Annotated in this window: 103 protein-coding genes and 1 pseudogene (2 of these 104 cut by a window edge); 58 read left to right on the top strand and 46 right to left on the bottom strand. The window is 35.7% G+C overall.

Translation table 11 applies throughout. From position 1 onward, the window contains the following. The 13 genes from ACKTTZ_RS02645 to ACKTTZ_RS02585 all read left to right on the top strand — a co-directional run. A protein-coding gene (locus ACKTTZ_RS02645) for a glycosyltransferase (RefSeq protein ID WP_034699119.1) crosses the window boundary here: on the top strand, nucleotides 1-726 show its 3' portion. 402 nt of this gene lie to the left of the window's left edge; only the last 726 of its 1128 coding nucleotides appear in the window; the start codon falls outside the window, past its left edge; it ends in the stop codon at nucleotides 724-726. Nucleotide 727: 1 nt separating this feature from the next. Next, nucleotides 728-2578 (top strand): asparagine synthase (glutamine-hydrolyzing), encoded by a 1851-nt coding sequence (gene asnB / locus ACKTTZ_RS02640; protein ID WP_051934595.1) that lies wholly within the window; start codon nucleotides 728-730, stop codon nucleotides 2576-2578. Then, complete coding sequence (locus ACKTTZ_RS02635) at nucleotides 2578-3822, top strand: glycosyltransferase family 4 protein (RefSeq protein WP_051934597.1); 1245 nt, start codon at nucleotides 2578-2580, stop codon at nucleotides 3820-3822. The genes asnB and ACKTTZ_RS02635 overlap by 1 nt, the downstream gene beginning before the upstream one ends. A gap of 91 nt (nucleotides 3823-3913) precedes the next feature. Next, nucleotides 3914-5041, top strand: a complete 1128-nt coding sequence (locus ACKTTZ_RS02630; RefSeq protein WP_407847215.1) for an O-antigen ligase family protein — start codon at nucleotides 3914-3916, stop codon at nucleotides 5039-5041. 42 nt (nucleotides 5042-5083) lie between these two features. Continuing rightward, nucleotides 5084-5689, top strand: coding sequence for a sugar transferase (locus tag ACKTTZ_RS02625; RefSeq protein ID WP_034699125.1), 606 nt, complete (start codon nucleotides 5084-5086; stop codon nucleotides 5687-5689). Nucleotides 5690-5692: 3 nt separating this feature from the next. Next, the gene (locus ACKTTZ_RS02620; RefSeq protein WP_407847213.1) at nucleotides 5693-6334 is read left to right on the top strand and encodes an acetyltransferase; all 642 of its coding nucleotides are present in this window, start codon (nucleotides 5693-5695) and stop codon (nucleotides 6332-6334) included. 1 nt (nucleotide 6335) lies between these two features. Then, a complete protein-coding gene (locus ACKTTZ_RS02615; RefSeq protein WP_407847211.1) occupies nucleotides 6336-7472 on the top strand; it encodes an aminotransferase class I/II-fold pyridoxal phosphate-dependent enzyme in 1137 nt (378 codons plus the stop codon). Between the two features lie 14 nt (nucleotides 7473-7486). Further along, a complete protein-coding gene (locus ACKTTZ_RS02610; RefSeq protein ID WP_407847209.1) occupies nucleotides 7487-8056 on the top strand; it encodes a sugar transferase in 570 nt (189 codons plus the stop codon). Nucleotides 8057-8070: 14 nt separating this feature from the next. Beyond that, entirely contained in the window at nucleotides 8071-8616 is a 546-nt protein-coding gene (gene rfbC, locus ACKTTZ_RS02605) for a dTDP-4-dehydrorhamnose 3,5-epimerase (RefSeq protein WP_407847207.1), read from the top strand. Nucleotides 8617-8711: 95 nt separating this feature from the next. Further along, on the top strand, nucleotides 8712-10013 hold the full coding sequence (rimO, locus tag ACKTTZ_RS02600; protein WP_034699137.1) for a 30S ribosomal protein S12 methylthiotransferase RimO: 1302 nt from the start codon (nucleotides 8712-8714) through the stop codon (nucleotides 10011-10013). 370 nt (nucleotides 10014-10383) lie between these two features. Beyond that, nucleotides 10384-11022, top strand: a complete 639-nt coding sequence (locus ACKTTZ_RS02595) for a hypothetical protein (protein WP_156106571.1) — start codon at nucleotides 10384-10386, stop codon at nucleotides 11020-11022. Between the two features lie 20 nt (nucleotides 11023-11042). Next, nucleotides 11043-11762, top strand: a complete 720-nt coding sequence (locus tag ACKTTZ_RS02590; RefSeq protein WP_034699141.1) for a hypothetical protein — start codon at nucleotides 11043-11045, stop codon at nucleotides 11760-11762. A gap of 567 nt (nucleotides 11763-12329) precedes the next feature. Beyond that, nucleotides 12330-12701, top strand: a complete 372-nt coding sequence (locus tag ACKTTZ_RS02585) for a septal ring lytic transglycosylase RlpA family protein (RefSeq protein WP_034699143.1) — start codon at nucleotides 12330-12332, stop codon at nucleotides 12699-12701. A 69-nt stretch (nucleotides 12702-12770) separates the two neighbouring features. Here ACKTTZ_RS02585 and ACKTTZ_RS02580 read toward each other — a convergent pair whose 3' ends face one another. From ACKTTZ_RS02580 to ACKTTZ_RS02560, 5 genes are all read right to left on the bottom strand, one after another. Beyond that, the gene (locus tag ACKTTZ_RS02580; RefSeq protein WP_034699145.1) at nucleotides 12771-13535 is read right to left on the bottom strand and encodes an exodeoxyribonuclease III; all 765 of its coding nucleotides are present in this window, start codon (nucleotides 13533-13535) and stop codon (nucleotides 12771-12773) included. Then, nucleotides 13535-13825 (bottom strand): YciI family protein, encoded by a 291-nt coding sequence (locus ACKTTZ_RS02575; RefSeq protein WP_034699147.1) that lies wholly within the window; start codon nucleotides 13823-13825, stop codon nucleotides 13535-13537. The genes ACKTTZ_RS02580 and ACKTTZ_RS02575 overlap by 1 nt, the downstream gene beginning before the upstream one ends. Before the next feature lie 101 nt (nucleotides 13826-13926). Then, on the bottom strand, nucleotides 13927-14304 hold the full coding sequence (locus tag ACKTTZ_RS02570) for an MliC family protein (protein ID WP_051934600.1): 378 nt from the start codon (nucleotides 14302-14304) through the stop codon (nucleotides 13927-13929). Nucleotides 14305-14426: 122 nt separating this feature from the next. Continuing rightward, nucleotides 14427-15971 (bottom strand): bifunctional response regulator/alkaline phosphatase family protein, encoded by a 1545-nt coding sequence (locus ACKTTZ_RS02565; RefSeq protein WP_034699150.1) that lies wholly within the window; start codon nucleotides 15969-15971, stop codon nucleotides 14427-14429. Between the two features lie 132 nt (nucleotides 15972-16103). After that, nucleotides 16104-17687, bottom strand: coding sequence for a S41 family peptidase (locus ACKTTZ_RS02560; protein ID WP_407847203.1), 1584 nt, complete (start codon nucleotides 17685-17687; stop codon nucleotides 16104-16106). A 294-nt stretch (nucleotides 17688-17981) separates the two neighbouring features. On the opposite strand from ACKTTZ_RS02560, the gene ACKTTZ_RS02555 reads away from it, so the two are divergent. The 10 genes from ACKTTZ_RS02555 (at nucleotide 17982) to ACKTTZ_RS02510 (ending at nucleotide 26627) form a co-directional block, all read left to right on the top strand. After that, nucleotides 17982-19208 carry an HD domain-containing protein gene (locus ACKTTZ_RS02555; RefSeq protein ID WP_407847201.1) on the top strand — a complete coding sequence of 409 codons (1227 nt, stop codon included), beginning with the start codon at nucleotides 17982-17984 and terminating at the stop codon, nucleotides 19206-19208. A gap of 71 nt (nucleotides 19209-19279) precedes the next feature. Continuing rightward, nucleotides 19280-20311 (top strand): UDP-3-O-(3-hydroxymyristoyl)glucosamine N-acyltransferase, encoded by a 1032-nt coding sequence (lpxD, locus tag ACKTTZ_RS02550; RefSeq protein WP_034699157.1) that lies wholly within the window; start codon nucleotides 19280-19282, stop codon nucleotides 20309-20311. Beyond that, nucleotides 20304-21701 carry a bifunctional UDP-3-O-[3-hydroxymyristoyl] N-acetylglucosamine deacetylase/3-hydroxyacyl-ACP dehydratase gene (locus ACKTTZ_RS02545; RefSeq protein WP_034699159.1) on the top strand — a complete coding sequence of 466 codons (1398 nt, stop codon included), beginning with the start codon at nucleotides 20304-20306 and terminating at the stop codon, nucleotides 21699-21701. The genes lpxD and ACKTTZ_RS02545 overlap by 8 nt, the downstream gene beginning before the upstream one ends. Further along, the gene (gene lpxA / locus ACKTTZ_RS02540; RefSeq protein WP_034699162.1) at nucleotides 21702-22496 is read left to right on the top strand and encodes an acyl-ACP--UDP-N-acetylglucosamine O-acyltransferase; all 795 of its coding nucleotides are present in this window, start codon (nucleotides 21702-21704) and stop codon (nucleotides 22494-22496) included. A gap of 27 nt (nucleotides 22497-22523) precedes the next feature. Next, nucleotides 22524-22862 carry a hypothetical protein gene (locus ACKTTZ_RS02535; RefSeq protein ID WP_253316984.1) on the top strand — a complete coding sequence of 113 codons (339 nt, stop codon included), beginning with the start codon at nucleotides 22524-22526 and terminating at the stop codon, nucleotides 22860-22862. Between the two features lie 15 nt (nucleotides 22863-22877). Then, nucleotides 22878-23441, top strand: coding sequence for an elongation factor P (efp, locus tag ACKTTZ_RS02530; RefSeq protein WP_034699164.1), 564 nt, complete (start codon nucleotides 22878-22880; stop codon nucleotides 23439-23441). A gap of 70 nt (nucleotides 23442-23511) precedes the next feature. Then, a complete protein-coding gene (locus tag ACKTTZ_RS02525; RefSeq protein WP_034699166.1) occupies nucleotides 23512-24411 on the top strand; it encodes an LpxD N-terminal domain-containing protein in 900 nt (299 codons plus the stop codon). Then, nucleotides 24411-24977, top strand: coding sequence for a hypothetical protein (locus ACKTTZ_RS02520; protein ID WP_407847197.1), 567 nt, complete (start codon nucleotides 24411-24413; stop codon nucleotides 24975-24977). The genes ACKTTZ_RS02525 and ACKTTZ_RS02520 overlap by 1 nt, the downstream gene beginning before the upstream one ends. Before the next feature lie 90 nt (nucleotides 24978-25067). Beyond that, nucleotides 25068-25940, top strand: coding sequence for a succinate--CoA ligase subunit alpha (sucD, locus tag ACKTTZ_RS02515; RefSeq protein ID WP_034699171.1), 873 nt, complete (start codon nucleotides 25068-25070; stop codon nucleotides 25938-25940). Nucleotides 25941-25955: 15 nt separating this feature from the next. Continuing rightward, nucleotides 25956-26627 carry a porin family protein gene (locus ACKTTZ_RS02510; RefSeq protein ID WP_034699173.1) on the top strand — a complete coding sequence of 224 codons (672 nt, stop codon included), beginning with the start codon at nucleotides 25956-25958 and terminating at the stop codon, nucleotides 26625-26627. A gap of 70 nt (nucleotides 26628-26697) precedes the next feature. Here the strand turns inward: ACKTTZ_RS02510 and ACKTTZ_RS02505 are convergent, their stop codons facing one another. The 3 genes from ACKTTZ_RS02505 to ACKTTZ_RS02495 all read right to left on the bottom strand — a co-directional run bounded on the left by ACKTTZ_RS02505 (nucleotide 26698) and on the right by ACKTTZ_RS02495 (nucleotide 29385). Beyond that, nucleotides 26698-28008 (bottom strand): ABC transporter permease, encoded by a 1311-nt coding sequence (locus tag ACKTTZ_RS02505; RefSeq protein WP_034699175.1) that lies wholly within the window; start codon nucleotides 28006-28008, stop codon nucleotides 26698-26700. Nucleotides 28009-28012: 4 nt separating this feature from the next. Continuing rightward, complete coding sequence (locus ACKTTZ_RS02500; protein WP_407847194.1) at nucleotides 28013-28924, bottom strand: ABC transporter ATP-binding protein; 912 nt, start codon at nucleotides 28922-28924, stop codon at nucleotides 28013-28015. Nucleotides 28925-29034: 110 nt separating this feature from the next. Next, a complete protein-coding gene (locus ACKTTZ_RS02495) occupies nucleotides 29035-29385 on the bottom strand; it encodes a T9SS type A sorting domain-containing protein (RefSeq protein ID WP_034699180.1) in 351 nt (116 codons plus the stop codon). 118 nt (nucleotides 29386-29503) lie between these two features. Between ACKTTZ_RS02495 and hemB the strand changes: the two genes are divergently transcribed. After that, complete coding sequence (gene hemB / locus ACKTTZ_RS02490; RefSeq protein WP_288443335.1) at nucleotides 29504-30493, top strand: porphobilinogen synthase; 990 nt, start codon at nucleotides 29504-29506, stop codon at nucleotides 30491-30493. 80 nt (nucleotides 30494-30573) lie between these two features. Here the strand turns inward: hemB and ACKTTZ_RS02485 are convergent, their stop codons facing one another. After that, entirely contained in the window at nucleotides 30574-30867 is a 294-nt protein-coding gene (locus ACKTTZ_RS02485; protein WP_034699184.1) for a TM2 domain-containing protein, read from the bottom strand. A gap of 154 nt (nucleotides 30868-31021) precedes the next feature. Here ACKTTZ_RS02485 and lptB point away from each other — a divergent pair. The 3 genes and pseudogenes from lptB to ACKTTZ_RS02470 form a co-directional block, all read left to right on the top strand. Continuing rightward, nucleotides 31022-31747, top strand: a pseudogene (gene lptB, locus ACKTTZ_RS02480) (LPS export ABC transporter ATP-binding protein); the annotation flags it as partial. A 336-nt stretch (nucleotides 31748-32083) separates the two neighbouring features. Next, entirely contained in the window at nucleotides 32084-32335 is a 252-nt protein-coding gene (locus ACKTTZ_RS02475) for a hypothetical protein (protein WP_407847191.1), read from the top strand. A gap of 162 nt (nucleotides 32336-32497) precedes the next feature. After that, nucleotides 32498-34225, top strand: a complete 1728-nt coding sequence (locus tag ACKTTZ_RS02470) for an ABC transporter ATP-binding protein (protein WP_407849129.1) — start codon at nucleotides 32498-32500, stop codon at nucleotides 34223-34225. 49 nt (nucleotides 34226-34274) lie between these two features. On the opposite strand, the gene ACKTTZ_RS02465 is transcribed toward ACKTTZ_RS02470, so the two are convergent. Both ACKTTZ_RS02465 and ACKTTZ_RS02460 read right to left on the bottom strand, forming a co-directional pair. After that, nucleotides 34275-34739 carry a carboxymuconolactone decarboxylase family protein gene (locus tag ACKTTZ_RS02465; protein ID WP_407847189.1) on the bottom strand — a complete coding sequence of 155 codons (465 nt, stop codon included), beginning with the start codon at nucleotides 34737-34739 and terminating at the stop codon, nucleotides 34275-34277. Between the two features lie 188 nt (nucleotides 34740-34927). After that, the gene (locus ACKTTZ_RS02460; protein ID WP_407847187.1) at nucleotides 34928-35500 is read right to left on the bottom strand and encodes a Crp/Fnr family transcriptional regulator; all 573 of its coding nucleotides are present in this window, start codon (nucleotides 35498-35500) and stop codon (nucleotides 34928-34930) included. An 84-nt stretch (nucleotides 35501-35584) separates the two neighbouring features. On the opposite strand from ACKTTZ_RS02460, the gene ACKTTZ_RS02455 reads away from it, so the two are divergent. Continuing rightward, nucleotides 35585-36538, top strand: a complete 954-nt coding sequence (locus ACKTTZ_RS02455; protein WP_253316980.1) for a YafY family protein — start codon at nucleotides 35585-35587, stop codon at nucleotides 36536-36538. A gap of 226 nt (nucleotides 36539-36764) precedes the next feature. On the opposite strand, the gene ACKTTZ_RS02450 is transcribed toward ACKTTZ_RS02455, so the two are convergent. Then, the gene (locus tag ACKTTZ_RS02450; RefSeq protein ID WP_034699199.1) at nucleotides 36765-37256 is read right to left on the bottom strand and encodes a DinB family protein; all 492 of its coding nucleotides are present in this window, start codon (nucleotides 37254-37256) and stop codon (nucleotides 36765-36767) included. Between the two features lie 171 nt (nucleotides 37257-37427). On the opposite strand from ACKTTZ_RS02450, the gene ACKTTZ_RS02445 reads away from it, so the two are divergent. The 6 genes from ACKTTZ_RS02445 (at nucleotide 37428) to ACKTTZ_RS02420 (ending at nucleotide 44762) form a co-directional block, all read left to right on the top strand. After that, nucleotides 37428-38012: a hypothetical protein gene (locus ACKTTZ_RS02445; RefSeq protein ID WP_407847185.1), complete on the top strand. Its 585-nt coding sequence runs from the start codon at nucleotides 37428-37430 to the stop codon at nucleotides 38010-38012. A 347-nt stretch (nucleotides 38013-38359) separates the two neighbouring features. After that, the gene (locus ACKTTZ_RS02440; RefSeq protein ID WP_407847183.1) at nucleotides 38360-40780 is read left to right on the top strand and encodes a TonB-dependent receptor plug domain-containing protein; all 2421 of its coding nucleotides are present in this window, start codon (nucleotides 38360-38362) and stop codon (nucleotides 40778-40780) included. Between the two features lie 191 nt (nucleotides 40781-40971). Then, the gene (locus tag ACKTTZ_RS02435) at nucleotides 40972-41541 is read left to right on the top strand and encodes a cob(I)yrinic acid a,c-diamide adenosyltransferase (protein ID WP_034699206.1); all 570 of its coding nucleotides are present in this window, start codon (nucleotides 40972-40974) and stop codon (nucleotides 41539-41541) included. Then, nucleotides 41531-42178: a thiamine diphosphokinase gene (locus ACKTTZ_RS02430; RefSeq protein WP_034699210.1), complete on the top strand. Its 648-nt coding sequence runs from the start codon at nucleotides 41531-41533 to the stop codon at nucleotides 42176-42178. Before ACKTTZ_RS02435 ends, ACKTTZ_RS02430 begins: the two co-directional genes overlap by 11 nt. Nucleotides 42179-42369: 191 nt before the next feature. After that, the gene (locus ACKTTZ_RS02425) at nucleotides 42370-43245 is read left to right on the top strand and encodes a tyrosine-protein phosphatase (RefSeq protein WP_407847180.1); all 876 of its coding nucleotides are present in this window, start codon (nucleotides 42370-42372) and stop codon (nucleotides 43243-43245) included. A gap of 122 nt (nucleotides 43246-43367) precedes the next feature. Further along, complete coding sequence (locus ACKTTZ_RS02420; protein WP_034699213.1) at nucleotides 43368-44762, top strand: decarboxylase; 1395 nt, start codon at nucleotides 43368-43370, stop codon at nucleotides 44760-44762. A 195-nt stretch (nucleotides 44763-44957) separates the two neighbouring features. On the opposite strand, the gene ACKTTZ_RS02415 is transcribed toward ACKTTZ_RS02420, so the two are convergent. Both ACKTTZ_RS02415 and ACKTTZ_RS02410 read right to left on the bottom strand, forming a co-directional pair. Next, nucleotides 44958-45617: an HAD family phosphatase gene (locus ACKTTZ_RS02415; RefSeq protein ID WP_034699215.1), complete on the bottom strand. Its 660-nt coding sequence runs from the start codon at nucleotides 45615-45617 to the stop codon at nucleotides 44958-44960. Between the two features lie 50 nt (nucleotides 45618-45667). Then, nucleotides 45668-45790 (bottom strand): hypothetical protein, encoded by a 123-nt coding sequence (locus ACKTTZ_RS02410; protein WP_301287985.1) that lies wholly within the window; start codon nucleotides 45788-45790, stop codon nucleotides 45668-45670. A gap of 38 nt (nucleotides 45791-45828) precedes the next feature. Here ACKTTZ_RS02410 and speB point away from each other — a divergent pair, with 38 nt between their 5' ends. From speB to ACKTTZ_RS02395, 3 genes are all read left to right on the top strand, one after another. Then, nucleotides 45829-46686, top strand: a complete 858-nt coding sequence (gene speB, locus ACKTTZ_RS02405) for an agmatinase (protein WP_034699217.1) — start codon at nucleotides 45829-45831, stop codon at nucleotides 46684-46686. 70 nt (nucleotides 46687-46756) lie between these two features. Beyond that, nucleotides 46757-47599, top strand: coding sequence for a methylated-DNA--[protein]-cysteine S-methyltransferase (locus ACKTTZ_RS02400; protein WP_081906521.1), 843 nt, complete (start codon nucleotides 46757-46759; stop codon nucleotides 47597-47599). A gap of 793 nt (nucleotides 47600-48392) precedes the next feature. After that, entirely contained in the window at nucleotides 48393-49001 is a 609-nt protein-coding gene (locus ACKTTZ_RS02395) for an alpha-ketoglutarate-dependent dioxygenase AlkB family protein (protein ID WP_407849127.1), read from the top strand. 228 nt (nucleotides 49002-49229) lie between these two features. Here the strand turns inward: ACKTTZ_RS02395 and ACKTTZ_RS02390 are convergent, their stop codons facing one another. The 4 genes from ACKTTZ_RS02390 to ACKTTZ_RS02375 form a co-directional block, all read right to left on the bottom strand. Further along, on the bottom strand, nucleotides 49230-51089 hold the full coding sequence (locus ACKTTZ_RS02390; RefSeq protein WP_034699224.1) for a CocE/NonD family hydrolase: 1860 nt from the start codon (nucleotides 51087-51089) through the stop codon (nucleotides 49230-49232). Between the two features lie 277 nt (nucleotides 51090-51366). Beyond that, the gene (locus ACKTTZ_RS02385) at nucleotides 51367-54135 is read right to left on the bottom strand and encodes a TonB-dependent receptor (protein WP_034699413.1); all 2769 of its coding nucleotides are present in this window, start codon (nucleotides 54133-54135) and stop codon (nucleotides 51367-51369) included. 96 nt (nucleotides 54136-54231) lie between these two features. Next, nucleotides 54232-54651 (bottom strand): SH3 domain-containing protein, encoded by a 420-nt coding sequence (locus tag ACKTTZ_RS02380; RefSeq protein WP_034699227.1) that lies wholly within the window; start codon nucleotides 54649-54651, stop codon nucleotides 54232-54234. 6 nt (nucleotides 54652-54657) lie between these two features. Further along, nucleotides 54658-55146, bottom strand: a complete 489-nt coding sequence (locus ACKTTZ_RS02375; RefSeq protein WP_034699230.1) for a BON domain-containing protein — start codon at nucleotides 55144-55146, stop codon at nucleotides 54658-54660. Nucleotides 55147-55366: 220 nt separating this feature from the next. Here ACKTTZ_RS02375 and ACKTTZ_RS02370 point away from each other — a divergent pair, with 220 nt between their 5' ends. Beyond that, nucleotides 55367-56617, top strand: coding sequence for a dicarboxylate/amino acid:cation symporter (locus ACKTTZ_RS02370; RefSeq protein WP_110367164.1), 1251 nt, complete (start codon nucleotides 55367-55369; stop codon nucleotides 56615-56617). Nucleotides 56618-56623: 6 nt separating this feature from the next. Continuing rightward, nucleotides 56624-57346 carry a phytanoyl-CoA dioxygenase family protein gene (locus tag ACKTTZ_RS02365; protein ID WP_034699236.1) on the top strand — a complete coding sequence of 241 codons (723 nt, stop codon included), beginning with the start codon at nucleotides 56624-56626 and terminating at the stop codon, nucleotides 57344-57346. 206 nt (nucleotides 57347-57552) lie between these two features. Here ACKTTZ_RS02365 and ACKTTZ_RS02360 read toward each other — a convergent pair whose 3' ends face one another. Further along, nucleotides 57553-60354, bottom strand: a complete 2802-nt coding sequence (locus ACKTTZ_RS02360) for a GH92 family glycosyl hydrolase (protein ID WP_407847174.1) — start codon at nucleotides 60352-60354, stop codon at nucleotides 57553-57555. Nucleotides 60355-60447: 93 nt separating this feature from the next. Between ACKTTZ_RS02360 and ACKTTZ_RS02355 the strand changes: the two genes are divergently transcribed. Continuing rightward, nucleotides 60448-62790 (top strand): TonB-dependent receptor domain-containing protein, encoded by a 2343-nt coding sequence (locus tag ACKTTZ_RS02355; protein ID WP_407847172.1) that lies wholly within the window; start codon nucleotides 60448-60450, stop codon nucleotides 62788-62790. A gap of 122 nt (nucleotides 62791-62912) precedes the next feature. On the opposite strand, the gene ACKTTZ_RS02350 is transcribed toward ACKTTZ_RS02355, so the two are convergent. Continuing rightward, complete coding sequence (locus tag ACKTTZ_RS02350; protein ID WP_253317250.1) at nucleotides 62913-63368, bottom strand: hypothetical protein; 456 nt, start codon at nucleotides 63366-63368, stop codon at nucleotides 62913-62915. Between the two features lie 151 nt (nucleotides 63369-63519). On the opposite strand from ACKTTZ_RS02350, the gene ACKTTZ_RS02345 reads away from it, so the two are divergent. Continuing rightward, complete coding sequence (locus tag ACKTTZ_RS02345; protein ID WP_034699248.1) at nucleotides 63520-64626, top strand: Mrp/NBP35 family ATP-binding protein; 1107 nt, start codon at nucleotides 63520-63522, stop codon at nucleotides 64624-64626. A gap of 47 nt (nucleotides 64627-64673) precedes the next feature. Next, complete coding sequence (locus ACKTTZ_RS02340; RefSeq protein WP_002977212.1) at nucleotides 64674-64922, top strand: NifU family protein; 249 nt, start codon at nucleotides 64674-64676, stop codon at nucleotides 64920-64922. A gap of 155 nt (nucleotides 64923-65077) precedes the next feature. Here the strand turns inward: ACKTTZ_RS02340 and ACKTTZ_RS02335 are convergent, their stop codons facing one another. From ACKTTZ_RS02335 to ACKTTZ_RS02275, 13 genes are all read right to left on the bottom strand, one after another. After that, nucleotides 65078-65512 carry a hypothetical protein gene (locus ACKTTZ_RS02335; protein WP_407847169.1) on the bottom strand — a complete coding sequence of 145 codons (435 nt, stop codon included), beginning with the start codon at nucleotides 65510-65512 and terminating at the stop codon, nucleotides 65078-65080. A gap of 7 nt (nucleotides 65513-65519) precedes the next feature. Continuing rightward, a complete protein-coding gene (locus ACKTTZ_RS02330) occupies nucleotides 65520-66602 on the bottom strand; it encodes an efflux RND transporter periplasmic adaptor subunit (RefSeq protein WP_407847167.1) in 1083 nt (360 codons plus the stop codon). Between the two features lie 12 nt (nucleotides 66603-66614). Then, on the bottom strand, nucleotides 66615-69767 hold the full coding sequence (locus ACKTTZ_RS02325) for an efflux RND transporter permease subunit (protein WP_407847165.1): 3153 nt from the start codon (nucleotides 69765-69767) through the stop codon (nucleotides 66615-66617). A 14-nt stretch (nucleotides 69768-69781) separates the two neighbouring features. Then, nucleotides 69782-71143, bottom strand: coding sequence for a TolC family protein (locus tag ACKTTZ_RS02320; protein WP_407847163.1), 1362 nt, complete (start codon nucleotides 71141-71143; stop codon nucleotides 69782-69784). Nucleotides 71144-71242: 99 nt separating this feature from the next. Continuing rightward, nucleotides 71243-71650, bottom strand: coding sequence for an HYC_CC_PP family protein (locus ACKTTZ_RS02315; protein ID WP_034699259.1), 408 nt, complete (start codon nucleotides 71648-71650; stop codon nucleotides 71243-71245). A 94-nt stretch (nucleotides 71651-71744) separates the two neighbouring features. After that, nucleotides 71745-72452: a barstar family protein gene (locus ACKTTZ_RS02310; RefSeq protein WP_407847161.1), complete on the bottom strand. Its 708-nt coding sequence runs from the start codon at nucleotides 72450-72452 to the stop codon at nucleotides 71745-71747. A gap of 24 nt (nucleotides 72453-72476) precedes the next feature. Continuing rightward, entirely contained in the window at nucleotides 72477-72869 is a 393-nt protein-coding gene (locus ACKTTZ_RS02305) for a DUF3060 domain-containing protein (protein ID WP_407847159.1), read from the bottom strand. A gap of 142 nt (nucleotides 72870-73011) precedes the next feature. Next, nucleotides 73012-76050: a choice-of-anchor I family protein gene (locus tag ACKTTZ_RS02300; RefSeq protein ID WP_407847157.1), complete on the bottom strand. Its 3039-nt coding sequence runs from the start codon at nucleotides 76048-76050 to the stop codon at nucleotides 73012-73014. A 141-nt stretch (nucleotides 76051-76191) separates the two neighbouring features. Then, nucleotides 76192-76341 (bottom strand): hypothetical protein, encoded by a 150-nt coding sequence (locus ACKTTZ_RS02295; RefSeq protein ID WP_156106575.1) that lies wholly within the window; start codon nucleotides 76339-76341, stop codon nucleotides 76192-76194. After that, the gene (locus tag ACKTTZ_RS02290; RefSeq protein ID WP_407847155.1) at nucleotides 76338-76991 is read right to left on the bottom strand and encodes an NAD-dependent epimerase/dehydratase family protein; all 654 of its coding nucleotides are present in this window, start codon (nucleotides 76989-76991) and stop codon (nucleotides 76338-76340) included. Before ACKTTZ_RS02290 ends, ACKTTZ_RS02295 begins: the two co-directional genes overlap by 4 nt. A gap of 381 nt (nucleotides 76992-77372) precedes the next feature. Further along, the gene (locus ACKTTZ_RS02285) at nucleotides 77373-78257 is read right to left on the bottom strand and encodes an exopolyphosphatase (RefSeq protein WP_034699268.1); all 885 of its coding nucleotides are present in this window, start codon (nucleotides 78255-78257) and stop codon (nucleotides 77373-77375) included. After that, nucleotides 78254-80326, bottom strand: coding sequence for a polyphosphate kinase 1 (gene ppk1, locus ACKTTZ_RS02280; RefSeq protein WP_407847153.1), 2073 nt, complete (start codon nucleotides 80324-80326; stop codon nucleotides 78254-78256). Before ppk1 ends, ACKTTZ_RS02285 begins: the two co-directional genes overlap by 4 nt. Before the next feature lie 125 nt (nucleotides 80327-80451). Then, entirely contained in the window at nucleotides 80452-81429 is a 978-nt protein-coding gene (locus tag ACKTTZ_RS02275; RefSeq protein WP_253317244.1) for a hypothetical protein, read from the bottom strand. A 154-nt stretch (nucleotides 81430-81583) separates the two neighbouring features. Here ACKTTZ_RS02275 and ACKTTZ_RS02270 point away from each other — a divergent pair, with 154 nt between their 5' ends. From ACKTTZ_RS02270 to ACKTTZ_RS02215, 12 genes are all read left to right on the top strand, one after another. Next, nucleotides 81584-82021, top strand: coding sequence for a hypothetical protein (locus tag ACKTTZ_RS02270; protein WP_407847150.1), 438 nt, complete (start codon nucleotides 81584-81586; stop codon nucleotides 82019-82021). A gap of 15 nt (nucleotides 82022-82036) precedes the next feature. Then, the gene (locus tag ACKTTZ_RS02265) at nucleotides 82037-84763 is read left to right on the top strand and encodes a SpvB/TcaC N-terminal domain-containing protein (protein WP_407847148.1); all 2727 of its coding nucleotides are present in this window, start codon (nucleotides 82037-82039) and stop codon (nucleotides 84761-84763) included. After that, nucleotides 84703-88551, top strand: coding sequence for a polymorphic toxin type 23 domain-containing protein (locus tag ACKTTZ_RS02260; protein ID WP_407847146.1), 3849 nt, complete (start codon nucleotides 84703-84705; stop codon nucleotides 88549-88551). Before ACKTTZ_RS02265 ends, ACKTTZ_RS02260 begins: the two co-directional genes overlap by 61 nt. After that, on the top strand, nucleotides 88545-89012 hold the full coding sequence (locus tag ACKTTZ_RS02255; RefSeq protein ID WP_253317241.1) for a hypothetical protein: 468 nt from the start codon (nucleotides 88545-88547) through the stop codon (nucleotides 89010-89012). Before ACKTTZ_RS02260 ends, ACKTTZ_RS02255 begins: the two co-directional genes overlap by 7 nt. Nucleotides 89013-89051: 39 nt before the next feature. Then, on the top strand, nucleotides 89052-89696 hold the full coding sequence (locus ACKTTZ_RS02250; RefSeq protein ID WP_407847144.1) for a porin family protein: 645 nt from the start codon (nucleotides 89052-89054) through the stop codon (nucleotides 89694-89696). Nucleotides 89697-89887: 191 nt separating this feature from the next. Further along, nucleotides 89888-91783 (top strand): molecular chaperone DnaK, encoded by a 1896-nt coding sequence (gene dnaK / locus ACKTTZ_RS02245; RefSeq protein ID WP_034699275.1) that lies wholly within the window; start codon nucleotides 89888-89890, stop codon nucleotides 91781-91783. Nucleotides 91784-91969: 186 nt separating this feature from the next. Next, nucleotides 91970-93199, top strand: coding sequence for an erythromycin esterase family protein (locus tag ACKTTZ_RS02240; protein WP_407847142.1), 1230 nt, complete (start codon nucleotides 91970-91972; stop codon nucleotides 93197-93199). Nucleotides 93200-93600: 401 nt separating this feature from the next. Further along, nucleotides 93601-96321 (top strand): TonB-dependent receptor plug domain-containing protein, encoded by a 2721-nt coding sequence (locus ACKTTZ_RS02235; RefSeq protein ID WP_407847140.1) that lies wholly within the window; start codon nucleotides 93601-93603, stop codon nucleotides 96319-96321. Nucleotides 96322-96348: 27 nt separating this feature from the next. Continuing rightward, on the top strand, nucleotides 96349-97695 hold the full coding sequence (locus tag ACKTTZ_RS02230) for a DUF4876 domain-containing protein (protein WP_034699423.1): 1347 nt from the start codon (nucleotides 96349-96351) through the stop codon (nucleotides 97693-97695). Then, the gene (locus ACKTTZ_RS02225) at nucleotides 97685-99277 is read left to right on the top strand and encodes a DUF6850 family outer membrane beta-barrel protein (RefSeq protein ID WP_407847137.1); all 1593 of its coding nucleotides are present in this window, start codon (nucleotides 97685-97687) and stop codon (nucleotides 99275-99277) included. The genes ACKTTZ_RS02230 and ACKTTZ_RS02225 overlap by 11 nt, the downstream gene beginning before the upstream one ends. A gap of 5 nt (nucleotides 99278-99282) precedes the next feature. Beyond that, entirely contained in the window at nucleotides 99283-100425 is a 1143-nt protein-coding gene (locus tag ACKTTZ_RS02220; protein WP_034699287.1) for a cytochrome-c peroxidase, read from the top strand. Between the two features lie 278 nt (nucleotides 100426-100703). Continuing rightward, complete coding sequence (locus ACKTTZ_RS02215; protein WP_051934603.1) at nucleotides 100704-101813, top strand: heparan-alpha-glucosaminide N-acetyltransferase domain-containing protein; 1110 nt, start codon at nucleotides 100704-100706, stop codon at nucleotides 101811-101813. Nucleotides 101814-101891: 78 nt separating this feature from the next. Here ACKTTZ_RS02215 and ACKTTZ_RS02210 read toward each other — a convergent pair whose 3' ends face one another. The 3 genes from ACKTTZ_RS02210 to ACKTTZ_RS02200 form a co-directional block, all read right to left on the bottom strand. Beyond that, a complete protein-coding gene (locus ACKTTZ_RS02210; protein ID WP_253318218.1) occupies nucleotides 101892-102245 on the bottom strand; it encodes a cupin domain-containing protein in 354 nt (117 codons plus the stop codon). A 19-nt stretch (nucleotides 102246-102264) separates the two neighbouring features. Then, nucleotides 102265-102684, bottom strand: coding sequence for a DoxX family membrane protein (locus ACKTTZ_RS02205; RefSeq protein WP_407847134.1), 420 nt, complete (start codon nucleotides 102682-102684; stop codon nucleotides 102265-102267). 168 nt (nucleotides 102685-102852) lie between these two features. Further along, entirely contained in the window at nucleotides 102853-103644 is a 792-nt protein-coding gene (locus ACKTTZ_RS02200) for a helix-turn-helix domain-containing protein (RefSeq protein ID WP_034699309.1), read from the bottom strand. A 164-nt stretch (nucleotides 103645-103808) separates the two neighbouring features. On the opposite strand from ACKTTZ_RS02200, the gene ACKTTZ_RS02195 reads away from it, so the two are divergent. Continuing rightward, nucleotides 103809-104321: a thioredoxin family protein gene (locus ACKTTZ_RS02195; RefSeq protein ID WP_407847132.1), complete on the top strand. Its 513-nt coding sequence runs from the start codon at nucleotides 103809-103811 to the stop codon at nucleotides 104319-104321. Nucleotides 104322-104377: 56 nt separating this feature from the next. On the opposite strand, the gene ACKTTZ_RS02190 is transcribed toward ACKTTZ_RS02195, so the two are convergent. The 5 genes from ACKTTZ_RS02190 to ACKTTZ_RS02170 all read right to left on the bottom strand — a co-directional run bounded on the left by ACKTTZ_RS02190 (nucleotide 104378) and on the right by ACKTTZ_RS02170 (nucleotide 106311). Beyond that, nucleotides 104378-104980, bottom strand: a complete 603-nt coding sequence (locus ACKTTZ_RS02190; protein WP_253318222.1) for a hypothetical protein — start codon at nucleotides 104978-104980, stop codon at nucleotides 104378-104380. 137 nt (nucleotides 104981-105117) lie between these two features. Continuing rightward, a complete protein-coding gene (locus ACKTTZ_RS02185; RefSeq protein ID WP_047434374.1) occupies nucleotides 105118-105513 on the bottom strand; it encodes a hypothetical protein in 396 nt (131 codons plus the stop codon). Between the two features lie 51 nt (nucleotides 105514-105564). Beyond that, the gene (locus tag ACKTTZ_RS02180; protein ID WP_262486817.1) at nucleotides 105565-105696 is read right to left on the bottom strand and encodes a hypothetical protein; all 132 of its coding nucleotides are present in this window, start codon (nucleotides 105694-105696) and stop codon (nucleotides 105565-105567) included. An 82-nt stretch (nucleotides 105697-105778) separates the two neighbouring features. Beyond that, entirely contained in the window at nucleotides 105779-106135 is a 357-nt protein-coding gene (locus tag ACKTTZ_RS02175) for a hypothetical protein (protein WP_034699322.1), read from the bottom strand. Between the two features lie 11 nt (nucleotides 106136-106146). Continuing rightward, on the bottom strand, nucleotides 106147-106311 hold the full coding sequence (locus tag ACKTTZ_RS02170; RefSeq protein WP_253318223.1) for a hypothetical protein: 165 nt from the start codon (nucleotides 106309-106311) through the stop codon (nucleotides 106147-106149). Nucleotides 106312-106751: 440 nt separating this feature from the next. Between ACKTTZ_RS02170 and ACKTTZ_RS02165 the strand changes: the two genes are divergently transcribed. The 3 genes from ACKTTZ_RS02165 to ACKTTZ_RS02155 all read left to right on the top strand — a co-directional run bounded on the left by ACKTTZ_RS02165 (nucleotide 106752) and on the right by ACKTTZ_RS02155 (nucleotide 109639). Then, nucleotides 106752-107765 carry a nucleoid-associated protein gene (locus tag ACKTTZ_RS02165; protein ID WP_079242853.1) on the top strand — a complete coding sequence of 338 codons (1014 nt, stop codon included), beginning with the start codon at nucleotides 106752-106754 and terminating at the stop codon, nucleotides 107763-107765. A 61-nt stretch (nucleotides 107766-107826) separates the two neighbouring features. Next, nucleotides 107827-108789: a hypothetical protein gene (locus ACKTTZ_RS02160; RefSeq protein WP_034699328.1), complete on the top strand. Its 963-nt coding sequence runs from the start codon at nucleotides 107827-107829 to the stop codon at nucleotides 108787-108789. 76 nt (nucleotides 108790-108865) lie between these two features. Next, complete coding sequence (locus ACKTTZ_RS02155; protein WP_407847128.1) at nucleotides 108866-109639, top strand: cyclase family protein; 774 nt, start codon at nucleotides 108866-108868, stop codon at nucleotides 109637-109639. Nucleotides 109640-109725: 86 nt separating this feature from the next. Here the strand turns inward: ACKTTZ_RS02155 and ACKTTZ_RS02150 are convergent, their stop codons facing one another. The 5 genes in view from ACKTTZ_RS02150 to ACKTTZ_RS02130 are tightly spaced (at most 21 nt apart) and all read right to left on the bottom strand, a layout consistent with a single transcriptional unit that may run on beyond the window. Beyond that, entirely contained in the window at nucleotides 109726-110478 is a 753-nt protein-coding gene (locus ACKTTZ_RS02150; protein WP_034699333.1) for a succinate dehydrogenase/fumarate reductase iron-sulfur subunit, read from the bottom strand. A gap of 12 nt (nucleotides 110479-110490) precedes the next feature. Further along, the gene (locus ACKTTZ_RS02145) at nucleotides 110491-112407 is read right to left on the bottom strand and encodes a fumarate reductase/succinate dehydrogenase flavoprotein subunit (RefSeq protein ID WP_407847126.1); all 1917 of its coding nucleotides are present in this window, start codon (nucleotides 112405-112407) and stop codon (nucleotides 110491-110493) included. Nucleotides 112408-112418: 11 nt separating this feature from the next. Beyond that, on the bottom strand, nucleotides 112419-113075 hold the full coding sequence (locus ACKTTZ_RS02140) for a succinate dehydrogenase cytochrome b subunit (protein WP_034699337.1): 657 nt from the start codon (nucleotides 113073-113075) through the stop codon (nucleotides 112419-112421). Between the two features lie 16 nt (nucleotides 113076-113091). Further along, a complete protein-coding gene (locus ACKTTZ_RS02135; protein ID WP_034699340.1) occupies nucleotides 113092-114522 on the bottom strand; it encodes an anion permease in 1431 nt (476 codons plus the stop codon). A 21-nt stretch (nucleotides 114523-114543) separates the two neighbouring features. Then, on the bottom strand, nucleotides 114544-115343 hold the 3' portion of the coding sequence (locus ACKTTZ_RS02130; protein ID WP_034699343.1) for a porin. The gene runs 367 nt beyond the window's last position; 800 of the gene's 1167 nt are visible here — the last part of the coding sequence; its start codon lies beyond the right edge, outside the window; it ends in the stop codon at nucleotides 114544-114546.

The following is a 115343-nucleotide window of genomic DNA, read 5'->3' as shown; positions in this document are numbered from 1 at the left end:
ATTTCTCTATTATATGAGAATTTCGAACGTTATATCTGTAAAAAAATAGACGGAGTAGTTGGTGCCACACCTCATATTGAAAGTTATTTTAAAAAATTTGTCAAACAAACTGAAAATATCAATAACTATCCCATCTTATCTGATAAGAAACAGGAGAGCATTTCCTGGGATGAAAAAAAGAATGAAGTTTGTTATGTGGGATCCATTGATGATACAAGAGGAATCAAAGATTTGATGAATTCATTGGAGCTTACAAAATCAAAGGCCAAACTGAATCTGGCAGGAATGTACTCTTCTCCTGCTCTGGAAAAAGAGATAAAGGAACATAGAGACTATCACCTGGTTAATGACTTTGGATATGTAAATTCTGAAGAAGTAGATAATATTTATAATCGTTCGTTAGTAGGTGTGGTTACTTTGCATCCCATTCCAACATTTTTAGTGAGTTTGCCCATAAAAATGTTTGAATATATGGTTGCGGGAATTCCGTTTATTGCCTCAGACTTTCCTTACTGGAGAAGTTTATTGAAAGGGAGTGATTGTTGTATTTTCGTAAACCCTCAAAAGCCTCAGGCAATAGCCGATGCTATCGATTATTTCATTCTTAACAAAGAAAGAGCTAAACAAATGGGCGAACTGGGACAAAAGCTAGTCTATGAAAATTTTTCATGGGAAAGCCAGTCTGAAAAATTATTAACGTTTTATCAAAAAGTTTTATCAAACTAATATGTGCGGAATAACAGGAGCAATAGAGTTTAAAAGATCACAAAACCTCAATTTTGAAGAAGGAAGTGATTTACATAATTATATACGAAGAAGAGGACCGGATTACTATGGAGTTGAAAAAACAGAATATGAAGGATGGTCAGTAACTTTAGCTCACTCCAGGTTAGCAATTATTGATCTTTCAGGAGCTTCTAACCAACCTATGATTTCTCATGATGATAGATATACTATTACTTTTAATGGTGAAATATATAACTATCAGGAAATCCGTGAAGAATTAATATCAAATGGTTTTACATTCAGAACAACAGGAGATACTGAAGTTCTTTTAAGAGCATGGGAATGCTGGGGTGAAGGCTGTTTGGATAGACTAAACGGGATGTTTGTTTTTGGTTTATTTGATAAAATTAAAGGAGAGTTCTATCTGGTAAGAGACAGATTTGGAGTTAAACCATTAATATATACTTTTTTTGATGGTCAGCTATTGTTTTCCTCTTCCATAGCCTCTGTTGCAAAACAAATAAATCAGGAGATAGATCTGGAATATTGTTCCAGTGGAATAAGGTTCGGTTTTTTTGAAGGATATGAAGACAGAACTCCTTTCAAAAATGTAAAATATCTATTGCCAGGATCATTGATGAAATGTACGTTGGATGGAGAACTGAAAATAGAAATAAAGTCATGGTATTCCCTGGAAGAGCAGGTGGCAAAAAAAAGAAAAGAACTTGAATCTTTAAGCTCAGATGAACTAATTTCCCAAGGGAAAGCTCTGTTGGAAAGTTCAACCAAGATACGTCTGAGAAGTGATGTTCCTCTGGCAATTTCTTTAAGTGGTGGGGTAGACTCATCGTCTATAGCAGCAATTACAGCGAAAGAAGTAGATCACCTGATGGCCTTCAGCTATGGAGCTCCGGATCATCCGAAATCAGAGGGACCCATTATTAATAAATTTGCAAAGGATAAAAATATTAATGTTGAGTATATTCACCATTCTTACACCCCAGATGAGATGGGTAATATTTATGATCAAACCATGGAGGCACAGGAATCTCCATTTCTTGGATTAAGTATTATTGCACAACATGAAGTCTATAAACAGGTAAAAGAAAGAAATATTAAAGTTTTACTGGGAGGCCAGGGTGGAGATGAAATTTTTGCAGGATACAGGAAATTTTTTTTAGTAGCACTGAAAAAGGCAATAGAAAAAAAGGAAATCCTTCCGGGGTTGCAATATTTTCATTCCTTAGCACTTATGCTGATATTCGAAACCAAGCAAATAAAAACATATTGGAATGAGAAAAACAGGTATCTGAAAACAACAGGAAAAGATACTTCATTCCTTGATTGCCTGCCAAATATTTCCTTAAATCTCTTTGAAAATACATCTTTGTCAAACAGACAGATTTCAGATATTCAGAAATACAGTATTCCCTCACTGTTAAGATATGAAGACAGAAATTCAATGTATTTTTCTATTGAAAGCAGACTCCCTTTTATGGATTATAGATTGGTAGAGTTTGCTCTGGCATTGCCGGATCTGCTTAAGATTAAACACGGATATGGAAAATGGATACTGCGTGAAATGATGAAAAAAGACGTACCAGGCTATATTCTTAAAAACCGTTTAAAAAGAGGTTTTGACGTTACCCAGAATTGGGTAAATGATGGTGTGGGAGAAAGAATACAATCAAATATTTTAGAAAATAAAAATAAAGTAAAAGATTTTGTCTCTGATATCAGTAGACTTGAAGATGCCCTTACAATCAAGAATCTTAATAACAGCAATATTTTGAATGAAGCAATCATGCTTGATTTCCTGATAGATCCTATTAAAAAACCAACACTTCAGTGATGAAAACGAATAAAAACACCTGGCTGATTTCCAAATATGCCTCACCTCCTCAATATGCAAAAGCCCCGTCACGCTTATTCTATCTGGCAAGGGAGTTTAAAAAATTGGGTAATGAAGCATTATTAATAACATCAGATGCTAATCATTTTACCAATTGTCCCGAAACTGACAAGATTTATAATGATGAAGAACATGATGGGGTAGACATAAGATGGATTAAAACAAAAAAATATACCAAAACTGCATCAATAGACAGAATATTGTCCTGGTTTGATTTTGAAAGAAAGCTTTTCTCAATGAAACTTTCCAACATGACAAAACCTGATGTAGTTATTGTTTCGTCACTTTCGATTTTTACCATTATCTATGGTTATTATCTGAAAAAGAAATTTGGTAGTTTTTTAGTCTTTGAAATCCGGGATATATGGCCTTTAACTATGACAGAAGAAGCCGGTTTTTCCAAATGGCATCCACTTGTCTTACTGATAGGGTTTATAGAAAAATTTGGGTATAAAAAAGCGGATCTGGTAGCAGGAACAATGCCAAGATTAGATCTACATGTAGAACAATTACTGGGATATAAAAGACCTTTTCATTGTTCACCATTAGGATTTGATCCAGAAAACTATTCTGAAGACTTTTTAAAAGATACAAATCCGTTTTCAGGGATAGTATCATCAGGCAAAGTCATTATTGGTTATGCAGGCAGTATGGGGGTTACCAATGCATTGGAACCTTTTATTGAAACAATACAAAGGATGAAGGAGAACAGTAATATCCATTTTTTACTTGTTGGAAGTGGTGATCTCAGAGAGTCTTACGAAGAACAACTAAAAAATTGTTCCAATGTGACATTTTTACAAAGAATTCAGCAAAGTGAAGTTAAATATTTTCTTGATGCCTGCGATATTCTGTACTTGTCTACTAAAGATTCAAAAGTATGGGATTACGGACAATCGATGAATAAAGTGGTAGAATATATGCTGGCTGCGAAACCTATTATTGCTTCGTATACCGGATATCCTTCAATGATTAATGAAGCTGATTGTGGTAAGTTTATCAACAGTACTTCTGCAGAGGATATTAAAGATGCCATCTTATATTATGCCAATATGAGCCAGGAAGAAAGGGTTGAGATAGGTGATAAAGGAAGAAAATGGATTTTTGAAAACAGAACGTATCCGGTGTTAGGAAAAAAATATATGGATGCAATTGTATTTCATTCTGTAAAGCAAAAGAAATAATTTTGCAAAAGTTGAAATATAAATATTAGGATTTATCTTGAAAATTACTATTAACAATAATTTCATTTATAAACTATTCCTGTTATCCGTTATGGTAGGAAATACCATTGCTATTTCTTTTGCAAAGCCTTTGGAAATGGATCCAAGGAACTTTTCTATCCCTTATCGGATTTTTATTATTGTATTTTCTGTATTCATAATTTATAGAGAAAGAAGGAATATTAGTTTTAAAAATATTTCATTGATAAGCCTTGTTGGATTTTGGATTTTCTATATTATCAAGCTTATCTATTCGTTTAATAATTATTCGTTTAACAAGGATGTAATAGTATTAGAGAATGAGGATATCTTCAGAATTTTATTTATGAATCTCCTTCCTAGTGCAGCGTTATTATGTATTAATTACAATAAAGTAGATTTCAAAAGTATTACAAAGTACTGTCTCTTTATTTTATGTGGTCTTCTTGTTGTTAATTATATATATGGTTATATCAACTTAGATCATATATTTAGTACATACTACATTATGTATGGTCATATAGGAGCCTCATTGTTTATCATCTCTTTATTTTTGCTTTTATTTTGTAAAAAAGATTATAAATCATATTTTTTATTCTTCTGTCTTTTTTTAGGACTTTTTAATGTAATACAATCTATGGCCAGAAGTCCTTTAATGGCTATTGCTGTATGCTCTTTTTACATGGTTCTTTTAAAGGGAAATAAAAAATATCTGTTATATGCCATTACATTAATTTTGTTATTGATAGGTCTTATTTTTCTCCATGAACAATATGGTGACGGATTCATAACAAGCTTTAACAGAATGTATAAATGGCTTGCCCTGGGAGATACCTCGAGCAGAGAACCATTATATAGAGGAGCTCTTGAAATTTTTAATTCAAATCCTGTCTTAGGAGGAAGAATTTTATTTGAAGATGGAGTTCACCCGCATAACATCTTTTTAGAACTTTTAATGGCAACCGGTATTCTAGGGTTCATTATTTATTTTCTAAAGTTTTTGCCAGTATTTCAAAATGCCTCTATTTTCTGGAACATAAATAAAAGTAATATATACTATAAAGTTATTTTTGCTTTATTTTTGCAATATTTTACGCTCGTACAGACATCTTGTAATCTTTTTAGTATACCGGAATTTTTGTACTTTAGTTCAATAATTATTGGTATTAGTTATAGCGCAAAAAACAAAAGAATTGAGTAAAAGCTCACCATGTATTATGACGAACAGATCTAACTTTTAAGAATGTATAAAAATTATTTAAAGAGGATTTTTGACTTTGTATTTTCTCTGATGGGAATTACCTTATTGCTTCCGATTTTCCTTGTTGTGATGATAGGATTATTCCTGGCTAATGATGGAAAACCCTTTTTCTTCCAGTTAAGACCTGGGAAAAATGGGAAAGTATTTAAAATTATAAAGTTTAAAACAATGAATGATAAAAAGGATTCCAATGGAAACCTTTTATCAGATGCAGAAAGACTAACAGCTATAGGCTCATTCGTTCGTAAAACATCCTTGGATGAAATTCCACAGTTGATCAATGTTTTGAAAGGAGATATGTCTCTTATTGGTCCCAGACCTCTTCTTGTACAATATCTGCCGCTTTATAACGAGCACCAGGCACGAAGACATGAAGTGAGACCCGGAATTACAGGATGGGCTCAGGTAAATGGAAGAAATGCCATATCATGGAACCAAAAATTTGATTATGATGTTTGGTACGTTGATAATTTATCATTTATCTTAGATGTGAAAGTTTTCTTTCTAACAGCAAAAAAAGTATTTATTAGAGAAGGAATTTCTCAAGAAGGGCAAGCAACAATGGAACCTTTTAAAGGAAATATTTAAAATATGAAAAAAATAGCAATTATTGGAGCAGGAGGATTCGGACGTGAGGTGAAAATGCTGATCGATCATATCAACCAAAAAAATGAACAATTTGAAATTCAAGGTTTTTATGATGATAAACATTATGATCATGATATTAATGGAGTCCCATACTTAGGAAAGATTGAAAAAATAAATGAAGTAAAGGAGCCTTTATGTATTGCGGTCGCAATTGGAGATCCTAAAACAAAGAAAAAAATTATACAAGGTATCCATAATGTGAATATTGAATTTCCAACTTTAATTCACCCATCAGTAATTATTGGGCAAGATGATACCAAAATTGGAAATGGAAATATTATTTGTGCAGGCGTTATTATTACGGTAAATATCGTCATTGAAAATTTTGTAATCCTTAACCTTTCCTGTACCGTAGGACATGATACAATAATAAAGGATTACAGCTCATTCATGCCAACAGTTAATATCTCTGGAGAAGTTGTAATCAATGAAGCGGTATATGTAGGGACAGGGGCAAAAATTATAAATCTTCTTGAGATTGGTGAAAATACTATTGTCGGAGCAGGAGCAGTAGTTTATAAAAGTCTTCCTGCCAACTGCACAGCAGTAGGAATTCCAGCTAAACCTATAAAATTTCACGATTAATATGAATACTAAAATCTGGTTGTCCTCACCACATATGGGAGGGAATGAACAAAAATATATCAACGAAGCATTTGAAGAAAACTGGGTAGCCCCATTGGGACCTAATGTTAACGGATTTGAAAGTGATCTGGAGCAGTTTTTAGGCGGAAATGCAAAAGTGGCTGCACTTTCTGCAGGTACTGCAGCATTACACCTTGCTCTTATTGAATGTGGAATTGTACATGGTGATGAGGTAATCTGCCAATCAATGACTTTCTCTGCTTCAGCTAACCCAATTGCATATTGTGGAGCAATTCCCGTTTTTGTGGATAGCGAACCAGTTACATGGAATATGTGCCCCAAAGCATTAAGAGAAGCTATTGAAGACAGGATCCAGAAAGGAACAAAGCCTAAAGCAATCATTGTAGTTCACCTTTACGGTATGCCTGCAAAAATGGACGAAATTATGGCTATTGCTCAGGAATTCCAGATTCCTGTGATTGAAGACGCAGCAGAAGCACTTGGTTCAACTTATAAAGGACAGGCATGCGGAACATTCGGACGTTTTGGGATTTTAAGTTTTAATGGAAATAAAATTATTACCACTTCCGGAGGAGGAGCTATGGTTTGTCATACTCAGGAAGATAAAGATAAAACCGTTTTCCTTTCTACACAGGCCAGAGATAATGCTCCTCATTATCAGCATTCGCAGATTGGCTTCAACTATAGAATGAGTAATATTGTAGCAGGAATAGGACGAGGACAGATGGAAGTTCTTAAGGACAGAGTTGCTGCCCGTAGAGCCATGCACAGCTTCTATGTTGATCTTTTTAAAAATATTGAAGGTGTAACTGTATTTTCAGAATCTGGAAATGATTTTTATTCAAATCAATGGTTATCTGCGATAATCATTGATCCTGAAATTACAGGTAAAGACAGAGAAAGTTTAAGACTTGCGTTCTTAGAAGATAATATAGAATCAAGACCACTTTGGAAACCAATGCATTTACAGCCGGTTTTTGAAACTTCTCCTTACTATGGTGGGAATGTTTCTGAAAAACTTTTTGATAACGGATTATGTCTTCCTTCAGGTTCTAATCTGTCAGATGATGACAGAGAGAGAATAACGAAAGTAGTGCATGCTTACTTTGGAATTTAATACCATTGAATTGAATGAATCAGTATAAATATTGGAAAACGATTTTTGATTTTGTCTTAGCGGCAATATTGATTCTATTTCTTATGCCGGTACTGATTATTTTATTTGTAATTGCAAGTTTGGATACATCTTCCAATGGAATTTTTTTTCAGACCCGAATAGGGCAATATGGAAAACCATTTACCATTTTTAAGATTAAAACAATTCATGAACAGAAGAGAACGTGTTCAAAAACAGGGCAGATTCTCAGAAAATTTAAGCTGGATGAATTTCCACAATTGTTTAATATTTTAAAAGGTGAGATGAGTTTTGTAGGTCCCAGACCTGATATTGAAGGCTATTATGATAAGCTTACCGGAGCAGACAGAAAAGTTTTGGAACTCAAGCCCGGGCTTACCTGTGAAGCAAGTATTAAATACAGAGATGAAGAATATCTTCTGAAAAACCAGGAAGATCCTTTAGCTTATAATGATGAAGTATTATTTCCGAACAAAGTAAAAATGAATCTGGACTATTTTGAAAATATGTCTTTCAGAAACGATATGAAAATCTTGTTTAAAACATTAATAACCACATTGAAATAGAGTTTTTAACTATTATGAAAATTAAAGAAACCCCGCTTAAAGACTGCTATATCATAGAGCCTACTATTTTTGAAGACGAAAGAGGCTACTTCTTTGAAAAGTTCAACGAAAAAAAATTCGAGGAACTTACCGGAATGAACGGGCACTTTGTGCAGGATAATATTTCCAAATCCTCCTATGGAGTTTTAAGAGGACTCCATCTTCAGAAAGGAGAACATGCCCAGGCAAAATTGGTATCATGCCTTGAAGGAAGCGTTTGGGATGTGGCTGTAGACCTTAGAGAGGATTCTCCTACATTCGGAAAATGGTTCGGAATAGAACTTACTGCTGAAAATAAATTACAGCTTTATGTACCGAGAGGTTTCGGACATGGTTTTTCTGTATTGAGTACCCATGCTGTATTTTCTTATAAATGTGATAATTTTTATAACAAAGAATCAGAAGGCAGTGTGAAATTCAATGATCCCGATATTGATATCGATTGGAAGGTAGATGAAAAAGATGCCATACTTTCAGATAAAGATCAGAATGCTCCCGGATTTAAAGAAAAAAACTTTTAAAGTATATCCCTGAAAACCACTTTTATAAAGTGGTTTTTATTTTTTAATCCTAACTCTCCAATATTTTGTATCTTTGCAGACTCAAAATCAAAACGATGCGTACAAAATCTGTAGGGAAGAAGAAAATCAATGTAGTCACTCTTGGATGTTCCAAGAATGTATATGATTCTGAAGTATTAATGAGCCAGCTGAAAGCCAATGGCAAAGAAGTGGTTCACGAAGACCGTGGGGACATTGTGGTCATCAATACCTGCGGATTTATTGATAATGCTAAAGAAGAGTCTATCAATACCATCCTTGATTATGTTGATGCTAAAAACAGAGGTGAGGTCGAGAAAGTATTCGTTACAGGATGTTTATCTGAAAGATATAAACCGGATTTGATAAAAGAAATTCCGGACGTAGACCAATATTTCGGAACAAGAGACCTTCCGATACTTTTAAAGCATCTTGGAGCAGATTATAAACATGAACTGGTAGGAGAAAGATTAACAACAACTCCAAAACATTACGCATACCTTAAAATTTCTGAAGGCTGTGACAGACCATGTTCTTTCTGTGCAATCCCATTGATGAGAGGAGGACATATTTCAACTCCAATCGAGAAACTGGTTTTAGAAGCTCAGAAACTGGCCAAAAAAGGAACAAAAGAATTAATTCTTATTGCTCAGGATCTTACTTACTATGGATTGGACCTTTATAAAAAAAGAGCATTGGGTGATCTTTTAAAAGAATTGGTAAAAGTAGAAGGCGTAGAATGGATTCGTCTTCACTATGCTTTCCCAAGCGGATTCCCTGAAGATGTTCTTGACATTATCCGTGAAGAACCTAAAGTATGTAACTATATAGATATTCCTCTTCAGCACATCAATTCAGATTTACTGAAATCTATGAAGAGAGGAACTACCCATGAGAAAACGGATGCTCTTTTAGGAAAATTCAGAGAGAAAGTTCCAGATATGGCGATCAGAACAACACTTATCGTTGGATATCCTGGAGAAACGGAAGAGATATTTCAGGAACTTAAAGACTGGGTGAGAGAACAGAAATTTGATAGATTAGGTTGCTTTACTTATTCTCACGAAGAGAATACGACTGCCCATGTTTTAGAAGATAATATTCCACAGGAAGTAAAAGAGGCAAGAGTAGAGGAAATTATGGAATTGCAGTCTCAGATTTCATGGGAAAAAAATCAGGAAAAAATAGGTAAAGTATTCAGATGTGTTTTTGACCGTAAAGAAGGAAATTATTTCATCGGAAGAACGGAATATGACTCACCAGATGTAGATAATACAGTTCTGGTTTCTGCAGAAGATACTTATATTTCAATAGGAGAATTTGCAGATGTTAAAATTACCTCTGCTGAAGAATTTGACTTATACGGAGAATTAGTCTAGTTAAACGCTTGTTAATCAGTTAAAAATGATGTTTTTGAAACCGAATTATTAACTAAAATTAACATAGAATTTTCTCGGTAACCGGTTTTTATTTAATTGATAATCAATTTGTTAATATTTTGTGTAATTAAGATTCTTTAATTTTCTTTTATAATGTATTTAAAATCGAAAATTATGTCTTAAATTTGCGCAAGAAGCAATATTTTTAAATCATGTGCTTTCAGCAAGTTAATCATTAAAAAAAGACTAAAAGTCAATTGAAATCAGTATTTAATTATTTTAGTCTTAAAGCAATGTTCACAAGTTGGGATGTGTATTCTTTTTTGGAAATATTGATGAAAAAAATGTAATTAAAAATCTTTAAAAACTTATGAAAAAATTTTTATTAACAGCAATTATGCTTGTTGGCCTTTCGGCCGTTTCTAAGGCTCAACAAGGGCGAGTGGGGATTAACACAACCACACCTGCCGCAACATTAGACGTAGTAGCAAATACTACAGACAATGCAAGACCAGATGCCTTATTAGTCCCTCGTATGACGGCAGCGCAACTATCTGCAAAAGATGACACTTCCGGTACTTATGGTACACCTCAAAATGGAGCTGTTGTTTATATTACTGCAGGTACAGGAACTGGAGCTAGAAAAGCTAAGATTACAGGACCTGGATTTTACTACTTTGATTCTGTAGTTCCTGAATGGAAACCTCTAGGTGGAGGAGCTGTAGCAACAGGAATGACTGTAAGAGCACAAACAGCAGGTACCATCTCTGATGCTGACTTAAATAACGGTGTTATTGTAAGTACTTCAGGTACGGTTTTCAATCTGGATGCTTTAACCAAGACAAATGGTAAAACGATTACATTCATTGATAATACAACCTCAGGGTTCAGTATTACAGGTACTGCAGGTACTATCAGTAATCAGGCAACACTTTCTCCTACAGGACCTGGTGGATCATTAAGCTACATTTGTGATGGCGCAGTTTGGTATAGCTATAGCAGCTTTTAATCTTAAAAACACATTCAATTATGAAATTATATTTAACATCAATAGTTTTAGCTCTAACAGCATCAGCTAACGTAGCATTTGCACAATTAAGAGCGAATAATGCTATTAGTACAAACATTACAGGACAATCTGCATTTATAGATGCTTCTGCTAATGGATTCTCAAATGGGGCTAATAATGGTAAAGGTCTGGCGTTCCCTAGAACAGATTTAACTGTTTTTACTTTTGTTACGGGTACTACAAGTAACTTTAACTTCCCGACTGCATACGATGGTATGGTTGTTTACAACTCTAAAACAGGTACTACTCCAGCAACTGGATCAGGTATCGGAGGACAATCTGTTACACCAGGTTTCTATTATTTCTCTAACCCGACAGGAGGTTCTGCTAATGCATATGCAACTTCTACAGGTCAGTGGTTACCGTTTAATGCTAGTACTAAAGAAAACATTCTTACTACTGAAACTGTTACAAACAGACAAGTAAATAGCGCACAAATTTATGGTATAAAAGGAACTTTTGCTGCAAACGGTACTACTACTGCAGTAACAATTCCTGCTCCTGCCGGAATTACTGCTATGTACGGAATTACTATTTATAAAGCGGGTACTAATACAGTATATTCCAGAGAATTATATTCATATGATACATCTACAGGAGCTGCTGTTACAGGATCTCCAAGTATGTCTGTGGTATATCCAAACGGAACGTATGATTATGTTTTAGAATATTTAAAATAATAAATATTTATTTATATAAAGTAAAAACCAATGATATTTTCATTGGTTTTTTACATTTAAGGATAGACGTTCTTTCATTTTTTCGCCGTTAATAATCATAATCTTGGCTCTATATTTAGTACCTGATGAAGACATTTTATTAAATAAGATAATAAGCTGCAAATTTTAACACTGTATTTAGATGTTAAAATCTGGTTCTGAAATTTGATATTATAAGGCTCAACATATTCTGGTGGTCATTTTCTTCACGTCTTGGATTTAAGAATTTTAATTTTGGAATTATTTTTTTTGATTAAAATCTTAACAATATGTATTTTTTAAATTATTGATTATCAGTTTGTTTTGTTTTTTAAGTTTTTAAATTATGTATAAATTAGTTAATTATGTTAACTTTTTAAGTGTTTTTTTAACACTTTTTAACAGTGTGGTGTAAAAGCCCTATCCATAGGAGGTTACAGCTTTGTTTAACATTTTGTTAATATTTTATTAACTATTTTTAACATATTGAATAGGGTTTTATAAAGATTCCTGATACATTTGCTCCGTCAAAACCAATAAAAGTTCAAAATGATGAAAAGATTCATTCTCGTAATCATAATGATGATTTCAACCTTAGGTGTTTACTCTTTTACAAGTAATGCCTTAGATGCGAAAAAAACAAGTTATGCATCGTACTACCACGATAAATTTAACGGTAGAAAAACTGCTAGCGGAGAAATCTTTGATAACTCAAAGTTTACTGCAGCAAACAGAACGCTTCCATTTGGAACAAATGTTAAGGTAACAAACCTTAAAAATGGTAAAGAGGTAATAGTGAGAATTAATGACAGAGGGCCTTACCATTCATCAAGATCTTTAGACATGTCTAAAGCTGCGTTCGATGAGATCGGAGATATCAGTCATGGTACCATTCCGGTCGAATATGAAATTGTCGATTAATTTTATGATTTAAATTAAAAAAAGCCAGCTGATTCAGCTGGCTTTTTGTATGGATGAATATAACGTTGATTATACATCTAATTCCAATAAAGCAGGACAATGGTCAGAATGCACCGCTTCCTTTAAAATAACAGCCCTTGTGAGCTTATCTTTTAAACTATAGGAAGTAAAGTTATAATCTAACCTCCAACCTTTATTTCTTTCCCTTGAATTTTGTCGGTAGCTCCACCACGTATAATTATCCGGTTCATTATTAAAGAATCTGAAACTGTCAATCAGTTCACAGTCATTGATGAAACTGGTCATCCATTCCCTTTCCATAGGAAGAAACCCTGAGACATTCTTTAGACCAACAGGATTGTGAATATCAATAGCTTCATGGCAGATATTGAAGTCGCCGGATATAATAAGGTTGGGAATTTCTTTTTTCAAATTCTTGATGTACTCAAGAAAGTCATGGCAAAACTGCATTTTAAAATCGAGTCTTTCGATATTAGAGGCAGAAGGGACGTACACTGAAATCACAGAATATCCATCAAAATCAGCACGGATGATTCTTCCTTCATTATCATAGCTTTCGATACCACAACCATACTCTACATGATTGGGTTTTATTTTTGAGGCAATTCCGACCCCGCTATAGCCTTTTCTTACTGCAGAATGCCAATAACTGTGATATCCTAATTTCTCAAGGCTTTCGATATCTATCTGATCGTTTCCCGCCTTGCTCTCCTGAATGCAGATGGTATCCGGATCGGCAGTTTTCAGCCAGCCCAGAAAATCTTTCGTGAAAGCCGCTCTGATTCCATTGACATTGTATGTAATTAATCTCATTAGTCTTCTATAAAAATTTTAAAGTTTTCGTTGTATTTGGATGGGATAAATTCGGTGATAGCATAATCCGCAACCTCGTGAATATAAAAAGGATCTTCAGTGATGATCTGCTCAAGCTCTTTTTTAGAGGCTGCTTTAGCAATAATGATCCCTCCCGTTCTTGGTTCTTTTCTTCCTGAGGCAATGAAATGCCCGGAGTCATAATGTTTGTTGAGGAAAATATTATGCCGGGGAATAAGTTTTTCTATACTTTCAATAGAACTCTTATAGGTAAGCGAAATAATAAACATGATTTATTTTTTACGAAGATATGAACTATAAGAAAGAGGCAAAAATAAAAAAGCCGGTTTTGAATTTCAAAGCCGACTTTTTATATTTTTAGTAAGGGATCTTATTTTTTGAAAACTGTTTTACCGTCTTTTGTCAATTCTATTTCCTCTCCTTTACCTCTCAGCTCATAATGATCATTCTTATACCATATTCCTGATGCAGGTTTTTGCCCCTGAAGTTCAATTGTTTCATTATTGAAAACTACTGTTGCTGTATTTTTGGTATTATTGAAAGTCATATCCAGCGTTTTTCCACTGCTGTCTTTCGAAGTGCTTTTTACAATTTCATCCTGAGTTCCTGATACAGCTGCTGAATCAGACGGCTTAGAAGCAACACTGTCTGCAGGAGTAGAAGCAGAATCTGTTACTTTCTTTTCTTTATTACATGAAGTTAAAAATAAGGCTGCAAATGCTGCTGCAATAAAAATGTGCTTTTTCATAAAATTATATTTATTTAAGGTTGTCTACTAGTATGCAAAATAGATGCCTTAAAAAAGAGGCGGAAAAAATCATTCGATTTTTTCCGCCTTTTAACCCAAAATTAAATAAACTATGAAAAAAACTACTTGGGTTCTAATACGCTGATAGGAATAATACACTCTTCAAGTGAAATTCCTCCATGCTGGTAAGTTTCTTTATAGTAATTAACAAAATGATTGTAATTTTTAGGATAAGCCAGGAATATATTGTTTTTAGCAAAAATATATTTCGAGCTTAGGTTTCCTTTTGGAAGGAAAAGTTTTTCCGGGTTGGTAATGGCCCATACATCACTGTCATCATACGTTAAGCTTTTACCTGTTTTATATCTGATATTCGTAGAAGTTTCTCTGTCTCCTACCACTTTACTTGGTTTTTTCACGTATACCGTTCCGTGATCTGTAGTGATAACCAGCTTATACCCGTTTTCTGCAGCCGATTTAATAATCTTCAGTAAGGAAGAATTTTCAAACCAGTTGAAAGTAAGGGAACGGAAAGTCTTATCATCGCGGATCAGCTGATCTACAATATGGTTGTCTGTTTTCGCGTGTGACAGGATATCAATAAAGTTATAGACAATTACAAGTAGATCATTGTTTTTATGTTGATTGAAATCATCATAGATCTTTCTTTCAAAGTCAGCGTTCAGTACTTTAAGGTACTTCATAGATTTTGATCCGAGACCAATTCTCTTCATCTGGTCTTCAAGGAAATCACGCTCAAATTCATTTTTGTTTCCTTCTTCATTATCATTGAACCATTTATCAGGGAAACGTTTCTCAATCTCAGACGGCATTAATCCTGCAAAGAAAGAGTTTCTTGCATACTGTGTTGCCGTAGGAAGAATACTGTAGTAATAATCTTCTGAAACTTTATTGTAATATTTTGTGAATAAAGGTTCAATCACTTTCCACTGATCGTAACGAAGATTGTCCACCATCAGTAAAAGAACTTTTTCTTTTTCTACTTCCGGCTTTACTTTTTCCTTGAAAAGTGTGTGGCTCATTAGAGGCTTGTCTGTATCAATAAGCCAGTCAGCATAATTTTTCTCAATAAACTTAGCAAACTGAATGTTAGCTTCCTCTTTCTGAGACTGCAGAAGATCGGCAAACTCATTGTCTGCTACTTTATCAAATTTGATTTCCCAGCTAAGGATCTTTTTATAATATTCAGCCCATTCCTGGTAAGTTCTCAAATAAGAAAGTTCCATGGAAAGGTTTCTGAATTCCTGCTGGTATTGTAGAATTGTTTTTTGTTCAACAAGATTATCCTGCTGAAGGTTTTTCTTTAAGGAAAGTAATATCTGATTAGGGTTTACAGGCTTTAATATATAATCGGCAATCTGGGAACCGATAGCCTCTTCCATAATGTGTTCTTCTTCGCTTTTGGTCACCATTACGATTTTTAAGGCATTATCTTTTTCCTTAATCATAGGAATGGCTTCCAATCCGGAAATACCCGGCATATTTTCATCAATTAGCGTTAAAGCAAATTTCTCTGAATCCATAAGTTCCAAAGCCTCATTCACATTATTGACAGGAGTTACCTGGTAACCCTTCTTTTCTAAAAATACGATATGAGGTTTAAGTAAATCTATTTCATCATCGATCCATAATATCTTTTCTGACATAATTTATTTTTTACATGGTTATTGTATCAAAATGTTGACCAAATCCTTTTAAAATCTCACAAAATCGAAAGATTAAAAGTTAAATATTAGTTAAATGAAAATACTGTAAAATAATTCACATTTTCGTTTCATTTAATCCGTGGTTTTTATATACTCCAAAGCCTTTTCCAGTACTTCGTCTTTTCCGTTTTTGAGTCCTTCTATACTTGGTTTTATAAAGATGTCAGGAATAATTCCGATTCTTTGAGTTTCTCTGCCATCAGGGTAATAAGCACCCAGACCTGTAAACCGTGTATCAAGATCAGCAATTGTAAACATAATGACATCTCCGTTGGCTCCTGAAGTATTACTTCCTATAATTTTCGCTTTCGGATGCTGTTTGAACATCATGGTTGTAGTTTCTGCCTGGCTTTGTGTATTCTCATCTACTAAAACGATTACATTTCCTTTATAGTATTCAGGATTCTTCCTGCCTGTAACATTTTTTCTGATGTAAAATTTTCCGGGATAGCTTGTATCGGGAAAAGTAAACTGATAATAGATTGAAGGGTTGGGAAGAAGAAGATAACTTAAGGGAATGATCGTTTGTCTTGGATAATTCCTGAGATCAAAAATAATGGATTTTGCAGATTTTAAACTGTTGTACATTTCCTCAAGATCTTCCTTTTCTAAAATTCCCATATGGACATACCCGATTTTCTTTTCATCATCCATAAATTTCCACTTTTTAGGAGCCGGAATTTTTTCATGAATAATATCTTTAATAAGGTATGTCTTGGTTTTTATTTCCAGATTTTGTCCATCCCTTTCAATCTTTACACTAATAGAATCATTCTTGCTGAATAGCAGTTTGTCTTTTATTTTGCTGACCTTACCCCATGAGTTGGAAGCGGGTACATATTTTGCCCAATTATTGATCACTTGCGGGATGGTTTTTCCTTCAATATCATAAATGACATCCCCCGGCTGCAGAGGGCTTTTATGTCTGGATCGTGTGTTGTTAATTTTTGTAATCACTAATTTTCCTTCGGCATAGGAGTATTCTACCGGAACTTTTCGTTGACCATACAAATTAAGCTGAATTTCTTTTGACGAAATATAGGCGTGTGAGTCATCCGTTTTCGCTACGAGTTCTGCTAATGCCAGGTGAAGATTTACATCATTATCAATCAATAGAAATTTGGGAATCATTTCTGTAAGGACATCATTCCAGTTCTGATCGGTTTCATATTTATAAGGAAAGAAATATTCTACATAATTCCAGTATCTGAATAATTCCAGTAAGCTAATTGTTTTGGAATTAAATTGAGAACCATAGGATTTTTCATTCCTGAAATATATTTTTCTTCCTCCCTTTCCAAAATAGTGATTGTCTCCAATATTCCTGTTATTTTCAATATAACGAAGTTTTTGAGATACATCATCAGAGAAAATTTGCGAATTGTCAATCCAGCGTAGGTCAAAGTTTTTGAGAAAATAAACTTTCTGATCTTTTACTGAACATTCTTTACATAGTGGAACTTCTCCGAGACTTTCAATCCATTCGGAATAAAGAGTATTGAGAGATTCCTTATCATGAATATTTTCAAGCTCCTTGATTTTTTGAAAAAGCTGTTTGTCCCAGTTCAGATTTCCTTTTGCAACGTGAGGATGGTAATATTTTAAAAATCCCCAAACCCTGCACAGAGATTCCAATTTTTGGGTCCCGGTGATCATTTGTGCGGAAAAGTTTAAACTTAAAAATAAAAAGAGGAAAAGCGAGAAGCGTCTCATTAAAGGTTGCCGTGTTTTCTCTCAAAGATAATCCTTTAATATAACAGGCGCAAAAGGTTTTCAAAAAATCTTGAATTGATAATAAGCAGATGCCAAGGAATTTCTGAAGTTGATACGATGACGTTTTTGATGAAAAATATTCGGGAGATCATCGTCTTATCCCAATATCTTAATAGTAATTTAATAAAAGGCTAAATTTTAAAATGCCTAACTTTGTTTACTAATACTGAAGTTTCAATGCAGAATAAGCTAAAAATCATCAACGATCCTGTTCACGGGTTTATCAAAATTCCACACGAAATTTTATTTGATATCATAGAGCATCCCTATTTTCAGAGATTAAGAAGAATCGGGCAGACCGGACTTTTGAATCTGATATTTCCCGGTGCTACCCATACAAGGTTTCACCATGCTCTCGGAGCAATGCATTTGATGTTCACTGCTTTGGAAACATTGAAGCAGAAAGGAGTGAAAATTTCTGAGGAAGAAGAAAAAGGAGCGATGCTGGCTATTCTGATGCATGATATTGGTCATGGTCCGTTTTCGCATGCGCTGGAAAGTATGCTGATGGATGACTGGCATCATGAAAACCTTTCTTTATTATTGATGAATAAGCTAAATGAAGAATTTGAAGGTCAGCTTTCAATGGCTATTGAGATGTTTCAGGGGAAATATCACAGAAAGTTTTTCAATCAATTGATCTCTTCCCAATTGGATGTTGACCGTTTGGATTATCTTAAAAGAGACAGTTTTTTTACAGGAGTTTCCGAAGGAAATATTAATACCCAGAGAATTATCTCTATGATGAATGTCTGTGAAGAAGGCGAGCTGGTGATTGATGCAAAAGGGATTTATTCCATTGAAAATTTCCTGACGGCCAGAATGTTTATGTACTGGCAGGTGTACTATCATAAAACTTCAGCGTTGGCAGAGTTTCTTTTAGTTAAAATCCTTGAAAGAGCAAAGTATCTGATTTCCCAGGGAACAGAACTTCCTGCAACGGATAATCTGAAATATTTCTTATACCGTGAAAAAAGTGCTGCAACGGATGAAGATATAGAGCGATTTACCAGACTTGATGACAATGATGTGATTCAGGCAATGAAAGAATGGCAGAATTCTGATGATTTTGTTTTGTCGTATTGGTGCAAATGTGTAATTCAGAGAAATTTGCCTAAAACCATTATTTCATCACATCCGTTTGACCAGGAAATAATTGAGGAAAAAATAAAAAAGAGCAATGAACTTTTCGGAATCAATAATGGTAATGAATTGGTTCATGAAATTAAAAGAAAATTATTGCCTTATCATCCAGAGAAACAACCGATTTATTTACTGCATAAAAATGGGAGAAAAACACGGCTGCATGAGTCGGAAGATCAGCTTTTATCAGGATTAATCGTGAATAAGACGACCCGCTATATCCTTATGTTTCCAAGAGATATCTCCAGACTAGACTCTTAAAGAATATTAAAATTTACGATCTGAAACTAAAACATGTTTGCAAATTATAGAATTTCTTATCTTTGCAGAATATGGAATTTACAGCTTCGCAAATTGCAAGTTTTATTGACGGAAAAATAATAGGTGACGAGAATGCACTTATTACGGGAGTTTCACCAATTGAAAATGGGGAATCAGGACATCTATCTTTTATAGCACAGGATCGGTTTTCTCATTTTTTGGATAGCTCAAAGTGCTCTGTTATCATCGTTTCGGAACAACTTCTGGAGAAAAATCATTATAACCCTACCTTAATCGTTGTAAAAGATGCCTATCTTTCTTTTCAGATTCTGATGAATTTATATCAGGAGATGCAGGGAAGAAAAGAAGGTGTTGAAAACGGTTCGTCTATTCATGACACCGCTGTCATAGGAGATAAAGCCTATATCGGAGCATTTACATATGTTTCCGAGAAAGCTAAGATCGGGGAAGGATCACAAATCTATCCACATGTATATATAGGAAAAGGTGTGAAAATTGGTAAAAACTGTAAGATAGACAGTGGTGCCAGAATTTATGACTACTGTATTATTGGGGATAACTGTGTAATTCATTCCAATACGGTAATTGGAGGTGACGGTTTTGGTTTCCAGCCAACAGCTGATGGCTTCAAAAAAATACCGCAGCTTGGAAATGTGATTATTGAAGACGATGTAGAAATTGGTTCAAACTGTAGTATCGACAGAGCTACAATAGGTTCTACAATAATAGGAAAAGGAACTAAGATTGATAACCTGATTCAGATTGCCCACAACGTGAAAATTGGTCAGAACAACGTAATTGCTGCACAGGCAGGAATTGCAGGTTCCACAACTATCGGTGACTGGAATCAGATTGGTGGCCAGGTAGGTATCGTAGGACATATCAAAATAGGAAACCAGGTGAAAATTCAGGCTCAGAGTGGCGTGAATTCCAGTGTTAATGACAGAGAAACATTGTACGGTTCACCAGCAATCAGTTACAATGACTATTTAAGGAGTTATGTTCATTTCAGGAACTTACCTGGAATAGTAAATAGAATAAATAATCTTGAGAATAACTCAAAAGATAATACTAATGAGTGATATGCAAAAAACACTTCAGCAAGAGGTAACTCTTTCTGGAATTGGCCTTCATACTGGTAAAGAAGTAAAACTTACCATTAAACCTGCTAAAGAAAATACAGGTTTTGTATTTGTAAGAACAGACTTGGAGGGACATCCTCAGGTAGAAGCTGATGTAAATTATGTTGTAGCAACTGAAAGAGGAACTACATTAGAAAAATTAGGGGTAAAAATTACCACTTGCGAACACCTTTTAGCAGCCCTTGTTGGTTGTGATATTGATAACGCAATTTTAGAAATGGATGCCTCTGAACCTCCTATTTTGGATGGATCTTCAAAATATTTTGTGGAAGCTATCGAAAGTGTAGGAGTAGCAGAACAAACGGTTGCAAGAGAATATCTTGTGGTAAAAGAAGTTCTTACGTACAGTGATCCGGCTACAGGTTCGGAAATCACCATCATTCCTTCAGATACTTACGAAGTAACTACTATGGTAGATTTTGGAACTAAAGTATTAGGTACTCAGAATGCTACTCTTAAAAATATTTCAGAATTTAAAGACGAAATCTCATCAGCAAGAACATTCAGCTTCCTGCATGAATTGGAAATGCTTTTAGATCATGGTTTGATCAAAGGTGGAGATATTTCCAATGCTATTGTATATGTGGATAAAGATCTTACTCCTGATACTACAGAAAAATTAAAGAAAGCCTTTGGAAAAGATAATGTATCTATCAGACCAAATGGTATTCTTGACAATCTTAATTTAAACTATCCTAACGAAGCAGCGAGACACAAATTACTGGACGTAATCGGTGACCTTGCTTTGGCAGGTGTAAAAATAAAAGGTAAAGTTATCGCTAACAAACCGGGACACTTTGTGAATACTCAGTTTGCGAAAAAACTAAACCGCCAGTGGAAATTGCAGAAAAAGAAAAACGTTCCGGATTTTGACTTAACAAAAGAACCGGTATTCGATATCAACGGAATTATGAAGCTTATGCCTCACAGACCTCCGTTCTTATTAATTGATAAAGTTCTTGAACTTTCAGACTCTCATGTTGTAGGGTTGAAAAATGTAACAATGAACGAACCTTTCTTCGTTGGACACTTCCCTAAAGAACCTGTAATGCCTGGAGTTCTTCAGGTAGAAGCATTAGCACAAACAGGAGGAATTCTTGTATTGGCCAGCGTTCCGGATCCTGAAAACTATTCTACATATTTCATCAAAATTGATAAGGTGAAATTCAAAAGAAAAGTAATTCCAGGAGATACGCTTATATTCAAAATTGAATTAATTGAGCCTATCAGAAGAGGAATTGTTCATATGCAGGGATATGGATATGTAGGAGACACTGTAGCAGTAGAAGCAGAGCTTATGGCTCAAGTTGCAAAAAATAAAGTTGATTAAATGATTCATCAATTAGCAGCCGTAGATAAACGTGCGAAAATCAGCAAAAATGTAATCGTAGAACCTTTCACTACCATTGCAGGGGACGTAGAAATCGGAGAAGGAACATGGATTGGTCCTAATGTAACCATTATGGATGGAGCAAGAATAGGGAAGAACTGTAGGATTTTCCCTGGGACTGTAATCTCTGCAATTCCCCAGGATCTGAAATTTGATGGTGAAGATACCCAGGTAATTATTGGTGACGAAACAACAATCAGAGAGTGCGTTACCGTAAACAGAGGTACAAAGGCTTTAGGATATACTAAAATAGGTGCTCACTGTCTTATTATGGCTACTTCACACATTGCACATGATTGCGTTATCGGAGATCACGTTATCATCGTAAACGGTTGTGGTATTGCAGGGCACGTAGAGATTGGTGATTATACTGTAATGGGAGGTTTATCAGCGGTTCACCAATTTGGTAAAATCGGAAAACATGTAATGATTTCCGGAGGTACTTTGGTAAGAAAAGATATTCCGCCTTATGTAAAAGTAGCAAGAGAACCTATGTCTTATGCTGGTATTAATTCTGTTGGTTTAAGAAGAAGAGGATTTACGAATGAAAAGATCTTTGAAATTCAGAAAATCTACAGAGCAATCTTCCAAATGAAGATGAACGTTTCTCAGGCTATTTCCCATATTGAAAAAGAAATGCTCCCAACGGCTGAAAGAGATGAAATCTTACAGTTTATTCAAAACTCACCAAGAGGTATCGTAAAAGGATACGGAACAGGAAAGGATAGAGAATAGTAAAAAAAATATAGAACACAAATATAAATGAAAAACTTAACCTCACTAATCTTGCTTTCTGCAACATCTTTTCTGTTTGGGCAGCAAACAGAAAAGTCTACAGTTGGAAAGAATGAAAAGGCCTTCAGCATAGAAAGAAAACTTTCCAAAGAGTCTAATGATAGTATTGCTAGAAATAATTTGAATGACATTCTGAAACAGAAAAATATTGGAGGAAGTTCGATTTTGGGAACTACAAATCAGTATAATTCCGAAATTCAAAAGAATGTAAACAGATTGAATAATAATGTGAATATGTTCAATAATAATACATTTGACAGGATGATGCCGCAAGGGCAAGGTATTGAAATTAAAAAAAGAAAATAAATATTTACATAATTAATGGCAACAAGTAACGATATCAGAAAAGGTCTTTGCATCGAGTATAGCAACGATATTTTTAAAGTAATCGAGTTTCTTCACGTAAAACCAGGGAAAGGACCTGCTTTCGTAAGAACAAAATTAAAATCTGTGACCAACGGAAAAGTAATTGATAACACTTTCTCTGCTGGACACAAAATTGATGAAGTAAAAGTAATCACCAGAAAGTTCCAGTATCTATACGATGATGAGAATGGATTCCACTTCATGAACAATGATGACTTCTCTCAACTATATATCAATAAAGAAATGATTGAGAATGCTCAGTTTATGAAAGCTGGTGAAGAAGTAACAATCATCCTGAAAGAAGTTGATGAAACTCCACTTTCTGCTGAACTTCCACAGTCAGTATATCTTGATGTTATCGAAGCTGATCCGGGAGTAAAAGGAAACACTGCAACAAATGCCCTTAAAAACGCAATCGTTGAAACAGGAGCAAGAGTAATGGTTCCTTTGTTCATTGAACCGGGAGACAAAATTAAAGTAAGCACTGAAGACGGTAGCTACTTAGAAAGAGTGAAATAATAAATAAAATTTACATAAATTCGGTTTGCATCAGCACTCCGAATTTTGTTTTATAAGAAAATCTATTGTTATGAGATTCCATTCTCCGCAAAAGCTTAAAACGATTGCAGATTTAATAGGCTCAGCATTTGTAGGGCCGGAAGATTTTGAAGTATTGGGAACTAATGAAATTCACATGGTAAAGCCAGGTGATATCGTTTTTGTGAACCACCCTAAATATTATGACAAAGCATTAAACTCTGCAGCCACTATTATTTTAATTGATAAAGAAGTAGACTGCCCGGAAGGTAAGGCACTTTTAGTTTCTGATGATCCTTTCAGAGACTTTAATAAAATCAATACCCATTTTACCAGAATCTATAATTTTACAGAAGAACTTCACGATGTTGAAATAGGAGAGGGAACAAAAATCCATTCTTCAGCAGTGATCGGAAACAATGTGAAAATCGGGAAAAACACCTTAATCTTTCCTAATGTTGTCATTGGTGACCGTACGGAAATCGGAGATAATGTTATCATCCAGTCCAACACTGTTTTAGGAGGTGATGCATTTTATTACAGAAAATTAAACGGAAATTTTGACCGTCTGATTTCTGTAGGAAATGTTATTATTGAAAACAATGTAGAGATCGGAAACGGCTGTACCATAGACAGAGGAGTTACAGACTCTACCATCATTGGAGAAGGTTCTGTTTTAGATAATCAGATTCAGATCGGACATGATACCGTGATCGGAAAAAAATGTCTGATTGCCTCTCAGGTAGGAATTGCAGGATGCTGTATCATCGGAGATGAGGTGACATTATGGGGGCAGGTAGGAATTGCTTCCGGAAACAAAATTGAGTCAGGATCAGTGCTTCTGGGAAAAACAGGTGTGAACAGAGATCTTGAAAAAGGAACCTATATCGGGATGTTTGCAGAAGATTTTAAAACTTATCTCAAAAAAGAAGTAAAACTGAGAAAACTGTGATGAAGAATTTATTAGCTCTATTCCTTTTTATATATTCAATAAGTTTAGCTCAGAAATCACAGATTGAATCAAAGGTTACATTTAGCGACAACAGAACAGTAGATGCAAAAATACCTTTTATAACAAATCTTTTTGATAGTAATCAGATTGATGAGATTACCATTAGCGACAGAAAAGTTAAGATTCTCGAAGATGGAAAAGCTATTAAGTACCAGCCTTCTGAAATTCAGAAAATAGAATTTACAGATCTTAAAGGTAAGCCAAGGATTTTCATTTATTTTCCTTCAGAATCTACAAAAACACTTGTAGAATTGGTATATGACGGGAAGAAAATAAAATGGGTGAAAGCATATACACGCCACGCCTATGACGGGTCTACTCTTGTATCAGATGTTTTGTTCAAAGGAGATATAAGACAGCCATTGAATATTATGGTTAATAACAGGAAAAAACTGAAACAGCTAATGGTTGAAAAACCCGAACTTGAGCCGCTTATTGAAAATATTAATTATAACAGACTTAAGGAACAGGATTTAATCGATCTCTTGAAAAAATATGATGAATAAAATCAGATTTAAAAATTTTTTTAACGACAAATAATCATTATTTTTGTCTGACGTATAAACTGAAAATAAATAAATTAAAACAACAATAAAATGTCAATTTTAGTAAACAAAGATTCTAAAGTAATTGTACAAGGATTTACAGGGAACGAAGGAACTTTCCACGCTGGCCAGATGATTGAATACGGAACAAACGTAGTAGGTGGTGTTACTCCAGGAAAAGGAGGTAGCGAGCACTTAGGAAAGCCTGTATTTAATACTGTAGCTGACGCTGTTTCAAAAGCAGGAGCAAACGTAAGTATCATTTTCGTACCACCGGCATTCGCAGCAGACGCTATCATGGAAGCTGCTGAAGCAGGAATCAAAGTAATTGTATGTATTACTGAAGGTATTCCTGTAGCTGATATGGTAAAAGTAAAATCTTACATCGCTGACAGAGACTGCAGATTAATCGGACCAAACTGCCCTGGAATCATTACTTCTGAAGAAGCTAAAATTGGTATTATGCCAGGTTTCGTTTTCAAAAAAGGAAAAGTAGGTATCGTTTCAAAATCAGGAACTCTTACTTATGAAGCTGCTGACCAGGTTGTAAGAGCAGGTTATGGTATCTCTACTGCAATCGGTATCGGTGGTGACCCAATCATCGGAACAACTACAAGAGAAGCTTTAGAGCTATTCATCAACGATCCTGAAACTGAAGCTGTTGTAATGATCGGTGAAATTGGTGGAGGTCTTGAGGCTGAAGCTGCAAGATGGTACAAAGCTAGCGGATCTACTAAACCAGTTGTAGGTTTCATCGCTGGACAGACTGCTCCAAAAGGAAGAACAATGGGACACGCAGGTGCTATCGTAGGTGGTGCTGAAGATACAGCTCAGGCTAAAATGGAAATCATGAGAGAAAACGGTATCAACGTTGTTGACTCTCCTGCCGATATTGGTGCTACTGTAGCTAAGATTCTAGGATAATCTAAAACCCAACATATGAAAAAATTTTTATTAGCCTCAGCTTTAACACTTTCTGCCTTATCATTTGCACAGGTGCAATGGAAAAGCACAAGATTTGGAGTAACAGGAGGTTTAAACTACTCCAGAGTATCTAACGCCCACAACCCTTCAGGGCCAAGATATACTTTCCAGGCTGGAGCTTTGGCATTGATTCCCGTAGGAAAGGCAAACCAATTCTTTATTCAACCTGAAGTACTGTACTATGGTGCAGGAGAAACAGGAAAAGATAAAGATGCTAAAGGTGTAAGTGGCTATGATGCAGTATATGCTAATAACTACCTGAGTGTGCCTCTTTATTTCAAAGGATATTTCTCTGAAGCAGAATCAGAGTTCTTTGGATTATTAGGACCTAGATTTAACTTCTTGCTAAGCCAAAACGTTAAAGATGCTCCTGCAAGCAGACCTTATTATGACCCGGATGTTACCGATCCTAACCAGCCGGCAGGCGTAAATGGTAAGGCGAAGAGCTTTAACTGGGGACTGGGACTGGGAGTAGGATATAGCTACAAAAGACAACTTGAAGTAGCTGTAAAATATGACTTAGGTCTTGGTGATACTTACCCTGGTCTTAAAAAAGAAACCAAGGGTACTGATAAGAAAAAATCAGAACAGGTAATTGCTCTTACTTTAAGCTATATATTCAAATAGAATATTTTCAGAATATAAAAAATCCCGGAAACTCAGTTTCCGGGATTTTTTATTGATAGATTTTTATTTCTTATCCTCTTATCCATTTCCAAAGCTCTTTTAACGTAGCTTTATTCCCGTACATCAAAATACCTACACGATAGATTTTTCCGGCCAGGAAGATCATGAAAACAGTGGTTACCAGCAATAAGGTAATAGACAATGCGATCTGCCACGCAGGAACTCCAAACGGAATTCTGGCAATCATGGCTACCGGTGATGTAAACGGAATGATGGATAACCAGAAGCCTAAAGGACCTTCCGGATTATTCATCAAAGTGAAACTTCCGTACATTCCTAATGTTAATGGCAAAATAGCAAATAAAGTAAATTGCTGTGTCTCTGTTTCGTTATCCACTGCAGAACCAATGGCTGCATAAATAGAACTATAGAAAATATATCCCAAAAGGAAAAATACGATGAATACAAAAATAATCAATGGGAAATTCAGTTCCAGTAAGCTGTGAGAAATCTGGGTAGCAAGCTGTCCCATATCCAGTTTACTTGCAATCTCTTCATTTCCTCCAGGAATATTCTTCTGAAGAGGAGAGAAGCCTGTATTGAGTACCAATGCACCAATAACAGACATGGTAATCCAGATCAGAAACTGGGTCAGTGCAACCATCGTTACTCCCAGAATTTTACCCATCATCAGTTCAAAAGGTTTTACAGATGAAATAATGATCTCTACAACACGGTTATTTTTCTCTTCAAGTACACTTCTCATTACTCTTACCCCATAAATAATAATGAACATAAAAGTAACATACATCAGTACCATACTTAATCCGGATTTCACTCCAAAAGCAAGATCAGAATCTTCTTTATTATTATCCGTAACGTTAATGGTTTTTAGGGTAAAGTTTTTATCAAGATCATTCAATTGAGTTTCCTGAATACCCAGTTGCTTTATTTTTTCTTTTCGAACAACATTGCTGATATCAGATACAATTTGTTGTTTGGTATCAAACCCTATTTTACTATTGATAATGAGTCTGGTTTCTTTTTCAAGGCCATCAAAATTCTGATTTTTCAATTCAGGAAGAATCAGGATGCCGTCCAGAGATTCATTTCCTTTTAAATTGTTAATCTTGGACTTTTCATCAGCCGCAGAAACAAAAACGTAATTTAATTTATCATTAGATTTAAGCTGATTGGTAAACAATCCACTCTTATCAACCACTTCTATGATACTGTGTGACTCATTTGCCTTAAACATTAATCCTACAACTGCTCCGAAAGCAATAATCATAACAGGGGCAAGCAAGGTCAATATGATGAAAGACTTTTTCTTAACCTGCGTAAGAAACTCTCTTTTGGTAATTAAAAAAATATTATTCATAAAATTAAGAATGGTTACTTACAGCATTAATAAACACTTCATTCATACTTGGAATTCTTTCGTCGAATGATCTCACTTTACCTACCTGTACAAGATCAAGAAGAACATTATTCTGGCTCTCTTCATTTTTCAGGTCGAAAGAAACAAGATTATTTTCATTGGATAGGTTGAAGATCTCATATTTGTTTTTGAAATTTTCAAGCTGATCATTGCTTACTTCAGAAAGTGTAATCCCAAAAATATTTTTCTTAAATTTTTCTCTTACATCAAAAACCCTTCCGTCAATAATTTTCTTTGAATTGTTGATCAAAGCAACATAATCACACATTTCCTCTACACTTTCCATTCTGTGGGTAGACAGAATAATGGTTGTTCCGTTATTTTTAAGGTCAATGATCTGATCTTTGATTAAGTTGGCATTCACCGGATCAAAACCTGAAAACGGCTCATCAAGAATTAAAAGATGAGGTCTGTGAAGAACGGTTACCACAAACTGGATTTTTTGTGCCATACCCTTAGAAAGTTCAGAAAGCTTTTTCTTCCACCATTGATCGATGTTCAGCTTTTCAAACCATTTTTTAGCTTCATTTAAAGCATCACTTTTCTTCATTCCCTTCAGTTCCCCGAAATATAGGATCTGGTCACCAACAGTCATGTTTTTGTATAATCCTCTTTCTTCAGGCATATAGCCAATATCTTTAATATGACTTGGATTAAGCTTTTGGCCATTGATATGGATTTCTCCAGAATCTGCCTGAGTAATTTGGTTAATAATACGGATAAAAGAAGTTTTTCCGGCTCCGTTAGGACCTAAAAGGCCATAAATACTGCCTTTTGGAACATGGATGCTGAAATCATCCAGTGCGACCTTTTTTCCGGCATTATAGGTCTTTTTAATATGTTCAGCTTTTAGCATTAAAATTTGTTCTTTTTACAATTAGTATAAAAAAGTTCCGAAAGTTACGGAAATATTAAAACAGAATTAATGTAAAAAGAAAAAATCCTGATGATTATCAGGATTTTAATTTATTGTTTCACGATTTGAGTAACTTTCTGTGTGTTGTCACTTAAAATATATCGGATCATATATTTTCCGGGTTTTAATTTTTCAATATTAATCTCTCCGGAATTCATATTTACGGTATAACTAGCGACCTGCATACCCAAAATTGAATAAAAAGTCACACTTTTGATTCTTAAAGAAGAATCTTTTGCCTTAATAATAAGGAAATCCTTTGCAGGATTTGGATAGGCAAGCAATACACCATCATCTGCTTTTTGAGTGATGGAACCCGGCTCTCTAAGCTGAGCTTTGAAATTGTTGGAAAATCCAACAAAAGTGCCTACAAATAGAAATAAAAGTAAAAGTTTTTTCATCAAATTTATAATTTCTCGAATATATATAACAAATGTAATAAATTCTACAATTTCGTACAATAGTTTTTTGCAGAACTTATATTAAATTTGTAGAAACTTATTCAAAAAGTATTCCAAAATGATACATTCAAGAAATAGAAGACTTAGAGTTAATGAATCTATCAGAAGTTTGGTAAGAGAAAATGTGCTTACAACTGATGATTTTGTAATGCCGATCTTCGTAATGGAGGGCGAAAACAAGCAGGAGGCAATCCCGTCTATGCCGGGAATTTTTAGGCGCAGTATAGATTTAACAGTGAAGGAATGTAAGGAATTATTTTCTTTGGGAGTAAAAGCTGTCAATTTGTACATGAAAGTGTCAGAACATCTTAAAGACAATACAGGAAAAGAAGCCTGGAACAAAGACGGATTGATGCAGAACACCATCAAAGCAATCAAAGATGCCGTTCCGGGAATGATTGTGATGCCGGATGTAGCCTTAGATCCTTATTCAATCTACGGACACGACGGAATCATTGAAAACGGAAAAGTTTTAAATGATGCTACCAATGATGCACTGGCAAGAATGTCAGTATCTCACGCAGAAGCAGGAGCAGATCTTGTAGCGCCAAGTGATATGATGGATGGCAGAGTAATGGTCATTCGTGAAGCTTTGGAAGAAAGCGGATTTACAGATGTAGGAATTGTAAGCTATGCTGCCAAATATGCAAGTTCTTTCTATGGCCCTTTCAGAAGTGCTTTAGACAGTGCTCCGAAAGATGATATGGAAATTCCGAAAGATAAAAAGACGTATCAGATGGATTTCCACAACTCACGCGAAGCCCTGAATGAAGTATTTAAAGATATAGATGAAGGAGCAGATGTGATTATGATCAAACCGGGACTTCCTTATCTGGATATCGTTTCCAAAGTACGTGAAGCCATTGATCTTCCGATTGCAGTATACAATGTAAGTGGAGAATATGCGATGGTAAAAGCTGCTGCTCAAAACGGCTGGCTGGATAATGACAAAACGATCATTGAAAGCTTAACATGTTTCAAAAGAGCGGGAGCAGATATGATCTTTACTTATTTTGCAAAAGAAGCAGCTATTCTTTTAAATAAATAATGATTAAACTCATTCCAATAAAAAAGAGACTACTCAATCGGTAGTCTCTTTTTTATTTCGAACGAGGTGATGATAATTTTTTACAACCATCCTTTTTTCCCATACACATACGTATCATCGAATTGTTTATCGCTCATAAAAAGATAGAGAATTCCCTCAATAAAAGGAATAATTGAAGCCGCACCAAAAGTAACGACATTCAGAACCAGCTGAATAATTCCCTCCTTCGTATAGCCCAGATAAAATTTATTTAAAGCCAGCCATCCCACAAGAATTCCCAATATAGCTGCAGGGATTTTCTTTTCTGAACGGTAAGGAACACTGCTTTGCTGGTTTTGCGCATTTTCTGTTTTTGTATAACCGTAATTTTCCATTTCTTAATACTTATAATTGATTGATATGTTTTACGATGAGTAGATTAAAATAATGAAAAGTTACAATGGGTTGTAAATGAACAAGTTTGCATTTAACGTAAACAAGTTGATATTAACCTATAAGTGAAGTTTATATTTTTGATATATTTGCCCTATGATTTTACGAGGAGAAAACTTAATCAAGGAATACGGTCCTAAAAAAGTTGTAAAAGGCGTTTCTGTACAGGTTCAACAGGGAGAAATTGTTGGTTTGCTGGGTCCGAATGGAGCAGGAAAAACCACATCGTTTTATATGATTGTAGGGTTGGTTAAGCCCACTTCAGGGAAAATTTTCTTAGACAAGCAGGAGATTACTACAGATGCCATGTACCGAAGAGCCCAAAAAGGAATCGGGTATCTGGCGCAGGAAGCTTCGGTTTTCAGAAAGTTGTCTGTGGAAGAAAACATTATGGGAGTATTGCAGCTGACCAAGCTTTCTAAGCGTGAGCAGCAGATCAAATGTGATGAACTGATTGAAGAGTTTTCTTTACAGCATGTTCGTAAAAACAGAGGAGACCTTCTTTCCGGAGGAGAAAGACGTAGAACCGAAATTGCACGCTGTCTTGCTACAAGCCCGAATTTTATCCTTCTGGATGAACCTTTCGCAGGGGTAGACCCGATTGCCGTGGAAGATATTCAGAAAATTGTAAGAAGCCTTGTGGATAAAAATATCGGAATTCTGATTACCGATCACAACGTACAGCAGACTTTAGCAATTACCAATAAAACCTATATCATGTTTGAAGGAAAGATCCTGAAAGAAGGACTTCCGGAAGATTTAGCGAATGACCCGCAGGTAAGAGAAGCCTATCTGGGTGAAAACTTCGTCTATCAAAGTATTTTAGATAAACCTAAAAAGAAGAAATACGCTTACAATATCTGGGCTGGTAACTTTGATTCAAAACCACAGTTGCAGGGATTTGTAGACGAAAACTTCAGACAGTTTGATGATCTTAGACTGATGTATGGTTTTGAAGATATCAGCTTTGCTTCATTAGCTAATTCTGAAATTGAACATATTTTTAATGATGTGGTGGATAAGAATGCCAACAACTCATTTGTTTTCCAGAAAAAGGAAATCAATTCTCAATATTCTTTAGAACAGGCAGAAGCAGAATCTAAAGAAGCCAGCAGAAAAGAACTGCATTATCTTACTACTTATATGTATGAAGGGTAAATGAACGATCCTTATAAATATGAAGATTTTCAAGTAGGAACCAAGGTTTTTTTGGATAATGAATACGGTATTATAGTGAATGTAAAGTTTCATGAAAATTCAACCGTAGTCCGTTGGGATACATCTGTTGAAAATGATTTTGAAGATTGGTCAGGAATGTGGGGACCTTTTATGCAAATGGGAGGAAAGATAATTGATCCCAACTATCAATTTAAATACATCAATGACGATGGTACATTGAAAGATTTTTAAATACATCTTAGATGACCAGTTAATAATAATTCGTACCTTTTTCTTTTGAAAGCGGTACGTTTTTCATTTAAAATGATTTCTATGGCTAAACCTTTTAACAGAACCGTTACCTTATTCGGAATCTATAAACAACTTGTTCCATTTATCAGACCTTATCGTCCCATGATTTACGGAACACTGTTTCTTACTTTTCTGGGAGCTCTTGCAGCACAGGTGAACCCGATTGTTTTGAAATATACCGTAGATGAGGTTACCAAGCTTACCCATCTTCCACATCCGATGTCAGAAGGAATACATATTCTCATTATCATTTCCATTATTTTGCTGGGAAAAGAATTGTTGAATATTTTTATCAACTTCGGGCAGAAATTTTATGGCGAAAAAATAAGGATCAATGTAAGCTCGGTGTTGGCGCAGTCAGCTATTGATAAGATTTTAACGTACAGAGTTGCCTACTTTAATGATGAAAATCATGAGTCCGGAAAACTACAGATCAGAATAGACCGTGGAATAGAAAGTCTGACGAAACTGGTTCAAAATTTTTTTATTGATATCCTTCCTCTTTTTTCCAATGCCATTATTGCCCTTATCATTATGTATATGCAGAATGTATATGTGGGATTGGTTTCTACGATTATTGTTCCGATTTATTTCTACATCAGCTCCTTGCAGGCCAAAAAACTGGGCGGAGTGAGACGTCAGCTTCGAAATCAAAGGGAAAGAAAAACATCCGGACTTCTGAACCTGATTAATTCAATTATGGTCATTAAAAGTTTTGTCCGCGAAAAATTTGAAGGAAAAAAACAATACGACCTTCAGATGGAGTTGATGGAAAGCCAGATGATCACAAGAAAAACCAATTTTATTTATGATGGTTTAAAGACTTTCATTGAACAGTTTGGGGTTGTTTTGATTATCCTTTTAACCGTTTATCTGGTGCTGGATCAGCAAATGACTATCGGGGCAATCATGCTTCATATTATGCTTTTTAACAATGTTTCGGCACCTATCCGACAGCTTCACAGAATTTATGATGATATGAACGATGCTATGATTTATGCCGAAGGATACTTCGATATTCTGAATGCAGATAATGAAACAGAATCAAACGGAAGTTTTGTAGAAAAAGAAATTAAAGGAACTTTTGAATTGAAAAATGTTGATTTCACCTATCCTAACGGAACAAAAGCTTTACATAATGTTTCCATGAAAATTGAAAACGGAAAAACAACAGCTTTGGTAGGATTAAGTGGTGCAGGAAAGTCAACGGTTATTAATCTTTTGTGTAAATTCTATCTTCCGGATTCCGGGGAAATTCTTCTGGATGGGGTAAACCTTAATGAATTTGACAATACTTTTCTGAGAAGTGATCTTGGGCTGGTGCTTCAGAGAAATCACATCTTTCAGGGAAGCATAGAAGATAATATCAGATATGGAGATATGAATGCCAGTTTTGAAGAAATTGAAGAAGCCGCAAAAAAAGCTTATCTGCATGAACAGATTATGGATCTTCCGGAAAAATATCAGCATGATGCTACCCAGCTTTCCGGAGGGCAACAACAAAGGATTGCCATTGCAAGATTATTTCTTAAAAATCCTCCAATTATTTTTCTGGATGAACCTACAGCCAGTCTGGATGCTATTGCTACCGAACAGATCAAGAACTCTTTGGATGCGATCAAAGAAGGCAGAACGGTGATCATTATTTCCCATTCCCTGTCACAGATTTTAGATTCAGATACCATTTATGTCATGAAAAAAGGAAGAGTGGTGGAAAATGGAACTCATGATGAATTGTACAATAAAGAAGGAACGTATCGTGAGATTTTTGATGCCTCAGCCCGCAGCCTGAATCTCGATAAACTGGTGAATACTTTTAAAGAAAATTAAATAAAAAACTCAGCGGATAGGCTGAGTTTTTACGTTTTTATAATACAATTTAATGAGCTTTTTCCGGAACCTGATAAGCTCCTACATCTGCTCCGAAAGCAATATTAATCCTGTTGTAACTGTTGATAGCAATCACGGCCATAGTTAAATCTACCATTTCAGTTTCAGAGAAGTGATGACTTACCTTTGAATAAATTTCGTCATTCACTTCTTTCCCGTTTAAAGCAGTTAAAGTCTCTGCCCATAAAAATCCGGCCTTTTCTTTATCCGTATAAAATGAACATTCTCTCCACGCACTTACCAGAAATATTCTTTGTTCCGTTTCACCTTTTGCTAGTAATTCTTTAGAGTGCATATCGAGGCAAAAAGCACATCCGTTCATTTGTGAAACACGGAAATACATCAGTTCCAGAAATGAATTGTCCAGTGATGAGTTCTGTACCTGAAAACCCATGTTGTGAAGTGCATTTACAGCCTTGTTTCCGATCGAAAATGCGTTGATTCTTTGTGACATAATATTTGTTTTTGATTAATTATGTGACAAATGTAGAAGGTAATTTTTCTGATTTTTTTTACAAATGATAAATTTTAAAAGGAAAGATTTTTGAAGCTGGAGGATGGAGGCGGGATGCTGGAAATTACTATTAGGTAAATGATATATATTCGGGCTACAATAACTTCCCTCTTCCAGCATCCCTTCCATTAAATTTTTTGCGCTCTGATTCTACTTAAAGAAACCTGAGTGATTCCAATATAATCTGCCATATCTCCAAGACTGATACGCTGAATGAGATCAGGTCTTTGTTTCAGGAAATTATGATAGCGCTTTTTTCCATCGTCTTCCAGCATCTCACTGATTCTTCCCATCATATTCACAGGAGCTTTGGAATAGAGTTTACTGAAAAGGGTTTCTGCAGTATGGTATTTTTTACATAATCCTTCAATCACATCTTTATGTATACGAAGAACTTCCGTAGGTTCCAGAGCAACAATCATATATTTTGACGGCTGTCCGGTAAGAAAGCCGCTCAGTTCTGCGAAGAAAGCATTTTCAGCAAAAAAAGTCATGATGAAATCTTTGTCTCCATTATCAAAAAACAGTTTCACAAGTCCTTTTTCAATAAAATAAAAATATCTGCAGGTTTCATCTGCTTTTAAGAGAAAATCTCCTTTTCTGTAAGTTTTGGTTTCCAAATGAGAAACAAGTTCATCTATGACTACCTGTTCCGGTTTTAAAACTTTTTCAATAGACTGAACAAAATGAGTATGAAGCATAAAAAAGCGACTGTTTGGTGAAAAATAAAATTAATAAAAAAAGCCTTCTCATTTCTCAAAAAAGAATTTTAGCTTTGTTACATCATGAACGATCACTATCTAAAAAAACTCGATAGGGTAACAGCTATCCTTACCCAATTACAGTCGAAACCTGTTGTGAGGGCACAAGATCTGGCTGAAAAATTCGATGTAAGCATCAGAACCATTTATCGTGATGTGAAAACCCTTGAAAATGCAGGTATTCCTATTGTTGGCGAAGCGGGAAATGGGTATTCTTTAATGGATGGTTACAAGCTTCCTCCCATTATGTTTACCAAAGAAGAAGTGTTAAGTTTCATTACCGCTGAAAAACTGATGCAGAAATTTTCCCACCAAAGTTTAGGAAATCACTATCAGGCAGCAATGGAAAAGGTTCGTTCGGTATTGAAATATTCTGATAAAAACCTGATTAAAAATATTGAAAAGCAGATCGATGTTTTCAGCTTTCATACAGATTCAGGAGATTCTCTTAAAAATGTAATTCCTATTATTCTGGAAAGTATCGCGGAGAAAATCCAGCTCAATATCAGATATAAGACGGTAGATGGAAGAGTGAATAACAGAACTATTGAAACAGTCGGGATGTTTTTCGAATTTAATATCTGGTACATCATGGCGTATTGTACCTTGAGAAAAGATTTCAGACAGTTTCGTATTGACAGAATTCTTGAAATCTCAAAAACACAGAATCCTTTCCTGCAGGAATATGGACAAGTGAATGATTATCGTAAAAAGTCAAATGGAAATAAGGTTAAAGCCAAACTTCTGGTGGACAAAAAGATAATGAATCACCTGGTAAATTCTAAAAAATATTACGGATTGATAGAAGAAGTAGAAACCGAACAAGGTATGGAGCTTACTTTTGAAACAGAATGGATCAGTGACGGATTTCCCCGCTGGCTCATCACTTTTGCAGATTATGCTACAGTTCTGGAACCGGAAAGTCTTCGTGTCCGTTTGAATGAACTGCTTGTGAAAATGGTTGAAAGACATCAATAATAAACCCCAACAAGACAGCTGTTGAGGTTTAAAGACTTAATTGAGGCAAATAAATGAAATGGTTAACAAGCCAAGGGTAAAATCGCAAAAAAGCTAAATTTGTTTAGTCGCAAAAAATGATATAAGTTGTTGAGATGGAGAAAATCACTTTTAGAAAATGACATTGCAGATGTATTTTTCATGATTTCTGCCTTTTTGCAATTTTACCTCTTCACTTTTATTGAAATTAAAATCTCTCCCAGAAGAAAGGAGGTTCAATACCTAAAGCTCTCAGATAAACATAACCTTGTCCACGGTGATGAACTTCATTATCTACAAAATAAAGAATGTTCTGATATACCGGAAATTCATATTGTCCGAATAAATTAAAGGTCTCCTGGAAACGTTCTTCAGAAATCTGATTGAAATAATGGTTGATTACTTCTGTTTCTTCATCCCATTTTTTCAAAATTTCTTCCTTAGTTTTCGGATTGAATGCTTCTTCACTGTAAGCCTCTATATTTCCTTCCACAATTCCTTTTAAAGCAGGTCCGCCAATGCTGATCAGTTCTACTGCCAGTTTTGCAAATGGTCTCATTCCGCCTACAGAAAATTCGAATAGCTCTTTTTCAGGAAAAGATTCAATCACTCTTCTTGTAAGATTTCTGTGTCCCTGCCAGTCTTCTAATAGCTGTTCAGAAGTCATAAATTGTTTAGTGGCTGTTGCTGTAGTTGTCATAATGTATTTGTTTTGTTTGTTGTTGATACAAAGGTAAGAGAGGGTAATGACAACAGTTTGTCAGTAGTATTTTTGATAATAAAAAAATATTTTTTCTTTCTTAAAATATTGATCCCTACTTTTGCGTTAAAAGAAAAGTGTATTAATAAAAAAATCGCCATTATTAGAATTATGAGGAAGTATATTTTGCCTGTTATCACCGCTTTTTTATTAGTATCATGCAATAAGATAGAGGAAAAAATAGATCAGACTGTTCAGAAAACAACTGAAACTGTACAGCAAAAAACACAACAGGTTGTAGAAGAAACCGTAAAGAAAACTGTGAATGAATCTATCAATTCTTTAACCAATTCTGAGGATGTTAAGTTCAATTCCGTTTTCCCAAGTACTGGAGCATCTATTGTTTCTGAAGAAAAAGGAAAGAAAATCAATATTCCAGGAAGACCTGAAGGATATATTTTTAAGTATAAAGCTGATATTGCAGTATTGCTTCCGTTTCTGGAAAGCCAGCCTACTTCAGATGAAAGTAAATCGGATAAAACTGCCCGTAAGATTGATGGCCAGAATATCATTGATAAAATAAGTTTCATATCGAAATTCCTTCCTGACAATACCTTTGACACCAAGATTCTGGAAGATATTAAATCCGATAAAAACATTCAGTATTATAAACTGAAAAGATTTCCTACCAGTAGTACCATTATCTACAACCCAAAAAATCAGACCATCATACAATACGTAGAGGTAAATAAATAATTTGGATATGGCCGGTTTCTCCCGGCCATTTTTCTTTCCCAGCCATTTCCAGTCATTGCGAGCCATAGGCGAAGTCATCTCAACCCGTTGAAAACTACTTATCAGAAATAATAAAATCATGTTTATTTCTGATGTTAATTAATTGATTTTTTTTATACAATTATGGTGTTATTGATTTATTTTTTTTCATGATTATTAATCAATCACTTTATGTTTTGTAGATTTATTATTGTTTTTACGAAATGGTATGATTTTGGCAATTGTGAAATCAAATTATTATCTTATGTTTTGTTTTTGTATTTAATGTTGATTTTTTTATTAGATTTATTGAATAATTAACAATTGACATGAAGAATAATTTATTTAATGGAAAAATCTATGCATTAGTATTAAGCGGAGCGGGTGCAATGGGATATGCTCAGGACAGCATAAAACAAAATAAAATAGACGAAGTGGTGGTTACCACGGGTAGAACCAAGCCCAGAACCATCATTACCTCAGCAATTCCTATTGACAATATTTCCGCCGTACAATTAAAATCCACAGGGCAGGTAACTTTTGATAAAGCTTTAACCTATGCCGTTCCCTCTTTCAATTCATCGCAGCAAACCGTTTCTGATGCAACAGCTCACTTTGATCCTGCAGATTTAAGAGGATTAGGTCCTTCCCGAACATTAGTGTTGGTGAATGGTAAAAGAAAAAATCAAAGTGCCTTAATTTATGTAAATGATACCCCGGGAAAAGGTGAAGTAGGTACAGATCTGAAAAGTATTCCTTCAGCAGCCTTACAGAACGTAGAAGTACTAAGGGATGGAGCATCTGCACAGTACGGATCTGATGCTATTGCAGGAGTTATTAATATTATTCTTAAGAACAGTGTTGGAAAAAGCACCGTCAATCTTTTTTCAGGTATTACTTCAAAAGGAGACGGTTTTAATATCGGAGCAGATTTTAATACAGGAATCAAAGTAGCAAAAACGGGAAGTCTGAATCTTACCTTCGGATTTTCCTCTCAAAATAAAACGAACCGAGCGGGTTCTGTTACAAAAGATGAACTTTTTGGTGTAGATAATGCCTGGACGCAAGCCAATCCAGGTTTAGGAATGATTATAGGGCAGCCGGAGACCAAAGTGGGCAATATGTTTGTCAATTTTGAGTTACCAACAGGTGAAACGGGCAAATTTTATGCTTTTGGTGGAACAACCTACAGAAGTGGGACCAGTTTTGCTTTGTATAGAACACCTTATTGGGTAACTTCAGATTTTGGTTTATTAACTCCAAAAGGGCAGGCTTACAACGGATTTCAACCGGAATTTAAAACAGATGTTTACGATTATAATTTAACTTCCGGATGGAAAGGTATGTTTGGAAAATGGAGTTTTGATGGAAGTGCAACCTTTGGTTCTAATGCCGTAGATTATGCTGTAGCAAATACCATTAATACGTCTTTAGGTGCAAATTCACCAACGTATTTTAAAGCAGGTGGGCATCAGTTCAGTAATATTATAGGAAACGTAGATATCAGCCGGGATTTTGGTGCGCTTGTTTTAGGAGCAGGAGCTGAAGTACGCAATGAAAATTATCAGGCAAGAGCAGGAGAGGAAGCGTCTTATATAGGAAGTGGTGCAGAATCATTTCCGGGGCTGCAGCCTCAAAATGAAGTTAATAAAAACCGTCAGAATATCGGAGCTTATATGAATGCGGAATGGGACGTTACGAAAAACTTATTACTTGGAGGAACGGTGAGGTATGAAAATTTCAGTGACTTCGGGAATAATGTTTCATGGAAAGGAAATGCAAGGTATAAAGTGCTAGATGATAAATTGGTTTTCCGTGGATCTGTTTCTACAGGATTCCGTGCCCCTTCATTACACCAGATTTATTATTCCAATGTTCAAACTAAAATTACAGGGAATACGGTAGCGAATCAGGGTACTTTTAATAATGACTCTCAAATTATAAGATCTGACCTTGGGGTACCTAAATTAAATGCTGAAAAAGCCTTTAACATTACAGGAGGATTTGCTGTAAAACCTTTTAAAAACCTGACAATTACAGCAGATTATTATAGAATAAAAATTAAAGACCGTGTACTTTTCTCAGGAGATATTGGGTATAAAACCGGTGCTCCGGGAAGTCCGGATCTGACAAACCCTGTAGAAGTAATATTAAACAATAATAAAATAACCTCTCTGAAGTTTTTCACCAATGCTGTGAATACAGTGACGCAAGGGGTAGATTTTGTAGCTAATTATTATACTTCCGCTATTGGAAAAGGAAGATTGGGAATTATTGCTGCTTTCAATTATAACGAAACTAAAATAGTAGATAATATTGCTGTTCCACCTATTTTGGCTCAAAATGGTTACTCAGAAAACTTTTTTGATAGAAAAGAACAATCCAGAATTATCTCTGCAAGACCAAAAACAAAAACTATTCTTAGTCTTTCGTATGATATTTCGAAGTTTAATTTTAACCTTAATAATACGTATTTTGGTTCTGTTACATGGCAGCATACCACTGATCCTGCCAAAGATCAGACATTCTCCGGTAAGGTAGTTACAGACATTGTTTTAACCTATAAAATCACGAACGACCTTAAAGTTTCCGGTGTTGTAAATAATTTATTTAATATTTATCCGGATGTAATAGACAGCAAAGGAGATGTGGTGACAGATCTTGGAGGAAGGTTCAAATATCCTTGGGAGGTTAACCAGTTTGGATTTAACGGAACCATTTTTCAATTAAATGTTAATTATACTTTTTAATCTATACATAAAGGAATTGGAATTTGCCTGTCATGCTCTAACAATGAGAAAGCAATTTCAAAAGATATAAAACCAACCTACGTAAAAATTACCTGACATTAATGAATGTCAGGTAATTTTTTTCAGATAGAATAGGACGTTATTACTACATTTTACTTTTTACATTGTATAAAAAAAGGTATTTTAGTACTATGAAAATTTATACAAAGACAGGAGATAAAGGTCAGACTGCATTATACGGTGGAACAAGAGTTTCCAAAGCTAGTGCAAGAGTAGACAGTTATGGAAATATAGACGAGCTGAATTCATTCATCGGGATTGCAAAAAGCCATATCGAAGATGAAGAAGTGTTGAGACAGCTGAAGAAAATACAATTTGATTTATTCACTGTAGGTTCAGAGGCTGCAACCCCTGTGGATAAGCTGATGCTTGCCAACGGAAAATCACGTCTTCCGATCATTATTTCAGAAACAGAAATTGAAGAGCTGGAACAGTGGATGGATGCTTTTGATGAAAAACTGGAACCGCTTCAGTATTTTATCCTGCCAGGTGGAGGAAAATCGGCAACTTTTTTACATGCAGCAAGAACCATCTGCAGAAGAGCAGAACGTTCATTGGTATTTCTGAATGAATCAGAAGAAGTACGTCCCGAATTGATTAAATATTTAAACAGGCTTTCAGATTATCTTTTTGTGTTGGCAAGATATATTTCAAAACTGAACAACGAACCGGAAGAATACTGGAACCCGAATGAGAGATAAAGCATTACTTTTCATCAACGGAGATGCTCCAAAATCATTACCCGATCCGGAAAATTATGGTTTGATTGCCTGTACAGACGGTGCTTTCCATTATTTGAAAAGAATGGGATTTCCTTTGGATAAACTGGATTTTATATCCGGTGATTTTGATTCACATTCCGGATCAGATGAAGATATGTATGAGGGAAAATTTATCCTTACGTTAGATCAGGAAAAAACAGATTTTCATAAAGCGCTGGAAATCATTCAGGAAAGAGGCTTTTCAGAAATTGATGTTTTCGGAGGAAGCGGAGGTGAACAGGATCATTTTCTTGGAAATCTTACCGTTGCCTATAGCTTCAAGGATCGAATGAATATTACATTTTATGATGAATTTTCAGAATATTATTTTATTCCAAATCATTTTACATTGAAAGGAGTGAAAAACAGAATGATTTCGCTTTATCCATTTCCATCAGTGAATAATATAACGACAAAAGGACTCAATTGGCCTTTGACCAATGAAACCTTAAGTATCACTTCAAGAATCGGAACCCGGAATTTTGCTGTTGAAGATGAGGTTTCTATAGATTATGAATCAGGGGATGTTTTGTTTTTTGTAGGGATCAAGGAGATAGAATATCCTGCAATCTATTAATTTAGATCTGTGAAGAATAGAAACGGATAATAATCCTGAGCTTAGACGAAGGAAGCCCATTTTAAATAAAGAAAATGAATCCATTGGCTTTAGCCAAAACTTAATAATTGAGTTTATTAAATTCCCAACCAGAGATTGGTAAATCGAAAGATTTGATGGGCGATTAAAAGTTCTCAAATAAAATAAAACCATTGAATAAACTAATCAAAATATCAGTTTTCACCATTTCATTATGCTGTATTTTCTCATGCAAAACACAGCATTTTGAAACACCCGAATATGGAAAAAATGAAGCTGAAAAAGTAATTCATATCAAGAAAGTAACCAATTTCCGTACGGTAGGAAATATCAAAAATGCAGATGGAAGAACTTTAAAAGAAGGAAAATTGTATCGAAGTGCCCATCTTCATAAGCTTAAGAAGAAATCTTTTGATGACTTTGAAAAACTAGGGATCAAAGAAATTATTGATCTTAGAAACTCAAAAGAAATTGCTGAAAAACCGGATCAGATGCCTGTAGAAGCAGTTTACAAAAAATATTCAGCATTTGAAGATGAAGGAGATCAATTGGCTCAGGCCAGGAAACTTGTTCTTAAAGGTAAAGTAAACGCTTCCGATGCAGATAAAAGAATGATTGATTTCTATCGTGAGTATGTGACAGAGAATCCGGAAACCATAAAAAAGATTATCACAGAAATTCTGGAATCTAAAGATCCGGTTCTTTATCACTGTACCGCAGGAAAAGACAGAACCGGAATTACCACCGCATTAATTCTTACCATTCTGAAATTTGATAAAGAGACTATTTACAACGAATATCTTTTATCCAATAATTACAGAAAAGATCTTGTTCAAAAAAGATTACGTCTTGCCAATACCTTACATTTCCTCTATCCTAAAATGGATTTACAGGTGCTGGAAAAATTGAGTTGGGTAGAAAAAAGATACCTTGATGCTGCTTTTGGGGAGATCAATAAAAAGTATGGTTCTACAGAAGTCTATATTCAGCAGGCATTGGGGATTTCAGATGCCAAAAGGAATGAATATATTCAAAAGTTTACGTATTGATTATCAGAGATAAATTTCTATAAGATTTAATATTGGGGGTTTATTTAAAATTATAATAATTTTAACACCTAAAAATGAAACTTTTTTAGCAATTTTGCATTTCTTAATTCACTTGTTTAGAAATGAAAATAAAGTACTCGGAACTTATTGATCAGACATTATATTTTCCTACGGAGGAATTTAATGTTTCTGAGAACAATTTGTTGTTTCACGATATTCCATTGATGGATGTGGTTGAACAATTTGGCACTCCGCTAAAGATTAGCTACCTGCCGAGAATTTCTCAAAATATTCAGAAAGCGAAAGGCTGGTTTAAAGAAGCTTTTGAGAAAACCGAATATAAAAAGAATTATACCTATTGCTATTGCACAAAATCCAGTCATTTCAATTTCGTATTGGAAGAAGCTTTAAAGAATGATATTTCGATAGAAACATCTTCTGCTTATGATATGGATATTGTAAAATCTCTTTACGAAAAAGAGAAGGTAGATAAAAACATTGAAGTAATCTGTAATGGTTTCAAAACGGATGATTATCTGACAAAAATTTCAGATATGATCAACAGTGGTTTTGAAAATATTACTCCGATTCTTGACAATTACAGAGAATTGGATAAACTTACGGAAAGCATCGATTCTACCTTTAATATCGGAATCAGAATTGCATCAGAGGAAGAACCGAAGTTCGAATTCTATACCTCAAGACTAGGAATCGGATATAAAGATATCATTCCTTACTATAGTCAGAAGATCGCAGAACACCCGAATGCAAGATTGAAAATGCTTCACTTCTTCATCAATACCGGGATTAAAGATACTTCTTACTACTGGAACGAATTGTACAAATGTCTTCGTGTATACGCACGTTTGAAGAAAATTGCTCCTGAAGTAGATTCATTGAACATCGGAGGTGGTTTCCCAATCAAAACTTCTTTGAACTTTGACTATGACTATCAGTATATGGTAGAAGAAATCGTTTCTCAGATCAAGAAATTCTGTGAAGAGGAAGGAGTAGAAGAACCTAATATCTATACTGAGTTCGGAAGCTTTACCGTAGGAGAAAGTGGAGCGAACCTTTACAAAATTATTTCTCAGAAACGTCAGAACGACAGAGAAAAATGGAATATGATTGATTCTTCTTTCATGACCACTCTTCCTGATACCTGGGCAATCTCAAGACACTTTATTATGCTTCCACTTAACCGTTGGGAAGATACGTATGAGAGAGTATTCCTTGGAGGACTGACTTGTGACTCGGATGATTATTATAATTCAGAACAGCATACCAACGCAATTTATTTACCGGTCTTCAGTGATACAAAACCTCTGTACATCGGATTTTTCCACACCGGAGCATATCAGGAAACTATCGGAGGATACGGTGGAGTACACCACTGTCTGATGCCTCAGCCGAGACACGTCCTGATTCAGAAAGATGAAAACGGTGAATTGCAATACGAAATTTTCCGTGAGAAACAGGAACCTGAAGATATCTTGAAACTTCTTGGTTATAAATAAGAGTCATTGCGAGGAACGAAAGTGACAAAGCAATCTCACCTTAATAATCTTAACCACTGAATGAATCTTAATGTTTTACAATTTAACCATTAAGTTTTTTGATTAAGAGTTAAGTCAAGTTAAGAATCTTCACTTCGTTCAGATGACAAAGTATATACAAAACAAAAGCTCTCAGATTCTGAGAGCTTTTCTATTTTAAAAATAAGTTGAAATTTTATCCAGTTCCAGATCTTCATAATCAGAAACCACAGTGTCTGCCAACGTGTAATCCTGATTTTTAGAATGCGGACTTCTGTATGCGGCACAGAAAATTTTTGCTCTGTGAGCTGCCAGAATTCCGTTGGTAGAATCCTCAATCACCATACAGTTTTCAACGGGTTCTCCTGACATTTCTGCCGCCAGTAAGAAAACTTCAGGATGAGGTTTTGATTCTTTTAAATCGGCGCCGCTGATTTTTCCACTGAAATATTGCTCCAGTCCGAATTTTTCAAAAACCATATTGATAGTTACCATTGTAGCAGAAGAAGCCAGAATCAGCTTGATTCCATTTTCGTGATAATGCTCGATCAGTTTTCTTACTCCGGGAATTAAGTCAAACTCATCATCATTATAAAAATAATCTTTGAAATGAGATCTTTTGATTCCTGCAATGTCTTCATAAGTCTGATTTAAATTAAATTCATTAATCAAAGTTTCAGAGACTCTTTTGGTTGATGCTCCGGTAAAAGAGGTGTACAGTTCTTCGGAAACGGCAATTTCCAATTCATCAAACGTTTTGAAATAAGCTTTTCTATGCAATGGTTCTGTATCTACAATTACACCATCCATATCGAAAAGAACAGCTTTTAAAGGCATATAATGAGTTTTGTACAAAAATAGCTATTTGAGTTGAGAGTGGAAAGGGATTAGATGATAGGTTGCAGGTGACAGGTAGCAGATAAAAGGTCGTAAAGAGAAAGTCTGATACCTATAAACTCTCCTACACTCTTACTCTCCAACTCATAAACTCTTCGTATCTTTGTGGTCAATATTTCAATTTTAAAACATTAAAATTTTTAAATAAAGCATGAGAACATACGCAGGAATTCCCGAGGAAAACGCAACGTTAGAGAATTCGAAAGTAATGTTGGTAACTGTTCCTTACGATGGAACTTCAACATGGGGTAAAGGAGCTGATAAAGGTCCGGAATTATTCTTAAACGCTTCTGAAAACATGGAGCTTTACGATATTGAAACTCAAACAGAACCTTATCTACAGGGAGTTTACTTAGCAGGAGAAGTTTCTGAAAATTCTTCACCGGAAGCAATGACAGAAGCAGTTTATCAGAAAACAAAAGAACTTTTGAATAATGATGGTAAATTATTTACTCTTTTTGGGGGAGAGCACTCTGTTTCTATCGGTTCTATCCGTGCGGTAGGAGAGAAGTTCGAAAACCTTACTGTTCTTCAGTTTGATGCTCACACAGACTTACGTCCTGAGTTCCACGGTTCTACTTCCAACCATGCATGTGCAGTTTTTGAGGCGAATCAGAAGCATAACTTAGTACAGGTGGGAATCCGTTCTATGGATGTTGAAGAAGTTGAATATTTACCGGAAGGAAGAGTATTTTTCGCTCACGAAATCGCAAACAACGAAAACTGGATCAATGATGTATTGGAAAAAGTATCAGGAAATGTGTATATCACAATTGATTTAGATGCTTTCGATCCTTCTATTGCACCATCTACAGGAACTCCTGAGCCAGGTGGGTTACAATGGTACCCAACGCTGGAATTACTAAGAAAAGTATTTGAAAAATGTAACGTAGTGGCATTTGATATTGTAGAATTAATGGATTCTCCAATGGCTAAGCCAACCGCTTTCTTATCTGCGAAGTTATATTACAAAATGCTTGCTTACTACGATATTTATAACAACAACTAATATTCCGCAAGAATCGGATTTTTTCTGCCGTATATTCTTTGGAAATTTGTGAGGTAAAAACAATAATATGATGTCCACACAAAGTCAGATAGATTATAACAGAATTGCCAAAGCGATAGAATATATCCAGAGCAATTTCAGGCTTCAGCCAAGTTTGGAGGAAGTGGCAGAGAATATTCACTTGAGTCCGGCTCATTTTCAGAAGATCTTTACAGATTGGGCAGGAACAAGTCCGAAAAAATTTTTACAGTTCATCAGTCTTGAACATGCTAAAAATTTATTGAAGGAAGAAAAAGCAAGTTTGTTTGATACTGCTTATGAGACAGGATTTTCCAGTACCAGCAGGCTTCATGACCTGTTTGTAAAGATTGAAGGAATGTCTCCGGCAGAATATAAAAACGGAGGAAAAAGCCTCAGTATTCATTACAGTTTTTCTGAAAGCCCTTTCGGAAATATCTTAGTAGCTTCTACAGAAAAAGGAATCTGCTATATGGCTTTTGAAGACGATAAAGAAAAAGCATTCGGGGAACTGAAACAAAAGTTCCCTAATGCTTCTTTTATTGAAAAACAGGATGCTCTTCAAAAGAATGCACTGTCTATATTCGATAAAGACTGGACAAAACTCAACACAATAAAATTACACTTAAAAGGAACCGATTTCCAGCTGAAAGTATGGGAAAGCCTATTGACTATTCCCATGGGAAAATTGTCTACTTATGGCAGCCTGGCAGAAAAAATTGGAAACCCTAAAGCATCCAGAGCTGTTGGAACGGCTATAGGAAGTAATCCGGTTGCATTTCTTATCCCATGTCACCGCGTGATTCAGTCTACAGGGCATCTCGGTGGCTATCGCTGGGGAAGTGATAGGAAACAGCTGATTGTAGGTTGGGAAGGATCGCATATTTACTCGTAAAATATTTTACCACAAAAGGATTCTACAATTATTAAGTTTTGGCTAAAGCCAATGGATTGTTGAAGCATTTTAATAAACGGACTAAAGTCCGTTCCTATTGATATAAAAATTTGTGTCAGTAGTGAAAAACATTGGTGTTATTTGTGTTTAATGAAAGTATCATTTGTGACTTTTGGAGTTGAAAAATATTAAATTTAAGTTTTTGACTAAAGTCCGTTTCTATTGATGGAGTTGTTTAAACTTATCAAAAAATATTGGATATTTCTTAAACCATTAAGAAGGATTTAAGCACTAAAGCATAATTAAGATAAATCATTCTGATTTTTAAGCTTAAAGCGAAGCTCATCTTAATACTCTAAACCCCTTAATGCAATCTTAATGTTTCAAAAAAGTTTAAACAAGTTCGATATAAAAATTTGTGTCAGTAGTGAAAAACATTGGTGTTATTTGTGTTTAATGAAAGTATCATTTGTGACTTTTGGGGTTGAAAAATATTAAATTTAAGTTTTTGACTAAAGTCCGTTTCTATTGATGGAGTTGTTTAAACTTATCAAAAAATATTGGATATTTCTTAAACCATTAAGAAGGATTTAAGCACTAAAGCATAATTAAGATAAATCATTCTGATTTTTAAGCTTAAAGCGAAGCTCATCTTAATACTCTAAACCCCTTAATGCAATCTTAATGTTTCAAAAAAGTTTAAACAAGTTCGATATAAAAATTTGTGTCAGTAGTGAAAAACATTGGTGTTATTTGTGTTTAAATATAAAAGCATTTAATTAAAAAAACTATGATGAGTCTCTTCAAAGAAATTTCCGATTATCCTCTCAATATCCTTCCTCACGGCGGAACCGTTCATTATTACGGAAAGGTTTTCTCAAAAGAAAAATCAGATTTTTACTATGACTATCTGCTCAACCAAATTCCGTGGGAAAATGATGAAGCACTGATCTTTGGAAAACTTATTTTAACCAAAAGGAAAGTAGCCTGGTTTGGAGAGAAAGCTTTTGAATATACCTATTCGAAACGAACAAAATATGCCAAATTCTGGACTCCGGAGCTATTGGAATTGAAGAAGAAATGTGAAGAAGTTTCGGGAGAAACCTACAATTCTTGTCTCCTCAATTTATACCACGACGGAAGTGAGGGAATGGCTTATCACAGCGATGGCGAAACAGATCTGAAGAAACACGGAGCTATTGCCTCTCTAACCTTTGGAGCGGAAAGAAAGTTTCTATTCAAACATAAAACAACCAAAGAAAAGGCAGAAGTATTCCTCGAAAACGGAAGCTTATTAATTATGAAGGGAACCACTCAGGACAACTGGCTTCACAGGCTTCCTCCCACTACAAAAGTGAAAACACCAAGAGTAAATCTGACTTTCAGAAGCATTGAAGAATAGAGAAATCTAGAACGTTAAGCCACTCATACTATCTTTACTCCAATCATCTGTGAAAATCTGTGTGATCAGTGGGAAATGAACTTTCTTTAACCAGATCATCTCCATCAATAGAAGTGGGCTTTAGCCCACTTAAAAAAAGAACAAAATCATCAGGCTTTAGCCAAAACCTAAAATAAACTTTAAGCTCTCAAAAACAAAAAAGCTGTTCAAACGAACAGCTTTTTCAATTTATTTTAAAATTTCAGCTTCAATAGAGCTGTCATCATATACTTTGATAAATGCTTTGGTGTAATCCTCTTTATTGGCAAAATTCGGATTATCCATAAATTTCTGTGGGTTGATCGCAAAAAGCGGGAACCATGTACTGCTGATCTGAATCTGGATTTTGTGTCCTTTTTTGAACGTATGAACCACATCCTGAAGCCTGAAATTAACAGCTGTTTTCTGGTTAGGAACCAAAGCCTCACCCTTTTCTTTGGTATTTCTGAATCTTGCAGGCATGATCTCACTTCTTACCATCTGGTGGTAGTTGCCGTAGATTACTCCGTCTTTCTTTTCTGCAGGTTTGAAATCTTCAGGGTAAACATCAATTAATTTTACTGCAAAATCAGCATCTGTGGACGTGGATGCAATATTCAGTTTAGCCATGATCTCTCCGGCAAATGTAATATCATCAGTTAATACATCTGTCGTGAATGTTAAAACATCTGGTCTTCCTACTGCAAATCTCTGGTCTTCCGACATATAATTTTTTGGAGTGAAGCCATTGAAATCTTTTAAATGATCTGAGCTTAAAACAGGATTGTTTGGATCACTGTAGTATTCGGAATAGCCTTGTCCTGATGATTTTTTCAGGGTTTTATCAGCCAGATAGAAATTCACTTTCTGAGCATTTTTAGGTGGGTAAGAGGCGAATTCCTTCCATTCTTTAGCTCCGGTGTCATACATCAATGCTTCAGGAAGTCCTGCGTCTTCTTTGGTATTGCCTTTCAGATAATGATTAAAGAATCTGGTTTCAATATTTTTCTGGTAGTAAGTGGCAATACTATCTCCAAAATACGTTTCGCTGTGGAAATGTTTTCCCTGCTCCTGAGACCAGCCGCCATGGGAGAAAGGTCCCATTACGATGGTGTTTTTGGCTTTAGGGCTTGTCTTTTCAATGGTTTTATAAATATTCAATGGTCCGGAAAGATCTTCTGCATCAAACCATCCACCCACTGTCATTACAGCATGGTTGATATTTTTTAAGTGAGGAAGAAGCCCTCTTTTCTGCCAGAATTCATCGTAGTTGGTATGATTCATAATTTCTGTCATGAAGAAATTATTCTTGTAATATTTTTCATATCCATCTTTCAGTGTTCCCATATCTCTGTAGAACTTCAGACCGTCTTCAGAAGTTTGCTTGATGAAAGAATCCATATACCATGCCTGTTTTTCCGGCTGTGTTTTTTGAACTCCAAAAACCGGAAATGTTCTGAAATAGCCCAGCATAAATCTTCCGTTGTGAAGGAAGTCGTCATTCCAGAAATCAGAAATAGGAGCCTGAGGCGAAGAAGCTACCAAAGCCGGATGCTGTGACAAAGTTCCTACAGCAGTATAAAATCCTGGGTATGATGTTCCGAATTGACCTACTTTACCATTGTTGTCTTTGATGTTTTTTAAAAGCCATTCGATGGTATCATAAGTATCCGTACTTTCATCCACATCTTTTTTGGTTTTGCGTTCTACCTGCGGAGTCATATTGGTAAAAGTACCTTCACTCATATATCTTCCGCGCACATCCTGATATACGAAAATATATTTGTCTTTCATAAGATAGGTATTGGGACCTACTTTAGTTTTATATTCATTCTCTCCGTAAGGAGCAATGCTGTAACAGGTTCTCTGCATCAGAAATGGATATTTGCTTTTGTTGGATATATCTTTCGGGATATATACGGCTGTGAAAAGCTTCACTCCATCACGCATGGGAATATAAAATTCTTTCTTGGTGAAATTGTCTTTAACGAAATTATCTTTCTGTTCCGTTTTCTGAGCTTTTCCAAGAATGAAAAAAAGAATACATAATACTGAAATATGGATTTTCATAAAAAAAATTTACCGCTAATTTAAAAATAAAAACAGGTTTATTAATAAATCTTGTTTAAAAGGTTGTTGTTGTCAGTATTTATCTGGATGAGTATGATAATATTTCGTTGTAAACCACCCCGTCAAAAATTCTTTGAATTTTCGCCACTCCTCCGGAGGAGGGGAATATTACGTCTTCAGTTGTAATGGAGTTCAGGGTTGAATCTCAGGTTACTCATAGAAATAGCCGGAAAGATCCGGCCATTATCAAAAATATATATAAAAGTATGGTGTTGCTTTATTGCATTTTTTTACCTGCAAACTTATTCAGTTTCATGCTGATGGAGAACATGATGTATCGTTTCAGGATAAGGTCTTCACGGTCTTCGAAGTAAGAATCTGTGATGGTTCTTCTCACACTTTGATTCTGATTTAAAACGTCATACACCTTTACTTTTGCTGTGAACTGTTTTTTGTAGAATGAATATCCAAGGCTGGTATTCCAGAAGTAGAAATCCTTTTTAAAGCCAGGAGCAATATTGGAATTGGTATTGTATTCAAAATCGTTTCCAAACACCAATCTGCCTTTAAGCATATAATTCGTCAGTTCAAGTTTTAATGACTGATTCGCTGTATTTACATTGGTAACATTGTAATTGGTATAATTGGAGAAGCTATATCCAAGTCTGTAAGAGGGCTTAATCGTCATTTTATCCTTAATTTCATAGGTAAGATTAAGACCTGGGTTTAGATTGTAAGAATTGCTGGTAAAAGATTGTCCATCAATGAAACCATTATTGTAAGCATAATTCATGGTTAATCTTGGATTGATAATAAGTTTATTGTTCTTCCATTTCAATACTTTACTGAAACCTCCGCCTGCATTGATGCTTTTATTTCCGCTTACGTTGTCATAAGTGATCACCTGTTTTCCTGCATTATCATAGGTGGAAAAATTGATGATATCATTATTTCTGTACGTAAAACCAATATTGAAATAGTAGCTTAACTCTTTCACTTTATTATAATTATTGAAATAGACATAAAAATTGTTGGTCCAGGTATTTTTCAAATTAGGGTTTCCCTGATAGGTAATTAAAGGATTGGATTCATCTTTATAAGGAGTCAGTTGTTCTGCTGTCGGAATGGTGAAGTTGGAATAGTTGTAAAAGTTTAAAGTCTTTCCTTCAGACATTTGGTAGTAAAGGTTCACATTATATTGGGGTAGTACAAAATTTTTCTGCAGGTCATATTGCTGACCGTTATAGATTGAATTTACTTTCATATCCGAAATGTCAAGATTCATGGAAGCCCAGAAATTCAGTTTCTTTTTGCTAAGCTGGTAAGTCAACTCAGGAGAGATCTGATTGATTCTTTGCTTCATATTATTGGATAAAAGCTGATTGAATTTAGTATAATCTCCTGTCGTATTATCAAAATCATTTACATTTCTCAAATCTCTGGTAGATCGGGTTTCATATTTCACTTCAAAACTTACACTTGACGAATCTGAAATAGGTTCTGTATATCCGGCATTGAAATTGAAACTGCTGTTCTGATTTTTATTTTTGGCTAATTGATCCCTGTTGTCTGTTGTTGTTCCATTAGTTTGGTAGAACGTATTTTGAGACTGATTCAGATTATCTCTTCTGGATTCTGATATGGAACTGTTCATATTGGCGGAAACCGAACGGCCTTTTTTCTTGAATTTTCTTGAAAAATAGAGGTATGGATTAAATGAATTGCTTTCCGAATCATTACTTGAGTAAGCATTACTTTCATTTACAAGTTTACCATTATTTAAAGTAGATGAACGTGAATTATTAAAATTAAAACTGCTGTTTTTCGTAAACCTTGGAGAAAGGTAGATACTTGTCATAGAATCCAGTTTGATTTTAGCTGAAGTATCAAAGCTGTATTGTTTGGATTCATTTTCTCCATTGCTTTCAGAATTGGTCTGAAGCGTGTAAGTAGGGAGTAGAGTAGATCTTGAAACTTTAGACCTTGTCTCCATATTGGAATCAGAATGCATAAGACTGAAGGAATCCAGATCGGCATCTTTTCCCAGCTTGTCACTGTAGTTTAATCCAATTGTTGTAGACCTTTGAATTCCTTTCGTGCCACCTCCCTGGTTATAGTAAGTCACATTTCCTACTGTTGAGACAGATCCTCCCTGCATCATCCAGGCATTCCGGCCATTTCCCATACTATCAAAAACCTCATCTCTGGAAAATCCCTGTGAATTGATGTTATTCGAAGATGCCAATAAACTTATTTTCGTATCCCCTTTAAAATAACTCGCCAGTCCGCTTGCTTCATATCGCTTATCTGATCCATAGCCGACCGTAAGTCTGGTTAGCAAACCTTTATTTTTCTTTTCATCAATATTAAAGTTGATGGTGGTATTCTGAGATTTGGCTGTTTTTCCGCTAAGCTCTTCTTCTTTTGTTTTGGTGGTCGTAAACTGAATATTTTTGATAATATCTGCAGGTAAATTCTGAAGAGCAATTTTACCGTCTTTATCAAAGAAAGGTTTACCATTAATCATAATCTGGTCTACTTCTTTGCCATTCACGGTAATCTTTCCTTCATTGCTGATTTCTACACCAGGAATCTGCTTCAGAAGCTCTTCAATTTTACTGTCAGGTCGTACTTTGATAGCGGCTGCACTAAATTCAATAGTATCTTTTTTAATTTTTACCGGAGAAACGGTGATTTTTACTTCATCAATATTATTTACAATACCTTGTTTCTCAAGCTGGATATCTCCAAGAGACAGAGACTGATCTATTTTCTCAAATTTTTTCGAATAAGAAGTTAATTTATCAGCATCAATTTTCAGAAGGGAAGGTTCTTTCATATCATCAATCTTCAGCGAGAATTTCCCTTCTCTATTGGTTGCCGTATAATTGATAATGGATGAATCTTTTTGTTTCAAAAGATAGACGGTGGCATTTTCTATCGCTTTCTTTTCAGAATCGGATATTTTTCCGTCAATGTGTAGTTTTTGGGCGTGCAGAATAATGACTGTGAACATCAAAGTCAATAGCAACAGAGTTTTCTTCATTAGTTTTTTTTTCAGAGCCGTAAAAATATAAAAACATCCCAAAGTTGGGATGTTTCTATGCTTTTTTTGTGAAAATTTATTATTTTTTAATAAAAATTATGCTCTTAAATATCTTGAGTAAGCATATCCTTCCTGGCCGTCAGCATTTTTTACTTTCCACCAGTCATCAGAAGTTTGCTCAATAAGAGTTACAGAAGAACCTTTCGCAGCTTTACCTACAACGGCAGCTTCAGTAGATGGTTCCTGTCTGATGTTAAGATTAGATTCTTCAGTAGCCACTGTTAAAGAAGCACCTGAAGCCAGACCTGCAACCTGTACATCAATATTGATATCTGAAGCAGAATAAGTAGAATCAATAGCTCCTAAAGCATTCCATACAGCATCTTTAGCCGCAGTATTGGAAGCACTTCCGGAAACATAAAGAATTCCGTCCTGCTCCTGAACCTGAAGATTGGAGATCCCTGCAGACTGTGCCGCTGAAACTACGCTTGAATATTTATCTTGTAATTCGCTCATCTTAAATTATTTTACGATTAGGTTGTTGTTATACTTTCCGATTTTCAAAGCATCTACAGATTCTTTGATTTTTCTAGCCTGTAAGGCAGAAACATTTCCTGTAAGAGTAAGCTGTCCGTTTACAACTTCTACTTTTACAGAAGGGAAATCCTTCACCGCATCCTGAACTTTTTTCTGAACAGCAGGATCTACAGCAGAAGCCGTTTCCACTGGTGCTGCAGGTGCAGGAGCAGCTATAGTAGACATATCCATTACATCTTTTACTCCGCTGATTGCTTTTAATTTGGCAATCATTGCGTCTTTAGACTGTTGATCTGCGAAAGTACCGCTTAAGTGAGCTACACCTTCTTTTACTTCAACAGAAGCATTGGGATTAGAAGTTACTATAGTTGTAGCCTGAGTCTGAAGGTCGGCATCAGAAACTTTCTTTTTACAAGAAATAGCACCGAAAGATACAGCTACAGCTAATGCAGCCATTGCAATAGTTTTTTTCATATTGTATATTTATTAATGTTGTTATACACTCAAATGTAATAATAAAATTTGTACCAAAAGAATAAAAATTCAATAAATGTTTCTTAATTTTTTTACAATATTTTCTAAACCAGGGTTTTAATTTTTGGGGATTAAAAACTTAATGGAAAATTCATCTCTATAGAAGAAAATCTTCTGCCAATTGAAAAACCATTATATTTGCGCAAATTGAACTATATATATGAAAGGACAGAATAAACTTTTTATAGCAATTATCATTGCACTTCTTCTGGGAGTAGGAATTGGAGGTATTGTACACGTAAGCTATCCGGATAGTGCAGAACCATTTTCTAAAAACATAAAACTGTTGGGAACGGTTTTTATCAGATTGGTACAGATGATTATTGCTCCATTGGTTTTTACGACATTAGTAGTGGGAATTGCCAAAATGAGTGATATCAAAATGATCGGGAGAGTAGGAACAAAAGCAATGCTTTGGTTTATTTCCGCTTCTCTGATTTCCCTTTTTATCGGGTTGATCCTTGTTAACTGGCTGGAACCGGGACATGTTACAAAATTACCGATTCAGGACGTTGCTTCTGCTGATGAGCTTCTTAAAAGCAGCAAAAGTTTTTCCATGGAAGACTTCGTAAAGCATATGATTCCTAAAAGTTTATTTGAAGCCTTCGCTACCAATGAAGTATTGCAGATTGTTGTATTTGCGGTGATGTTTGGAGTTGCCTTGGCTAATCTGGGAGAAGAATATGCTAAACCAGTTGTGAAACTATTTGATATTATTGCTCATGCTATTCTTAAAATGGTAGGGTATATCATGTGGTTTGCTCCGCTGGGAGTACTGGGAGCTATTGCAGCGGTAGTGGCCACCAATGGTTTTGAAATCTTTAAAGTATATGCTATTTATTTGAGAGACTTCTTCTTTGCCATAGCAGTTCTTTGGCTGGTGCTTTTACTGGTAGGATATTTCATCTTAGGAAACCGTCTTTTTGATCTTTTAAAAAGAATTAAAGAACCTTTGCTGATCGCTTTCTCTACTACAAGTTCAGAAGCAGTATTCCCTAAATTGGTTGAAGAACTAGAAAAATTCGGGTGTAACAGCAGAGTAGTATCTTTTATTTTACCATTAGGATATTCATTCAACCTGGATGGAAGTATGATGTACATGACATTTGCTTCAATCTTTATTGCTCAGATCTACGGAATCGAAATGACTCTGGGGCAGCAGATCACCATGCTTTTGGTATTAATGCTTACTTCAAAAGGAATTGCAGGAGTTCCGAGAGCTTCTCTGGTAATTATTGTGGCAACATGTTCAATGTTTGGTATTCCGCCGGAAGGTATTGCTTTAATTTTACCAATTGACCATTTCTGTGATATGGGTAGAAGTATGACAAACGTACTTGGAAATACGCTGGCAACCACAGCAGTTTCAAAATGGGAAGGGCAGTTAACTGAACCATTAGACAAAATTTAAATATTGATGAGTTTACATAACTTAGAAAATCATAAAAGCCATATTGAAGAATATGGCTTTGCTGTTATCAATGATGTGTTTTCACAGAAAGAACTTGAAGACATCAACCTTGTTCTGCAAAATATAGACACTTCAAAAGAAAATTTTAGAAAGTCTGAAGACCTTTTTGCCATCAGACAGTTCTTAAAGGAAGTTCCGGAAATCAAAGATCTTGTGTTTAATGAAAACATCCGAAAAGTGGTGAAAGAGATCTTCGGAGAAAAATATTTTGTAGTTAAAAGTATCTATTTTGATAAGCCTGAAACCTCCAACTGGTATGTAGCATATCATCAGGATCTGACAATTTCTGTAGATAAAAAGCTGGAATTGGAAAATTTCGGACCGTGGACCACCAAACAAAATCAGTTCGCAGTTCAGCCTCCACTCAATGTTTTGGAAAATATTTATACCATCAGAATCCATCTGGATGATACCGATGAAAATAACGGAGCGCTGAAAGTAGTTCCCAAATCTCATGCAAAAGGTATCTACAGACCGGAAACCATCGACTGGACAGTGGAAACCGAAGAAATATGCAACGTTGAAAAAGGTGGAATTATGCTGATGAAACCTTTAACGCTTCACGGCTCCAACCGAACCACCAACGGAAAGAAAAGAAGAGTAATTCACATCGAATTTTCTGATATCGAACTTCCGGAAGTCCTGCAATGGTCTGAAAGAATGAATTGATAAAAAATGTGCCCTTCGAAATTTCGAAGGGCACATTTTTTATGGTTGAAAGCTGGGCGCTGGAGGAAGGATGTTTCTGAAAGTCCAAGGATTAATCTATGTTTATTTTATCGAATTTTTGAAAATTAAAATCACTAACAAACAGACTTCAGGAAGTAATTTGTCAAATAGAAACTTCCATCTTCCCTCTTCCAGCATCCCTCTTCTTACTTCACAGCAATCTCATCAATAAAGATATAAGCATCACCGCCCGCTCCCTGGTGCCATTCCGGAAGTTTTCCGAAGTAATAAGCTTTTACTTTAATATATCGGGCTTCGGTAGGAAGAATTTCTGTAGAAAAGTCTTTGATCTGTACTTTTTCGTCCTTAGGATCAATATCATTGTCAACGGTTTTCAGAAGGACAAAATCTTTTCCATTCATGGATGCATAATATTCTACTTTTTTAGGCATCAGAATCCAGGCTCTGCTGTCCTGAAGGTAAGTGGAAGATAATGATTTTATGTTCCGAGGGGATTTAAAATCAACGACAGCTTCAAAATTTTGTCCCTGATATCCATGCCATTCACCCTTTCTCCAATTCACATCTCCTCTGATTCCGTCGATAAGAGCCAGGTTTCCGGTAGCACTGTACTGTGGAGTCACTTTTGACAGAATATTAATATCCCAGTAATTAGGTCTTCTGTTGAAATGAGCGGTGGTTACAGAACTTTTTTCTCCGTTTCTTTCAGCGTAAGCCATTACCTGAGTGGTTTTGGTGATGGAGAATGGTCCTTTATAAGTTGAGAACGTTTTTCTTTTATTGTTGTCACTGTCATCCATTGTCATGTAGTACACTTTGTCATTGGCATTCAGTGGAGTGATTTCTACTTTGGTAGAAAAATCAAAAATTCTGTCAGCAGCAATTACAGGGGAAGCGGTTTGTTCAGAATATTTAAAATCTTTAACAGGTTTTACCTTTTCGAATCCCAGTTTTTTAAGTTCAGCTCTGCCGGTAGTTTTGGTAATCGTTCTTGTAGTACCGTCTTCAAGATGAATTTTAATTTCATCAAAATAAGGCGTTGTGGTTTCCCATTCCGGTAATCCCGGAGTTACAGAATAAATTCCCATGGAGCTTAAAACATACCATGCACTCATCTGGCCACAATCTTCATTTCCGATCAATCCGTCAGGAGTATTTTTATAGAAGTTATCAAGGATGTATTTGATTTTGACATCTGTTTTTTCTGGTTTATCAACAAAATTGTACAGATAGGCAATATGATGGCTTGGTTCATTTCCCTGGGCGTATTGTCCCATCAATCCTGTGATGTCCACTTGTTCTCTTCCTGTTGTTTTATCAGGAGCGGTAAAAATAGCATCAATGAACTGTTCAAATTTTTCTTTCCCTCCATGCGCTGCAATAAGCCCCGGAATGTCCTGCTGTACAGAATAAGAATAATGCCATGAGTTTCCTTCCGTATAATTGTTATTGACTTCTCTCGGATCAAAAGGTTCATACCAGTTTCCGTTTTTTCTCGGCTGCATAAACCCTGTTTTAGGATTGTACAGGTTTTTCCAGTTTTGAGAACGTTTCATGAAATACTGATACTCTTCTTTTTTGTCTAAAATTTTGGCCATTTGAGCAATGCACCAGTCGTCATAGGCATATTCTACAGTTTTGGAAACACTTTCATGCTCATCGTCTATACTGATGTAATTATTCTGTTTATAAGCATTCAATCCAAAAATATCCTGCATGGCAGAACCTTTTGCAGCCTGAAATGCCTTTTCATAATCAAACCCCTGGATTCCTTTCGCCATAGCATCTGCAATCACAGAAACAGAGTGGTAACCAATCATACATTCTGTTTCATTGGAAGCCAGTTCCCATACCGGAAGTTTTCCTCCCTGTTCGTATTGTTTGATGAAGGTATTGATAAAATCAGAAGTTCTTTTTCTGTCAATTAAAGTCATCAGCGGATGAGCTCCTCTGAAGGTGTCCCAAAGTGAGAATACGGTGTAATAATCAAAACCATTGGCAGTATACAGTTTATTGTCCCTGCCTCTATATTTTCCGTCAACATCCATATTGGTATTCGGTTGTGTGAAAACATGGTAGAGTGCAGTATAAAAAACCGCTAATTTATTTTTATCGTCAGATTTTACCTCAATTTTCGAAAGCTCTTTGTCCCAATCAGTTTCTGCCTGTTTTTTTACTGTTTCAAAATCCTTCAATTGGCCTTCTGCCAGCATATTCTTTCCTGCTCCTTCATAGCCAGTAGGAGAAATAGAAACCTTTACATTGATCTTTTCTCCTTTTTTAACGTTAGCTGAAAATGCCAGTGCAAGTTTTGTCCCCGTAAAAAGATTATTTTCCTGTTTCCCGTTGACCTCTTTTTTTGAAATTTTCATAGGTTTTGAAAACTCAATTCTCGCGTAGATGTATTGGTTGGTTGCCCATGCTTCACTTCTTCTGAACACTTCAATGGTTTTATCATCAATAATTTTCACTTCACCCTCCAGAAGCTTATCTCTGTGGTTGAGGTCTAAAATGATATTGGCATTTCCTGCATTGTTGAAGGTATATTCATGATAACCGACTCTTTTTGTCGTTGTAAGGCGAACATCAATATTATTTTTATCTAATTTGACAGCATAGAATCCTGCGGTTGCTTTTTCATTTTTATGCGAAAATTTGGATGAATAATCTTTACTGCTCAGGCTTGGATTTCCCATGGTGGGCACCAGCATAATATCTCCATAATCAGAAACTCCTGTACCGTTTAAATGGGTATGAGAAAAACCGTAGATGACAGAATCCGAATAATGGTATCCGCTGCATCCGTCCCAGCTACCGTCAATTCTGGTATCGGGAGAAAGCTGTACCATTCCAAAAGGGACAATTGCTCCTGGAAAAGTGTGGCCATGGCCTCCGGTTCCTATCATTGGATTAACATATTGAGAGTAATTCTGTGCAGAAATGATCTGAGTAATATAGATGGAAAATGCAATAAGCCCTTTTTTCATGTTTTGATTTTAAAGGACGAAGATATTGAAAAACAGTAAAAGAGATGTAATAAAAGAACATTACGGCTTGTCTTATTAAAAACGATATAATTCATGAAGAAGATAGTTCTAGCCGTGATCATGCTGTTGCCCACTGTAGTATTGGCTCAAAGTATAGCAGGAAAGATCATTCAAACCGGAAATACCGCTGCTTACGTTGAGGTGATCGCAGTAAAAGATCAGAAGAAGCACACTGCTATTTCAGATGAAAAAGGAAATTACTCACTGAAAGTTTCAGAAAATGGAAATTATACTATTACACTTATACAGGATGGTATTGAAATATCCAATAAAAATATGGCCATCAACGGCGATGTAAAACAGGATTTTTTTATTGAAAAAAAGAAAGAAAAACAAATTGAAGGAGTAACGCTCACTGCCAGAAAAAAACTGATTGAGAGAAAAGCAGACAGACTTGTGTTTAATGTTTCCAATTCTGTAGCCTCACAGGGAATGGATGGAGCGGATGCTCTTGCCACAACACCATTGGTAAAAGTAGATGATAATACAGGAGTTTCCATTGTTGGAAAAAGTGGAGTGGCAGTAATGATCAATGACAGGATTCTGAATTTATCTGATGCAGAACTTGTTACCTACCTGAAAAGTCTCAGATCCGAAAATATAGAAAAAATTGAAGTTATTACCTCACCACCTGCTAAATATGAAGCGCAGGGAAATAGTGGACTGATCAATATTGTTTTAAAGAAAAATCAGAATCTGGGATGGAGTGGAAGTCTGACTTCCAGCCTTCAGCAGCAGACGTATACCGGGAATTCCAACAGTGTAACGGTCAACTATCAGAATGAAAAACTGCGTTCCTCGTTAAAGCTGAGACAAAATAAAAATGAAAAACATTCCTATGAAAACTATTGGATAGAAGGAGCAGACGGTCTTAAAAGTAATGATAACAGAAGAGATTTTGGAGACGGGCTTGGAGCTAATTTAAGTCTGGATTATCAAGTGAGTAAGAAGTCCAATATCGGGTTTATTTATGATTTCGGATTCGGACATTCCAATATGGATATCAGGAATACTTCAAACTATTTCCAGAATGGAATTTATACCAATACACTTCTCACCGATGCAGAACATAGAGCTACAGGAAGACAACACACAGCCAGTGCTTATTATGATCTGAAATTCGGGCAACAGGATAATAAGCTGAGTATCACAGGAAATTATTTTTCCAATACTCCGGAAACAACGATTGATTTTACTACTACAGAGAGCTCGGGAGACAGGTTTGTAGTAAAATCACCCTCTATGGTAGATTATAAAATTTATTCCGGGCAGGCAGATCTTACTTTGCCTTATCAGTTTGCAAAGACAGAAGCTGGGGTTAAATTCACGAATTTTGATAATAATTCCAGTATATTTTATCAGAACCTGACAAATGGAGAATATATTACAGATCCTCTGAAAAGCAATGAATTTGAGTATAATGAGAAAAATTATGCAGCGTATATCAGTTTTGAAAAAGCATTCAATGAAAAATGGTCGGCAAAAGCAGGTTTACGTTACGAATATTCGGTGGTCAACGGAAATTCTTTAACTTCCGGACAGCAGACCGAAAATTCTTATGGGAAATTTTTTCCTACAGCTTATATCACTTACAAAAGCAATGAAAATAATACTTTCAATCTGAGTTATTCCAAAAGAATCAACCGACCGGGATTCCGGGCGATCAATCCCTACCGCTGGTATATCAATATCAATTCTTATTTTACCGGAAATCCTTTCCTGAAGCCATCTATCAATCATAATTTTGAACTTTCCTACGTGTATAAAGGAAAATTATCGGCGTCAGCTTATTTTCAGAGAACTGTGGAAGCATTTAGTCAGTTGGCAACTCTGAAAGGAGAAAACAGAGTAAGTACTTTCGAAAATTATTACAACCAGAACAGTATGGGAGTTTCGCTTAATTACTCTGATACTTTTTTCAAAAAATGGGAAGCCAATTACTCGGCCAATTATTCTTATATGAATACGGATGTTTTTGCAACCGATGCTCTTGCCAGAAAAGGAAATAGTTATGATTTCGATTTTCAGAATAATATATCACTCAACCCAAGTAAAACAGTGCAGCTGATTCTGAATTACTGGTTCCGTCTGCCTTCCAATTCCGGAAATTCTTATATGAAGTTTGCAGGAAATCTTACCTCAGGGGTGAAACTGAATCTGATGGAAAAGAGCCTTCAGCTGAATATATTTGTTTCAGATATCTTAAAGCAAGGTAAAAGTCTGGGAGAAATCTATTATACTACAGGAACACATTCTTATAATAATTACTACGATGCCCGAAGACTTACTGTATCAGCAACCTATACTTTTGGAAATAAAAAAGTAAAAGGAACAGACCGTAATGTGAAATTTGATGAAAAAAACAGAGCCAATTAATACTCTGGATTTAAATTGTTTTTTGATGCATGTCATTCTGAATGAAACGGAGTGGAATGAAGAATCTCTTTCTTCGTCAGAAACCGGAAATTCAGCATGGGCAATGACAATACAGAAAATTTCTACACTTCTCCCTCAAAGAAATCATTGAGATATACCTCCTTGTCCTTTTCTTCTCTTCCGGAACCGAGAAATTTTTTCCAGGACTGAGATTCATGATAGACAATGCCCATTTCCCAGACACAGTAAGTCGGAAGATGGGTTTTGTTTCTGTCCCAAATTTCGAATTTTCCTGAACCATCATAATACACGCTTTCCCACAGTTCGTTTTCACTTCGCCATGTACAGACGAGCAGAAGATAATTTTCTCCGCAACGGTGCATGATGACGAATCCCAGATCATCAATGTTTTTAAAGTTTTCCTCAGCATTTTCAATACACAATTGTGCATTATCAATATCCTGCTGGGAAACTTCTGAAGGATCAATGGCGAGGTCATACCATTTGAATTTTGTTTTTCCAACGGTAAAGATTCCTTTTGGCTGTGAGTATTTGGAAGGATAGGAAGTCGTTTTCATATCAATTGCTTTCGGGGATTGGTTGTGGTATCAGAATGAAAAAAAAGAAATAAGAAATTTTTAACGATCTGATTTATCACCTGATATTATAGATTTTATTGATTCTAAATTACCGAAAAAATCCGTAAATTTGTAAACAATTTATATTTATATGTTGACGAAAGAAAAGGTTCAGGAATTCCTTAAAGAAATAGAAGTAGATGATTTGGTGAATAATCTTCAGATTATGGGTAACGATGTTTATATTGACATGACTGCTCATTCGCCTGCAATGCACGAAAAGAAAAAACTGGAGGCTGCTATGAAACAGGCTTTTGCCAGTGAGTTTGGAGAAGACATTCATTTAAAACTTAAAATCGTTTCTCCGGAGCCTAGTGAAATTCAGCAAAGTCAGATCAAAGGAAAACAAATTCCGGGAATTCAAAATATTATCGCTATTGCTTCCGGTAAAGGAGGAGTAGGAAAATCTACCGTTTCTGCAAATATGGCAGTAACGTTAGCAAAGATGGGCTTTAAAGTAGGATTATTGGATGCTGATATCTATGGTCCTTCAGTTCCTACCATGTTTGATACAGAAGGGCAAAAACCAATTTCTGTGGAAGTGAATGGTAAGAATCTTATGAAACCTATCGAGAACTATGGTGTAAAAATGCTTTCAATAGGATACTTCTCAGGAGCTAATCAGGCTGTAGTGTGGAGAGGTCCTATGGCTTCAAAAGCTTTGAACCAGATGATCAGAGATGCTGCATGGGGAGAACTGGATTTCTTATTAATTGACCTTCCTCCGGGAACAGGTGATATTCACTTATCTATTATCCAGGAAGTACCGGTAACGGGTGCAGTCATTGTAAGTACACCTCAGCATGTTGCATTGGCAGATGTAAGAAAAGGGATTGCAATGTTCCAGATGGAAAGTATTAACATTCCGGTTCTTGGATTGATTGAAAATATGGCGTATTTTACACCGGAAGAACTTCCTGACAATAAATATTATATCTTTGGAAACCAGGGAGCGCAATATTTAGCTGAAGATCTTGGAATTCCTGTATTGGGAGAAATTCCTTTGATCCAAAGCATCAGAGAGGCAGGAGATGTTGGAAGACCAGCTGCGCTTCAGGAAGGATCTAAAATTGCAGATATCTACACAGAAACTGCCAGAAAAATGGTGGAAAGCTTAGTGGAAAGAAATAAAAGTCTTCCTCCTACTGAAGCTGTGAAGATCTCTACAATGGCAGGATGTTCGCCAAAAGCAAAATAATAATAATTTCAATAAAATTTGAAAAAACCGAATTGAACTGAAAAAATATGGAAACAAACATAACGCACGAAGATACAGTAACAAGAGTAATGGAAGCTCTGGAAAGCATCAGACCGTTTTTGAATAAAGACGGAGGTGATATTGAGCTTATTGATGTGAAAGATAATCAGGTGTTTGTGAAACTTTTAGGTAACTGTTCCGGATGTTCATTGAATTTTTCAACCTTAAAATTAGGGGTTGAAAATACAATCAAACAACATGCTCCGGAAATCGAAAAGGTAATCAACGTAGAGTAAAATTATATCTGAGATATTTTTAAAAGACAGGCTTTTTTAAGGCCTGTCTTTTTTTGTTTACCATAAATGAGAGAATATCAAAATCCAATAAACCTCACAGGTTTTCAAAATCTGTGAGGTTTCTGATCATAAAAAGATCTATCAGAACATGATCATTATGAATGCTGTGCTAAGAACCTTTTATAATTTTCCTCATTTTCAAAATAAGCCACTTCACCTTCATCACTGATCATGACAATATAAGCATCTGCTTTATCTATTGTTTTTCCGGTAAATGGATCTATGGCTTCTCTTGCCGTCTTATCCTTTGGAATTCTTTCTACACACATTTCGCAGCAGCCGTAGTAGATTTTGCCATCATGAGGAACTTCTATTTGTTTTTTACCCATGTAAGCGTTATTGACCATGCATACCGTTTCATTGGGAACTCTGTCCCCTTTTGCAAACTTTCCGGAAGCTGCAGGTTTCATTTGCTCTGCCATGGTTGGTTTTTCCATAACGATTTTTTTAGACTTTTCCTGGGTGCATGCAGACAAAGCCGCTGCACTGAAGATAATAATGAATGTGTTTCTGATGAATATTGTTATCATTGTAATATTATTTAATTATACTTCCTTCTAAAATTTCCTCATTTCCTTTCTTAATAATGGAATCTCCTTCCGACAGCTCACCGAAGACTTCAATCGTTTCATTGAAGATTCTTCCTTTTTTTACGGGAATAAACCTGGCTTTTCCATTTTCTTTTTTAATGATATAAATACCCATATTGCTTTCCACTAAAGCGGATCTTGGAATAAAAAATGTAGGTTCATTATTCTGTAAAGGAATCATGGATTCTGCGATCATGAAAGGCTTTAATTCTTTGGAGTGATTGATAAAATCAGCCTCTATTTTCTCCGAACGCAGCTTTAGATCTAAAGAACCGGACTTTCTGGATATTCTGGCTTTAAAACTTTTCTCGGGAAGAGCATTGATCCTGAATGAAATAGTATCTCCAATATTCATATAAGGAACATTAGCCTCAGGAATCGATAAGCTGAGACGGAGGTTGGTGGTATTCTGTATAACCATCAGTGGTGTTCCACCCATAGGTCCTACATAAGCACCGAGATCTACATTTCTCTCTGTAATCACTCCACTGAAAGGCGCACGGATCACCAGATAGCGGTTGATATCCTGAATCTCATGATAAGCAGATTTTGCTGCATTGAGCTGTGCCTGGTCAGAAAGTTTTCTGGCAGTGATCTGATCCAGGGCATCTTTAGCTATGGCGCCTTTGGTTTCGTTGGCTCTGTAGGTTCTGTCATAGTTGGATTTTGTAGCAGCATATATTGCTTCCTGTGCCTGCCATTTTGCTTTTGCATTGGCTGCCTGGGACTGTATTTCAGGAGCTTCAAGAATCATTAGAACTTGTCCGGCACTTACATAAGAACCTATATCCACATTGATTTTCTTAACATAACTCTGAACCTTGGCAAATAATGCAGTTTCCTGATCCGGAATCAGTTCACCCGGAAGTTTCAGATCCACTTTGGGATTGCTTTTTTTAATGATTACAGTTTCCATACTGTTCATCATCATAGGTTTCATTTCCTGTTTAGGAGTTTCTTTTTCCTGATTGCAGGAAATCTGAATAGCAAGAAGACTTACAATAGCGGCTGTATATAATATATTTTTCATTGAATGTAAAAATTAAGGGTTGGGATTAGAATAATGAATACTTTCCTCATCTTCAGGATCTAACGAAGGAGAAATAATGCTGGCTTTGTTTTGCATCCATCCAAAAACAAGAGGAAGAATGACCAGAACAGAAAATGTGGAGAAAACAAGTCCTCCGATTACTGCCCTGCCGAGAGGGGAAACCTGATCTCCACCTTCCCCAAAACCTATTGCCATAGGAAGCATTCCGACAGCCATGGCCAAGGTAGTCATAATGATAGGACGGATACGCAGCCTTGCAGCTTCAATACCTGCTTCTGCAGCATTTCCAGTAGATTTTCTGATGGTTTCTGCATTACTGATCAATAGAACAGCATTAGCAATTGAAACTCCTACAGACATGATTAATCCCATATACGACTGAAGATTTAAAGTAGAACCCGTAATTTTTAGCAGCGTTAAAGATCCTACAATCACAAACGGAATTGTGGTTAAAATAACCATTGAAACTCTGAAGGACTGGAAAGTTGCAGCCAGCATGAGAAAAATAACAGCTGCAGCAATAAGCAATCCTGATGAAAGACTGTTCATCGTTTCATCCAATACAGGAGACATTCCGGAAACTTCAATATTAATTCCTTTTGGAAGTTCACCCAATGACTCAATTGCTTTTTTTACATCTTTAGAAGCCTGTTCAAGATCAGTTTTATGGATATTGGCAGTTACGGTAGTGTAGCCCATTGTTCCAAGGTTATAACTTTCTCCCAATTCTTTTGTAGGGGTAATGGTGGCAACATCTCCTAAAACAGGTCTGTCAGAATTTTTAGACAAAGGAAGACTTGCTAGTTCTTCTTTGCTGTTCAGAATATTTTGAGGAGTCTGTACCTGTACATCGTAGGCAATTCCCATCATTCCTCCTACCCAGAAATTTTTGTTAGTGTAGCGGGTAGAAGCAGTAGCGGTTACCAGTGATTTGGCAATATCCTGGGCATCCAGTCCCAATTGGGCGGCCCTTGTTCTGTCTATATTAATCTGTAGGGCAGGATAGCTCATCGATTGAGGAATCTGTTGATCACGCATATATTCAATTTCTTTCAGCTTGGTTAAAAGCTTTTCTGCATACATACGGTTCATTTTTTTCATCATCCCCGAAACTCTTATTTCTACCGGATTATTTGTTCCCTGGCTTAGAATTTTCTCAGTGAGTTCGATAGGTTCAAAAGAGATCTGAAGATCCGGCATCTTTTCTTTATAATACTTTCGCAGTTCCTCTTTAAGTTCGTCAGAATTACCATTAAATTTTTTTAAAGCAACCTGCATCAAAGCTTCATGAGGACCTGCATTGTACAGATAAATAGGACTCACCGCGAATGTAGAAGGGTGTTGTCCGATAAACACTGATGAAATAGCAATATTATCTTTCCCTACTTTTTCTTTCAGATGTTCCAGAAATTTTTTGACTTTTATTTCGGTAACTTCAATTCGTGTTCCTTCTGCCGCTTTTATACGAACCTGAAACTGTCGTGAATTAACCGCAGGTAGAACATCTTTTCCCGTGATCTGATAAAGTCCTGAACCAATACATAAAACGGATGCGAGACTCAGGCTGACAATTATTTTTCTACGTTGCATCAATGAAGATAAAAATCCGGTGAAACGGTCACGGAAGCTGGTAAACCAATTGGGTTTATGGTTTTCACAGGTTTTAGGATCATGTTTCATCATCCAGTTGGCCATTACCGGAACAAAAGTCTGTGAGAGGATAAAAGAAACAATCATAGAAAAACCGATGGCCATAGCCAGAGGCATAAATAACGATCCCGGAATACCGCTCATCATAAAGGCTGGTGCAAATACTGCCAGAATACAAAGCATAATCAGAAGTTTAGGGAATGCGATCTCCTGACAGGCATCCCATATCGCCTGTGCCCGTGTTTTACCCATAGCAAAATGCTGATGGATGTTTTCAATAGTCACCGTACTTTCATCTACCAGAATTCCAATGGCCAGAGCAAGTCCTGATAAAGACATAATATTAATAGACTGTCCGAATAATTTCAGAAATAATACCCCTGAAATAATAGAAATAGGAATGGTCATAATAACAATCAAAGCTGCCCGGCGATCGTTCAGGAAAAGCATCACCATAAGTCCGGTAAGTAAAGCCCCAAGAATTCCTTCAACAGCCAAGCTTTTTAAAGCATTTGAAATATAAACCGATTGGTCAAATTCATAGGAAATCTGTACATCATCCGGCATGTTTCGCTGGATTTTCGGTAATGATTTTTTCAGCTTATTAACGACTTCCAGAGTGGAGGCGTTACTGGCCTTGGCAATATTAATATAAACAGACCGCTTGCCGTCTATCAGTGCATATCCGGTTGCAATATCTGCTCCGTCTTTTACTGTTGCTACATCCCGGATATAGACATTATCCGCTGTTCCTTTGAAAAGAGGAATATCTCCGAGTTCTTCTACTTTTTTTACTGTATTGTTGGTAGGAGTAAGATAGTTGGTTTCTCCGATATATACGTTTCCTGAAGGTGAGGTAATATTATTTCGGCTTATAGCTTCCACTACCTGTTCCGGAGACATATGATGAGCACGGAGTTTAACAGGATCTACATTGATTTCTATCGTACGCGGGCTTCCTCCAAACGGTGGAGCAGTGGTAAGCCCCGGAATAGCGATCAGGAAAGGACGCGCATTGAAATTGGCAATATCCTGAAGCTCATTATTGGTTTTTGAACTACTTCTGAAAACCAGTTGTCCTACGGGTTGTGAAGAAGAATCAAAACGGATAATAAACGGAGGAGGAGCTCCGGGAGGTAAAAATACCTGTGAGCGGGTAGAAAGTGCATTGATTTGTGCAATGGCTTCTCCCATATTGGTTCCTTCGTAGAAATTCACTTTCATCAGGGTCAGTCCCTGAGTATTTTTAGATTCAATACTTTTAATACCATTGGTAAACAAAAGCATATTCACATACATTTTCGTAAAATAGCCTTCCATCTGCTGAGGAGTATATCCATTGAAAGAATGGGCAACATATACTACAGGAAGATTCATTTCGGGAAGAATATCTACTTTGACATCTTTGGCTGCTTTGATTCCGAAAAACAACAACCCCAATACCAATACCATTACAGATATCGGTCTGCGCAATGCAAACTTTATAAGATTCATGTTTAAATTTTTGGTTAGTGGGTAATGGCTTTGGTAATCATTGAAATATCTCCTTTGGAAGCAGCAATGAGTACGACTGCCTGCCAGGAGTTATTTTGTGCAATCTCATAATTGATTTCTGCACGGTTCAGCAGATAGAGTGCCTGAGTGAAATCTACAATGGTTGTCAACCCATTTTCATACAACGCTTTCTGTTGATTAAAAGCTTCGGTGGCTGCATCCATCTGGATTTTAGACTCAGAGACTTTTGTCAATGCATTTTTATACTTCAGCTCAGAAAAACTCTGTTGATTATAAAGTTCCTGCTGCAGTTGCTGGTAATCAAAATCCAATGCTTTTGTCATGAGTTTCTGCTCATTGACTTTGGATTGGCTTCTATAAAAATCGGTAAGATTCCAGCTGAGATTAAAGCCTACAATATAATTCATCCTGTCTACTCCAATTCCTTTTGTATAAGATTGTGAAAAAGCAGAATTGTCCTGAACATAATTCCATCCAAAACCGGATCCACGTCCCTGAAATACTCCGAAAAGAGAAAGAGAAGGAAGTCCTGTTGTATGTAAATATGCTTCCTGCAGTTTACTCTTGTTAATTTTCTCTGTTATAAAAAGAGTATTGGGATGATTTTCAAAAGATGAGGTTTCTGTACTTAAAGAAGGTTGGTTTTTACTGAAATAATGATCCAGTTGATATTCTGTAAAATTTTCGACCAAAAGATCAGATAGATTTTTATTGTATTCCAGGACATGATCATTGGCATTAATGATGGCAGTCTGCGCACTGGACATTTCTGCTTTTGCCAGGGAAGCATCTACTTCAGGGATTAAGCCACTTTCTGCTCTTGCTTTGGCAATGGTGTAGATGACTTCGGAACGTTTGTGATTTTCATGCTGTACATTTTCAAGCCGCTGGCTTACCAGAAGATTGAAATAAGCGGCGGCTGTTTTGATCTGATGCTGAAAAATCTCCTGATTCAGATCAGCCTTTTGAATTTCTACATCAGCTGATTCTACATTTTCTTTGGTTTTAAGTTTTCCGAAAGTGTAGACATTCCAGTTGACGTTAGCAAGATATAAACTTCCAAACGCTGCATTCCAGTTTTGTTCTGCCAGCGGCATAGAAGTAGAGGCTACTCCAAGTCCGCCCTGACTGTACATCGGACCGTTTTGTGCATTAATGGTTCCGAAATTTTGCTGAGCCATCACGGTAACTTCCGGAAGATAATACGTCTTTTGAAGCTGAAGCCTTTCCTGTGAAGCTTTGATATTGATTTCCTTTTTTTTAATGGACTGGTAATTTTTTTCCGCCCTTAGTAATACCTCTTCTAAACCCGTAATTTGGGCAAAGGATAGGGCAGGGCAGCCCAGCCCAGCCATAAGATGAGTGCTATGAATGATAAATTCATAGAATATATTTAGAATTAAAAATTGAAAAATAATTGTCCCGATCGGGATCATTGTATGATTCAATCTATTCTAAATTCTATAAACGCAATGAAGAATGAAAAGGGAAGGGTAATTGAGATGGTATTTTGAAGGATCAAAATAGAAGGTATGGTTTTCAGGGTCAAGAATGGTTGCCTGCTCAAAGACCGTTCCTAAATTGTAATACGGAATGGAAGCTGATAAAAACTTGACCGGAGAATTTTTATAAGAATGCGGAAGATTGTCTTCTTTGCAGATTTTTTTAACTTCCAGTTTACAGCATCCGTTGTGGTTTTTTTGTTTATTGGTCTTACATTTCGGGCAATCAAGATCAGACAGTTTTTTGAGTCCTACATGAATCTCACTGGAATTTTCTTTACACACGTGTCTGCTGGTCGTAAACCCTGAGGAAACTACGATGTATAGGAGGATAAACAGTATGTGAAAGATTTTTTTCATTTCGCGGGATAAAATTAAAATGAATATCATCCGCAGTGTTATATAATTATGGAGGAAGTTTATATTTTAAAGGAAAATTTAAATTTTTATGAAATTAGTTCAATAATACTTTAACATTGTAATCCTTAAAAACTTTCAATATTTCTGTGAATTTAGTTTTCAATAATTTTTTACTCCTTTCATGATTAAGCCAATTTAGCTCTGAGATAGACTTTACCCCGAAATCTCCACGGAGACAATCATCCAAAGAGTATATATTACGTCCGAAATATCCTGAAATACCATGTATTTCCTCACCCAATGTACAGAAAAAGCCATCTAAGCTGTGAAATTCGTTTCCATCAATCTGAATCTGAATGTTTTCTCTGGTTATTTCAGGTTTACAAGAATGTAAAGCATACACAAGCCATCCCTGAAGCTCGTCTTTTCTAAAACTTTTCCAGATATTTTTTTCAATCATTTCATTATTGAGTTTCATATCCATGGTTTTTTGATATCCTTTAGGGCTGGTCCATGCAAAACCAGTTAGAATGATGTTTTTTTTGGATTTGCTTATTTTTATATTACTGATAAAAGTACCTGATATAATGTTATTTTCCCGATCAAGGTTGTAAATGAAACCATTATTCTGATAAATTTTAGTGGCATTTTTTATAGCAGAAATAAGGCCGGGAATGTTATGAACATGTACCAGCCTTATTTTTTTATAAGTAATAGGATTAGATCCTTCAATATTTTTTACCTGATCTATTAATGTAATGATTTCAGGATCATCTCCTGTATCTAATGCAAATCCAAACATGCAATTAGTCTTTTTAAAATATTTTTATTGTTTTACAACTTTATTTCCTACTCCCGTAATAGAAACATCAGGTTTTCCGGATTTTGTTCCGGAAGTTCGGTAGTAGACTATATTATCACCACCTTCCATTGAGATTTTGTCTACTTTATCAACGTATACTTTATTACCAGTTCCTGAGACCTCAATCTTTTTTGCACTTCCTTTGATCGTTAATGTATTATCACCACCTTCTACCTCAACAGTTCCTCCATTGAGAGCATAGTTGAGCGTATGGCCTACGCCTTCTACGTGTACCATCTTATTTCCTTCTGTTTTTTCTACTCCTTTTGCAGATTCTGTTTTTCTGGATTGTGAGAAAGCGGTCCCTGTTCCTAATAACAGGATCGTAAGAATTCCTGCAGCTTTAATATTTTTCATTGTGAATTTGGTTTTGTTCAGGGTAAATATAGATATAAAATGCTTTTTCCAAGAATTTTAAAAGTTAAATCATCTTAATTTTCCCGGTAACAAAAAAGCCCCGGAAAATCCGAAGCCTTTTCAATCAACTAAATATTATATTTTATCTTACAATGACTCTTTTGATCTGTCCTTCCGACGTTTTTACAAGATAAACTCCTGTAGAAAGATTAGCAGTGCTTATGGTTAAAGCATTCTTTTCTTTCCCGATCAATTTTCCGGACATATCGTACAATTCATAATCCTGTTTTCTGTTGAAATAAAGAGTATTTCCTTTGTTGACAGGATTTGGGAATATAGTAAAGGTGGCCTGTTCAGTTTTTACTTCACCTGTTCCAAGCGTTGCAGGCGTTGCTACTTCATATATGGATAAAGTTCCGCTGATCTCATTGGCGATAATCACATACCCTTTATTGGTTGTTGTGTTTTCAGGAGCGATGTAAATAATTCCTTCAGGACCATTATCACCTCCGTATGCTGAAGTAGAACGGGAATGTTTATAATCTGTAAACGTAGGGTTGTTGGGATCTGTGATATTGTAAGCCATGACACCACCAGTTCTTTCTAAGGTAATGAAAGCATATGTCTGCCCATTGATCTTTCCTAATGCTACTCCTTCTGGCTCAGGTCCTTTGGCACGGCTTCTGTTTTTAGCACCGTTGGATTCATTATCCGCATTGAAAATTAATGGATGATTAGCGGCAATATATCGTTCAAACTGATCTCCGCTATCGTATACAATCTGTTTAGTATCAGCATTGAAGATAGAGAATGAACGGGCTCCTAAAGCTGCCATTTCTTCAAATTCCGTATCTCCATCTGTATTTCCTGTGGCAGATGAAACCCTGAATCTTCCAAGATTATAAGAAGCCTTTAAAATATTGGCATTCGGGAACAATACAGGATCTAAAATATAAGTGTTTGCTCCCACAGTCGTTCTTTCGCTAAATCCTGAAAGATCTTTTTCGTCACCTTCATTAGCAGTTACAATATAGTTGGTGTTTCCTACTTTGTAATTTTGTACTGCATCCGGAACGTAATAGGCTTTTACCGGCCAGTTGGCGATTAGAACCTCTCCATTATTGTCTGAAGCATCAAATCCGTTGCCCGGAAGGCTCATGTCTTTTTTGCCCAACCCCCAGATTCCTGTGATGGTTTTGGTAGCCAGGTTAATCTCTGCAATCGCATTGTTTTCCTGAAGCGTTACCCATGCTTTCTGACTGTCGGCACTGATGGTCACATATTCCGGTTCCAGATCCTGAGAAAGGGTATTGTTTGTTCTTACTTTTCTTAAACCGGTTGCCGTTAATGCTGCTACCTGAGAATCAAAACTGTTGAAATTAAGAGTCGTTACATTACTTTGGGTAAGATTTCCGATACCTCCGGAAATATCTATAATACTGATGGTTCCTTCAGTATCGATAGTGTAAGCATCATTAGGTTCGCCTTCATTGGCAGTCACTACTTTCGTTCCATCAGGAGAGAATGTTACCATGTCTGGTAAAGCTCCTACTGTTACCTGTTTCAGGAAATTTCCGTTGATATCAAAAAATACTACAGATCCATTTTGCTGAGGATCAGTATTGGGAGATGCAGCTGCAATGATTCCGTTTTTCACAGCGATACTTGTGATACCACCATAAGGAGCCATATTCACTGTTTTTATGACAGAAGGTATTGAAGGATTACTAAAATCAATAATATCAAAAACATCCGTAATCGAACTGATTGTAAATAAACGTTGTGTTGACGGATCATGAACTACAATTTCCGTAGAACTGTTATTATTTCCTGAAGGATCAAAACTTAGGAGATAATTCAGCTGGATCTGATTGGAAGGAACCGGAGCTGGTTTATCATTATCTACAATATAAACCGTTGCAGAATTGTCTCCTGAAATAGTTGCTCCAACAGGATTTTCAAGACTTACCACAAAATATTCTGCCTGCTGTTCTGCCACTGTGTCATCAATAATCGGAATATTGACGGTGTAACTCGTTGTAGATGGAGTAATATTAATAGTTTGATTGGCTAAAGTAAAATCATTACTGTCAGCTGTACTGAATGGTGCTGGCTTTACAACCAGATTCACAGTAGATGTTGATGGATTGGTGATATTGATTTTAAATGCAAGATTTCCGGCATTTTCATTGACTTTGATGAAATTCTTTTCTAAAGAAATTGCTGTTCCGGTAGTGGAAAAAGTACTGGAGGTAACAGCAGTAACTCCATTATCACTGAAATCTTCAACCATATTGGGTTTAAGGGCCAGATAATAGGTCTGTCCCGGCACAAGTCCGGAAGTTGGGATTACAGTGATGCTATTGTTAGTGAAAGTCGTAGTGAAAGGAACTTGTGTACCTGTAGCATTTCCCAGACGGAGATCTATAAGATTCTGTGCATTAGAATTATTGATCGCAGAATTATCTGTTAATCTTACATTTTCATTGAAAGATAATGTTGGATTTACAGTCGTTGAAGCGTTATTGGTATTATTGGCAGGCAGATAAGTGACTGTTGGTGGAGTAGTATCAACATTTCCTGCAGGAGTGGCGTCTACCGTAAAGTTATCAAAACGGTTATTTCCTCCTGTTCCGCCTCCCGTTGCAGAAAATTCTACTTTTAATTTAAAGTTAGGATTGTTATTGGCTCCCTGTATAGCTGAAAAATCTAATGTAACCAGTTGCGGATCGGCATCCTGAGGATTCACAGTCTGGAACTGCATAAAAGTAGTTCCATCGGTGGAATAAGACCATGTCTGTGTTCCTGCTCCCTGACCGGATCTTCTGGTGGTGAATTTAACAATGATATTATTATACCCTGTTGTAGGAAGGTTAAACTGTAAAGCTCCCCCAATCGGATTATTGAATCTTAAATGGGTTCCGGAACCATCTCCGTTTCTTGCATTTAAATTTTGCAGACTAAAATTCTGTCCGGTACCTCCGGCAAAATCAATAACACTTGTTCCTCCGGCTATCGCGGCAAGAGAACCGTTCACCATCGTAGAAGAAGGTGTAGTAACTGTGGCTGCAGAAGTATTATCGTTAAAATTCCAGTAATGAATCAGTGTCTGTCCGAAAAGTCCGCTCTGAAAAAAGAATGCGGCAATCACAGACCCTTTTAATAGGTAGTTGTTGATCATTTTTTGCTTCAATTAAATAAATACAAAAATGAACTTTATGTTTCGCAACTATTTTAATGGAATTTTAAGAAATGTTTAAAAAATAGGGTTATTTCCGATAAGAAGTAAAATTATATCCGAATGAGAAACTTTAGAATGAAATTATTTTCCTGATTTTCCGGAAAAATTTAAAATCGTTCCTGATTTATTTCCCTCCAAAGGATGTTTCTGCATATAAAAATATCCTGAAACAGCAGTCACAAGCAAGAGTACAAAAATAACCAGAACAATTCTTTTTAACATGTCTCTCATAGCGCTAAATTTTTAATGTCTCTAATTTCTAAGGTAGATGTAGGGTATCCTTTTTGTGTCACATTGATCATTGCTCTACCCACTTCGTGTAAAGTTAATGATTTTGACTGAAAAAAAACAGGAAAAATCCAAATAAAAGGTTTAAAAAACCATTTTACATTGATTTGACCTTCAACGGGTTTCATAAATCCGGGACGGAAATTATAAGCTCCTCTAAAACCCATTCTTTTCAAATCATTTTCTGTTCTGCCTTTTACCCGTGCCCACATTAATTTTCCGCTTTCCGTACTGTCTGTACTTGCCCCGGATACGTAGTTGAACACCATTTCAGGATTTTGGTTCAAAACAGCTTTCGCAAAATGAAGAGTGGTATCGTAAGTGATTTTGGTGTATTCTTCTTCCTTCATGCCAACACTGCTGATTCCAGCACAGAAAAAACAGGCATCATACCCCTTCAGTTTTTCATCATGAAGATCTATTGAAAGGAAGTCAGAGACAAGGTATTCTTTCAGCTTGGGATGTGTTTTTCCAGATGGTTTTCGGCTTATACTCAGGATTTCAGAGACATTTGGATTTTCAAGACATTCCATTAAAACACCTTCGCCTACCATTCCTGTAGCTCCTGTAAGAATTATTTTGATTGGGTTCATTGCTTTGCTATTGATATGGGTAAGACGGATGAGGATGAGGTTTTACTTTAAAATTAGGATTTTTTTTTAATTAAAAGTAAAAAGTAAAAAGTAAAAAGTAAAAAGTAAAAAGTAAAAAGTAAAAAGTAAAAAGTAAAAAGTAAAAAGATGTTGTCTTAAATGTCTGGATTCAATAATTCAGTAGGGGTGGGTTATGATTCTTAGCGGGGTCGAAGAAAGCCCAGCCAGCTTAAAAAATGAGCCAACTCGCTATTGGTTTTAACCAAAACTTAATGCAAGAGATTGCTTCGTCGCTTTGCTCCTCGCAATGACATTGCGGAAATGGATGACAAAATAAAAAGCCAGCTCAAAATGGCCGGCTTTCAATCGTATTGTTTGTTGTTATTTTTTATGTTGAAGCTGGCTATAAATATTATGAATCAATCCGTCTGCCACGGAAATTTTTGGAACAAAAATCCTGTTAATATCAGACCATGACATCACATTGTTGAAAATACCGAGAGCATATACCAGTACATCGGCACGGTCTTCTCGCAGGTTGTAGTTGGTCATTCTTTCTTCTACGGAAAGCTCATTGAATTCTTTGTACACCTTTTTCAGATGAGACAAAGACATAGGTTTCCCATCTTTGGTTTTGCTCATAGAGAATACTTTGTTGATGTTTCCTCCTGACCCGATGGCAACAATGGGTTTTTTGCTGACAATATTTTTTTTGATCTCATCCTTCATTTCTTTCCAGTTGTCCATCGTCACAAGATTATTGAGAAGACGGATGGTTCCGATATTGAAAGATTTTTCATAGACCATTTTACCATTTTCGTAAAAGGTAAGCTCTGTAGAACCTCCACCAACGTCAATATATAGATAGGCAAATTCTTTGTCAAGACCTTCTGCTACGTGGTTCTCATAAATCAGAGTAGCTTCTTCATCACCGGAAATAATTTCAATATTGATTCCTGATGTATCTTTTACCAGATTGATGATATCATTACCGTTGGCAGCATCACGCATAGCACTGGTAGCACAGGCTCTGTAATGATCTACTTTGTATATTTTCATCAGGTCACTGAAGATTTTCATGGAATCAATAACCATTTTTTCTCTTTCCGGACCTATTTTTCCGATGGTGAAAACATCCATTCCCAGTCTCAGAGGAATTCTGAGAAGGTTGAGCTTGATGAATTCAGGCTTTCTGTTATTAATCTTTACTTCATTGATAAGAAGGCGGGCTGCATTACTCCCTATGTCTATCGCTGCTATCTTCATTTTTTGTTTGTTTTAGCTTTTAAATATTTATAGGTTTCTATTTGTGATCGGCATTCGTTTTTATCATTTCTTACGTATTCATTGCTCAGCTTTTTGTCTAAAATCCTTGCCTTTACATTATCTTTAAGTTGGATGTCCAGAATATCTTTTAATTCCTTCTTAAGGTTCTTATCAGTAATTTTAGCGGCTGCTTCAATTCTGTAATCCAGGTTTCTGGTCATCCAGTCTGCGGAAGAAATGTACATATCTTCAGCCCCTTTATTGTAAAAATACATAACTCTGGCATGTTCCAGGTATTCATCTACAATGCTGATGGCTTTTATTTTTTCTTTGAATTCCTTTTGATTGACGGCACAATAGATTCCTCTTACGATCATTCTGGTCACCACTCCGGCTTTGGCAGCTTCATATATTTTTTCAATCAAAGCTCGATCACTCATTGAGTTGACTTTAACAATGATTTCTGCTCTTCTTCCTGCCTTGGCTTCTTCGATTTCTTTATCGATATGGTGAACAATCTTTTCACGCATAAACTGAGGGCAAACTAATAAATTTTTACAAGTTTTCAAAATAGGAATAAAGTCATCTTTTGGTTTTTTTAAAACATTGAAGACTTTATTGATATCCGCCATGATACCACGGTCCGCAGTCAGCAGCAGGTGATCACCATATATTCTGGCCGTTTTTTCATTGAAATTCCCGGTACTTACAAAGCCATACTGAATAGTTTTATTGTGTGCTCTCTTTTTGATGACACAAAGTTTGGCGTGTACTTTTTTGTTAGGAATTCCTACAAGAACAGTAATTCCTTCAGGCTCCAGCATGTCTTTCCATTCAAGATTGGATTCTTCATCAAATCTTGCCTGAAGCTCAAGCATTACAGTCACTTCTTTACCATTTCTGGCCGCATAGATCAGGGCATTAATGATTTTTGAACTGCTTGCCAGACGGTATGCTGTAATCTGTATTGATTTTACATCCGGATCCATAGCGGCTTCACGAAGAAGATCAATCACCGGATTGTATTTATGGTAAGGGAAGGTAAGAAGGACATCTTCTTTTAAAATAACATCAGTTACTCTTTCTCCATGCTCAAACGCCTGATGCGTAAAAGAAGTTCTTTCTACAGGTCTTTCATACTTTTCAAAAACATCAGGGAAATCCATGAAATGTTTGAAATTATGAATTTTTCCTCCGGGAATGATGCTGTCTTTTTTCGTTAAGTTTAGTTTTCTGATAAGGAGTTCCAACAGAGCTTTATCCATATCTTTATCAAAAACAAAACGGGTAGGCTTCCCTTTTCTTCTGTTTTTAAGTCCTTTTTCTATTTTTTCTGCAAAGTTGGTTCTGATATCATTATCCAGATCCAGTTCGGCATCTTTTGTTACTTTAAAAGCATTGGCTGCAAATTCATCATACCCGAAATAAGAGAAAATGTGCGGAAGGTTAAAGGTAATCACATCTTCCAGTAACATGACATTTTTTTCTTCGGGATCTTCAGTTGGCAGCAATACGAATCTTCCCACAAAACGGGAAGGAATTTCAATAATGGCATAATTGCTGGAATACTGCCAGTCCTTTTTTCTCATGGCCACTCCCAAATAAAGACTTTTGTCTCTCAGGTAAGGCATAGGTGTATTTTCATGAAGAAGAATCGGAATCACATTGGATTCTACCACTTCATCGAAATATTGTCTGACAAATTCTTTTTGTTTTGCAGTCAGGTTTTTGGCATTTTTAATGAAAACTTTATGATCAGCCATTTCGGTCTGGATTTTTTTCCAGGTTTTATCGAAATTCAGCTGTTGTCTCATGACAATCTCATTGATTCGCTGAAGGATTTTGGTAGGAGGTTGGTAGAAAGATTCAGCAATCACTTTTTCCTTAAAATCCATGGCACGCTTTAATCCGGCAACACGTACTCTGAAAAATTCATCTAAATTGTTGGAGAAAATTCCAAGGAAACGTATTCTTAAATGTAAGGGAACTTTTTCATCCATAGCTTCCTGCAAAACTCTTTCATTAAAGGCAAGCCATGTGATATCTCGTGGATTAAAGTGTAATGACATTCTAAATGTGTATATTTTATCAAAAATAATCATTCGTAAAGACTCTTCCTCTATTTCTTAGGTTAAACTTTGATTAATTTTGGCTTGTCTGAGTTGTATATTCTTTTAATGCATAGCAAGTTTGTTTATTGATCATTGATCGGCAATATTTTTTTTATTTCTTCGATTTTTTTATACATTTTGTTGAAAAATATATTTCTAGCTTTGTTATTTGAAGAAAGTAACTCAGAGTTTTTCAGAATTAGTTCGAGGCTTTTTTCGTAATTATTACAGACCCTTTCATCCAAAGTATAATAATAGCTTAGGATATTATATGGCAAAAAAAGCATTTTTTGATCCAAAAATTTTATAAAAACGGTATTATTCATAATCAAAAGGTCATTTTGATACAATTTGAAATACACATGTTTTCCATCTTTCCTCTCATTTACAGCTTCATTTTCTATCTGTTTCAGAACTTTTATCACTTCAACACATATCTTCAACACACTTTGGGTGCTAATCATTTCCAATTGGTGAAAATAAATAAGCTGTTCAAGCATGGCATAAATAGTAACATTACTCCATATTTCTGTAGAGCTTACATCATGGTATACTTGAGAGAGTAAAAGTCCTTTCTGTTTAATCTTTTCAGGTACTTCAAATTCTTCAAAACTTATTCTTTTTGAAAAGAATTCAGCATCCATCAGCTTCAGCCATGTGTAGATTTTGAATTTTCGCAAATTTTCAAACTTCATTAAATAAAAAAGAGGAATATCTTTTGCCGCATACACAAACTCAACATGTTTAGCATTTTTTACCTTCTGTAAATTATAAATAGAAGATTCAAAATATTTTTCCAAATCATCTATATTATAAATATCATGTACTTTGCTAACTACAGCATTATTAAGATTGGAGTCATGTATTGAATCTAAAGAAATACCGAAATGGGAAGCAAGGGAAATACCTTCATTAAGTGTGATGTGGCTTTTTCCACTGATTCTTCTGTAGGCTGTATCATTTGAGAGTGCTAATTTATCAATCATAATGTCAACCAACTCCTTTTTTCCTCCAGATTCTTTTAATAACAGGTCAAAAAGATTTTTTTGATAATTTTTCATGGATCATTGTGCTTTATTAGCAAATATATCTAAAAAAGGGTAATGGTATATTGTTTTTTAGATAATTTGTCTATTTAGTAACGTAGTTAAGATGCATTGTCCTTTCATAAGCTATTTAATTTAATGATTTTTGTAGATATATAAAATCAATAACATGGGAAAAAAGTTATTTTTAGTTTTTCTCCTATTAATATCAATAGGAGGATTGAAAGCACAGACACTCATATTTGAGTATGAGATTGGAGGGAATCAGATTATCAGACAATACTGTGCCGCCTGCTCTCCAACGAGTAAATCTGTTAATAAAACAATAACAGATAAAGAAGAATTTCCCCCATCAGCTTATCAGGTCAAAATATATCCTAATCCAACAAAGGATGAAGCCAACCTTGTATGGTCTCCTGAACTGGGAGAAATGATTCAAAAAGTTGAATATGTGGCTTATAACTTTACTCAATACAGGGAAATTCCTTTTGACAAAAGAGAAAATAAGGTCACATTAGATTTATCCGATCAACCTATAGGAATGTATGTGGTTATTTTTCATTTGAAAACAGGGGAAAAGTTAACCTATAAAGTTTTAAAACAATAATTTAAATTCATGAAAATGAAAAAAAATATATACTTTTTACTAGCATTTTTCTTTCTGGCAAAACTATTGAATGCACAAGCTGTCGGGCAGACAACAGGTGATTTCTCTGTGTCTTCCACAGGGGGAGCCAACTATACTATACCTATTGCCAATCTTCCAGGTATAAAAAATGCTGTACCTAATATCACTTTAAACTACTCCAGTCAGAGTAAAAATGGAATTGCTGGCTGGGGTTGGAATGTTTCGGGAGCATCCTCTATCACACGAATTTCGGCAACAAAGTTTCATGACGGAGTAATTGATGCAGTTAATTATAATGATAAAGACAGATTTGCATTAGATGGTCAGAGATTAATATTGAAGTCTGGAACATATGGCGGAGACGGAGCAGAATATCAAACCGAAAATTATTCTAATATTAAGGTAATATCTTATGGTGTTTCTTCTTACGGAGCAAATTACGGTCCTTCTTATTTTATAGTGTATTATCCCAATGGAAATACTGCTATTTATGGTAATAATCCAAATTCCCAAAGTCAGCTTGAATGGAAAGTCAATCACATTGATGATGTAAAGTACAACAGAATAGAATTTTCCTACTTCAAAGACAATGATAATATTTATCTATCTTCTGTTAAATATGGCGGAAATCCATCTGTTGGATCTTATACTCCTGTGAACACTGTAAATCTTGTCTATAAAAATAGAACAAGAAACGAGCAAATGTATGTGTATGGAAATACCAGTTATGTTATTACCAAAGAATTGGATAAGGTTGAAGTTTTAGGAAATGGACAGCTTTTCAGAAAATACCAGCTTACTTATGATACAACCTCATTGGGCTACGAAAGATTAACCCAAGTACAAGAGTTTAATGGAAATGGGGAATCTGTAAAACCAATAATCTTTGAATATGATACTACTGAAAACGGAGTTATTAATAATCCTAATGCTGTTATCAGTAATGTTACTCCTGCTTATGATTCCAATAACTGGAAATATCTGGCAGGATACTTTGATAATGATGCTTCAATAGACTTCTTTACCTACCCTAATTCAAAGGATAAACTATATAGATTTAACTCAAGCCAATTATTAACAACCAATTCTAACGTTGCAGGAAACCTGATCAATATAGAAAAGTTTTCTGATATATTTTCAACAAAACTACTGTTAACCAATAATAAATTTAACAATCTTGATGCTGTTACTACGATTGGAACAGGAAGCATTGTTAGTAATCAGGAAGTCATAAAAGTTAATAATTATGTTTCTAATTCGAGTTATAGCTCTTTAGATTTAGTCTATACTAAAACCTATTCTTTTCCTGTTGCTCAAAATCAAAGTTGTGTAATTATAGGAGGAAATGATACGAGGTATGCAAAAATTCCTAAAAAATTCTTTACAGGAGATTTTAATGGAGACGGCTTATCAGATGTTATAGCACTTACGTTGCCATATAGTCAAACTTATACTTATTACTGTGGTAGCACTAAACTAGATCCTAATGGACGTCCCTCTCCCAATTGCTGTGAAGGGGATTCCACAATGGAGTATTCACAAGCGTATTTATTAGATTTAAATCCAAATTCTCCACAAACCCCTATAAACATTGGGGGAAACTATGTTGTGAAATCTTCTTCCAGAATTTATGTAGGTGATCTTGAAGGGGATGGAAAAGCAGATCTGTTTATTCTAAATGGAGGGCAGATAACAGTATATGGTGTAGAAAATAATGCACTTGTTCAAAAAACGGTAGTCAATAATTCTGTTATCAACTTTGATTATCCATCTTATTTAACTGATTTAAATGGAGATGGAAAGACAGATATTGTGATTCCTACTGCTGAAGGTAGCAGTAATTGGTTTCATTTAATATCCAATGGACAGTCTTTTACCCAAGCTACAAAGGATATTTCAATGGTTTTTAGAAAATCTTATGTTAAAAATACTTGTTATAATGCAGCTAATGGTAATCTGGACTGTGGTTATGTCCAACAGGTCATTTACTACAATTTTGCTGATGTCAATGGTGATGGTAAGGCAGATTTATTCTATCATTCTATTTTTGCTCCTTACAATTATGATGTTCCGGGAGGAGCTCAGTGGAATTATCCATATAATACGTATGGAGCTAACTACGCTATCAAAGAATTTGGAAGTGTAAAATACAACATGAGTAATGATCCGGATGGTACAGCTAATTTTTCAGGAGAGAATATGATGTGGAATAATATGTACACTTATAATGGCTGTACAGCTAATGGAACTCCTATGTTTTTATCCAATCAGAATATTGTAAACCAAAACTTAGATTATGCCTTTTTTGGCGGAGATAAAATAAAATATATTTCCTTTAAGAAAGACAACAGAGTAGATACTTCTTTAAAAAGAATAAAGGAGAATGACCTCGTAACAAATATTACGTATGATGCTGTTATGGATAATGGTGGTTCTTCCGGTACTTATGTTTCCGATAATTCCGAGCAATATCCAAATGTCAGCCTTAATCTTGCTCCATCCATAAAGCTGGTAAAGAAAATAGAAAAAAGTTTTAATGGAGAAATGAAGATACAGGAATACAGATATAAAGGAGCTGTAGTCAATATGGAAGGTTTAGGTTTTATAGGTTTCAAAGGACTTGCCAGATCATCAGTATATGGAGGAAGTGTTCAGCCATTTTGGACAATCTCTTTACAAGATCCTCAAAAAGAGGAGCTGTATCGGAAAGTTATGTACTAAAATCTGTTGTTGATTTTAACTCACCAACCTCATTTATATCAAAAACCATTAATAGCTATAATACATCTTTATCACCAAATAAAGTTTTTACCAATCTGCCAACACAGGTACAGCAGATAGACAATTTATCAGGTGTTACAACTAATCACTATTATGATATTTACGATACTTATAATAATCCTAAAAAATCAAGAATTGTAGTTACGGGAGGTGAGAAAACGACATTGATTGATTATGAAGATAACCCTTCGGGAGTTAGTAATCAATATTATATTGGAAGACCCACTAAGAAAACAGAAACTCAAACTTTAGGAAATGATATTTTTTCTACGGAAGAACTCTTTTCTTACACGAATGGTTTACTAGCTCAAAGTAAGAAAAAGGGCAATAATACAGATTATATCACCGAAGATTTTGTATATGATGCTTTTGGTAATAATATAGAGAAAACATTATCTGCTACTGGTGTTTCTCCAAGGACGGAAAAAAATCAATACGATCCTTCTGGTAGATTTGCCATTAAAACAACTAATATTCAGGGAATTTCTACTTCATATAATTACGATAGTGCATTTGGGTTACTGCTTTCAATAACCAATCATCTAAATCAAACATTATCATACACTTATGATGACTGGCAGAGAAAAGTACAGGATAAAGACATTTATAATAATATTACACAATATTCTTATGAGTGGATTACTTCAGGAGATTTTTCGGGTGGAATCAAATTAAAAGTAACTGAAGCAACAGGAGCGACTAAAGAAACGTTATCTGACAACTGGGGCAGAATACGTATAGAAAGAGGATTGTCACTCAATAATAAGTGGATAGAGAAAAGAACAGATTATGATATTCTGGACAAACCTTTTAAAGTAAGTGAACCATATTTTTCCACTTCCTCTCCTAACAAATGGACTATTACAGAGTATGATGATTATGGAAGAATCGTAAAAACCATATATCCAACAGGGAAAATCATTACTTCTTCTTATAATGGGCTATCTGCTACTGTAGTTGATGGGCAAAAAACACAAACCATAACAAAAGATGCTTGGGGAAATAAGATAAAAATGTCTGATAATGGTGGAGATATTAATTATACCTATTTTGCCAATGGAAGTTTAAAATCTTCAAACTATGCAGGGCACGTTGTAAGTATTGAGCAGGATGGATGGGGTAGAAAAATAAAACTGTCAGACGCCTCTGTAGGAGGAGATTATACCTATTTATATGATAATTTAGGACAAATCCTGAAAGAAGAAAACCCTAAAGGCAAAACAGAATATACCTATGACCAGTATGGAAGAGTGAGCAAGAAAAATGTTACTGGTGACAATACAGATATAAAAATCAATTATAGTTATAATGCCCAAGGGTTGATAGATTCAGAAACAGGAACATCCAATGGGGTAAATAACTCATATACTTATAAATACGACAATTTCTATCGTTTATCTGAAAGAGAAGAAAACAATGGATTTGCCATTTTCAAAAAACGTTATACTTATGATAATTTTGGAAGAGTAAAGAAAGAAATCAAAGAAACTCTTTATGGCTCTGCTTCCAGTATTGTTGAAGTTGAAAATAATTATGCTTCCTGTGGAATGCTGGAAAGTATTACTGACAGCAATGGAAAATTAATTTGGAAGCTGAACAATATTAATGAAAAAGTACAGGTATTATCTGCTAATTTTGGAAATGGAACAGAAATTAGTAATACTTATGATGGAAATAATTTTTTAAGTTCTGTAAGGCACAAAAATAATGTAAGTGGTATTGTCTTGGGGAATGATTATACTTTTGAAGCAGCTACGGGACTCTTGAAAAACAGAAATAGTGTTGCTGTTCAGAGCGGATGGTATGAAAGTTTTGAATATGATAGTTTACAACGATTAATATCATGGACTGATCCTAATGGCACACAATCTCAAACTTATGACAATTACGGAAGAATTGACAACAATAGTGATATTGGAGATTATAAATATGTAGATGGGAACAGATACAGAAAAAAAGAAATCAATTTAAATCCTTCTGGAAATGCTTATTACAGCGTAAACCAGTTACAAAAGATTTTTTATAATTCTTATAAAAGCCCTGTGAGTATTATACAAGATGGTTATGAGATGGTGAAGTTTGGTTATAACATGCATCAAACAAGATCATCTTCACAATATAATTATGATAAAAAGTTTTTGAAGTATGGAAAAAATAAAATTTACTCTGATGATAATACCGTTGAGATTGTAGGGTATAATTATGTAGGTAAAGTAAATGGAAGTGCTCTCAAAACAAGAATTATCACTTATATAGCAGGTAATCCTTATTCAGCCCCAGCTATGTACATCAAAGATTTTAATGGTTTTGGAGAAGTGATGAGTGAGGGAACACATTACCTGCACAGAGATTACCAAGGAACTATTTCTGCTATTTCAGATCAGGCAGGAAAAGTTGAAGAAAGAAGGCAGTTTGATGCTTGGGGCAATTTAGTGTATTTTGAAAAAGATGGAGTAAAGGTTGACCCTAAGAAAGCTGATTTACTAATTGAAAGAGGCTATACAGGTCATGAACATTTCTTTCAGGTAGGATTAATTCATATGAATGGCAGAATGTATGATCCTAAATTGCATACTTTCCTGTCAGTTGATAATTATATTCAGGATCCGTTTAATACACAAAGCTATAATAGATTTGGATATGTACTGAATAACCCTCTGATGTATACAGATCCCAGTGGAGAGGTTTTTGTTTGGGCTGTAGTATATGTAGCAGCTATTGTAGGTGCGATTATGGGAGCCACTAGCTATGTAGGTCAAGCAATACAAACAGGAGATTGGAGCTGGGGTAAATTTGGAATGTCTATTTTAGGAGGCGCTGTTTCAGGAGCTATTATGGGAACGCTAACCGCAGCAACTGGAGGAGCCGCAGCCGCGCTATCATGGGGAGCCATTGCGGGATATGCAGCAACAGGATTTGTAGGTTCTTTTATGAGCTTTAACTTAGACTTAGGAGGAGGTTTTAGCATAGGAATTTCACCAGCCATTGCTTTTGGAAATAGCTTTAGTGTTGGAGCAAGTCTTAGTGTAAGCTATAGAAAAGGAAATTTAAGCTTCTCAGCAGCCATTGCAGGTACTTATTACAATAAACATGCAGGAAGTGGTGTTTCAGGATGGGGATATAGATATTCTGCAATGATAGGGTATGACAGCAAAGATTTCAGCATTGGAGTTGGTACAAATGTTTGGAAAGGTGTTCATGCACAACAGACAGGAATTTTTAGAGCCGGAAGTGGAGATTTTTCTTTAACTTATGAAAATGACGGAAGTCCCTTTGATAAAGTGGGGGCAGGCATTTTAGGAGATGGACACGATAGATGGAGAACAGCAGCCATGACATTTAATTATAGAGATTTTCATGCTGGATTTAATTTATTTACTGGTGAAAGAAGAAGTGAGAGCTATTCGTATGATGAACAACATACAATGCCTGAACTTTTACATGATGATTATTATGGAAATCCAGATGGAAAAATAGGAATTGGCTTTGGAGCAAGAAATAAATATGGAGCAGTCCAAGAAATAGGACCAAGATATAGACTTGGAGCTGCTTACATTGGTTGGGGTAATTATAGAATAGGGATTGATTCTGATAGACATATAAGACATCCTATACAAAATATAGGTGCGCATTCTATAATATCTCCTCAGCCTGGTTTTGAAGTATTATCTGGTGGTGTGAAGCCATATTTTCAATATCAAACAATAAACCCTTTTACATCATGGTAAACAATAATATAATTAAGATGCTATTGGTACTTTCATTTATGATTTTTGGAAGTGGTGCTATAAATGCACAAAAATTAAAAAATATTAAATATTTTAATAAATCAGAGCTAATAGCTTTTCCGTTTAACAAAACATTTATCTGTTCAACTATTTATGAAGCTAATAAAGACTTAAAAAAAACAAGACAGATTGAATTAAACTATGATATGTCCATCCTCTTCAAAGAGGATGGCTATATTGAAGCTACCAACTTTGGAACAAGTAATAAAGATGGACAAACAGGTATAATTTATTCAAAAAAAGGAAAAATAAAAGTGGATGTAATAACCCTGCTATCAGACAGAAGCCACACAATTAGAACGTATAATTTAAAGATTATTGATGGGAATATACATCTGATAGAAGATAGATGGATTGGAGGAGATAACCTTAGTTACTTAATTTTTAAAACTGATAAATAACTTCTTATAAACATGAACAAACAATTTTAAAATTAAATTATGAAAAAAATAATATTAATAAGCTTTTTAGCATTAGCAACCTCTATCTCTGCACAAATAAAACCTAAGTATGGGTTTTCTGCCGGATTGAACATTAGTAGTTTTTCTGGTTCAGATAAACCTGATGGATTTTCTTCTAAAGCAGGATTTCATGTAGGAGGTTTTTTATGGAACTATCTGTCCGATAAAATCTCCGTAGATGCAGAACTGTATTATTCTCAAATGGGGAGTAAGTTTGAAACTACTGTTCCAACTATAGATAATACTACATTTACTCTTACTGGAAAAGTAAAGAATGATTACATTAGGCTTCCCATTCTTTTTGATTACCACCCAACAGAAGAATTTTCTATTGCATTAGGTCCTGAAATTGGGGTTTTATTAAAAAATAAAGTTGAATATGACAAGGTTATTAATGGATCAACCACGAGTAATCCTAAAAATGTGCAGCAGTTTGATGCAGGTTTGAAAGCAAAAGTTCAATATATTTTCGCAAAACATTATCTGGCTTCGGTGGGATATTATTTTGGAATGACAAAAGTTTATAAAAATACAGCAGTTTATCAGCAAAATTCAATCCTGATACAGGAAGCTCCTAAGATTTATAATTCTAATTTAGGTATTTCAGTGGGATATATTTTCTAGCATATATTTTAAGCAGCATTGATCCTGCCAATATCTGTTGTGAAAAAATTTCCACATTAAATCATACAAAACCCCGTTTTATCGGGGTTTTTATTTTTATTGTGTCATTTTGTCATAATTCTTCGAATGGTACAGATATTGAGAAATTGAGAGTGTAAATTAAATTAAAAATAGAAAAAATATAAAATATTATGAGTAAAATAATTGGAATTGACTTAGGAACAACCAACTCTTGTGTTGCTGTAATGGAGGGTAAAGACCCTGTTGTTATTCCTAACGCAGAAGGTAAGAGAACTACTCCTTCTATCGTAGCTTTTACAGAAGACGGAGAGAGAAAAGTAGGTGATCCTGCAAAAAGACAGGCTGTAACGAATCCAACAAAAACTGTTTACTCTATCAAAAGATTTATCGGAACTCACTTTAAAGATGATGCTTCTGAAATCACAAGAGTACCTTATAAAGTAGTTGCTGGACCGAATGATACAGTAAAAGTAAAAATTGACGATAGAGAATATACTCCACAGGAAATTTCTGCAATGACTCTTCAGAAAATGAAGAAAACTGCTGAAGATTATCTTGGACAGGAAGTAACAAGAGCGGTAATTACTGTTCCTGCATACTTCAACGATGCACAAAGACAAGCTACTAAAGAAGCTGGAGAAATTGCAGGTCTTAAAGTAGAAAGAATTATCAACGAGCCTACAGCTGCAGCGTTAGCTTACGGTCTTGATAAAAACCATAAAGATCAGAAAATCGCAGTATATGACCTTGGTGGTGGTACTTTCGATATCTCTATCCTTGATTTAGGAGACGGTGTATTCGAAGTATTATCTACAAATGGTGATACGCACTTAGGAGGTGATGACTTTGATGATGTGATCATCAACTGGATGGCTGACGAGTTCAAAGCTGAAGAAGGTGTAGATTTAAAAGCTGATGCAATTGCTCTTCAAAGATTGAAAGAAGCTGCTGAAAAAGCTAAAATTGAATTATCTTCTTCTCCTCAGACTGAGATCAACTTACCATATATCACAGCTACTGCTACAGGTCCTAAACACTTAGTGAAGACTTTAACAAAAGCTAAATTCGAGCAATTATCTGCTGATCTTGTAAGAAGATCTATGGAGCCTGTTGCTAAAGCGTTAAAAGATGCTGGTTTATCCACTTCTGATATCGACGAAGTAATCTTGGTAGGTGGTTCTACAAGAATCCCAATCATTCAGGAAGAAGTAGAAAAATTCTTCGGTAAAAAACCATCTAAAGGAGTAAACCCGGATGAGGTTGTAGCTATTGGTGCAGCAATCCAGGGAGGTGTATTAACAGGTGATGTAAAAGATGTATTACTACTTGACGTTACTCCACTTTCTTTAGGTATCGAAACGATGGGTTCTGTATTCACGAAATTAATTGAAGCGAATACTACGATCCCAACAAAAAAATCTGAAGTATTCTCTACAGCTTCTGACAACCAGCCGGCTGTAAGCATCAGAGTAGGACAAGGGGAAAGATCAATGTTCAACGATAACAAAGAAATCGGTAGATTCGATCTTCAGGATATCCCACCAGCACCAAGAGGAGTTCCTCAAATTGAAGTAACATTCGATATTGATGCTAACGGTATCCTAAGTGTATCTGCTAAAGATAAAGGAACTGGTAAAGAGCAGTCTATCAAAATCCAGGCTTCTTCAGGTCTTTCTGACGAAGAAATCGAAAGAATGAAGAAAGAAGCTCAGGAAAACTCTGCAGCGGACGCTAAGAGAAAAGAAGAAGTTGAAATATTCAACAAAGCTGACGGATTAATCTTCCAGACGGAAAAGCAATTAAAAGAATTCGGTGAGAAACTTTCTGCTGACAAAAAAGCAGCAATCGAAGCAGCTCATGCAGAATTAAAAACTGCTTTCGAAGCTAAAAATGCTGATGACGTAAAAGCTAAAACTGAAGCGTTAGATGCAGCTTGGATGGCCGCTTCTGAAGAATTATATGCAGCTGGTCAACAGCCGGGTGCTGATGCAGCAGGTGCTCAGAATGCAGGTGGAAACGCCGGAGCTGAAGATGTACAGGATGCAGACTTCGAAGAAGTAAAATAATTATTGATTTAATAATAAATAAATAATCTAAAACCTCATAAACTTTTGTTTATGAGGTTTTTTTGTATTTTTTTAATCCGTGACTAAAAAACGATATACTGATAACGAGAGAGATTTAAATTGAGACCGAAGTTTTTAAACGATATTTTTGTAAAATTGTAATCTAATTATAAATAGTAAATAAGTTTGAAACTATCCTTTATTTTGGTTCTGTTTTTTGTAACCGTCAGTGCACAATCAAAAAATGATTTAAATTCTGAAGAGAAAGAATATATTTCAAAGTTTATATACCCAATAAAAACTATTAATCCGGACGAAAGAGACAATAGTGACTTGCTAATCTTAAACAAACTCATTGGAAATTCCAAAATAGTTGGATTAGGAGAATCTACTCACGGTTCAAGTGAAATATATCAACTGAAATATAGAATAAGTGAGTATTTGATAACTCATAAAAATTTCAACATCTTTTCGCTCGAAGCCAATATGCCTGAAAGCTTTTTGATGAATCAATATATTCAGGAAAAAAAAGGAGATCCCAGAAGTATTTTAAAGGGTATGTATTTTTGGCTGTGGCAAACCGAAGAAACTTTGCATTTTGTTGAATGGTTAAAAAAATATAATGAAAATTATAATTCAAAAGTTTTTTTTGAAGGTTTCGACATGCAATATGCAAAAGGAGCGGTAGATCAAATAAGAAAAGTATATCAGGAAAATAACTTCCCCGAACAAGAGATTAATAACTTAGAAATAGCTCTAAAGGAAAATAACAGAGGCTTCAGAACGTATTCTAAAAAAGGTCAGAAAGCGATATCTGAGTATCTGCTTTTGCTAAAACAAAAAGCTGCCTCAATAAAAAATCAGGAAGAAAAAGTACGCTTCCTACAAAATGTAGACATTATTAGACAATATATCCAGCTCAATTTTATTAGAAGGGACAAGTTCATGGCGGAGAATATTAAATGGTTAAAAGAAAACCATTTGAATTCTAAAGTAATTGTCTCAGCTCATAATTACCACATTGCAAAATTAAATTCAGATAGAATGGGGTATTGGATCAATGAAATTGATGATACAGATTTTGTAAACTTTGGATTTGCTTTTTATGAAGGTACTTATTCTGCAAGCATTGATGGGAAAATCGGAACCTATAATTCAGAAACAGCTCGTCCGGGAACATTAGAATATAAGCTGAATTCACTCAATATTCCAATTTTTATTTTGGATTTAAAAGCAATTAGAAGAGATGGCAACAAACTTGGCCATTGGATATTGGAAGATATACTATTTCGTAAAACAGGGTCTGGTACGGATAAAAATGAATTTTTAAAAACCAATGTAGCGAAGTCTTTTGATTATTTGATATTCATAAATATGTCAACAAATTCAAAGCTTTTAAATGGGATTTCAAAATAAAGAAATTACAATAGACAGGACATGGGCGCAAAATCTTTTGAAAACACATGATTTACATTTGATCTTAATATATAAAACGATTACTGAAGAAAATTTCCAAAGAAAAATCAATATAGAAAATCCTGCTTGTTGCAGGATTTCTTTTTTTAGATCATCACAGTTTATTTGTGATGATTCCTTTTTTCTTAGAATATATTTTAAACTGAAAAATTGAATTTATTATTTATAGAATACGATAGAAGTAACTGTTAGTAGTTGTTTTGATTATTATTTTATTCTTTATATAGAGAATTATATATGTATATTGTTTTATTTTAAGTTAAAATAACTTAAATTATTCTAAAAACTTTCTTTTTATTTAGAATAATTATAATTAATTTTACAGCCTAAATATTTTAAGGGTGAAATTATCGTTATTAGCAGGTGCTGTTTTTCTGACAGCAGGCGGATTCTTGTCTGCTCAAAAAGTAGAGTTTTTTCATAATGGGCAACTCAAAAAGGGAGAACTCGTTAATGGTGGTTTGAAAGAGTGTAAAGAATTGCATAAGAAAGATAATTCTATGGTTCTTAAAGGAAAATGCCAAATCGTCTTCCTGAATGCCGACAATAAAGAAGAAACTATTATCATAAATGAAGGAGATGAGCTACAGCTTCAGATCCTATCTCCTAAAAACTCCTCCCGAGAAAGATCAGAAATCCGAATTGAAGGCGTACAGCTTACTGCAAAAAAGAAGCAGTTTTCCGAGATTTCAATCCAGCAAGAAGCCCTTCAAAACTTACAGTCTTTTTCTATTGGAGATGTTTTACAGCAGTTACCAGGTCAATATGTACAGCAGTTTGACAATACCCAGTTTAAAAATATCGTGTTCAGAACAGCCAGTGGAGCTTCAGTAACAGGTTCCGGAAATATTCCCGGAGGTGATGATTTTGGGAACAGAGCATTTGGAGTACAGCTGATGGTCAACGATATTGCTTTATCCAATAACGAAAATATGCAGAGCTATGATTCTGCCAACAGTGGGCCTTTTGGGATCAGTTTTAATACGACGACCAATGGAGGAAACCTGACACCAAGCCAGCCCAATTATGGGGTCGATTTAAGAGAAATTTCAACAGAAAATATTGAAAGTATTGAAGTAATACAGGGAGTTCCGGATGCTAAATATGGAGATTTAACTTCAGGACTTATTAAGGTAACAACTATTGCCAAAGCATCGCCACTTCGTTTGGATGCAGCACTTAGAGATGGAACCTATCAGGTAGGGGTAACAAAAGGGTTTAAGCTTAAAAATAACAATGCATTGAATGTATCTGTGGGCTATATGAACTCGCTGTCAGATCCACGAACCAGTTTGGTAGGATACGACAGAACAAATGCCAACCTCCTTTGGTCATCAAGAAGTAAAAGCGGATTTAGTAATAAATTTTCAGCTTCATTTTCTACCAATACCAGTAAAGGAAAAAGGGATCCGGATGATCTTGATGGAATGATCATTAATGTAGATAACAAGAGTTTTTCATTAGGAAATAATATCAGTTATAATTTTAACCGAAACGGAAGCAAACCATTTTTCAGAACGATAAGCGCAGACGTAGGGATTAGCTATTCAACACAGCTTACAGAGCGTAGATATTGGCTGAACCAAGGAGCCCGACCTTATGGAAATGCCACAGCAGATGGTGTTTATTATGCTCCTTATACACCGCCAAGTTACGAAAATCAAGCCTTTTCGGATGGAAAACCGCTTAATATTTTCACTGATTTAAGTGTAAACGGAAGTAAAATGACTGCCTCCAAATGGGTTCATATGTACAGTATAGGAGCGAATTTTAGATATGGAAACAACTTTGGGAAAGGGCGTTATGGAACAGCAGGACAGTTCACTACATTTAATTCGGCTGGGCAGGGATCCAATGGAATGAGAGATTTTAATTATCGTGATCATGTTTTTGCCACCAAACAATATGCATTTTATATTCAGGATAATATTACGAAAGCTTTTGCCAACAAACATATCTTAAGAACCAATCTGGGGCTTCGTTATGATTTGCAAAATTCATTTTCTACTTATTCACCAAGGGTGAATACCTCATACCAAATGGGGAAATTCTCTGTGAGAGGAGGTTTTGGATTGACTTCAAAAGCACCTTCATTGAATCAGATCTATACGGCACCACGATATTTTGATTTCCTTCTTGGGGATTACCGTTTACCAGGCTATTATTCAGCGGCCATCATGCAGACAGTAGTGACCCCTGGAGATAATGCCAATCTGAAACCTTCAAGAAGCTGGAAAACCGAAGTAGGACTTGATTACAGATTCCCTTTTGCAACAGTTAACCTTACTGCTTATTACAATCGATTATTTGATGGATTTACCACGGCAAGTGTTCATAAAATCATGGACAAAGCGAAAGTGAATGTCAATATTTCAGGAACAGAAGTGCCTACTTTCGAAGTCGTAGGAATAGAAAAATTTAATTACCTCCAGAATCGTATTGTCAATGGATACTCATCAGTAGATAAAGGACTGGAATTGATGGCCAGTTTTAAAAAGATAGAAGCCTTAAACCTTGTTATTGGTTTCAATGCCAGTTATGTAGAAACTTCCGGTCATAAAGACGAAGGCCTTTACAAGATCACTGCTCCAAAGATTGCAGATAAAGACTACGAGTATGGGATTTATAACGATACCAGAAACAAAAGTTCTATGGCCAGAGCAAGTTTCAGTTTTGACTACCACTTGGCTTCATCAGGTTTGATCATAGGTTTGAGAACAGATCATTTCCTTTCAGACAGAACACTGAATGGAGCTAATGATATTTATCCGATAGGCTATATCAAACATGATGGAACGTCAGAAATGATTCCGGAAAATGACCGTACCAATCCAAAATATCAGGGACTTTTCCTAAAGCCTTCCGACGAGAAACTTTCAGGTCTGTATAACAAAACCCTTCACAATGTTCATTTAAGGGTAACTAAAGATTTTCTGAGCGGTTTCAGATTATCAATATATGTAAGTAATGTTTTCAACCTGAAAGCATATGACGAAAGAGGAGCCGTATATGGCAACTTTACCTCCACTTCGTTTGGGGGAAATATTTCATACAGATTTTAATACTACTAAAAAATAAACATGAACATCATGAAACAATCAATACTATTGCTCATACTTCCTGTCCTTGTTTTGATAGGCTGTAACAGAGATGATGACTTTGGAAAGAATGAAATTAAACCTGTTCCGTTTACTGTAAATATCAAATATGATGCTTCAAAATATCCTTCCGTTGCAGATAAAGGAGTAGCGAATGTAACCGTTATTCTGAAAAATTCTGCCACAGAAGATCAGATTATGGGAAAAACAAATGCAAACGGGGATCTGGTACTGGATGCTGTCCTGCCGGGAACTTATAGTGTTCAGGCTGAACTGCAGCTGAAGCAGAATGAATATGAACAACAAATTGGGGAGGAAACCAGCTATGAAATTGTACATTTTGGAGGCTTCGATGAGAAAGTAACCATTAATGCCAATACTTCTTCAAAATTGGTAAGAATCACCAGTGGAAATCTTGGAGATCTGGTAATCAAACAATATTATTATGCAGGTTCAGATACTAAATTAGGAGCCAATTTCAGAGACCAGTTTATTGAGATTCACAACAATTCTGATCAGACTATCTATGCGGACGGTTTATACCTTGTATTTCTGGAAGGGAATACGAATAATAATCCAACTACTTATACGTTGCCCAATGGACAGTATGACTGGAGTAAAACTGCCGGCGGCGGATCTGCTGCCAATACAGATTATGTGTATTCCAATATATTCATTAAAATACCTGGAAACGGAAGCCAATATCCTATTTTACCAGGGAAAAGTATTGTTATAGCCCAAACAGCTATCAACCATAAAATGCCTTTTGACGATATCAATGGTACGGGTGTCGCTATACAGGAACCTGACAGAACGGTAGATCTTAGCCATGCAGATTTTGAAACCTATATGGGGGATTATAATACAAGCATTGGTAAGAAACCTTTTGCATGGGACATCCAGAATATTATGGTGCCGGATATGCTGGTGTCATACTGGAGTATTGCATCGAATGATTTAATTCTTAACGTCACTTCAATGCTCGGGCTGGGGATTCTGAGAGCAACTGATGCAGAAGTGGCAAGCTGGCAAAAAGTGGCATCGCCTAAAGCACCCACAGGAACTTTATTTCTTCAGATTCCTAAAAACTATATCATAGATGGCATTGATATTACAGACAAAGAACAAAAAGCCCCTAAAGATTTTCCGGCAGATATAGACGCTTCAAGAACTTTTATTGTTAACGCAGCGGGGCAGGCTGAAGCTACTTTTACCGGCTTTTCTGTAATCCGTAAAACAAAGGAAATGATCAATGGACGTGTAGTATTGCAGGATACGAATAATTCTGCTAATGATTTTGTAACGATTAAAGCAAACCCTCGAGGATATGCACAATAATAAAAATAAGACGATTAAAGTTGTTCAGCACAGTGTGTTGGGATTGGCTATATTGGGCAGTCAGTTCATCTATGCTCAGGCAACTCAGCTAGACAGTATTAATATCAGTTCTGTAGAGAAGAATATTAGGATCAATGATCCCTATATTGCATTTTTCCAGCCGATGGATTTCTCCAGAACAACTTTTCAATATTCTTCAACAAAACAAAATTTTAAAAGAGTTCAGACTCCTGAAGAAATTGGAAGTTTTACCTTTCAGTCTGAGGGAGTATATAAGCTTAATGATAAGATTGCTTTATCAGGAAGGCTTAAAGCAGACAAGACAACTGAAGACAATGTTCCTTACATCCTCAGTGATGAAAGAATTCTCAACTCTTCTTTTATTTACAACCCTTCTTATTATTGGGTTTCCCGCTCTGCAAAATGGCAGAAGCAAAGTTATCATATCAACGGGCAGTTTGCCTATAATCCTGTAAAACCGGTGATTCTTCAGTTGGGAGGAGAAGGTATTTATGCCAAATCTTACCGCCAGAATGCAGATCCAAGACCGAAAGTAGATGATTATAAATACAAAGCTTTTACAAAATTAGGATTGAAGTGGAAACAGCATGCAATTTTTGGAAAACTGAGCTATGTGCATCATTACAAAGGAAATGACATCATGTTTGTGAATATGAAAGGAAATGTACCTGCTAACGACAGCATTTATATCCGTTATAATGAAGGGTATGGTAATCAGTACATCGGCATCACCCAGTATAAAACTTCAGAATATAAAATGGGAGGATACATGTGGGGAGGAGAATATGCCTATAACACTGCCGACACTCATTTCTCTGCAGGTTATGATTATAAAAACCTGATTGAACGTTTCTACAGAGTTTTTGAATATCAGGATGCAAGCTATAACTGGCAAAAAGATTATACAAAATATTCCGGTTTAAAAACAAAACTACACAACTTCTATCTTAATTTTTTAGGGAATTATAATGGGAAAAAATGGGCTTCTATGGTAACATACCAGGATCAGGTGGATACCAACTATAATTATCCTTTGGATTACACCTCGTACCGTCTTGAGCAGAAAAATCTTTTCTGGCAGAATAGTGTAGTTTGGTTCAATCATAAAAATGAAGCATTCAAGATTCTTTTTGATGCGGCCTACGGAAAAAACAGGGTAAAGGATTTATCTGTAGTAATGGATAGAAAATTGTCTTTCTTCAATTACCGTTTTGGTGCAGAAAAGGAATTTGCTTTACAGCCTTCTCATAAACTGGCAGTCGGTCTTTCGCAAAATCTTTATGTACCTTTGCAAAAAGAGTTCGGTTATCAGCCCTACCAAAGTACAAAAGAGAATATCTTTGCAACCAAAATCGCTCAGCCGGATTTTGCCTATGATGCAACACCTAAAATAGGGCTTAATGTTAACGCAAGTTATATTTTTGATCAGAATAAAATCAGGTATGAACTGTTTGGTAGTTTTTCTCAAATGTGGCTGATGAACAGTACCTATAAAAATCAAGTAGACTACAATGGCAGAGCTAATCACGCTGCTCTGGTAGGATTGAATGTGTATTATTAAAAATAATGAAAGACAGATATATTGCTTTTCTGGCAATAGCCGGAATAATATGTTTACTGAGTTATACCTCTAATGACCCTACAGGATATACTGTGGAGGAGCTTCGTATGTTATATAGCAGCGGAGATCAGAGCAAGTGGCCGGCTCCTCATTTATTTGATGAAGCTAAAGAGGGCTTTAAGGATATCGGACCTTTGTCTGCAGTGAATTTCCCTGAAGATAATCCTTATTCCGAAGATAAAATGGAACTGGGAAAAATGTTATTCTTTGATCCCAGACTGTCCAAAAGCGGGCAGATTTCCTGTGCCAACTGCCACAATCCAGAAATAGGATGGTCAGACGGAAGCCGAGTTTCGTTTGGTCATGACAGGCAGACAGGAAACAGAAATGCACCCACGCTGGTGAATATTGGATATGCTAAAACATTCTTCTGGGACGGCCGTTCAGCAACTTTAGAAGAGCAGGTAAAAGCGCCTATCGAAAATCCGGTAGAAATGAATCTACATATGTCAATGGCGACCAAAAATATCAGAAAAATTAAAGATTATAAGCCTTTCTTTGTCAAAGCATTTGGAAATGGGGAAGTAACAGAAGAGAAAATAGCAAAAGCTGTTGCTACATTTGAGCGTTCTCTAATCAGTCCACCGTCAAAATTTGATAAATTCGTTTCCGGTAAAAAAGATGCTTTAACAGACTCTGAGATCAATGGTCTTCATTTATTCCGAACTAAAGCGAATTGTATTAACTGTCATAATACGCCTTATTTCTCTGACCAAAAGTTTCATAATTTGGGATTGACTTATTATGGAAGGAAATATGAAGATCTGGGAAGATATATCGTCACGAAAAAGAATGAAGATGTAGGAAAGTTTAAAACTCCTACACTGAGAGAAGTTTCTGAGAACAAACCTTATATGCATAATGGACTTTTCCCGGAACTGGCTAATATTGTTATGATGTACAATGCAGGCATGGGTAGAGAAATTCCGAAAGGAGATCAGGTCAATGATCCAAAATTTCCTCATAAATCAGGAATGGTAGAAAAACTGAATCTGACAGACGACGAAGTTTTCGATATTGTAGCATTTTTGAAAACACTCAATAGTTACAAATATAAAATGCGTCCTCCCGAATTACCTAAATCATAATCTTATAGTAAAACTCTTCCAATCGGGAGAGTTTTTTATTGGTAGAATGTATAGGAGAAATATGTGATGGAATAAAAGGAATTATTTTATTTAAATTATTCTCTAATGCTAAAATAAATATTTAATTATTAATATTTTATGAAAATTGATCAATGGATGAGGAGAAGTAGTTTTAATTTGTATATTTGATTTTTATTTAGAATAAATAAAAATATTGTTTTAGAAATAATTAATGAATACAGCTTTATCCATCTAATCCACAATTTCCACTAAAAACTATGGAACAACAAAACAAAAGAATCCTTACTCTGGATTTAATAAAAGGTATAAGTGTCATCGGAATGATCATTATCCATACCTTATTGGTGTATGCCAATGTCAAATCACAATATGAAACAGCCCTCGGTAGTTTTATTGTCTTTCTCGGAAGAGGAACTTCTATTTTCCTGATCTGTATGGGAATCACTTTCATGACTTCCAGCCATCAAAGTCTGAAAAGTGCTTTAAAACGAGGTGTTTTATTGGTGTTTGCAGGTCTGTTTATGAATTTTATGAAGTTTATGATCCCTGTGATTTTTAATTTTGCTCCCGATAATTTTATTCAGAAATACGGATGGCATGCCCCTATAGAACAGCAGTATGTATATCTTGTACAGTTAGGGGATATTTTACAGCTTGCAGGGATGTCTTTATTGTTCGTCGGGTTTATCAGAGAATATGTGAAAAATAAATATATCATGCTGGCTATAGGTTTATTCGTTGCATTGATATCCCGAGAGGTAAGCGGACTTAATCTTGATTATCCTGTGATCAATTATGTTCTGGATCTTCTTTTCAATACCGATTATCCTGCCTATGTCTATTTTCCTGTTTTTCCATGGATGGCTTTTATCATCATCGGAATGTTTTTTGGGAAATGGTTTCAGGAACTGAACTACGATACCAAACAAATATTTAGAAATATGCTCTATGTAGGGTTGTTGTTCATTGCCATAGGAGCACCATTAGTTTTTCTGTATGGAGATTATAATTACAATGGTTTTTATCATATGGGGCCTGGAGGTGTTATTTATTTTGCGGGCTGGACTTTACTGTTTTTATGGTTAATCAACACTATTACTGCCAACGTTAAAGAAAATGGTTTTATGCGTGTCTTAAAATACTGCAGTAAAAATTTAACTTCAATGTACATGATCCAATGGATTCTGATCTCATGGGGAAAAGGAATTTTCGGATACAGACAACATGAAATTGGATACGTATCAGTGCTTATCGTATTATATATTATTCTCACCTTTTCAGTCCAGACTTTGGTGGATATAGTGAGAAAGAAAAAAACATTAATTGATTTCGGTTCGATATCACCGGACAAAACAGTTTTAAAATAAAAATTCCGATCCTATTTTTTTTTGAATTATAAGAAACCACAGTAAAATTTTTTTACTGTGGTTTTGTTTTATCGCGTCTTAAAGTATTTCCACTTCTTCCGGTACAACAAAAAGAATAATACAGCCCTGTTCTGATTTCACAGAATGTTTAAAATTCGGTGGAGTATACAAATAATCCCCTTTTTCCAGACTGGCTCCTGCAATAGTTGCATCACCTCCCATGATAAACAATTCCTCACCAGCAGGATGATTATGATAAGGATAGCTTGCTCCCGCTTCAAATTTTAAAAGAATACTGGTAGAACGGTTTTTTTCAGGATCAAATTTTAAAGATTTTACAAAAATACCTTCATAATGAATTCCTTTTTCAATTAAAGGCTGCCATTCTTTCTGTTCTGTTTTTACGATGTAATCGTGGATGTTGGTGTTCATGATATTTGAATTTTAATTGTTATTGATGTAAAAGTTGGTCTAAACTCCATTTGTAACGGGAAAAGGTACTCAGAAGAAAAGCTCCGGCACTGAATGCAAAGACTGAATAGTCCAGAGGTTCTTTAATTCCAAAAGAAATGCTCATGGCTATTGCAAAAAATAAAGTGAGAATAGAGGCGTACCTTGCTGTTCTTTTTATCTGAAAACCCAGAAGAAGCAAAATACCGATGGAAAGTTCAGCAATGGTAGATAATACTGCAATAATGGCTGCCCACGATTGTGGTAAAAATGAATTTATTTCAGCAGTATAATGAACAAAATTTTTCCAACCGGAAGATTGTACTCCCCAAAGATTCAGTCTGCTTGCCACTGCTGACAAAAATCCGACAGCCAGAGCAATTCTTAATAAAAAAATGACGGCATCCTGTTGCGTTTTCATACGTATAATTTTTAGGTTTTAATTACAGTACAAAGTTCAGGGAAAGCCTTTGCCTAAAGAATAGACAATTCCGGAAAAAGCATATAATATTTGAGGGAGTAAGGAAGCTGGAGGATGGGAGTTAATAAGAGGCTGTAAATTTTTTTCTTCAGATTAAAACTCCTTTTTTTACATTTCCTTTACCGCCTTCTGATAATCTTTAGGAGAGCGTGAAGTATGTTTTTTAAAGAAATTTGAAAAATAGAAGGGATCATTGAAACCAAGTTGGTAAGCAATTTCTTTTATGGTCAGTTTTTCATAGAGCAAAAGCCTCTTGGCCTCAGAAATAATGAGGCTGTAAATCACATTCTGAGCTGTTTTATTGGTGTGAATTTTTGAAACCTCATTCAGTTTGGCTTCAGTGGTCCCGAGAAGATCAGCAAAATGAGAGACCTGATAATTGTTTTGAAAATGATCTCTTACCCTTTCAAGGAACTTTAAAAATAAAGCATCGGGTTTCCAGATTTCATCACCATTGGCAATTTTACTGCGGTTGATTTCCACCAATAGCAATTCAACCATAGAATGCGTAGAGATCAGATACTGATAAGGCTGTTCCTGAATTTCTTTTTCAATAGCATTCAATGTTTCAGAGAAAAATGCAGGATGTTGTACGGTAATCATTTCGTTCATTCCAAAATGACAGAAAAGTCCGTTGTGGAAAATAAGCTCAATATCACTGTCGTTTTTGCAGAAGAAATCAAGGGTGAATTCCAACGCAGTGAGTTTTCCTTCCACAGATTTTAACTGATGAAACTGCCCTGAAGTAATCGTTACAACCTGACCGGTTTTCAGGATGAAAATATTTTCGTCAATCAGAATTTCAGCACTTCCATGATGACACCAGAATAAGGTGTATCTGATGACTCTTCTTGGCTCAAAATGCCCTGACTGATGAGAATATTTTTTTATTTCAATCATTTTGCAGACCTGTTACAGATTTGATACTTCTATTTTTACACTGTGAAAGAAATTCCTTTGTTATAGGCGAAATTACAAAATGTTTAACTAAAATGATGGAAAACTAGAATTATATTGTAGATAAAAATACCTAAATTCGTTTAGATTTTAAACAAAAATTCAGAATGAAATACTCTAAAATTATTATCGTTGTAACCCTGTTACTGTTCCAGTTGGGAGCGGCGCAGGAAAAAGCAGATGTTGTCTTAAATAAAGCTTTCACAGAAGCTAAAGCAGGAAAGAAAAATGTTTTACTGGTGTTCCATGCTTCATGGTGCAAATGGTGCAAAATGATGGAAAAAAATATGGACCTTCCTGAAACCAAACCTATTTTTGATAAAAGATTTGTCACGGCTTATGTAGACGTTCAGGAAAGAGGTGATAAGAAGAACCTTGAAAATCCAGGCGGACAAGAGCTGATGAATAAATATAAGGGCGGAACTGCCGGACTTCCTTTCTGGGTGATCCTCAATCCAAAAGGAGAAGTATTGGCAGATTCTTTTGATGCTAAAGGAGAAAACCTAGGATCTCCAGCCACACCGGAAGAAGTAACCACTTTTATTGCCAAGATGGGTAAAGCCTCAAAACTAAGTAATGAAGAGTCACAAACTATAGAGAAAGTGTTTGTGAAGAAATAAAAATAAAATCCCTCCAAAATTTATTGAAGGGATTTTTTATTATATGAATCTGTTGATTATAATTCTTTATAAGAATATTCAATATTGGTCCATAAAACCTGATCTCCTGTTTTGATCATTTCAGAAGGAGTGGAAAATATATTGACAAAAATATTTTCGTATTGGGTGGTTCCAAAATGAGCACTTTTAGTAATCAATAAGGCGTCATGATCATCTCGGGGAACTTTTTTAACGTATCTGTACGTTCTTTTTAAAGTGAATGAAGAAGTGTTTTTATGGAAATCACCAATGTAAGTTGGCTTACTATTATTATTCTCTTGGATCATTACAGAATCATTCGCGATGGTAAAACTGTACGTAAAATCTGTAGTTGAGGTTTCTGATAGCAACTTGATGGTCTTGTTTTTAAGATCAAGGCTTATTTTTTCCCAAGTGGGTTCCTGATACAGACTCCAATAATTGTTGAGGTAAGATTCATCCGGAGTAGATTTTTCTCCTTTTGCCCCCTGATACAAAACTGTATTTTTTACAGCATAGCTTTTAAATTGAAACTGGTAAACATTTTTATCAACAGGTCTCGGATCATCAATTGTATTATCGTTGTTTTCACAAGAGATCAATGACAATGCCATCATCAGGGCATAAAATGGGTGTTTCATCGGTACTTTTTGCAAAAATAGGCCTTTTACACGGATTGGTGAAATAGAATAGAGTGAAACTTCCCTATAACAGGGCTAAAAAGTAAAAAGACGAAAGAGCAAATGTATGAATTCGCCTTTTCGTCTTTTAATTTCATTTATTTCCCAAAATACATCTGATCCTGCTTCTGTTGCTCATTATAAATGATCTGGAAGCTTACAGGCATATATTGGTAAAGAAGTTTCCAATGTTGGATTTTTGCATGTTTTTTAAAACTTTCGAAAGATCTTACAAAAAGGTTTTCAATCATGGTTCTTACATAAGAATTCCCGTTTCTGTAGATCCAGTCCATCAGCTTGATATGATGGGCAATGATATTGATCTTAGATTCCTGCAACAGGTTCTTCAGATAATTCACGGTAGCCTGCATGACCCCAGCGAAATTGTCCTGTACAGACAACTGTGTGATCTCATTGCGAAGTGGCGGATAGAAAAATTTTAAGTATTCAACAGCTATTTTTTGATTAATAGTTTGCATTTGTACTTTCATCATAATTAAGAATTTTTCAAACACTTTATATTGCAGCGAAATGTATACCAAAATTTAAAGGCAGGCTGCAAAAATAAATACACCAACTATCACAGCGATGTGAGTGAGTAATATCTCTGCATTGTGTCTGTTAGTCGTAGTTTTCCAGGTTTTCCAATCTGAAATCCTTCTGATTTTATTTTTCATAATCTATTGATTGTGAGTTATTTTGATTTTTGTTTAATTTAAACACTTTGTAATGAAACGGATAAAAAATGTAACAAAACCGTTATATGCCATGACTGTAAATTTGTCTGGAATACACCTTCTGTAGGTTGGCAGAAATATGACTAAAAATCACTTTTCTGTATTCCTCACTGCAGAAAGCGGTACAATTGTCCAGAGAATAGATAAAAGTAGTCTCAATAGCATTCTTCAGTACTGTATCTCCGTCAGTATAAATTTTGTCCATTTTCTGTAAACTTCTGAACAGCAGATTTCTGTCATTCTGGCGGATCATATTTTTAATACGTTCCGTAAACGTCCGGATAATGCTGTATGAGTTTTGAATGTTAATTTCTTTTACTTCCTTTTCAAAATCGGGAACCACATCGGTGATTTCCTTTACGGCTTGTAAATAATTCATTGTATTATATTTTAATTGTGATTGTGTTCAAGGATTTTGATAATAGCACCAAAGATGAAAATGGTTAAAAAAGCGAGAAAGAGCATATGGTAAGGCTTAAGCCACTTTGGAGTCGCTGGTCCTCTGCTTTTTAATCTTCTGAGCTTGTCAATTCTGTTTAATGTTTTTAAGTCCATTTTTCTATGTTTTCAAATGATGATGCCAATGATATTCCGTTGAAAATGAAATTTATTTAAGGTGTTGATATGTAGTATGTTGTGGTTTTGTTGTTGAATTTTTAAAACAAAAAAGCCTGTCAAAATGATAAGGTTTTTATCAATTTGAAAAATGAAAGACAAAAACTTATGTTACCTGTCACCACAAATGAACGGCTGAGAATTCCCCTCTCTTCAAAGATTAAATAATTTAGTTTTGTCATTGACTACGTCGAATCTTCGATTTCTGACGAAGGAAGAATCTTATTGAAATTCAATTCTATGAGATTCTTCACTACATTTCATTTCATTTCATTCAGAATGACAGAGGGTGGTCAAAAGAGAGTAGCATAAAATGACATTTTTTAAGTTTCGCAATAAGGATAAGAATGAATATCTTTGCAGTCCAAATATTCAGAAAAATGTTTTCAAAAATAATAGTACACAGAGTCGGAAATAAGATCAACGGAGATTCGCTGACACTTTCCCAGGAGGAATTGAAGCTGGAAGAAGGAATGGCAGAAATGCTTGAAGACTACTTTTTAGGTTCTTTTAAATCGGAAGAAACCTTCCATTTTTATAGTGACACTTATCTGGTCAATAATCCGGTGTACAGTGCTGTATCAGAAATTTTTGATGACAAAGCAAAGTTCATCTGGGAATCTGAGAATATTGCAAAACATCTTTTTGAAGCGGCAGAAAATCCAAGAGTTCAGAGTGGGGAACTTTTCATTGTTCTTTTTGAAGACGAAAGCGACCGTCCGGATAAAGTGGATAAAATCGGGATTTTTAAAACAGAAAAGAGAGAATCTTTCCTGAAAATTAATCCTGCTGAAGAAACATTTGATATTGAAAAAGATCAGGGAATCGGGTTATCTAAAATTGATAAAGCGGCTTTGATCTACAACAATAATAAAGAAACAGGATATGTACTTTCTGTGGTTGACAACAACAAAAACGGAGATATGTATTACTGGTTCGAAGATTTCCTGAAGGTAAAACAGCGTGATGATGAATATTTCCACACGCAGGAAGCTTTGATGGTGTATAAAGACTATATCACAAAACAGCTTCCTCAGGAATTTGAAGTGTCCAAAGCAGATCAGGCAGATTTCCTGAACAAGTCTATCAATTTCTTCAAAGAAAAAGAAGAATTTAAGCTGGATGAATTTGCCAGTGAAGTATTGGGTGACGAACATGTGATTGAAAGCTTTGTAAACTTTAAAACAGACTACGAACAGGATATGCAGGTGAACATCGCTGAAGAATTTCCGATCAGTGAAGCTGCCGTAAAAAAGACTCAAAGACACTTTAAAAGTATCATTAAGCTAGATAAAAACTTCCATATCTATATCCACGGAGACCGACAGAAAATTGAAATGGGTGAAGATGATAAAGGAAAATACTACAGACTTTATTTCGAAAAAGAGGTGTAAAAAGAAATCGGCCATTCCATAATAATATCATAACTTTATAAGACCACACAAAATAACAGTTATGAAATTCATGATCATTTTCTGGGCCGTCTACATCCTTTTTTTCTGTATACCTTTTCCGATATTCATTTATATGATGACTTCGGAAGTAACAGCAGAACCGAGAAATTCATTGGCCGTGAGCTATGGATATCTCGGTTTTTCTTTGATGATATGGGGATATATTCTTGTTTACTTTGTTAATCATCTTTTTATCAAAACCCTTAAAGAAAGAAATACCATTCAGTCTATTCTTCGGAACGGTATTCCAAGAGAAGCAAAAATTATTGATTATAAGCTTCTGAAATATGATCCTAAATCTAATATCAACATCATTGAGATTGTTCTTTCTTTTGCTAATCTGAGGAATGCTCAGATCGAGCACAAGATGATGTTTCATGATACAAAACCACTTGAAAAAAGATTTGATACAGGAAATACCGTTAAGGTTTTGCTCAACCCCAACACCTCACAAAGCCCTTATTTTATCTTAGCAGGTCAGAAGGCCCAATTTAATTCTTCAGGAATGATCCTGAGATTTATATTCATAGCTCTTATGATAGCTTATGTGATTGGACTGTATTATTACTTCTACACCAAAGAATCTTTCGATTTTGGATGGAGATTTCTCACCTTTATGCATCCAATTATTTTCAGTGGAGTGATGATCCTTATTTTTGTATTGATTTTCCAGTTTATTTTCGGAAAATATTTTAAAAATGAAAAAGATGAACGTCTTATGTTTACGGGACGAAATGCCGAAGCCAATATCATCAGTGTAAGCCAGACCGGACTCACGGTGAATGACCAGCCACAAATTATGTTTCAGGTAAGTTTCAAAGATTTTAAAGGAACTGAACACATAACGGTTTACAAGAAAATTGTAAGCCTTTTGAAGCTTTCTTCCATTCCTAAACAAGGAACTATTGAGATCATGTATGACGAAAACGATCCGAAGAAAATAATGATCCCTAAAGGAGTCTAGGGCAGGAATGTAAAATATTAATTCACCTTTTACTCTTTTATCTTATTCATTACCTTTGCCTCTTTAGCTAAATCATATGAAAACAACACTTGTCGATTTAACAAAACCTATTCAGTATAATGCCGGAGACCCATGGTTCATGCGGGTGAAAATTAAACATAAAGCACACAGGAAATCTCACTGGCTGATACGTCTGGCGTTGAGGCTTCCGTCAAGGCTTTTTCCTAAGAACTGGATTGGCTGGGCAGATGATACGATTAAAAATATGGGACTTCATGCCACTACTCATATTGATGCGCCATGGCATTATGGCCCTGTTGTAGAAGGAAAACCAGCTAAAACGATAGATCAGATTCCACTGGAATGGTGCTATGGAGACGGAATTGTGATCGACTGTACTCATAAAGAAGATTTTGTTGCCATTACTATTGATGATCTGAAAAAAGATCTCGATAAAAACGGAATTACTATACAGGAAGGAAATATTGTACTGATCAGAACGGATCGTGATAAAATGATGGGCACTCCTGATTTCGTAGAAAAAGGAACGGGAATGAGCCGTGAAGCTACAGAATGGCTGATTGACCAAGGGGTAAAAGTAATGGGAATTGACCAGTGGGGCTGGGATCTTCCCCTAAAATATATGGCTCAGAAAGCCAAAGAACTCAATGATCCCGAATTCTTCTGGGAAGGCCACCGTGTAGGAATTGAAAAAGAATATTTACATATCGAACAGCTTACGAATCTAAGTGCATTACCTCCATCCGGATTTAAAATCTGTGTTTTTCCCCTTAAAATTGTGGGTGGTTCTGCAGCTCCGGCGAGAGTGGTGGCGATGATGGATGTATAGAAAAAATCATCTCTGACAAAAATAAAAAGGACGAATTTGAAGATTCAGATTCGTCCTTTTACATGTATCATCTTTATTTTCTCAGCTTAATTCTTCTTCCTGAAAAACAAAGCTCTGTTATATTCAAAATTCATTCTGGCGATATTCAGCACAGAAATTCCTTGTGGACATTCCACTTCACAGGCTTCCGTATTGGAGCAGTGCCCGAATAATTCTGTATCCATTTGGGCAATCATATCCAGCACTCTTTTGCTTCGCTCTTCTTTTCCCTGAGGAAGAAGCGCCATATGGGTGATTTTTGCAGAGGTAAACAAAGCTGCACTTCCGTTTTTACAGGTGGCAACACAAGCTCCACATCCGATACAAGCCGCGGAATCAAAAGCTTCTTCAGCCGTCTGATGAGTCACCGGAATAGCCGTAGCATCAGGTGCCTGCCCTGTATTGACAGATACAAAACCTCCTGAAGATATAATTCTGTCAAAAGCAGAACGGTCTACCTTTAAATCTTTTTTTACCGGAAATGCTTCAGCCCGGAATGGCTCTATCAGAATCGTTTCTCCATCTTTAAAGGAACGTAAATGAAGCTGGCAGGTAGTTGTATTTTTCAAAGGACCATGGGCAATACCGTTAATCATCATCCCACATTGTCCGCAGATTCCTTCACGGCAGTCGTGATCAAATTCTACAGGCTCATCCCCTTCAATGATCAGTTTTTCATTCAGGGTATCCAGCATTTCTAAGAAAGACATATGGGAATTTAATCCTTTCAGGTCATAGCTCACAAGCTTTCCTTCACTTTTTCTGTCTTTCTGTCTCCATATCTTAAGATGTAAATCCATAATTTTTGCTTTTTATTTGTAACTTCTTACCGTTGGCTGAATCTCTTCAAAGATCAGAGGTTCCTTAATCAGTTCAGGTTCTCCATTTTCACCTTTCCATGCCCAGGCAGAAATAAATTGGTATTCCGTATCATTTCTCATGGCTTCTCCATCCGGAGTCTGGAATTCTTCTCTGAAATGAGCACCACAGGATTCGTTACGGGTTAAGGCATCATAGCACATCAGTTCTCCTATTTCAAAATAATCGGCTACACGGCCTGCTTTTTCCAGCTCGGTATTCATTTTATCTCCCTGTCCGGAAACTCTTACGTCTTTGTAGAATTCCTGTTTCAGTTTTCGGATTTCCTGAATGGCATATTTTAATCCTTCTTCATTTCTTGCCAGTCCACAATAATCATAAAGGAGTTTTCCTAATGTTTTGTGGAAGTAATCAACGGTTTTTGTTCCTTTGATATTAATGAAATCGTTGATCTGATCTTTAACAGCTTTTTCGGCCTGCTCAAATTCAGGAGTATCCGGTGAAATTTTTCCGGTGTGAATTTCATCCGCCAGATAATTGGCAATCGTGTAAGGAGCAATGAAATATCCGTCTACAGACGCCTGTAAAAGAGAGTTGGCTCCTAATCTGTTGGCTCCGTGATCGGCAAAATTAGCTTCACCCAACGCAAACAATCCCGGAACAGTAGTCATCAGCTCATAATCTACCCAAAGTCCACCCATTGAAAAGTGAGCAGAAGGAGAGATCATCATGGGTTCTTTATACGCATCGTATCCTGTTATTTTAAGATACATATCAAATAAGTTTCCATATTTTTCCTTAATCTTATCTTTTCCCTGTTCCTGAATTGCTTTGGAAAAATCAAGATATACTGCATTTTTCAAAGGTCCGATTCCGAAACCTGCATCAATTCTTTCCTTGGCGGCGCGGGAAGAAATATCCCTTGGAGCAAGGTTTCCGAAAGCAGGATATCTTCTTTCAAGGTAATAGTCTCTTTCATTTTCCGGAATATCATTTGGTGGTCTGTTTTCCCCTTCTTTTAAAGGAACCCAGATTCTTCCGTCATTACGCAATGATTCAGACATTAAGGTCAGTTTAGACTGATAATCTCCGGATTGTGGAAGGGAAGTAGGGTGTACCTGAATCCAGCTAGGGGAAGCCATTAAAGCTCCTTTTTTATGGGCTCTCCAGATTGCAGAACCGTTACATCCCATGGCAAGAGTAGAAAGGTAATAGATTTTTCCGTAACCTCCTGTTGCCAATATTACGGCGTGGGCTGCATGTCTTTCAATGTCTCCGGTATCTAAATTCCTTACGATAATTCCTCTGGCTTTCCCATCAACAGTAACCAGATTCAGCATTTCATGTCTTGAAAATAATTGTACAGAACCTTTTCCGACCTGTCTCATCAATGCCTGATAAGCACCCAGAAGAAGCTGCTGTCCCGTTTGTCCTCTCGCATAGAAAGTACGGCTTACCTGAACTCCTCCGAAGGATCGGTTGTTCAGATATCCACCATATTCCCGACCGAAAGGTACACCTTGTGCTACAGCCTGATCGATGAGGTTCAAAGAACATTCTGCCATTCTGTAGACATTGGCTTCACGGGCTCTGAAGTCTCCTCCTTTTAAGGTATCTACAAACATTCTGTAGACACTGTCACCATCGTTTTTATAGTTTTTGGCGGCATTCACACCTCCTTGTGCTGCTACAGAGTGCGCTCTTCTCGGGCTGTCCTGGAAACAGAATGATTTCACATTATATCCCATTTCCCCTAAAGAAGCTGCGATTGAGCTTCCTGCCAGACCTGTTCCTACAACAATCACGTCCAGTTTTTTACGGTTGGCAGGGTTTACGAGTCTTGCTTTCTTTTTATAATTTTCCCATTTATGTTCTAATGGGCCTTGTGGTATTTTTGAATCTAAAATCATGATCGTTCCTTTTAATGATAAGTAAAGAATACATACACCGGCATCAATGCAAAACCTACACAGATAATGATTGAATAGGCAATCCCGATAGTTTTGAACCATTGTACGAACTTAGGATGATATAATCCCAGAGTTCTTACAGCACTATGGATCCCATGAATCAGGTGATAGCATAAAGCGATCATTGATAAAACGTAAATGATAACGTACCACCATTCTTTAAAGACATTGACAACAAGAATATAGAGATCTTTATTTCCGTTCTCATCCAAAGGAGGATTTCCGAATTTGTAGATATACCAGAAGTTCTGGAAATGGATCACCAGGAAAATAAGGATTAATGTTCCTAGGATTCCCATATTTCTGGAAGCCCATTTGCTGGCTCTTCCACGTCCGTCCGTCTGGTAACCGCCTCCTGACTTTTTATTTTTTAAAGTGATCATAAGCCCGTCTACCGCATGCAGAATAATACTGGCATACAAAACATAAGAAACTATTTTGATAATGATATTTCCTGATAAAAAATGCGAATACGCATTAAATTGCAGGTGTGCCTGTTCTTGTGGAAGAAAAAGCTGAAGATTTCCAAGGAAATGAATCAACAGGAAGAATCCCAAAAAGAGTCCTGTAAGGCACATCAGCATTTTTCTTGACAGTGTTGATAACATATTTTTGATTTAATGATTAATAATATCCTAAGACTTTCATCCACAATCCTCCTACAACCATGTAAATGATCAACAGAACGATTCCTATTTCAAGACCTTTGATCCACCATGTTTTGAGTTCTACATATCCACTTCCGAAAAATACAGGAGCCGGACCGTGTCCGTAATGGGTAAGCACTCCGTAAATAGAACCCATAAAACCTAGCATCATGGCCAGTAACATAGGAGGAATTCCTAAAGAAACACCTACACCCAGTAAGGCTGCATACATGGCCGCTACGTGGGCGGTAGCACTGGCAAAAATATAGTGACTGAAGAAATACACGACAATAATTACCGGGAAAGCTACCTGCCAGCTCAGACCTCCGATCTGAACTTTGATAAGGTTACTGAACCATTCAATGAAGCCCAGTTCATTCAGAGAACTTGCCATCATTACCAGTACGGCGAACCAAACGATAGTATCCCATGCTCCTTTTTCTGCTTTTACATCTTCCCAGGTTAATACTGAGGTTAACAGCAATAATGTCAATCCAATGAAAGCCGTAGTTGTAGCATCAATAGAAAGTGCTCCCCCGAATATCCAAAGGGCTAACAAAATGAAGAATGCCAATAGCATCAGCCATTCATTTTTGGAAATAGGTCCCATTTCTTTTAATTTCTGAGCAGCCACTTTTGGAGCATCTCCTGTTTTTTTCAATTCAGGCGGGTATAATTTGTATAATACCAAAGGAACAATAATGAATGCTACGGCACCCGGAATGAAACCTGCTGCAGCCCATGACATCCATGTAATATCAATACCAAGGTTGGCAGCAAATTTCTGACACATCGGATTACTGGCTGTCCCGGTAAGGAACATTGAGGAAGCGATGAGGTTCATATAGTAACTGTTCAAAGTCAGGAATGAACCTAATTTTCTACGGGTTTCCGGCTTTTCAGGAACGGAATCAAAGCTTGTCGCCATCGATTTCATAATCGGGTAGATAATTCCCCCGCCTCTGGCTGTGTTACTTGGAATGGCAGGTGCCAGACAAAGATCTGCAAGCCCTAATCCATAAGCCAATCCCAATGAGCTTTTACCAAAAACTCTGATGAATATAAAAGCAATACGGTTTCCCAGCCCTGTTTTGATAAACCCTCTGGCAATAAAAAATGAAATCCCGATCAGCCAGATGACTTTGTCTCCAAAACCGGAAAGCGCTTTGGTAATAGATTTCCCGGCATCTCCCGGAACAATTACCTGTGTAAGGGCTGTAAAACCTATGGCCATCATACACATGGTGCCCATAGGAGCTGCTTTTAAAATAATTCCTAATATGGTTGCTGCAAAGATGGCAAACAGATGCCAGGCATTATCAGCAACACCCTCCGGCGCAGGAATGAACCAAATGATTAATGCGACAGCGAATGTAATCGCTACGTTTCTGATATTAATTTCTTTCATGAGGATAAGTGTTTTAAGTGGTTAAAATCTACTCTGTACCTGAACAATGAATAGATTGTTGTTATATTGTAATGTGTTTTCTACTTGATGTTTATAGCGGTCAAACTGTACTCCCAGCTGAATTCTTGCACCGTAATTTTTCAGGAATTCTAATCCGACCATTGGAGTAATTGTTTGTCTTGGGTTGGAAGCCATTCTGAAATTGGTATCAAGGTATTCGTAACGGCATGATAATTCGAAGGCGCTGAGATTTTTGTGGTTGATCTCATATCTTAGATTCGGAAGAAAATAAGCACCGCGGATCAGGTATTGGTCGGGATTATCGGGACGTAATTCAGGTGCAATGGAATTGTATAGAACGTGGTTAGTTGCCTGTTTGGCTTCCAGTTGCATGTCAAGGCTCCATTTTGGATCAAATTCGATCAATGAACTCAGATCTACACCCAGTGCATATACTTTTTTGCTGAAAACTTCTCCGGTACCTCCATTCAGACCTACATTGAAGTGATATTTTTTTGATAATCCGAAAACCAGACGGGTAGAATACTGTTTTCCGTTGTCATTATCATTGATCTGGTTTTTTCCGTTCCCATTCACTACTGAAACAGCATATTGGAAAGGAATTTCTCCCAGTTGAAGTTGTCCTGTAGCAGACATCCCGATCTGAAAGCTTGTCCAGCCCAGTTTTCCAAATTCTGTATATTGATTGGACCAATCCAGAGATTTAATAATGTCAATCGGATAGGTCTCTTCAATACCGAACCAAGGTCTGAATTGTCCTACGGTAATTGCTAATTTGGGATTGAAAGTATACTTCAGGT

The organism is Chryseobacterium sp. KCF3-3 (assembly GCF_045865955.1).
In the GTDB taxonomy this organism is placed as follows: domain Bacteria; phylum Bacteroidota; class Bacteroidia; order Flavobacteriales; family Weeksellaceae; genus Chryseobacterium.
The sequence above is the reverse complement of the archived record's forward strand: the minus strand, read 5'-3'. Positions and strand labels throughout refer to the sequence as shown.

Bases quoted from the DNA above. Each gene is read 5' to 3' on its own strand.
- ACKTTZ_RS02445 (WP_407847185.1), top strand. From the start codon at position 37,428: ATGAGGAAGTATATTTTGCCTGTTATCACCGCTTTTTTATTAGTATCA.
- ACKTTZ_RS02395 (WP_407849127.1), top strand. From the start codon at position 48,393: ATGAGTCTCTTCAAAGAAATTTCCGATTATCCTCTCAATATCCTTCCT.
- ACKTTZ_RS02450 (WP_034699199.1), bottom strand. From the start codon at position 37,256: ATGACAACTACAGCAACAGCCACTAAACAATTTATGACTTCTGAACAG.
- ACKTTZ_RS02370 (WP_110367164.1), top strand. From the start codon at position 55,367: ATGAAAGGACAGAATAAACTTTTTATAGCAATTATCATTGCACTTCTT.
- ACKTTZ_RS02495 (WP_034699180.1), bottom strand. From the start codon at position 29,385: ATGAAAAAACTTTTACTTTTATTTCTATTTGTAGGCACTTTTGTTGGA.
- ACKTTZ_RS02195 (WP_407847132.1), top strand. From the start codon at position 103,809: ATGAAATACTCTAAAATTATTATCGTTGTAACCCTGTTACTGTTCCAG.
- ACKTTZ_RS02170 (WP_253318223.1), bottom strand. From the start codon at position 106,311: ATGGACTTAAAAACATTAAACAGAATTGACAAGCTCAGAAGATTAAAA.
- ACKTTZ_RS02470 (WP_407849129.1), top strand. From the start codon at position 32,498: ATGATTTACGGAACACTGTTTCTTACTTTTCTGGGAGCTCTTGCAGCA.
- sucD (WP_034699171.1), top strand. From the start codon at position 25,068: ATGTCAATTTTAGTAAACAAAGATTCTAAAGTAATTGTACAAGGATTT.
- ACKTTZ_RS02455 (WP_253316980.1), top strand. From the start codon at position 35,585: ATGAACGATCACTATCTAAAAAAACTCGATAGGGTAACAGCTATCCTT.
- ACKTTZ_RS02295 (WP_156106575.1), bottom strand. From the start codon at position 76,341: ATGAGAGACATGTTAAAAAGAATTGTTCTGGTTATTTTTGTACTCTTG.
- rfbC (WP_407847207.1), top strand. From the start codon at position 8,071: ATGAAAATTAAAGAAACCCCGCTTAAAGACTGCTATATCATAGAGCCT.
- ACKTTZ_RS02190 (WP_253318222.1), bottom strand. From the start codon at position 104,980: ATGAAACACCCATTTTATGCCCTGATGATGGCATTGTCATTGATCTCT.
- ACKTTZ_RS02360 (WP_407847174.1), bottom strand. From the start codon at position 60,354: ATGAAAAAAGGGCTTATTGCATTTTCCATCTATATTACTCAGATCATT.
- ACKTTZ_RS02305 (WP_407847159.1), bottom strand. From the start codon at position 72,869: ATGAAAAATATTAAAGCTGCAGGAATTCTTACGATCCTGTTATTAGGA.
- ACKTTZ_RS02520 (WP_407847197.1), top strand. From the start codon at position 24,411: ATGAAGAATTTATTAGCTCTATTCCTTTTTATATATTCAATAAGTTTA.
- ACKTTZ_RS02270 (WP_407847150.1), top strand. From the start codon at position 81,584: ATGGGAAAAAAGTTATTTTTAGTTTTTCTCCTATTAATATCAATAGGA.
- ACKTTZ_RS02230 (WP_034699423.1), top strand. From the start codon at position 96,349: ATGAAACAATCAATACTATTGCTCATACTTCCTGTCCTTGTTTTGATA.
- ACKTTZ_RS02265 (WP_407847148.1), top strand. From the start codon at position 82,037: ATGAAAAAAAATATATACTTTTTACTAGCATTTTTCTTTCTGGCAAAA.
- lpxA (WP_034699162.1), top strand. From the start codon at position 21,702: ATGATTCATCAATTAGCAGCCGTAGATAAACGTGCGAAAATCAGCAAA.
- ACKTTZ_RS02290 (WP_407847155.1), bottom strand. From the start codon at position 76,991: ATGAACCCAATCAAAATAATTCTTACAGGAGCTACAGGAATGGTAGGC.
- ACKTTZ_RS02460 (WP_407847187.1), bottom strand. From the start codon at position 35,500: ATGCTTCATACTCATTTTGTTCAGTCTATTGAAAAAGTTTTAAAACCG.
- ACKTTZ_RS02255 (WP_253317241.1), top strand. From the start codon at position 88,545: ATGGTAAACAATAATATAATTAAGATGCTATTGGTACTTTCATTTATG.
- ACKTTZ_RS02430 (WP_034699210.1), top strand. From the start codon at position 41,531: ATGAGAGATAAAGCATTACTTTTCATCAACGGAGATGCTCCAAAATCA.
- ACKTTZ_RS02535 (WP_253316984.1), top strand. From the start codon at position 22,524: ATGAAAAACTTAACCTCACTAATCTTGCTTTCTGCAACATCTTTTCTG.
- ACKTTZ_RS02285 (WP_034699268.1), bottom strand. From the start codon at position 78,257: ATGAAGATAGCAGCGATAGACATAGGGAGTAATGCAGCCCGCCTTCTT.
- ACKTTZ_RS02225 (WP_407847137.1), top strand. From the start codon at position 97,685: ATGCACAATAATAAAAATAAGACGATTAAAGTTGTTCAGCACAGTGTG.
- ACKTTZ_RS02580 (WP_034699145.1), bottom strand. From the start codon at position 13,535: ATGAGATTAATTACATACAATGTCAATGGAATCAGAGCGGCTTTCACG.
- ACKTTZ_RS02420 (WP_034699213.1), top strand. From the start codon at position 43,368: ATGAAAATAAAGTACTCGGAACTTATTGATCAGACATTATATTTTCCT.
- speB (WP_034699217.1), top strand. From the start codon at position 45,829: ATGAGAACATACGCAGGAATTCCCGAGGAAAACGCAACGTTAGAGAAT.
- ACKTTZ_RS02590 (WP_034699141.1), top strand. From the start codon at position 11,043: ATGAAATTATATTTAACATCAATAGTTTTAGCTCTAACAGCATCAGCT.
- ACKTTZ_RS02400 (WP_081906521.1), top strand. From the start codon at position 46,757: ATGTCCACACAAAGTCAGATAGATTATAACAGAATTGCCAAAGCGATA.
- ACKTTZ_RS02200 (WP_034699309.1), bottom strand. From the start codon at position 103,644: ATGATTGAAATAAAAAAATATTCTCATCAGTCAGGGCATTTTGAGCCA.
- ACKTTZ_RS02275 (WP_253317244.1), bottom strand. From the start codon at position 81,429: ATGAAAAATTATCAAAAAAATCTTTTTGACCTGTTATTAAAAGAATCT.
- ACKTTZ_RS02175 (WP_034699322.1), bottom strand. From the start codon at position 106,135: ATGAATTATTTACAAGCCGTAAAGGAAATCACCGATGTGGTTCCCGAT.
- ACKTTZ_RS02150 (WP_034699333.1), bottom strand. From the start codon at position 110,478: ATGGATTTACATCTTAAGATATGGAGACAGAAAGACAGAAAAAGTGAA.
- ACKTTZ_RS02555 (WP_407847201.1), top strand. From the start codon at position 17,982: ATGCAGAATAAGCTAAAAATCATCAACGATCCTGTTCACGGGTTTATC.
- ACKTTZ_RS02345 (WP_034699248.1), top strand. From the start codon at position 63,520: ATGTTGACGAAAGAAAAGGTTCAGGAATTCCTTAAAGAAATAGAAGTA.
- ACKTTZ_RS02500 (WP_407847194.1), bottom strand. From the start codon at position 28,924: ATGCTAAAAGCTGAACATATTAAAAAGACCTATAATGCCGGAAAAAAG.
- ACKTTZ_RS02215 (WP_051934603.1), top strand. From the start codon at position 100,704: ATGGAACAACAAAACAAAAGAATCCTTACTCTGGATTTAATAAAAGGT.
- ACKTTZ_RS02350 (WP_253317250.1), bottom strand. From the start codon at position 63,368: ATGAAAACGACTTCCTATCCTTCCAAATACTCACAGCCAAAAGGAATC.
- ACKTTZ_RS02635 (WP_051934597.1), top strand. From the start codon at position 2,578: ATGAAAACGAATAAAAACACCTGGCTGATTTCCAAATATGCCTCACCT.
- ACKTTZ_RS02415 (WP_034699215.1), bottom strand. From the start codon at position 45,617: ATGCCTTTAAAAGCTGTTCTTTTCGATATGGATGGTGTAATTGTAGAT.
- ACKTTZ_RS02205 (WP_407847134.1), bottom strand. From the start codon at position 102,684: ATGAAAACGCAACAGGATGCCGTCATTTTTTTATTAAGAATTGCTCTG.
- ACKTTZ_RS02380 (WP_034699227.1), bottom strand. From the start codon at position 54,651: ATGAGCGAATTACAAGATAAATATTCAAGCGTAGTTTCAGCGGCACAG.
- ACKTTZ_RS02325 (WP_407847165.1), bottom strand. From the start codon at position 69,767: ATGAATCTTATAAAGTTTGCATTGCGCAGACCGATATCTGTAATGGTA.
- ACKTTZ_RS02620 (WP_407847213.1), top strand. From the start codon at position 5,693: ATGAAAAAAATAGCAATTATTGGAGCAGGAGGATTCGGACGTGAGGTG.
- efp (WP_034699164.1), top strand. From the start codon at position 22,878: ATGGCAACAAGTAACGATATCAGAAAAGGTCTTTGCATCGAGTATAGC.
- ACKTTZ_RS02630 (WP_407847215.1), top strand. From the start codon at position 3,914: ATGGTAGGAAATACCATTGCTATTTCTTTTGCAAAGCCTTTGGAAATG.
- ACKTTZ_RS02160 (WP_034699328.1), top strand. From the start codon at position 107,827: ATGAAATTCATGATCATTTTCTGGGCCGTCTACATCCTTTTTTTCTGT.
- ACKTTZ_RS02185 (WP_047434374.1), bottom strand. From the start codon at position 105,513: ATGATGAAAGTACAAATGCAAACTATTAATCAAAAAATAGCTGTTGAA.
- ACKTTZ_RS02315 (WP_034699259.1), bottom strand. From the start codon at position 71,650: ATGAAAAAAATCTTTCACATACTGTTTATCCTCCTATACATCGTAGTT.
- ACKTTZ_RS02510 (WP_034699173.1), top strand. From the start codon at position 25,956: ATGAAAAAATTTTTATTAGCCTCAGCTTTAACACTTTCTGCCTTATCA.
- ACKTTZ_RS02475 (WP_407847191.1), top strand. From the start codon at position 32,084: ATGAACGATCCTTATAAATATGAAGATTTTCAAGTAGGAACCAAGGTT.
- ACKTTZ_RS02570 (WP_051934600.1), bottom strand. From the start codon at position 14,304: ATGAAAAAGCACATTTTTATTGCAGCAGCATTTGCAGCCTTATTTTTA.
- ACKTTZ_RS02210 (WP_253318218.1), bottom strand. From the start codon at position 102,245: ATGAACACCAACATCCACGATTACATCGTAAAAACAGAACAGAAAGAA.
- ACKTTZ_RS02625 (WP_034699125.1), top strand. From the start codon at position 5,084: ATGTATAAAAATTATTTAAAGAGGATTTTTGACTTTGTATTTTCTCTG.
- ACKTTZ_RS02335 (WP_407847169.1), bottom strand. From the start codon at position 65,512: ATGATAACAATATTCATCAGAAACACATTCATTATTATCTTCAGTGCA.
- ACKTTZ_RS02565 (WP_034699150.1), bottom strand. From the start codon at position 15,971: ATGTCAGAAAAGATATTATGGATCGATGATGAAATAGATTTACTTAAA.
- ACKTTZ_RS02300 (WP_407847157.1), bottom strand. From the start codon at position 76,050: ATGATCAACAACTACCTATTAAAAGGGTCTGTGATTGCCGCATTCTTT.
- asnB (WP_051934595.1), top strand. From the start codon at position 728: ATGTGCGGAATAACAGGAGCAATAGAGTTTAAAAGATCACAAAACCTC.
- rimO (WP_034699137.1), top strand. From the start codon at position 8,712: ATGCGTACAAAATCTGTAGGGAAGAAGAAAATCAATGTAGTCACTCTT.
- ACKTTZ_RS02585 (WP_034699143.1), top strand. From the start codon at position 12,330: ATGATGAAAAGATTCATTCTCGTAATCATAATGATGATTTCAACCTTA.
- ACKTTZ_RS02615 (WP_407847211.1), top strand. From the start codon at position 6,336: ATGAATACTAAAATCTGGTTGTCCTCACCACATATGGGAGGGAATGAA.
- ACKTTZ_RS02135 (WP_034699340.1), bottom strand. From the start codon at position 114,522: ATGAAAGAAATTAATATCAGAAACGTAGCGATTACATTCGCTGTCGCA.
- ACKTTZ_RS02320 (WP_407847163.1), bottom strand. From the start codon at position 71,143: ATGGCTGGGCTGGGCTGCCCTGCCCTATCCTTTGCCCAAATTACGGGT.
- ACKTTZ_RS02435 (WP_034699206.1), top strand. From the start codon at position 40,972: ATGAAAATTTATACAAAGACAGGAGATAAAGGTCAGACTGCATTATAC.
- ACKTTZ_RS02575 (WP_034699147.1), bottom strand. From the start codon at position 13,825: ATGTTTATTATTTCGCTTACCTATAAGAGTTCTATTGAAAGTATAGAA.
- ACKTTZ_RS02610 (WP_407847209.1), top strand. From the start codon at position 7,487: ATGAATCAGTATAAATATTGGAAAACGATTTTTGATTTTGTCTTAGCG.
- ppk1 (WP_407847153.1), bottom strand. From the start codon at position 80,326: ATGTCATTACACTTTAATCCACGAGATATCACATGGCTTGCCTTTAAT.
- ACKTTZ_RS02310 (WP_407847161.1), bottom strand. From the start codon at position 72,452: ATGTTTGGATTTGCATTAGATACAGGAGATGATCCTGAAATCATTACA.
- ACKTTZ_RS02145 (WP_407847126.1), bottom strand. From the start codon at position 112,407: ATGATTTTAGATTCAAAAATACCACAAGGCCCATTAGAACATAAATGG.
- ACKTTZ_RS02595 (WP_156106571.1), top strand. From the start codon at position 10,384: ATGAAAAAATTTTTATTAACAGCAATTATGCTTGTTGGCCTTTCGGCC.
- ACKTTZ_RS02525 (WP_034699166.1), top strand. From the start codon at position 23,512: ATGAGATTCCATTCTCCGCAAAAGCTTAAAACGATTGCAGATTTAATA.
- ACKTTZ_RS02140 (WP_034699337.1), bottom strand. From the start codon at position 113,075: ATGTTATCAACACTGTCAAGAAAAATGCTGATGTGCCTTACAGGACTC.
- ACKTTZ_RS02165 (WP_079242853.1), top strand. From the start codon at position 106,752: ATGTTTTCAAAAATAATAGTACACAGAGTCGGAAATAAGATCAACGGA.
- ACKTTZ_RS02365 (WP_034699236.1), top strand. From the start codon at position 56,624: ATGAGTTTACATAACTTAGAAAATCATAAAAGCCATATTGAAGAATAT.
- ACKTTZ_RS02440 (WP_407847183.1), top strand. From the start codon at position 38,360: ATGAAGAATAATTTATTTAATGGAAAAATCTATGCATTAGTATTAAGC.
- ACKTTZ_RS02180 (WP_262486817.1), bottom strand. From the start codon at position 105,696: ATGAAAAATAAAATCAGAAGGATTTCAGATTGGAAAACCTGGAAAACT.
- ACKTTZ_RS02355 (WP_407847172.1), top strand. From the start codon at position 60,448: ATGAAGAAGATAGTTCTAGCCGTGATCATGCTGTTGCCCACTGTAGTA.
- lpxD (WP_034699157.1), top strand. From the start codon at position 19,280: ATGGAATTTACAGCTTCGCAAATTGCAAGTTTTATTGACGGAAAAATA.
- ACKTTZ_RS02250 (WP_407847144.1), top strand. From the start codon at position 89,052: ATGAAAAAAATAATATTAATAAGCTTTTTAGCATTAGCAACCTCTATC.
- ACKTTZ_RS02560 (WP_407847203.1), bottom strand. From the start codon at position 17,687: ATGATCACCGGGACCCAAAAATTGGAATCTCTGTGCAGGGTTTGGGGA.
- ACKTTZ_RS02155 (WP_407847128.1), top strand. From the start codon at position 108,866: ATGAAAACAACACTTGTCGATTTAACAAAACCTATTCAGTATAATGCC.
- ACKTTZ_RS02385 (WP_034699413.1), bottom strand. From the start codon at position 54,135: ATGAAGAAAACTCTGTTGCTATTGACTTTGATGTTCACAGTCATTATT.
- ACKTTZ_RS02545 (WP_034699159.1), top strand. From the start codon at position 20,304: ATGAGTGATATGCAAAAAACACTTCAGCAAGAGGTAACTCTTTCTGGA.
- ACKTTZ_RS02330 (WP_407847167.1), bottom strand. From the start codon at position 66,602: ATGAAAAATATATTATATACAGCCGCTATTGTAAGTCTTCTTGCTATT.
- dnaK (WP_034699275.1), top strand. From the start codon at position 89,888: ATGAGTAAAATAATTGGAATTGACTTAGGAACAACCAACTCTTGTGTT.
- ACKTTZ_RS02390 (WP_034699224.1), bottom strand. From the start codon at position 51,089: ATGAAAATCCATATTTCAGTATTATGTATTCTTTTTTTCATTCTTGGA.
- hemB (WP_288443335.1), top strand. From the start codon at position 29,504: ATGATACATTCAAGAAATAGAAGACTTAGAGTTAATGAATCTATCAGA.
- ACKTTZ_RS02485 (WP_034699184.1), bottom strand. From the start codon at position 30,867: ATGGAAAATTACGGTTATACAAAAACAGAAAATGCGCAAAACCAGCAA.
- ACKTTZ_RS02220 (WP_034699287.1), top strand. From the start codon at position 99,283: ATGAAAGACAGATATATTGCTTTTCTGGCAATAGCCGGAATAATATGT.
- ACKTTZ_RS02340 (WP_002977212.1), top strand. From the start codon at position 64,674: ATGGAAACAAACATAACGCACGAAGATACAGTAACAAGAGTAATGGAA.
- ACKTTZ_RS02465 (WP_407847189.1), bottom strand. From the start codon at position 34,739: ATGTCACAAAGAATCAACGCATTTTCGATCGGAAACAAGGCTGTAAAT.
- ACKTTZ_RS02375 (WP_034699230.1), bottom strand. From the start codon at position 55,146: ATGAAAAAAACTATTGCAATGGCTGCATTAGCTGTAGCTGTATCTTTC.
- ACKTTZ_RS02505 (WP_034699175.1), bottom strand. From the start codon at position 28,008: ATGAATAATATTTTTTTAATTACCAAAAGAGAGTTTCTTACGCAGGTT.